Raw genomic sequence first — 115343 nt, forward strand, 5'->3', positions numbered from 1 at the left:
TCCCTGCATCGACAAAGCCATTGGCAATGATATCAAGATGCAGGAAAACACCAATGTGATCTTCCTTACCGGCGCGAACATGGCAGGGAAATCCACTTTGATGAAATCCATCGGTATAAGTATTTATCTCGCGCATATGGGCTTCCCCATCGCAGCAAAATCCTTTGAATTCTCTGTACGTGAAGGCATGTATTCCTCTATCAACGTAGCGGACAATATCGGCCTTGGTTACAGCCATTTCTATGCGGAAGTGGTGCGCGTGAAACAAGCTGCCGATGCAGCAGCCAGCGGCAAAAGATTATTATTAATGTTCGATGAACTGTTCAAAGGCACCAATGTGAAAGATGCTTATGATGGTACGCTGGCAGTAACGGAAGCCTTTGCCGAATACCAGGATTGTTTATTCATTGTAAGCACCCATATCATTGAAGTGGGCGAAGCATTGAAAGAAACGAATAATATCCAGTTCAGGTTCATGCCAACCATCATGGATGGCGCCAGGCCAAGGTATACTTATATTTTGGAAGAAGGCATCACCGAAGACAGGCAGGGCATGATGATCATCCGGAATGAAGGGATATTGGAAATGCTGAAGAACTGATCTGCCGAAACAACAAAGTGTGTCCTCAATCCGGGGACACACTTTGGCATTATAAGATAGGAATCACGGACGATTACTTACTTTGGTCAATTCAAGGTCCGCAAGGAAACGGACAGTAGCCAGGTTTGGGTTGTTTATGGTAAACTTCAATTTGATATTACCATTGGCATCCCTTGCATTTACACCAGAGGGGTCCAGCACGCCCCAGTAATTTCGTCTCCCTTGCCCATAGGCATTCACTACAGACAAAATTTTTCCCGCATTGTCAAACGTAATGCGAGGTGTAAAGCTGCCAAATGCTGTTTCATCACTATCATCCAGGAAGGGGAAATAATAGCCCTGGGCAAACTGCGAAAATAGCATTACGGATTGTTCGTCTGTGGTTCTTAACTCAACCAGATGACCGAACATTCCCGAGATCAATGGATCTGTGACGGCACTGAAATTACCCCCCATTTTGTAGATCCCATCGAATGGATTCCGGGTTTCGAAGTACACGAGTATCTCATTTTGTGATCCATCGATAGTGGCAAATTCTTTGTTGGTAGATAGCATTTGAAAGCCCAATGCATAACTATGGCCCTCCAGATTGGAAGGATTGCCTGTAATGGTGATATAGCCAGTGCGGCTTCCTTTGGGGATCACCAGGTCCAGACTGCTGACCTTGAAAAGATTGTCTGGCGGCAGTTCCAGGTCAGGATCATCGGCTACCAGGTCATCCCTTCTCTGGAGGGTAATGGTGATATCCTCTCTGGCAACGGAGTCTTTCGAGTTGAGGGTTACTGTTAGCAGGCGGACGGTTGTGTCTTTGTTGCCGGGGAAAAAACTGGTACCACCATCGCTTTCCTGGAAGTAAGCAACATCAAGGAAGCCGATCCCGGAAGAGCCATACTTCTGATCGTCCAGGTTCTTATCCTTCAGACAGGAGCTGAAAGTTGCAGCCAGCATTGTTGAGAGGCATACTATTTTGAATGATTTCATGCAAATGTTTTTTTAGGTTGAACAGTCAACTATTTATCCCAGAATATGGCAGAGGTGAAAGGATCGATATTACCTTCCTTTTCTACATTCTCTGCATTGAAGGAGTATTCCCTTTGCGGATACAGGAGTCGTAAAGGGATATGTGGCCCTGCTCCGCTCATAACAGACCTGGGAACATCGGGCACGCCTACCCTTCGATAGTCTACCCATGGTTCGAAATTATTGAGGCCGATCATGGCCAGGTATTTTTGTTGTATGATCAGTTCTATCTTTTCCTGATCAGTGGTTGCCTGCGACCAATCCACGATGCTATTACCTGAAGCCAGGTATTCATTGGCAGCGGTGATAGCAGCTGCTTCATTGCCTCCTGCATTAAGCCAGATAAACGATTCGGTCACTGCCTTCCTGTATGCTTCCTCAGCATTCCCGGTTAGCCATCCGCGTTGTATGGCCTCGGCCTGCAGGAAAAGACTTTCCACGGAAGTGAACCACCATTGGCTTTGGGAAGGTCCTTTTGCAAATGCGGGGCCGCCTACACCCGATGTGGCAGATGCACTGGGGCGGCTGGCAGAGCCATCGCCAAGATCATACCCCCTGTACAATTCACCACCAACAGGACTTGTTGCTGCTGCAAATACATATTCCAAACGTACGTCGTCATTATCCCTGAAAAGCCCCAGGATATAATTGTTCGCGCGATTGTAATTATCAGCAGGGCCATTGTTCACATTGAGCACATAGGTGTCATAAAATGGGCTTTGCTTGTTCACATCCTGAACATATCCCGGATTGACAGAAACAGTTTCTTTGGAACCGATCAATCCAGCTCCATCATTCAATATCTTGTTGATCTCTCCGCTTACATCCATACCTGTTTCACTGAGGTGGATCAGTATCTTCAGTCTTTGCGTGTTCACTAGTTTTCTCCAGGCATTCGGATCACCATGGAACATCACATCTGCCTCCTCAATCCTGTCGTTTCCTTCGGCAGTGACAGTTTTGAGGATAGCGGAAGCTGTATCCAGTTGTTTCAGCAAATCCTGGTAAATGATTTCTCCTTTATCATAAGCAGGTTGAAGATGATTCACCAGGTCAAATGCCTGGAAGTATGGAACATTATTATATTGATCCACCAGGTACATGAAACCGGAGGTTTTCAACAACTTGGCTATTGCCACATAGAACGGTTGTTCCAGCGCTTTGGCTTTTTGTTCCATCACATGGTTATCATAGAGGACCTGGTACCAGCTGCCCCATTGTGTACGTTCAAATGAAGAGGTGATGCGGTATCCGTCCTGATCTATATTCACGCCATAAGCTCCGGACTTTACCCAATACCCCATCCAGTGAGCAGAATAATTGTATGCCACGGCTGTTCTGGTAGCGAAAGCGTTTTGTATTCTTGAGAGCAACATATCGGGTTTCATCAGATCTTCCGTTGGCAGGTTCGGGTTCTTGTTTATATCGAGCATTTTTGTACAGGCTGCTGTCCCCAGCAACAGTATCAGAAAAGATCCATGTATGACTTTTTTCATTTTTTCACATTTTATGAATCAGCATTAGAAAGTAACGGTCAGGTTGGCTCCGAAAAGTCTTGTGGGAGGCGTGATCTGGGAATCGTTGAATCCCGTCAGGTTGGCGTTGAACAATGCGTTGGTGGAACTGAAATCGGGGTCGGTGTACTGGTTGCTTGCGGGCAGCCAGAGCGCCAGGTTCCGTGCATTGAGTGTGATGGTGGCGGCCTTTACAACTTTCAGGGGAGCCAGCCATCTGGCAGGCAGGTTGTACCCGAGACTCACTTCACGGACCCTCCAGGAAGCTGCGCTGGTAAGAAAATTCGATGACACATCACTGAAAGTATTGGTATAGAAATCGGTCACATCATGAAGTACACGATCCCTGTTCACTACCATTTTTCCGGTGCCATCATCGTATACTGAATTGGGAAACACGAAAGGATTTCTGTGATTCACTGCTGAAGCTGCGGAAACACCTGTCCACGCCATATCAGGACCGATGCCATTGAATGTATAATGACCCGTCTTGAATTCCAGGGTGGCAGTCAGGCTCAATCCTCTCCAGCTAATCTCCGGATTGAATCCCAGTATCCAGAGCGGGGCTGTTCTTCCATATACTTTATTCACAGGATCAACTGACGGTAAGCCAGTTTCATCTACAATCACGCGTCCCTGGTCATCACGCACATAATCTATAGCCATCCATACGAATGCAGGCTGGCCGGCAATCGCAAAGTTGGATGCGATGCTCCAGCCACCGATACCCAGCCTGTCGAGATTTCTATAGATACTATGGATCTTGCTATCGTTATAAGAGGCGTTGGCTTTGAAGTTGACGGTTACATCACCAAGATTAACAAGCGGCGTCAGCTTAAGATCGAACTCCATACCACGGTTCACGAAAGAAGCAGCATTCAGGAAGTAGCTTCCAAATCCTGTTGGGTCAGTAACACTGATGGGAATGATCTGATCCGTATTGTTCTGGTGGTAGAATGCAGCTTCAATATTTACCCTGTTATTGAAAAACCCGATCTCCAGACCAATTTCCTTGCTGTTGATGAACTCAGGTTTCAGTTGCGGATCGTATGCTACTTCGTCTGCAGTATATCCGATCACACCTCCGTAGGGAAAACCCATGGTCTGGTTCTGCTCGTAAACAGCGGCCAGTGAATAAGGATTCACATCGGAGTTACCGGTCTTCTGGATATTACCCCGCAATTTCAAATAAGAAATGGTCTTGCTTTCCTTCAGTGGCGTGATCACATCACTCAATACAAAAGAAGTGCTGACACCGGGATAGAAGAAGGAATTGTTGTTGTTGGCAAGAACGGAAGTCCAGTCATTACGTCCTGTGAATTCGATATTCGCCCATCCTTTATATGAAAGACCTGCAGTTGCATACACGCCAAAAGTCCTGGAACGAAGCAGTTCATTATTCCCGCTCAATTCACCCAGGCGGCTACCTACATTGTATAGACCGGGGATGATCAGGTTGGCCGCACCCACACTGGCTTCCTTACGGTCCGATTGCCTGAAATACTGACCGGCAATGGCTGATACCTTAAAGTTGCCGTAACTTTTATTGAATTGCAAATTCAACTCGGACGACAAACGGCTCTTCCTGTAATTTGTTTCTCTTGTAGAAACCGGCACAGTTACAAATCCCCTGCTCTCTCCGAAAGGACTGGCCAGCTCTCCCTTCGAGATGCTTTGTACATTGCCGCTCGTAAGGCTCAACGCCGCGCGGTATACCACATTCAAGTATGGCAGTGGCTTCAGACCCAGTTCGATATTCGTAAGCAGATCATCAACCTTGCCCGCCTGCCTCCAGTTGTCCAGGGCAAAATAAGGGTTCAGGCCATAATCGTTGAAGTAGTTATTGAATTTGGAAAACTGATCATTTTCGAAATCTTTGAACTTCGTGATGGGAATATGCGCGGGCGTATTGTAGATAAGGTTCATCAGGCCGCTATTCAACCCGGCATTCCTGTATGTAATGTGATAGAAATTCATCCTGTCCGGATCAAAGGCATCATAATTCTGTTGAATGTAATTAGTATTAAAGGATGCCTTGAATATGCCATAATCCCTGGCAGTATTCAGCCTCACGCCAGTTCGCCTGTTCTTGTCTCCCGGTACAACACTTGTCATTTTTGCGTCCTGGAAACTCAACAGGAAGTCCTTTGCAGAAATACTCACATTCGATTGAAAGATCGTTCCGGTATTCCAGAATTTTTTTCTTTCGTCAGTTGGACTGTAAACAACTGATTGTTTACTACCATCTGGCAAGGTCGGCCCTAACTGCCTGGTGCTGCCATCATAAGCAGGCCCCCATGACCAGTTCTCTTTGGGCAGGTAAGAGCCATAAGCGCCGCTACCAAATTCAGTTTGCAGAACCGGATAAAAAGACACTCTTTCCATCTGTGCAGTCTGGCTCACAATTATGGAAGGTTTACCATCACGGCCTGCTTTTTTGGTAGTAACCACGATAACACCATTACGGGCATCAGGGCCATACAATCCGGCACTGGCAGCGCCTTTCAGAATGTTCACATCCTGAATATCGTTTGGGTTGATGGAATTGAGATAGTCGATGGGAGTTGGAATTCCATCCAGCAGCAGCATTGGATTGTTGTTTCCCATCAGTGAACGGATGCCCCGCAGGTTGATGCGAACATTGGCAAAAATTCCATTGTTCAACGTAGTGATGTTGAGGCCGGACACTTTGCCCTGTAATCCATTTGCCACATTCACCGGGCTGCTGCGGTTGATTTCCGAAGCAATCACTTTTGCTGTTGAATAACCCAGCTCTTTCCGCTGACGCTGGATTCCCAACGCAGTAACCACTACTTCCTGCAATTGATCATTGGTTGCAGGTTCAAGTGTAACCAATATGTCCCCGGAAACAAGAACAATCTTGGTTTTAAATCCCGTTGCAGAAATTACCAAACTGTCATTTGCTGTAGCTGAGATGGAGAAGTAGCCATTGTTATCAGCAGAAACAGACTTGGAACTCCCCTTTACGTTCACGGTAGCAAACATGACCGGCTCCCCCTTGTTGTCTCGGATAACGCCGGAGACGGGGGTCTGCCGGGCATGTAACCATAGTAACTGTGCAGCACTAAGATTAGAATAAGCAGTTTTCTCATGATTAGAATTGAGTTGGTGACAAATGATAACAAGACAACCACACAGGAAGCAGAATATCGGATTGCCTGATCAAAAGCTATTATCCAACTACGAGCTGCCCGATTTCAATAACAGGAATACATAAAGAAAAGCAGCGCAAACCCTAGACCTTACAATCGCTGAAACCCTTTCCCATCAAGGCTTATCAGTCGATATCATTAATTGTTCCAGCCTATTTTCCCGATGAAATCACTTTAATCGCCGATGAACGGTTCACGGCAATTCCAGCGGGCTGATCCATGCCAATAACACTGAATCATTCACCAATAAAGAGCAATCACGCAGCACTTATTTTTCTTCTCTTGGCGGTTTGAACAAAGTACCTTTAGCCGTATGAAAAGATTGCCGTTAGTGCCCGTACTCCTGCTGTTCTGTTGCACCTCTGCACTGTGCCAAACCATGGATGAAATGTGGGATGACCGCTCCAACGGAAAAGAACACCCGAATATTAAATGGTTCAAAGACGCCAAATTCGGAATGTTCATTCACTGGGGCCTGTATTCAAAACTCGGCGGCGAATGGAAGGGAAAGAAATACTATGGCAGCGGCGAGTGGATCATGAGCCAGGGAAAGATCCCTGTGAAAGAATATGAACAGGTGGCGGCAGAATTCAATCCCATCGGTTTCAATGCGGATGAATGGGCGCAACTGGCGGCCGATGCAGGCATGAAATATATGGTGATCACCGCCAAACATCATGAAGGCTTTTCCATGTACGATTCAAAAGTGACCAGCTTTGATATGGTTGACGCCACGCCATATGGTAAAGACCCGATGAAACCCTTGTCTGAAGCCACGCGCAAACGCGGTATACGATTTGGGTTTTATTATTCACAGTTCCAGGACTGGTATGAGCCAAATGGCGGCAAAAACAGCTGGGATTTTGACGAAACAAAAAAGAACTATCAACTTTATTACCAGCAGAAAGCCATTCCACAGATCAAAGAATTACTCACGCAATACGGCCCGCTCGGCATCCTATGGTTCGATACGCCGGGAGGTATGACTAAAGAACAAACGCAAACCTTTATCGATTCACTTCGGTTACTCCAGCCCGGTTGTTTGTTCAGCAGCCGCGTAGGACATGGCCTGGGTGATTACAAGGACCTTGGTGACTCCGAGATCCCGCCTACCCCACTGCGCGGCGCCTGGGAATCTTTGTACACGCATAACGATTCATGGGGCTATATTCAACATGATCTCAATTTCAAAACGCCTGAAGCGCTCATTCAACTGCTGGCGCAGGTGGCTTCCCGTGGAGGCAACCTCCTGCTCAATGTTGGCCCCGATGGTGATGGCCGCATTCCTGATTACAGTATTAAATTTCTCCGCGAAACAGGCAACTGGCTGAGGGCAAACGGAGCATCCATTTACGGCACCAGCTCCGGTCGTATCCCCGACCAGCCCTGGGGTGTAAGTACCTCCGCTCCCGGCAAACAATTCCTGCATGTGCTGAAGATGCCTGCAGATCATCAGTTGCTGGTGCCGCTGCAAAAAAACGTTAGCGTTTCCAAACTGTATTTGCTGAGAAATAAACAGGCGCTGAAGTTTACAGCACACGGGAATGATATCCATATTCAGCTTCCATCCAATCTTCCTGCTTCCGCCAACCACGTAGTGGTAATGGAATACAAAGGATCATTACCGGACTATGATCTGAAAGTTCCGGTAACAGTATCTCCGCAATTCAGCCAAAACAATATTGAAGCAGTGCACGCGGCCTTGCAGGGAAATGGACAGATCAGGAGTGTTACTTACAGTCATTATTACGGCGACTGGAAGCATACTACCTGCATCACTGATATCAAGGACAGTACAGATGAGATCCGTTTCAACCTGCGCATCACTGCTCCCGGAGATTACAGGGTGATCATGGAATATGCCTGCGAACCTGCCTCCGCCAAACAGGAGGGCATTCTTTTTTTCAATGACCAACCGATGTATTTCAGAACGCTGAAAACCGGCAGCTTTGAAAAAACTGCGCCGTTGTTATTCATCAAACAGGTGGCAGGCATCGTGCGTACAAAAGCAGGACTGGCGGAGATCCGTATCCGGCCTGCATTCAATGGAAAGGAATTGTTCAAATTGAAATCTGTGATCATAGAGCCGGTGAAATAATGCAATACAAACTGGCAGGGCGTGTATCGGAAGATGCACGCCTTTTTGTTGTACCTTACAATGCAGAAAAAAGGTTCCTCCATCAGGCTCAAATCGAAAACCCATGAATTTTTCTATTCAGCCAATTCTCGAAAACGATACAGTGAAACTACTCCCATTGCAGCCTTCAGATTTCGAAGCGCTTTATCAAACTGCTTCCGATCCGAAGATCTGGGAGCAGCATCCTACCCCTGATCGCTGGAAGCGCGAAGTATTCAGCAAGTTCTTCGAAGGCGCAGTAGAGAGCAAGGGAGCCTTCATTATCATCGATAAGAAAACCGGCGAATATGCAGGCAGTACACGCTTTTATGGGTATGATGAAACAGACAGCAGCATCAGGATCGGTTATACATTTTATGCCACTAAATACTGGGGCACAGGCTTCATCCCGATGGTGAAGAAACTGATGATGGACTACATTTTTCAATTTGCAGACAATCTATACCTGGAGGTGGGCGCTTCCAATATCCGCTCACAAATTGCAGTCCTCAGACTAGGAACGAAAAAGATAAAAGAAGAAATGATATCTTACTATGGCGAAGAACCGAAATTGAATTTTATATATGGTATCACGAAGGCGGAATATCAACCATAACTTGTGATCTGCCATTGGCACAATGAGAGCGCTTCCGGTGAAGCGCTCTGAAAAAATGTAAAAAGAGAAAATCTATTTCAGTTTGTAAACGGCCGTGACATTGTGTTTCCCTTTGCCAGATGTAAACGTGGTAGTAACTACCATCTTGTTTCCGGAAACTTCTTTCACCGTCATCGTCTGCGGCTTATCTGTGTCATGGTGTTTCACCGTAAGTTGTTTGGTTCCGGCATTGTACTTCCAGTTGCCTGATTCGGTAACAGTTTCCTCTTCTTCATCGCATTTACTGGCGCCTTCATGCTTCATGACAGTACCGCCGGTCTTGTACATTTCAGCATCATCCTTTTCACAATCTTCCAGCATCACCCTGATATCGGTATCTGCCTTTCCATCCATATTGAGATCGATGGCCGGTGAAACAACGGATGATTCAAGTATCCAGTATTTGTCTGCAAAAGGCGCTTTCTGATCAGCAGGGATAGTGAATGCGGTGGCGATGGAAGCGCTGATGAGAATGGTCAGCGCCAGGAATGTTTGACTTGTTTTCATGGGTCAATGATAGAAAAAACCAGAGCAATTGCAACGGGCCGTTCGATAAATATTCAAATTCTGGCGACGAATTGCAGAAATACCGGTACGGATTACCTGATATCCATCATGAATTTTTCAGGGGCCGCTGTCAGAACGGGAATACTGCAGGATATTTTTCTTTCCTGAATACCTACATTTGCTGCCATGATCCAACTGCAACTGACATTTACAGGAAACGGGCAACAATGCTCCGCCGCAGTTGAACTGGAAGGCATCGCTGATTCCTGGGATGCCGATGTACAGGTATCGGGCCATCCAACTATACACCATCTTCATATCAAATTCTGGCTGGGCTCTTTTCTTATGCCGGTTTTCGACAACAGGCAGGACGCTGTATTTTTTGAGCCGCTTTTGGAAATGATAGATGAGCAGGCAAAGGAGAATTTGCCAACAGAATTTGAATGATCCTTTTCCGCAGGTCTGCATAAAAAACCGGAGCGCATGGCCCCGGTTCCCAATCTTACATTATCCTCTGATCGTTTATTCACCCAGTACTTTTATTTCTGTCCGCCTGTTTTGCTGATGCTCAGCCTCTGAACATGCGATTCCATTTTTACATTTATTGATCAACTGTGTTTCCCCATATCCTTTCGCCTCCATTCTGTGCCGTGCAATGCCATTGTTCACCAGGTAATTCACCACGCTTTGCGCCCTGGATTGCGATAATCGCATATTATGACCATCACTGCCCCTTGAATCCGTATGGGCAGACAATTCAACACGCAGGGCAGGATTATCGCGCAGGAAGATCAGCAATTTCTTCAGATCGCTGCTGGCATCATCCCTCAAAGCAGCGCTGTTGAGATCGTAGTAGATATTGTTGAGCGTGATCTTCTTTCCTTTGGATGCTTCTTCAACTCCCAGTTCGATCTGAACGTACAATACCTGGCTTCTCTTGAGACCTTTGGTAGATACTTTTTCAATATTGGAAATATATCCTGCTTTTTTTCCCACCACATTGAAATCCGACTCGGCTTCCAGCTGGAACCTGAATTCACCTGTGCCCGACTGTGAGGAAGCCTGGCGAACGCCGTTATTCGTTTCATTGGTGAGGGTTGCCAGTGCGCCGCCTTCAGGGTCCAGCGTGGTCTTGTTCACTACTTTACCGGAAAGCGTAAACCTTGGGTCATTATGGTACAAAGTGCGTTCAATCGATCCCGTTGTATTGAAATCCGCTACAGCCACACTGCCTTTGGTGGAACTGATATCATTCAACATTGCTGACATTTCATAAGCGGCGGATGAGGTTTTAGGGAAACGTGCAATACCCTGTTTATCGGTGTAGGCCGACTGCTCCCTTCCATCTGCACCTTTCATCACTACAGTAGCATTGTAAAGCGGCTGACCGGTCTGTTCGTCTTTCACGTGTACGATCACATCCCTTTGTAGGATCACAGGCGTTGCAGGTTGTACAGTTACCGGAGCCGGTGTTGCAACCGGAGGTTTCACTTTAGGTGCTGCCGGTTTTGATTTCTTATCGAACAAACGATAGCTGACCCCAACAAATGCTCCATAGGAAGATAAAGCGGTTTGCTGATAAACAATTTCCGGGTCTTCCGGTTTGCCATTGAATTTGGCATACTGGAAAGGTTCCTCAGTATCGAACTGATGCAAATAATAAACGCCTGCCTGTATGCCGATCCGTTTTACCGGGTAGTAACTGAAACGTAGCTGCGCTTTTGCTGCTGCATGGTATTTTTCATCGTAGCCTGCATGCAGGAAGAGCGGTGTGATCAGTGAACCTGTTACACTGCTGATGGTAGTATTTGCAGACAATGCAGATCCATCCGTACGGGTAACACCACCACGCAAATTCAATTCTGTTGTGAACTGATTGTTTGCCGTCTGGTATTTAAAGGAAGGGCCGATCCCGGCAAAATAACGTTCAAGCTTAGTGGAAGAAGTAGTATAACTATCAACCACCCAGGGTGCCACTTGCTGACTGAATCCTGCCGAATCATATTTGGGTGCTTCGTTGCTGAAGAAATCAGCATCGATACCTACGCCCCACCAGCCCCAGTATTTATCGATACTCAGTCCGCCCATATAACCTTTCAGCGGCATTTTCACCAGCGAAGGCATTTTGCTTTTGGTGGCAAGGTCCATACCTCCGCGGAGCGAGAACTGCCAGTAACGATCATTGCGCTCGGTGGTATCTGATTTAAGTTGGGTAGTTTGACTGAAAGAATCAAAACACAGGAAGATTAACAGTGCATATACGAGGTACTTCATAACATCCTTTTTAGTGAAGAAATACTTGCTCACTGTTATATCCATGCGGGAGGTGGTTTGTTACCCCCTTAATGGATGCGGATATTGCGGGTTATGAAATATTTAACAACCAGGGGGCAGTCCCTTAGCGACTATCGGAATTTGCTCACCTCGGACAGATAAAAGACTATTTTCCAGAGAATTTGGAGTGAATGAAGTTTATGCTTAATATTGCAGCCCCTTATGGGATTGCCCAGATGGCGGAACCGGTAGACGCGCGTGACTCAAACTCACGTTTCGAAAGAAGTGCAGGTTCGATTCCTGTTCTGGGCACGAAAAAATGGTAAGCACCTCACCTGCTTACCATTTTCATTTTAATTAAGTTCATAGCGCATTTCAGTCATGATCTGCTTAAAACCGGCTTTCTCATAAGCCTTCACCGCAGCTATATTTTCAGTATAAACCTGCAACCTTACCTCCCTCAATCCCTTTGATCTTACCCAGTCTTTCAATCCTTCGATCAATTGCTGGTTCAAGCCCCGCCCCCTGAATTCCGGATGCACAAACATGAAACCAAGGTGAGCATATTCCTTGTGTTTCAGGTAGGATTTTGCAGCCCTGATCTGCGCATAACCACAACCAACCAGCCGGCCATCGATTTCAATCACCAGCAGTTCGGAGTTTTCACTTTCAATCAATTCTTTAAGATCATAGTAGATGAGATCCCCTTCCTGTAATGTCACATCAAACGGCCTTTCAGCATTCACCAGCATCTGCAGGTATCCGGATAGTACAGGAAGATCATTCAAAGTAGCGGGTCTTATCATATGAGTTTTCATCGGATTATTTTGTGGTTTTACCGTATTTGATTAAATTAAAAGATGCATAAATTCATCTTTATCCTGGTCTTTCTCCCTGCAATTTACCATGCAAACTGCCAACCGATCAAGAAAAATGAAGCCAGTCTGCCCGACAGCCTCACCACAGCTGTTACCGGTAATTATTATACAAACTTCCATAGCATTTTGATTTCGAAAAACGGGAAATTATTTTATGAAAACTATTTCAACGGATGGAGCAAGGATTCACTCCAGGATTCCCGCTCAGCCTTTAAATCCATTACAAGCATTCTTACAGGTATTGCCATTGATAAGGGCCTGATTGAAGATGTCAACCAGAAAGTCTATTCTTTCTTTCCTGAGTTTACTGATTTCTCAGGCAATAATGCCTGGAAAAAAGAAATGACAATTGAAAATCTATTACGAATGGAATCAGGTTTCGACTGTGAGGAATTCAATGACGGCAAAGATTGCGAAACCGAAATGATGAACTCAAAAGACTGGGTAAGCTTCTCCCTTGGTCTACCTATGAAACACAAACCAGGATCAGTCTGGGCCTATACTTCATGCGACCCGATGATCCTGAGCGGCATCATTAGCCGCGTTGCGAAAATGTCTTTAATGGAATTCGTGAAAAAAGCTTTTGACCTCATGGCTAAATATATTATTCCTGCTTTTCAACAATGAAAAACTGCAATATTATTTCAGGTACCTGAGCGCAACGCCTCCATTCCTGAACATCTTAGACCCAACCGGTTTCAACCGTAATTGCTCCTGCAACCTTGCATGGTCCAGCAATCGCCTTCCCTCTCCCGCAATAACCGGCTGTATTACGAAAATGAATTCATCCACCAGCCCCAGTTCAATCAACTGCCCGGGAATGGAAACACCTCCCGTCATCAGTGATTTGCCTGGTTGCTGTTTCAGTTTCAGGATCTCTTCTTTAATATCTGTTCCAACGATCCTTGTCTTGCTGTCTTCAACACTGGTCAAAGTTTTTGAAAACACCAGCTTGTCCACCGCATCAAACTTCACCGCAAAATCATTCATGGCTTTTGTTGGACCAGACAGGCTCTTTGCCATATCCGGCCAGAAAGGGACCATCAGTTCATAGGTCTTGCGGCCATAAACAAAAAGATCAGTCTCATCCATAAGTGCAGTGAAATAGTCATGTATCTCTTCATCCGCGATCCCTTTCGTATGATCGCAGCAACCATCTAAGGTCAGGTTGATGGCGTAGATCAGGTTTCTCATTCGATTGCTTTGGGTTTATATTATTGACGGCTGGTTTCAGTTTGAGTGAAAAGATTTCCTGAACTGTTGCGGCGACAATTTCGTTTTCAATTTAAAGAACTTACTGAAGGATTGAGGATGCTCAAACCCCAGCTCATACGCGATCTCACTTACCGCCAGCCCCGTGGCAGATAGTTTCTCCTTCGCTTTCCCGATCAGCTTGTCGTGGATATGCTGCTGCGCCGTTTGACCAGTCAATACTTTCAACAAACTGCTCAAATATTTAGGCGAAATATTCAGCGCTGCAGAAAGATCCTGCACAGTTGGCAAACCTTTCGTCAACAAATCATCTTTTTCCAACCAATCGTTCAGCACAGTTTCCATGTGCGACAATATATGATGGTTCGAGATCTTTCTCGTTATGAATTGCCTGTTGTAATAACGCTCTGAATAATTCAACAACACTTCCAGGTGAGAGATAATGATGCTTTGGCTGAACTTATCGATATTGGAGTGATATTCCTCTTTTATATGCTGCAACACGCCATTCAACGTTTTTTCTTCTTTATCAGAAAGAAATAAAGCCTCATTCACCGCGTAATCAAAAAACTCGAAATGCCCGATATGCTTCGCCAGGGTAGTATTCCATAAGAAATCCGGATGGACCAGTAACATCCACCCGGAACGCTTACTTGTTTCTTCGGGCTCAGCTTCGATCCTGAAGACCTGGTTGGGAGCCATGAAGAACATCACGCCTTCATCAAAATCATATTCCTGCTGACCATATTTGATTTTTGCCTGCAATCCCTTCTTTACCGAGATCATGTAAAAATCCAATACCCAATTCACTTCGCTGATATCGGCACTTCGTTTGATGGAACTGTAATCCACGATACTGATCAGTGGATGTTCCGGTTTTGGCAATCCCCTGAGCAGATGAAACTCAGTGATCGTTTTGATCCTTTTTGTATTGAGGCCTGCCATTTTTTGAATTAGTGATTGAAATTACGAACTAATCTGCGCAATGCTGTATCAATGAGTAGCGAAATAGACCTTAGAAAATTCTTTAGCGAAATCGGCCAGCTTCACCTTCCCCAATGCGGGTTGATTGCGGTAATAATCTTCATATAAAAGCCCGCTGCGCTGTGCAGCCTGCATTTCAATAAAGCCTTTCGCCACCTGCGGGTTGAATCCGGTACCGATCCAATTGTTCAGTAACTGTTCATCCGGGATCACCTTCCACTGCAGATCAGGCATTCCAATGGCTTCCCCCAGTGCTATGGCGATTTCATCCGGGCTAATTTCATCACTCGCAATATACCTAACCGTTCTGCTGCTGAAAGGTTTCCCCGCTTCTTCTGCAATCACATCAGCAATATCCAGCGGTGATACCCAGGGTTCTTTTTTGTTCCCTCCGTAATTTGAAACGATGGCTCCCTGCTCCCTGATTGAATTCACAAAGGAGAAGAGGTTGATATAAAATCCCACAGGGCGCATGAACTTGATGGATACATGCTCAGGAAGGTTTCAGTCAAAAAGCCAGCGTCATAGATACTGCCGGTGGCAGCTTTGGCGCCAAGGGATTCAATGGTATTCTGCCGTTCAGGATTACTGCTGATCACAGTAACATCAAATCCATCTTTCACTAAGTTTTCGGTAAGAGGCCTGCCGATATTTCCCAGGGAACCTGTTAAAACAATTTTCATTTTTAGTTTTTTTGTTGGTACAAAATTCAACTGCAAATGAAAATCGCAACTAACCAAAAGGCAGAACAATGAAGCCAAATTGCACTATTATCTATCAGGACCAGGCTCCCTGGCATCTCTTTTCATTGCCATCGATGCAAGCCAGTACAGAAGCCAAATGGCAGAGAATGCCACCAGCCCGATAAGATTGTATTTCACATCTTCGGGATCATAGCGGCCATGAATTCTGACGCGGAAGAACTTATTGGAATACTCCTGCGCATACTCTATCGAGATGCTGAACAGGTAGAGTATCACAAAGATCAAAACATGACGGAACAGCTTCCTGTTGGTGAAGAGAATATTCAGGAATGCCGCAGCGAGGAAGTAGAAAGCTGCATGCAGGAATTTGTCGTGGTGCCTGAAAACAGAAGGGAGTTTCACCATAAAGCCTATAATCGAAGCTACCAGGCACAGGAACACCAATATTACTTTTCCCCAGTTGTTCAATTTAAATGCCATCGTGTACGGTTAATCGAAAACTACAGTTTTATTTCCATAAACAAATACCCTGTCTTCCAGCACCAGTCGCAGTCCTCTCGCCAGCACGGCCGTTTCGATCTCCTTCCCTGCCTTCACCATATCCGAAGTTGTGGCGGAATGATTTACAGGGATGATCTGTTGCGATACAATCGGGCCTTCATCCAGTTGATCGGTAACAAAGTGAGCAGTAGCGCCGATCAGCTTCACGCCACGCTCGAATGCCTGCTTATAGGGATGCGCTCCCGCGAATGCAGGCAGGAAAGAATGATGGATATTGATGATACGCATCGGGTATTTTGCTACGAATTCCGGCGATAAGATCCGCATGAATTTAGCCAGCACAATATAGTCGGGCGCATATTGCTCAACGATAGCTTCCAGTTGCTGCTCAAACAATACACGTGCAGAAGACGGTGCTTCGATCTTATGATAAGGAATATCAAAACGGCGGCAAATATCTTCCAAAGTATCATAATGCCCGATCACGGCCTGTACCTGCGCTCCCAGAGATTGAAAATAATGGCGGATCAGGATATCGGCCAGGCAATGGTATTCCTTCGTCACCAGCACCACGATCTTCTTTTCCGGCTGTGGATTCACTTTCACTACAGCATCGGAAGGCAATACCCTGAGTAGTTGCTGTTCCAGCCCTTCCACTTCCTGCTCCTGTTCGGCCACCACGCGCATAAAAAAGAGATTCGCCTGTTTGTCCACATGTTCGCGCAGCGACACGATATTCAATTGCTCAGCAGCCAGCACACCGGAAATAGCGGCCACCAGTCCTACCTGGTCCCTGCATTGTATCAGGATGATCATATTGGGGTTTTATTGAGCTGTATAACTGTTATTGGCCGGGTTGGCATCCAGGAAAACACCGCCATCGATCACAGCCGATTTCACAGCTTTCCTGTTGTTAACGGTAAGGATTATACGCTTATTATCTGCCTCCCAGATCGCGGGAGTGAGATGTCTTTTTTCCACGCTTCCATCTGTATAAGTAACGGTCAGATCAAAGGGAATAGCCATCCCACCCGCATTTTGGATCTGTATTTCGGAACCTTTGGACTTTTTCTGCACATCCACCAGTTGCAGGTCCATATAATTGGTGGAGAAGAACCAGTTCTGCCAGAACCAGTCGAGGCTCTTTCCATTCACATTGTTGAAAGTATAGAAGAAATCCCAGGGAATGGGATGTTTGCCATGCCATCGGTCCATGTATGCGTGCAGGCATTTTTTGAATTGCGCATCACCCAGCAGGTCTTTCAGGGCGAGATAAGCCAGTGCGGCCTTGCCGTATTGGTTATTGCCAAGGGCTTTACCGGTGAGCGAGGTGCCGGGTGTGATGATGGGGATATCCATATCGCCGGAGCGGTCTTTAGTCCAGCCTGTCACGCGGAAACTTTTGAAGAGCTCATCCGCGGTATTTTGTCCATAGAATGGAGGGCCGGAAAGGTATTCGAACAAGGTAGCCCAGCCTTCATCCATAAAACCGAAACGGGTTTCATTGATGCCCATGTAAAAGGGCATCCAGGTATGAGCAATTTCGTGCGCGGCAACAAGTCGTGAGAACACAGTATCCTCGTAGGTTTCATCATTCGCCATCATCGGGTACTCCATACCGGCATATCCCTGGAACACGGTCATTTTTTCATAGGGATAAGGAATGCCCGGCCAGTTGTTTGAAAACCATTTCAGCGCATCGCCCGCAAAGCGGACCATATGATGATAATCAGCAGCAGTATCATTGAAAGCGGCCTGCACACTGGCTCTCCGCTGCGTGATCGGGTCCACCATAACGCTGGCTGCATCCCAGGTGTAATGGTCGCTAATAGCAAAAGTCATATCAGGGATGGCAGTTGCTGTGAAGCGCCAGCTGTTCTGATCATTTTGAGTGGTTACTTTTTTGCCGGCCATTTCATCTTTCGATGCTATGCGGACCACTTCATCGCTGGTCATGGATCTTTTATATCGATCTGCAAAACGTTCCTGTAACAGTGTTTCAGGTTGATGAAGCGTTCCCGTTCCCCATACCACAAAATTCTTCGGTACTTTTACTGTTACAGTATAATCGTTGAAATCATTGTAGAATTCATGTCCTTCCGTGAAATCCTGCCTGTCCCATCCATTGTAATCATCATACACTGCGATGCGCGGATAAAAATAAGCGAGGAAGAAAGTGGTTGGATCGATGGCCCCTTCCCTGTCGCTCTGCACGGAAAGCGGGTATTGCCATTTAACTGATAACCGCATGGAATCACCAGGCAGCAATGGTTTTGCAAGACTGAGCGTATTGGAAGTATATACCAGGTTTTCCAGCGAGCCTGCATAAGGCTTTCCGTTGATCAGCAATGATTCGATCTTTACTCCTGTGGTATTGTAATCAGGCGAGTAATCTTTTTCACGCGGCACCGTTGGCCTGTGGGAATTCATGAAGATCTTGAGCTCTGGATTCCGGATGGTATCCGGACTGTTATTGATGTACACGATCTCTTCTGAACCTCTGATATTCCGGTCAGGAGGATTGGCGATGATCTCGATATTGTATCGCGCTTTGTTCTGCCAGTAATTCTTACCCGGCATACCATCTTTGGAGCGGCTGCCTTTTTCATAAGCCTTGCGGATATCCGCAGGCATGTATAAATTTTGCGCATTGATCGTTTCAAAACCAATAGAGCAAAGGGTTAGCAGGAGCAGGGGTATACCTTTCGTTCTCATGAATTATTTCAATTTGAAAACGGAAGTTATTACTTTTTCACAGAGTGTGGCCAGTCGCTCGCCTCCGGCGATTGACTTTTGTTTAGTCGCCTCCGGCGACGCGGTGTTCGCCGGAGGCGAACAATTAGAAGTCACTCGCCGGAGGCGAGCGACTGGTCACACGCCGACTATTTCGCCATCGCCCTGCTTGCCATAATGCGTTTGACCATCCTGTTGAGGAGGAACATCATACCAATTGTGATCAGACTGGTGCAGACCACCACATAACCCAGCGTATCGTAGTGGAGGATCTTATGCGTGGGCGTTTCCACCACAATCAGCCCGGCAATGAATGCGCCGATACCGCCGGAGATCTGTTGCACAGAAGAGTTGATGCTCATGAAAGCGCCCCTGTCCTGCATATCTGGCACCACTGTCAGCAAAGCTGAGCTGGCGATCATGCGTGAAGTGATACCCGTGAACATGATCACATTGATGATCATCAGGTAGCCCAGTGGCGTAATTCCGAGGTTGCTATAGATCAGCACCATCGTAATGGTCAGAAAAGAACCGACCACGAAAATGGGGTACTTACCGATCTTATCACTGATCTTTCCTACAAACGGACCAATCACCATACTGCAAGCGCCGGTAACCATGTAAAGCAGCGTTATCTGGTCCAGGCTCAGCCCCAGGTTGCCTTTACTGAATGCTGCACTGAATGGCATCAGCATAAATCCTCCTGTTGCCAGCAATGTAGTTGTGGCAAATGCCAGCAGGTATTGCCTGTTGGAAACGGTAGCCACCAGGTGTTTGAACGGATTGTTGGTATGCTTTGCAACAAGATGCCCGGTAACAGGCTGCATGTAACGAATGATCAGCACCAGCACGATGGAACAAAGGACCACCAGCATCCAGAAGGGCGCATGCCAGCTGAGATGCGTGGCCAGGTACAATCCGATGGGCACACCCATTACCTGGCTGGCCGATAATGCCATCTGCACAAAGCCCATTACTCTTCCCCGCACATTGATGGCGAAGATATCCGTAACAATGGCAAAGCTCACAGAACCGATCACGCCGCCAAACAATCCCGTTACGATACGCGCCATCAGCAGGAATTCAAAATTCGGTGAAAGCGCACACAAGAGCGTGCCGATGATGAAACCTGTATAAAAGAACACCAGCATTTTCTTTCTGTCGAATTTATCTGCAAATCCTGCCGCCAGGATGCCTGAAATACCGGCGCTGATCGCATAGCCCGATACCACAAGTCCGAACTGTTTTGTGGTGAGTCCCAGCTTCGGCATCAGGATAGCGCCGAGCGGACTGAGTACCATAAAGTCAACAATGATCGTGAACTGGAGGATGGCCAGTATCGCAATCATGAAAACCTGGTACGAACTGAAAACTTTCTTCTGTTCTGAAGCCGTAATGGTTGTCATATATTGTAATGGTTAATGCAAAAACTCTGCTATGGTGTAAGGCCTTTGATCACCAGCTCGCAGGTTTGCATCAGGAGTTTATTATTCAGGGCGAAATGTTCACTTTTGTGACTTCTGCCCTGGGAATGGAATTTCATCAATTGGTACAATGGCGCGAAAGCCACAGCCCAGTACACTTCAAAAGGCAGTTTGTTCAGTTGTTTGTTGCGGATGGCATTGTGCACAAAGGCGCCCATCGCTTCACCGAATTGAACGATCATATGCGTGCGCACCTGCTCATACAAAGGAGAATACCGGATATGCTCGATGAATTCCACATGCCTGGGAAATTTCATGAAATGCGCCACCCGGTTCTTCCATTGCAGTTTCAATCCATCCGCAAAGTTCATGGAAGGATCAAAATCCTGCAGACTGTACTCCAGCAAAGTATTCGTGAGCTCGATACTCAGCTGAACAATCAGGTCTTCCCTGTCTTTATAATAGATATAGATCGTGGCAGGCGAAACCCCCGCAGCCTTTGCCAGCTTCTGGATACTGAAACCTTCAAGACCTTCCTCTACCATCAGGTCTATGGCCTTTTCCCTGATGGCAAGTACTTTATTTTCGTCGCGGGTCCGCATAAGGGCGCAAAGATAAGTGAATGATCATTCACTTATAATATCCCTCCTGAAAAAATTTGTATGTTCGCGGCCAAAAGTCCGGATTTTACCTATGGCAATGAAAGATGAGCTGAAGATTGTTCTGTTATTATGCCCGCAAAGAATGCTGGAAGACCACCAGGTACTGGAAAGTCTCCACATCGTGAAGAATGCCAAAGGCACCACCTTCATCAATAAGGAACTAGACGCCACAGAACTGAAGGTGAACTACAATCAATTGCCGAAACCTGCGCGCGAGCTTCTGCAGCAGTTCTCCAAAGCGAATATCAATGCCACTATTGGTCAGGTGAAACAGCGCTATACCATCAAACGCGCCGGCATCGCTTACGAGCCTTTTTATCGCAATGCCATGCTCCGCGAAATGCACGGAACTCTGGAAACACTCAAGCCATTCGCTATTCTCAGTAAATGGTTCCATAAAGTGAAAACAGAAAAAGGGAACTACAGAACAGGTCCCTGCATTTTCAGCGTGTACAAGCCACAGTTGCAGTTTGAAGTGGTGAAAGAAGCGGCAGGACTTGAATTGCGCACCAACATCGTCCTCAATAATCAGGTCTATCCTCTGCAGGAATTCACACGTTTCCATTTTTTGCTGGAAAGCCGTAATGAATATTACCTGCTCGCCTACAAGGACTTTCAAACCCTCGAATGGCTGGAACAACAAAAGCCATCACAATACAGTAAGGACCCGCAGGGGCTCGCGAGAGAGATACTCGGTAAACTGGAAGAGGATTATCCGGTGAACCGGAATGAATTGTTCGAGCAAAAGGCCATCGATGTAGTTCCTGTGAACCGCGTAATGCTCAGCGAGCTCAGCAATTCTTTCCTGATGCTCACGCCGCAATGGTTGTACGATGGTTTCCTCATCGAGGGACCATACAAAGAAAGTGTTGAGTTCAACCGTCATGGTGAAGTGTACCGGATCAACCGGAACAGGGAAGCGGAAACACAGTTCACGCAATTACTGGAAAGCATGCACCCGCTTTTCAGCAAACAGCTGAATGGCTATTTCTATCTGGCGTTTGCGGAAGCACAGAAGAAACAGTGGTTCCTGAAAGCCTATCACAAATTACTTGAGCTCAATATTGAGCTAACGGGAATGGATATGCTCCAACATTTCCGCTACTCACAGCATAAGCCTGAAACCCTCATGAATTTGCTGCGCGAAGAGGAACATTTCCTGATCATGGAAGTAAAAGTTTCTTTTGGCGATGAAGCCATCCCCCTGGAAGAACTACAGAAGATCTTACTGGCTGGTCAGCGTACCATTATGTTGAAAGACGGCTCCTTCGGTATCCTGGATGATGAATGGCTGCAACAATTCGGCGCCATCTTCAAACATGGAAAACTGAACAAAAAAGAAATGAAGGTGAGCAAATGGATGGCCTTCGGCGAGCAACGCAATGGCGAAACGGTACAGGCTCTCAAACCAGTGCTGGCAGATGGCTGGCGGCAACGCTGGGTCAAATGGCAGGAACCTGATTCAACGCTCTACCCTGTTCCTGCTGCCGTGAACGCAACGCTCCGCCCTTATCAGCAAAAAGGCTTCGAATGGATGCAATTGCTGGCAGAAGCTGGCGCAGGTGCTTGTCTTGCTGACGATATGGGACTGGGTAAAACATTGCAGACCATCTGTTTCCTCGCACACCAGTTGCAGGTGGATCCTGAAGCGGTGCATATCATCATCGCTCCCTCTTCGCTGATCTATAACTGGCAATCGGAGTTACTGAAATTTGCGCCGGGGATCAGTACCTGGGTATATCATGGCAGTGACCGCGACATCAGTACTTTGCAGAACGCGAAAAGCCAGATCGTGATCACCAGTTATGGCACTATCCGCTCGGATATCGATCATCTCGGTAATAAACAATTCGGAGTTGTAGTATTGGACGAAAGCCATAATATCAAGAACCCCGCCGCACAGATCACCAAAGCGGTAGCAAGACTGCAATGCGCATCACGAATCGCATTGAGCGGTACGCCGGTGATGAACAATACATTCGATCTGTATGCGCAGCTCGACTTCCTCCTGCCGGGCATCTTCGGCAGCCGTGAATTCTTCAAGCGCGAATACGCTGATCCTATCGACCGCTTCCATGATGAAGGAAAGATCCAGGGACTGCAAAAACTCACTGCGCCTTTCATCCTCCGCAGAACAAAGAACCAGGTGGCCAAAGATCTTCCTGAAAAAATGGAAATGGTAATGTGGTGCGAAATGGGCACAGCACAAAAAGCGCTGTACGACAGCATCCGCGATACTATCCGCAGCAGTCTCTTCCTCAATATCCAAAGTGAAGGTCTCAATAAGAGCAAGCTCGCAGTATTACAGGGCATGCTGAAACTGCGGCAGCTTTGTAACTCGCCGCTTCTTCTTCCATCGGAAGACCGTACCTGTACGGATGCCGTGAAAACGGAAATGCTGATGGATGAGCTCAGCAATAATCTCAAGGACCAGAAGGTGCTGGTATTCTCTCAGTTCACCAGCATGCTGGACCTGCTGGCCGAAGCCTGCCGCGAAAAAGGCATCGATTTCTTCCATTTCGATGGTTCCACCCCACCCGCCAAAAGAGCGGAAATGGTGGAAGCATTCCAGTCGGAAGGCAATACCACCAACGTATTCCTCATCAGCCTGAAAGCAGGCAATGCCGGTCTGAACCTCACGGCCGCCAGTTATGTATTCCTGGTAGACCCCTGGTGGAATACAGCAGTGCAACAGCAAGCCATCGACCGTACTCACCGTATCGGGCAAACGAAGAATATATTTGCTTACAAGATGATCTGTAAAGACACGATCGAAGAAAAGATCATTCAATTGCAACAACGCAAAAAGCAACTGGCGGAAGACCTGGTATCAGAAGATGAAGGCTTTGTGAAAGCGCTCACGGAAGATGATATCCAGTTCCTGTTCAGCTAAAAGATAACAAGTTCCTATAAGCAGGCGGTCCGCAATGCGCATATACGTTCATTACTATGAAGTATAAGCGCATTGCGGACCGCTTTTTCTCTTAATACTATTTCCTATTCTTTTCCGGGTGTTTTCTTTCTTGCAGTTGCGCCGGTTGGTTTGGAAGGCGCAGTAGTCTTAGGATTCGTCCGCATGGGAACGGTCAGTTCTTCTTTGACACCACCCTGGTCCAGTTTAGGAGCTTGAATTTTTGCCGGGGATTTTTCAACTCCGGTACCGGCCTGGGCTTCACTGGGCAGCTTGCCTGATGCTGCACTGCTTCTTCTTGCATCGGTATTGAGCGGACGTGACACAGTTCCGCCTCCGCCCTTTGCCGTATTAATGCCAGGCAGCGTACCATTCTTCAATTGCTGACTGAACCTGGCAGATTTTTCGGCAGCGGTTGGTTCTTTCAGCCGCACAGTCTTTTTACTGGTGGGACCAAATTTCAATCCTGGCGCAGTCCCATTTTTTAACTGATCTGAGATCTTGCGGCTCCTGTCGTATGATGTTTTGTCGTCCTGCGCCATCAGGTTGTTGCAGGCAACTACCAGGGCGATAATACACAGGACCAATAATTTTCTTCTCATATTTTATAATTGATTCGGTTATTTAATATTTACCAGCACTTTGATCTTTCCAGTTCCATTGGTGTTGAAATCCTGCAAGGCCTTTCCGATCACCTGTCCAACTTTCACTTTATCAGGATCAGCTTTCATGGCCACGCCGGGAATGGAGGAAGTAACCAGCATATCGCCGCGTTTGATTGCACCGCCTTCCATACAAACCTTGGTGGGGATCACTCCGATAACACCCATGGGAACTTCACCGGAGAGATCATCCTCGATATCTTTTTCTGTGAGCAGCACACCAGGCTTGGTTGCATATACTCCGGCAACCAGCGTAGAATAGGGAGTAGCGGATTTCTCAACGGTACGGTCTGCATCAGTAGCAATCACCAGCACATCACCAGCTTCATAAGCATTGGCAGAGCCGGTAACGGCAAAAGATTCCGCAACGTCGGCGCCACTATTTTGGGTACCGCCATTAAAGAACCCTCTTCCTGCTTTATTGATACGCGCTACATTTGCTGAGGCGCTCTGAAATACGGCAACACTACCTGATGCACCCTGGTGGTTAACCAGCATCGTGTTACCTGTTCCCGTAGTTGTGATATGAACTACCGGTTGGCTATTGGCGTTATTGAAGTTCGCGAACCTGCCTGCTTTACCGGTACCAAAATTGGGAATAAATCCAGAAATGGCATTGCCGCCTCCATCGCAGGATGCTTCAACGCCATCGCCTGAACCGCCTGCATTAGCGGTAATACCATTACCATTGCCTTCTGTAAGCGCCAGTACTGCTGGTCCGTTACCAGCGGGATTGGAAGAGTAGAACAAGCCTGCATATCCGCCTGTGCCTGATGATTCACCAAATATTCCTGCAGTACCGAAATTGGCGAAAATGGAGTTAACCTCTCCCTTTACGGCCGGAGAAGTTCCTGTGGTGCGGTCTACAAAGAAATTACCAGCTGTACCATTACCTACAGTTTTTACCGTTATTACATCATTGTCGTTGTCTTCATTGAAGATCTCGAATCGTCCTGCGCGGCCGGTGGCAAATGAAGGCACCCAGGCATAAAGGGCATTTCCACCACCATCAATATTGGCTTCTACGGCATTCCCGTCTTTAGAAGCGTTGGCAGTAATGGCATTCCCATTACCATCCTGGATAGCTACCAGTGCAGGGCCGTTCCCGGATGTATTGGATGAATGGAACAAACCGGCAAAACCACCCGTACCGGATGAGATACCAAAGATACCAGCTGCACCAAAATTACCGAAGATGGTTTTCACTTCGCCTCTAACGGCGGCGGCTACACTATTGGTATTGTCAACCAGGAAGGAGGCGGCATTCCCCTGTGTATTATCAGGTATGTTACCATTACCATTGGTCTCTACTTCCAGCGTATTTCCGGTATTATTGGTACTGTTGAAATTCTCAAAGCGTCCTGCCCTTCCAGTACTGTTGTTAAGCCCTACCTGTCCCAGCACGCCAACTCCTGTTCCGGCAGTATTGGTGGCAACAAAGCCTCTCACTCCATAACCACCGCCATCATTCCTGCCCACTACTGCTCCTGCGATATCGCTGGTTGTTCTGCCCACTACTGCTTCACCACCTCCGTTATTATCTCCTACTACACCTGCTGAAGTTTGTGAACTCGTAATTCCATGCAAGCCAAAACCTCCAACTGTATTTGCGCGTACACCGGCTCCATTTCCGGTAGTGGTTACATTCACTACAGTGCCGTTACCAACAGAGTTTACCACAAGGGCATTGTTGTTGTTTGCATTGTTGAAAATGGAAACGTTGGCCGGTATGCCATCGACACTTGTAGCTTGTAAACCAGTGCCGGTATTACTGTTTGCATACACGCCATATCCATTGGCAGAGGAATTTCCATATACACCCAGACCGTTGGGAGTAGTACCATACACGCCCCATCCGGAACCATTCTGGCTTCCCCATACACCTACCCCAAGGCCACCTGTTCCATTATTGATCCCACGAACACCGGCAGAAAATCCACCGGGAGCAGTACTGCTCACAATACCCCTGATAGCGGCAATACTGGAGGTGGTAGTATTATTTACACCTTCCAAAGAAGTTCCATCACCATCATTGGCAATAGAGAATAAGGTATTTGCATCATTCTCCAGGGCTGCAAAAGGCAGGGTAAGACCACCTCCACCACCTGCAGCAGGGGCCCAGGCAGCGCCATTCCAGCGAAGGAACTGATCAACCGCAGGCGCCACATTACTTACCGGCCTTCCCTGTAACTGAGCTACTACCGGGTTGGGATAAGTGCCGCTGAGATCACCGCCTGCAGCTCCGTCAGGAGGTAATGAAGTAGGGATAATACCCGGCGCCAGTTTAGGCAAAGTGATGGCTCCATCCATTACCTCGGTAGTTGTAATGGCATTGGCCGCAATGGTTGGATCAGGATATGTACCAGCCAGTGAACCACCCGCAGGGCCAGTTGGCGGTAAACCCGCAGGGATCACGCCGGGAGCTAATTTGGCAAGCGTTACAGATCCGTCTGCGAGCTTGGGAGTAGTCACATTTGCATCGGCTATCTTACTGGTGGTTACAGCTGCATCTGCAAGTTTGATGGTCACTACACTGCCGTCCGCAAGTTTGGCGGCAACAACTGCACCGTCAGCCAGTTTTGAACCAGTAACAGCATTGTTCATTATCTCTGTTGTGGTAACAGCGTTCGCAGCAATGCCGGGATTGGGATAAGTGCCCGTAAGTGCACCGCCGGCAGGCCCTGCAGGAGCGCTGTTGCCTGCAGTAAGCGCATAAGGAACCGATGCCAGTTGGGAGGTCCCGATTGTGGTGAATGCATTACCACCGGCAGGATCGATCTCCACCTGGATATATTTTGAGCCGGTAGCCCAATTCACACCGGTAATTGTTCCGGTAACATTGGTAGCACCTGGACTTCCCATTTGTACATTGAAAAGACCCACTGTATTGGTAGTGAGTGAACGCGTTTCAGCATAAACCACAGGACCTGCGGCGGAATTATCGCGAATGGACAAACGAAGTGTGATCTTAACGTTGGCCAGTACATTACCGACCGCATTCCTTGCTACGCCCTGGTAATTGATGAGACCGGGCGCCTGGGCAAAACTACCAGCTGTTATCAGGAACAGAGCTGTAAATGCCAGTAAAATTTGTTTCATAGTTGCTGCTTTGTTGATAGGTTATTGAACAATCATGTATGGTTGTATCATAGGAGAATGATGCATCAGAAGCGGTGAGCGTTCTTCACTACCCTGAATCCGCTGCGGCGCACAATGTTGAGGTTATCGCCGGGCCTTGTATAATCAGGATACAAAGTAGCGATCACGAAATACACACCATTCTGATATGGAGTAAGATCAAAACGCTCTATGCGGCAACAGCCATCATAAGCGTAAGTGCGGTTTTCCAGGATCTTTCCCGCGGCATCCGTGAGATTGATCTCCATACGGCCCGTCTGCCGCACAAAGAAGTCTACTTCAAATGGCCCTTTTGTTGGATTGGGAAAGAGTTTGTAATCGCCTACTTCGAAAAAGACGACCAGCGGAGATTTCCCCACTTTGTCCGTACAGGGTTGCAGAACACCGTGGGTCATAACAAGAGAACTGTCAGGCTTTGCAAAATCACTGATCAATGCAAGCTCACCCAGGCTCCATTCAAACTGGTAGTAAGAATCTGCGTTCTGAAAAGATCCTCCTGCAATATTGAATGCAGACGGAGTGATCGATTGCGCAGAGCACAAGGAAGAGATCATTAATATCAATGCGAAAGCAAACCCTGGCTTGTAAATTTGATTCATAAGCAGGATTGTTTTAAAAAGTTAATAATGAATACCGGGCTATTAACCATAGCTATCAGCGGGGTAATGTGAAAATGTAATGCAACTGCAGTGCAGGAATCGGGGTATATGTATGTAAAGGCTGAGTACTAACTCGGATGCCTATCCTAACTGACCAGCAACGGGTAACGGCTGGTCATAAGTCAAAAGTAAAGAAAAAACCGAATGCAAAAAAAGTATAAATACGGATAAATATAACAGCGACCCCGTAGCACCTGGATCACTACGGGGTCGCTGTGTATTAAAAAAAATCAGTATTTGCTGAGCAGGTTCGGGTAGTCGGTAATGATACCATTCACACCCAGCTCCACCAGCTTTTGGATCTCTTCAGCAGTGTTCACTGTCCAGGGCACCAGCTTCATGCCATGTTTCTTACAGGCTTCCACTGTAGCTGCATTCACCAGTTGATAAGCAGGACTGTAAATATCCGGCTTGAAGCCCAGCGCCTGAACGTTCTCATCCACAGAGCGTTTGGCATTTCCCGTGAGGAAGCCTATAGTAACCTCAGGATACAGTCTGCGTGCGGATTGCAGCGGACGGATATCGAAGGACTGCAGGTAAAACCGATTACCGATATTTTTCGTATTCACCACATCCATGATCGCTTTCACCAGCACATCGGGAGCAGGCTGGTAAACACCATCCATTTTCGGATTGCTCTTGATCTCGATATTGTATATGGTGGGCTTCAGTTTATTTGCAGCAGTAAAAGCTTCCACTGAATCTATCAGTTCTCCCAGCAATGGCATGCAGGCTGCAAGTTTCTGCTGTTGCGGGTACGCAGGGTTGCCTTTGCTGCCAACATCGATCCTGCGGATATCTGCATAATTCATCTGGTGCCAGGTATACAGTTTGGCACTGTCTTTCGAAATGCTTCTTCCGTCCGGCAATGTGGAAATGGCAATATTGGCGTAGGGATCATGTGCAATCAGCACCTGTCCGTCTTTACTCACATACACATCCACCTCGATAAAATTAGCGCCTATCCCGATGGCCTTTTTCATAGAAGGGATGGTATTCTCCGGCATCAGGCCCCTGGTCCCTCTGTGGCCTTCTTTGAAGAATTCGGGATAGCCGCTCATGCGGCCTCCGGCTGTTTGTTTGGTTGTGCCACAGGCGGCCAGGCAGCCCGCGGCAATCAGGGGAAGGATCAGTTTCATACAATTTAAACTTATGATTGTAACAGAATATACAGACCAGCTGCCGCCACTCCGCCGAGAACGGGCCCGATCACCGGGATCCACGCATAGTCCCAGCCGTTAGGACCCTTTCCGGGAATCGGCAACAGCGCATGCATGATGCGCGGCCCCAGGTCCCTGGCGGGATTGATGGCATAGCCGGTAGTGCCGCCGAGGCTCAGCCCGATCACCCATACCAGGAAGGCCACTGGCAATGCGCCGATGGAGCCCATACCGATGGTGGTAACAGGTGTTGCATCTTTACCTCCGAAAGAAGGATCGGTGAAATAAAAAATGGTGAACACGAGCATAAACGTGCCAACCACTTCGCTGATCAGATTGCTGAAATTGTTGCGGATCGCCGGCGCCGTGCAGAAAGTGGCCTGCTTGGCGCCTGTATCAGCTGTTTCCTTGTAATGGTCCTTATAGAACAACCACACGAAGAAGGCTCCCAGCAGGGCGCCCAGCATCTGGGCCAGGATATATTCCGGCACCAGGCCCCAGGAAAATTTACCGGCAGTGGCCAGTCCAACTGTCACGGCAGGATTCAGGTGTGCTCCGCTGGCAGGGCCGCTGATCACCACGCCCACGTAAACCGCGAGCGCCCAGGCTGTAGTGATCACGATCCATCCGCCCCCGTTGCCTTTAGTTTTATTGAGTACCACATTAGCCACAACACCATTGCCCAAAAGAATGAGCACTGCTGTGCCAATGATCTCTGCTGTAAATGCTGTCATAAGAAGGTTCAGTTTTGGAAATGAAATTTTGGAACGATGGATTAGTCTTCAGCCCATGCTTTCGCTGCTTTCACAGCACGCTGCCAGCCTTTGATCATACTGGTGGTATCGATGCTGGCATTGGCTTTGAAGCTCTGGTTGATCTTCCATTGCTGCTGGATCTCCTCGGGGCTTTTCCACACTCCTACTGCCAGGCCGGCCAGGTAGGCAGCGCCGATGGCAGTTACTTCCGTGATCTCCGGGCGAACAACAGTGGCGTTGAGCACATCCGCCTGGATCTGCATCAGCAGGTTGTTGGCGGTAGCGCCGCCATCCACACGAAGCTCGGAAATAGGCAGACCTGCATCCGCTTCCATCGCTTTGAGCACATCCATGGTTTGATAGGCGATGCTTTCCAGTGCAGCACGCGCAATATGTGCAGCATCTGTTCCGCGGGTGATGCCCACCATCGTTCCGCGCGCATATTGGTTCCAGTGAGGAGCGCCCAGTCCCGCAAAGGCAGGCACCAGGTATACGCCGCCGGTATCGGGCACTTTCTGTGCAAGGGATTCCACATCTCCGGAAGACCGGATGATGCCGAGCCCAACGCGCAGCCACTGCACCACAGCCCCGCCAATGAAAATGCTTCCTTCGAGTGCGTATTGCACTTCATTACCGATCTTCCAGGCGATGGTGGTCACCAGGTTGTTTTGTGAAACGATGGGCTGATCGCCAATATTCATCAGCATGAAACAGCCGGTCCCGTAAGTATTCTTCACCATTCCCTTCCTGGTACACATTTGTCCGAAGAGAGCCGCCTGCTGATCTCCTGCCACACCTGCAATCGGCAGATCGGCGGAGAAAAGTTGTGTAGCGGTATTGCCGAACACTTCACTTGAATTCTTTACAACAGGCAACATGGATTTAGGTATGTCCAGCAATTGCAGCAACTCATCATCCCAATCGAGCGAATGAATATTGTACAGCATAGTGCGCGATGCATTGGTAACATCGGTAGCATGCACTTTTCCTGAAGTGAGGTTCCAGATCAGCCAGCTATCCACTGTTCCAAATGCCAGTTCACCGGCGTTGGCGCGTTCGCGGGCCCCTTTCACATTATCGAGGACCCATTTCACTTTGGTAGCGGAGAAATAAGCATCCACTATCAGGCCGGTCTTCTGCTGGATGGTCCCGGCATGGCCCTGTGCACGCAACTGATCGCAGAAGGCGGCAGTACGGCGGTCCTGCCATACGATGGCATTGTATACAGGCTCACCTGTTTTACGGTCCCACACAATGGTGGTCTCCCGCTGGTTGGTGATACCGATGGCTGCAATCTCCTTACTGCTCAAACCTGCTTTCACGATGGCTTCTGCCGCCACCGCTACCTGGGTGCTCCAGATATCCGTAGGATCGTGTTCTACCCAGCCGGGCTGCGGATAGATCTGCTGGAATTCTTTTTGTGCAAGGCTTACGATGTTTCCCTGCTGATCGAAGATGATAGCGCGGGAGCTGGTGGTGCCCTGATCAAGAGCGAGAATGTATGGCTGCATATCGTAGCGTTTATTTTGGTATGTTGACTTTTATATTTTTCTACACAGTAACAGTTGTATCGTATTGCTGACCGAAGCGGTCTGTTGCCACTACTTTCACTTCCTTTACATTGGCAGGCAGTTTCACACGGAAGAGGTGATCTGTTTTCTTCGGTTCTGCAAAGCCGCGTGGCTTCGGCAGTTCAGGGCCCAGGTAGAGCGCCACGGCTACAGGGTCCATGCCTTTGAACTTTTCAGCCCTGAGACTGGAACCATCATTGGCAGTAGCGTTGATTTTCCATTCCGGATCGTAGTTCCACACATTCACGATCATTTCTTTGGAACCATCCTTCTCACTAACGGTAGCGCTTAACTGAAAATCAGTTGCCTGCCCGGTGGATTTGTATTGCCAGCTTAATTCATTTCCTTTCACCTTGTACACGCCGTAACCGCAGGGCGTTCCATCGCCGCAGATGGGGCCCGTCCACCAGGCGCCGCAAACAGTGCCATGATTGTGTTCGAAGATATTCCCGATGATCACATTGCGGTGATAATGGGTATGTCCACTCATGATATGCACATTGCTATGGCTTTTCAATACATCATAAAGCTCAAGATTGTTCTTCACATCGTTATGAACAGGAATATGAACGTTGATGATCACCAGGTGGTCTTTCGGAACATGCTGCAGGTCTTTTGCCAGCCAGTCAAGCTGGTTCTGCGAAATGTACCCGTCATATTTCCTTTCCATTCCGAGGTAACGAACATCGTCCAATACTACATAGTGTGCTTTTCCACGATTGAAGGAATAGTAAGTGGGGCCATACAGTTTCTGGAAGGTATTGTCTGACTCTTCGTCTCCCCCCTGGCGGTAGTCCATATCATGGTTACCGAGACACTGGAAAAATGGAATGCCCATTTCCCTCACTGCTTCGTTGTAATCGGCAAAGAGCTCATGGTTATCCCAAACGATATCGCCAACGGTGATGCCATGCACCAGCGCACCTGCGCCCGCAGCTTCCACATATTGTTTTACGTCCGGCACAGCCTGCGCCATCATCTTCTCCACATCTTTTTTGGTTTTCACCTGCGGGTCGGCCCAGATGATGAACTGGTGTTCATTATCATCTTTCTTTAATTTCTCCAGGCTGAAATCCACATCTTTACGGCTGTTGATCTCCGTTACCAGCCTATAATGCCTGGCAATACTGCGTTCTTCCGGGAAAGCATAACCTGAAGGAGTTGATACAAAAACGGCTACTGCATCAGGATGGAGGTCCAGCTCATATTTGCCGGCGCTATTGGTCAGCACAACATTGTATCCATCGCTCACTACCACACCTGCCAGTGCTTTCCTGCCGGACCGGACAAAACCTTTTATCTTTTTATCTTTTTCTATTGCGGCATTGGCTGTATGCCATCCTGCAATGATCAATCCTCCTGCCAGTAAGCCTGCCTGCTGAATGAATATCCTTCGTTTCATTTTTGTGGTTTTCTACTATTTAAAAGTGAGAACCGGTAAGATAGGAAACTTTTGCAAAAGCTTTTCCCATCTTACCGTTTACCGATGTTAACGAATTTTAAAGTGCTTTATAGATGGCAATATCTTCAATGCATAAACGACCATTGGGTTTGCTTGCAGTGGAAGTACCCAATCCTACTTTATACACGCGGAAACGCACATTACCTGTAATGTTCACCATGAATACCGCTTGTTTGGAGCCATAATCGGGCATATCCTTAACATCTGCGCCCGTTTGCGTCCAGGTGGAACCACCATTGGTTGAATATTCGAGTTTGAAAGTGCTGGTTGGGTCCGTATAATATTTTCCATAGAACAATGTTACTTTGGAAGCACCTTCGGTAACATCGAAGTTCATCTGCACATAGCCTGCAGAACTCAGGTTTTGTTGCATACGAACACATTGTTTGCCGGGGAAATTGAATTTATCGCGCAGCACAGTACTGCCCAGGATAGCCTGTTGCAATTTCCAGTTACCGGTAGACAGGTCCACATCATTGTTGATGGCTGTCATATTATAAGAACCTTTCACACTAAAATCAGGGAATTCAAAACTTTCAGGGTAACCGCTATAGAGCGCACCACTGATAAAATCCACGTCGGCAGCAGTTCTCAGCGCAATCCCTTTCTTCTCTCCTTCCAGTGTTACGATACCTTTGAAGCCGGCATCCTGAGGAATTGCATCGCCGGCGAAACCGGCATCAGTTCTTGTCAGTAACAACATGTCTGCCCCGCTGTTATCGAAAAGGGTATGCTCACCGCTGAAAGTGGCGCCGGAAGAATAATCCTTCAGATCAGCATGCAGGCTCACTACAGTGGATTCGTATCCTTCAAAATCATTTGCGATCATGGAAAGGGTAACGGGACGAACAGTATAAACGGCATTGCTTTTCAGCAGGGTGATCTTGCTTTCGGTAATTCCGCTGATAGTAAGCTTGCCATTCACCCTGTCCAGCGTAGCGCCTTCAATATTTATCAGTAAGGAATCACCGATCTCATAGGGAACCGATGCACCTCCCAAATCTACTACGATACCTCTGGTGATATTCCCCAATTGACTGGGAGTTATAAGATCACTTTGCAATACAAAAGTTCCGGGCGCCACATTCTTGGAAGCGGCATCAGACACCACCACACCGTATGTATTCTTTGCTCCGGAAAGGGTGGATGACGAAAGCGGCATCGGTGATCCCTTGTAAGTTCCGCGCACCACCCAGAGATTGGCCTCCAGCGCCTGTTCTCCTTCGGCATGCGCTGGATCTTCTTTCAAACAGGACGCCAGTGAAACAACACCTGCAATCAATAAGCTATATGATAAGAATTTCATTGTTTACTTTTTTAGAGTGAATGGTTTCATTTATTGCTTATTCCACCAAACTTTCACATTGATATCATCCCCACCCATTGCCTCTACAGCGCTCTGGTAATTGACCCTGTTGAGTGTTTGAACGGCTACAGGGTATTTTAGCCTGGCAGGCATTTGCTGATTATTCTGAACGCCCGGACCAATAGGCAATGTGGGATATCCCGTTCTCCTGTGTTCGATCCACATCTGGAAATCCGTGAAGAAGAAAGTAAAATATTTCTGAGTGATGATCTTTTCCAGTTTCTGCGCATCGGTTTCTGCCGGGTCCCATGCAATGCCTGGTTTGGCGAGATGACCTGCAGGAACGGCCTGATTCCAGAATGTGATGGCATTGTTCACTCCGTTTTCGTAGTATGTTTTGGGGTCCCCGGTGAAATAGCCTTTTAACGCAGCTTCTGCCAGCATGAATTGCAGCTCGGGATAGTTGATGATATTGCCAAGCAATGGCTCATTCTTCAATGCTACCCTGTAAGTGGAAAGTCTTTCAGGGATCTGGCCAGGCAGGTATCCGCTGGGCACTCCTTCATAATTGGAAACGCCTACAGTGTTTGCCCAGGAGGCTCTGCGGGGATCTTCCCAATCGTTGAGTGTATTGATGAAGAACTGCGACAATCCGTTATCTCCGTTGAAGTCGAAATCACGGTAGGTATTGAATGCCGAAACATATGGCGCAGTATTGGTGAAACGCAGTACCGCAGATTCAGCATTGCTGTTGAACATGGGATAGCTGCTTTTTTTTGTTTGGCAGATCTCTTTGATCTTTTCCACTGCGTTCAATTCAGATTTTCCCGAAACCCGCAACAGCAAGCGGAGGTATAAAGTGTTGCCGAATTTTCTCCAGGCATTCCTGAAATTGGTTGAACCTGTTTCAGGATTGCTCATATCGATGGCCTTTCCAAAGATCGGCTCTCTCGATACCACATCTGCTGTATAGGTTTTAGCTGTCTGAAGTACCGTATTGGCTTCTTCCAGTTTCCTGAGCAGGTCTGCATAAATATCTTTCTGTGCATCGAATTTCGGTTGATAGATATGATCTGAATTTCCTTTCAGCGCTTCAGAGTACGGCACATCTCCGTATACATCGGTCAGCAGTGAAAACACCCAGGCTTCCAGTATCAGTGCCACCCCCTGGAATGCAGGGTCATTCAGCTTTTTGGCATTGTTGTACATATCGCGGATATTGGTCAGCTCCACATACCAGTTGTTCCACATATAATCGGATTCCGCAGGCCTGATGATATAACGATGGATCTCGTCTGAATTGACGGTAGTTACATGCACCTGCATCAGCTCATTGGTGAGACGCAATGCCCTGGTCTGGTTTCTTGTTACGATATCGTATACGGCATCTTCCACCAGCGATTCCGGTGTGGTAAAGGCAACACCGTTGGGGTTCGTATTCGTTTTATCAAAATCTTTATTACAACCTGCCATTGCAAAACCGGAAACCAGCAAGGCAGCTACTACTTTTATTTTAAGTTTCATAATTGCAGAATTAATGATGAGCAATGATTAAAAACCTACCGCCAATGCAACACCGAAGCTGCGGGTGGACGGGAACTGACCGATCTCGAAACCAGCCTGTACCTGACCATCATTCAGTGTTCCAAATTCAGGATCAAAGGAAGGCCAGTTGCTGATCACCAGCAGGTCACGTCCATAGATCCCCAATGTAGCTCTCTGGAACCCGATTTTCTTCAGCACCTTAGCAGAGAAAGTATAATCGATCCTCGCTTCCCTGAATTTCACGAAGTCTGTGCTGAATACATTCGCCTCCACATTGTCCCTGTTATAATGAGCGTCGTAGTAAGATTGAATATTGGTTACAACTTTTGTATTGGGAACAAATTTATCATCGGGTGTTTGAACTACTCCTTTCCCGATGATACCGTTATCACGACCAGGAAGAGTTTTCTTCAATTTACCTTCTTCAGCCAGTACTGCATGGGTAAGCGAATAAGCAACGCCACCTACCTGGCAATCCCAAAGCATATTGAATCCCCAGTTCCTGTATTTTAGATTGCTTCCGATACTTGCCTTCCAGTCTGCATTCACATTGCCGAGATATTTCACTGTTTCGGTACGTGTGGGTAATCCCTGGTCGTTGTAAATGATCTGACCATCCGGGGCCCTGTTGTAACCAAGTCCATACAGATCCCCCATTCTGCCACCTGGTCTTGCTTCCAGCATACCACGGTTGGCAGGTCCTGTGGAGATCACATAGGTATCAACGCCTTCAAACAATTCGTGTACTTTATTCCTGTTGGCGGTGAAGGTCCCGAAGAGCGTCCAGTTGATCCCATTCTTTGATTTGATCACGCTGGCATTGGCGCTGATCTCCACGCCCGTGTTCACGATCAGGCCGGCATTCTCGATTAGCGAGTTGTAACCGGAGGCCCTGTCGATAGGTACTCTGAGGATATCTGCCGAAGTTCTTGTCTGATAGAAAGTGAAGTCGATTCCATAACGGTTCCTGAACATCCGGAGATCGAAACCTCCTTCATAGCTGGTGGTGCGTCTTGGAGTAAGTCCCTCCTTTGGAATAGAGGTTGGATTGGAAAGACCGCCGGGGAACAAAGTAGGATCGTATGTATAAGATGTCTGGTATACCAGGTCTCCACCGCTACCCACGCTGGATACTGATCCACGGAGTTTCAGGTAAGAGATCATAGCAGGTAATTTGATTTTCTCATTAAGGACGGCGCTCAGGCTCAATGAAGGATAGAAGAAACCGGTCTCCTTTCCTCCGGCCGGAGAAGCCAGCTGGCTGGCCCAGTCCTGACGGGCAGTGAGGTCAGCAAACAACCAGCCGTCAAATTCCAGTTGCGCCATTCCATAAATACCATTCGTTTTGAAGTCTGCACGATAAGGCAGTGAAACAAGCGGCACTTTACTGTTGCCGAGCGTATACAGATTTGGGTACAGCAGCCTGTCTGCCCTAACCTCATCTTTCTGGTACCTGTTCTGCAGGGCAGCACCACCGGCTGTGACAACGGCGTTCAGTTTGCTGTTTATTTTTTTGCTGTAGCGAAGCAGGAAGTCGATAGTGGTTTCCTGTCCGAAAATATTCTGGGTACGGTACATTCCATCGATGAATTTCTGTGTTCCCATCGGTCTTCTCTGTGATCGTTGCTCAGAGAAATAGTCGATAGAACCACGCACCATCAGGTTGAGTTCTTTCGTGAAATTGTATGTAGCCTGCATGGTGCCTACCACTGCATTCCTGTTGGAAGCGTTCAGCATTTCATTTGCCTGCAGATAAGGATTATCCAGCAGCGAACTGAAGGGTCTGGTCTGCTCAATCCCTTCCCTGCCGGGGACCCAGTAATCTTTGAACCAGTCGATATTCATATTGGGAGTTAAGCCACGGATGAAATACATGATGGTCTGGTTATTGTAACCAGTGGTAGGAAGATTATCTGCTTTCTTGTTGGTGTAATTCACTTTTCCACTCACCACAAGTTTCTCTGTGATTTTATGATTGAACGCGAAAGCTACTGTATTCCTTTTGTAGCCTGTATTGGGAATGATCCAGTTATTGGTGAGATTGGTGTAAGACAGGCGGGCATTGGAGTTCTTGTTACCGCCTTCCAGAGAAATGGTATTGGTGAAAGTGCTGGCATTCTCGAAGAAATCCTTACGTGCATTTTTATAAGGCACCCAGTCAGTTCTCGTTAGACCTTTAGTCCGGGTAAGGGGATCATACTGGTAATATTGCTGTCCGTTGAATTTTGGTCCCCACGCAGAGCTGGTGCTTCTTGTGCTTTGACCATCTTCAGAGTCGTTGTAAGAATACCATGTACCCTGACCCGCAGCTCCCTGGCCATATTCATACTGGTAATCCGGCCAACGGTTGATGCTTTCGGTACTATAGTTGGAGTTGAGGGAAACGCCGATACCACGGGTAGCTGATTTGCCGGATTTGGTGGTGATGATCAATGCGCCGTTAGCGCCACGGGCGCCATACAATGCGGCTGCACCAGGCCCTTTCAGCACTGTTACACTTTCAATGTCTTCCGGGTTGATATCATTCAGGCCATTACCGAAATCAACGGGTGACTCGCTCTGAAGATATGAACCACTTCCCGTTCCGGTGTTTCTGCCGCCGGAGCCGTTGATCACAACCCCATCTATCACGATGAGCGCCTGGTCTTCCATTCCGAGCGATTTATCGCCACGCAGTGAAATACGGTTGGTCCCGGCCGGTCCGCCACCGGATTTAAGGATGTTGAGGCCAGCAACCTTGCCCGTGAGGGCATTAGTCCAGTTATTACTCATGGCATCTGTCAGTTCTTCTGTTCCGAGTTTTGAAACAGCATAACCAAGCGCTTTTTCTTCCCGCTTGATACCTAGTGCAGTAACAACAACGCTCTCCATTTCCTTATCGGAAGCCAACAACTGAACGGAGAGATTATCATTCTTACCTACTTTGATTTCGCGGTTCTTAAAACCGACAGCGGAGAAGACCAGCGTTTCTCCTTCACTTGCATTGATGGTGAAGTTGCCTTTTTCATCAGTAGTGGTACCGCGGGAAGTACCTTTCACTACAACACTGATGTTGGAAAGAGGCTTATTATCGGCGGGATTTACAACAGTGCCGCTAAGCTTTCTTTGCTGGGCCAACAGGGAAGTGCAGACCATGACCAGGATACAGCTCATCAGCATACGCGCAAGGAGCCTTCCTGCAGCAATCGTTTTCTTGTTCATAAGCAATAAATGGTTAAGAGTTGATATCTTTTTCTACTTCTACACTTTCAACAAATATCTTTCTGCGAGTTTATTATACTGTTCAACCTGTTCTTTGATCCATGTATCATCTTTCCCCATTGCACCGGCCATAACGGCTGCTACTTCGGGCGCAATTCTCATACTTTCCTTTGCATCCAGCAACAGGGCCCTGGTCCTCCTGCTCAGTACATCTTCCACTGTTCTTGCCATCTCTTCATTCACAGCCCAGATGATCTGTGCTTTGTGGATCTTCAGGCTTTCACTGATCCATGCGCCTGCATCTCCGTTCATCATTCCTTTGATGCGATGTGCATCGCTTCCATAGATGGAGAAGGGATCTTCTTCCTGCACAGTGTTGGTATAACCGTGGATATGCATGGAAGGCGTTGCAGTTTTCCTTTTTTCCCAATGCAGTTCCGATTCTACGCGATCAACGAGGTCCTCTCCCATTTTGCGGAAGGTGGTCCATTTACCACCAAGGATGGTAAAGAGTTTGGAAGGGCTAACCATGATCTTGTGACTGCGGGAGATCTCTTTCGTTTTTTGTCCTTTTGCGGGAGCGGCCAGTGGTCTCAGTCCTGCATATACACTCAGCACATCTGCCCGGGTGGGTTGCTGAACAAAATACTGTGAAGCAGTATCGAGGATGAATGCAATTTCTTTTTCGAGGGCCATGGGTTCCAGCGAAGCTGTATCCACAGGTGTATCCGTGGTGCCCACAACCACTTTATCGTGCCATGGTACTGCAAAAAGCACACGGCCATCGCTTGTTTCCGGGATCATCAATGCGTGATCAGCGGGATAGAATTTCTTATCCAGCACCAGGTGTGTGCCCTGGCTCACGCAGATGGTTTTGGAAGCGGAGGGATTATCCATTTGCAGTATATCGTCAACAAACACACCCGTGGCATTCACTACGGCCTTTGCATTTACTGTGTATTGTTTTTTCGTTTCCATGTCTATGCATTCAACGCCGGCAATCTGTTGCTGATCGTTCCTGATCAGTCCTTTTACCTGAATGTAATTGAATGCAAGTCCGCCGTGTTCATAGATGCTCTGTGCGAGGTTCACGGCGAGGCGTGAATCATCGAACTGACCATCGTGATAGAGAACTCCGCCGACCAGTCCATCTGGTTTCACATTGGGTAATCTCCTGAGTGTATCGGCGCGTGAGATGAAGACGGAGGAACCAAGGCTCAGCCTGCCGGCGATCCAGTCGTATATCTTCAGACCGATGGTGTATTTGAGACGGTCCCAGAAATTGTATAATGGGATTATGAAACTTTGGTTCTTCACCAGGTGTGGTGCATTTCGATAGAGCAGACCGCGTTCGATGCTGGCTTCGCGGACCAGTTTCACATTTCCCTGGGCGAGGTAGCGTACGCCTCCGTGCACCAGTTTGGTACTGCGGCTGCTTGTGCCTTTAGCGAAATCGGATTGTTCAAGGAGTACGGTCTTGTATCCACGGGTAGCGGCTTCCAGCGCTATTCCCAGTCCCGTTGCACCGCCACCGATGATGGCGATATCCCAGCTGGTGGATTCCAGCTGTTGCAGGAATACTTTGCGGCGGGCATCATCATGGAAAGAAGGGAGATTTATCAAAGCCTTTGTTTTAGTCTGTATTGTTTTCGATTTTGATTTTTGGCAAAAATGAAAAACAATAAAACGAAAGTAAAGTGAAACTTTGAAACTGCAAAAGAAATGTTACGAAACTACTTTTCCCCTCTTTTTCCACAACCAAATGAAGTTTACAATTTCATAACCTCCTGATTTCTACAATTATTTATGGATATTTGTAAGTGTGCATGAATAATCATACTTTGAAGTAAGCAATTGCTTTCGATATTTCGCCAGAAAACAAACCTGATCTATGCTGAACATCACCGAACGCCATCAACATATTATAACGAAGCTCCAGGCCGAAGGCTCCGTAACGGTCCTGGACCTCTGCCATGAATTGAATGTCTCATCCGTAACAATACGAAAGGATTTAAAACTTTTAGAAGACAAAAACCTGCTATTCAGAACGCATGGCGGTGGAACGCTTCACAATCCGTATACGGTGGACCGGCCTGTTAATGAAAAGGAAAAGATCCGTTCTGCGGAGAAAACGCGCATAGCCATTGCCGGTGCATCGCTGATAGAGCCCGATGACTGTATCATCATCGCATCGGGCACCACCGTTCAGGCCCTGGCGAAACATGTTCATCCTGTCAGTTCACTCACTGTGGTAACCGCTGCATTGAATGTGGCGCTGGAGTTGATCCGTCATCCTGAAATAGAAGTGATCCAGCTCGGCGGGCTGCTTCGCAAAAGTTCTTCATCCGTAACGGGTCCATATTCAGAAAAAATATTAGGCGATTTTTCCTGTAATAAATTATTTCTCGGTGTAGATGGCATCGATATTGAATTCGGCCTCACCACTACCAATGCCATGGAAGCCCATCTCAACAGGAAGATGATAGAAACGGCACAGAAAACGATCGTGCTGGCAGACAGTTCAAAATTCGGGAAGCGTGGGTTCGGAAGGATCTGCGGGCTTGAAGATGTTGAGCAGATCATTACAGACAGCGGCATCTCCGAACACACAGTGAAAACATTGCAGGGCATGGGCATTGCAGTAACAATAGTCTGAGCGCAATTGCGTATATTTGCGCAGTGAAAATCTGGCTGGTCATATGTTTTACATTCTTCTGTACGCTGGCGGCCACCGCTGCGCGAAAGCCGCATGACGCCAAACTGAACACACGCGTGCCGGATATACAGGTACCCACGCTGAATGCAAAGAAAGTATTCTTCGCTCCCGTAAAAAGCAGGCAGAATGATCAGCAATCCGAAACTTTTCATCTCAACAATTGCAGCCGTACATCATCGCAGTGCAGGAATAATGGAAATGACAATATCATAAGCGCTCATACCCTTCCGTTAGCACTCATCATCTGTACCCGTTCGCAACTTGCAGGGCCTGTTCTTTCAGTCTATTCCGGTACCCTGAGCCGCTTGCTCCTTTTTCCCAATCACTATTTCTGGTAGTGCGCGCCATCGAGTTCATAGAGCCTTTTTAATGACACCCGAATTATAACAGATCAAATCCTGCGAATGACGCATTTGCCTTACTTGATTATGGATCTGGCCCTGATACTTGGAGCCGCCGCCATTGTTACTTTATTGTTCAAAAAACTGAAACAGCCTGTAGTACTTGGCTATATCATTGCCGGCTTCTTCGTGGGTCCGCATTTCAATTGGCTGCCCACAGTATATGAGCCCACCAATATCCAGATCTGGGCTGAGATCGGCGTGATCTTTCTCCTGTTCTCACTCGGTTTGGAATTCAGCTTTAAGAAATTGATCAAGGTAGGCGCACCCGCCTCCGTCACCGCCGTTTTTGAAGTGGTGGCCATGATAGCATTGGGCTTCGGCACCGGCCAGGCCCTTGGCTGGAATTTTATGGACAGCCTCTTCCTCGGAGGCATACTTTCCATTTCCTCCACCACCATCATTCTTCGTGCATTTGATGAGCTGAATGTAAAAACGCAAAGATTTGCTTCCCTGGTTTTCGGCGCATTGATCGTGGAAGACCTTGTGGCCATCGTATTGCTGGTGTTATTGTCTACACTCGCGCTCAGCCAGCAGTTTGCAGGAGCGGAAATGTTGCTCTCTGTTCTCAAACTCGTGTTCTTCCTCGTGATCTGGTTTGCCGCCGGCATCTTTTTTCTTCCCACCTTTCTCAAGAAAACGAAGAAATTAATGAACGATGAAACCCTGCTGGTGGTGTCATTGTCGCTTTGTTTGCTGATGGTATGGTTCGCCAATGCAGTGGGCTTCTCTCCCGCCCTCGGCGCATTCATCATGGGTTCCATCCTGGCAGAGACCACACAGGCTGAAAAGATCGAACACCTGGTGAAACCGGTGAAGGACCTCTTCGGCGCTATCTTCTTCGTATCGGTAGGTATGTTGATCGATCCAAAAATGGTGATGGAATATGCAGGACCAATTGCATTGATCACAGTGATCACTATTGCCGGCAAAGTATTGAGTACAACATTCGGGGCATTGTTGGCTGGACAATCGCTGCAAACCTCTGTGCAGGCAGGTTTCAGCCTGGCGCAGATCGGCGAGTTCTCATTCATCATTGCCACGCTGGGACTTACCCTCAAAGTAACCAGCGCCTTTCTCTATCCCATTGCCGTGGCTGTGTCTGCGGTAACCACACTCACAACTCCTTATCTCATACAAAGCAGCAGGCCCTTCTATAAATGGTTGGAAAAAATACTACCGGAGAAGGTACAGAATGCCTTGTCCGGACCAGGTACCAAGGCAAAAGATACGCAATCATTAAGCGCCTGGAACCAGGTGGTGCGCAACACCATGCTGAATACATTCCTGTTGGGTATGTTGCTGATCTGTATCGTAATGGTATCGGCGGAATACGCATTGCCCTATATCCGCAATCATTATACCGATGGCTCTTGGGTGAAATGGGCCACTGCATTCATTACATTATTGCTGATGTTGCCTTTCCTGTACGCACTGGCCGTACGCAACACCAATTCCGCTGCTTACCGTGAAGTACTGGCCAGCAACCGTTACAATGGCAGACTGAACCTTATACATTTTTTCCGTCTCATTCTTGCAGGAAGCTTTATCGGTTTCCTCATGCACCGCTTCTTCTCATTCGAAGCAGGCTTGCTCTCCGTTCTGGCAATTGCCGTGATCATCGGTGTATTCAACAAGAGGATCCGCAAATTCTATGATCGTATCGAAGCCAGGTTCATGCGCAATTTCAATGAACGTGAACTGGCGGCAGCAGAGAAGAACCGCTCCGAGCTGGCGCCCTGGGATGCGCATATCGCCACACTGGAACTGCATCCTGAGTCTGCCGTGATCGGCAAAACGCTGATGGAACTGCACTGGCGTGAGCAACTAGGCATCAACGTGGTACTGATCAAACGCGGCGAGCACAGCATTTCGGCTCCCGGCCGCAATGAGCGCGTATACCCGGGAGACGAGATCTTTGTGCTGGGCAGCGATGCACAGATCAAAAGATTACAAGCCATCATCCGCCCCATCAAACATCATGATGAGGAAGAGACCAACCCTGCCAATGTGGTACTTCGCGATTTTGTGATCGATGAGAAATCATCGCTCCTGAACAAGACCATCCGCGGTTCCGGAATCCGCGAAAGGATCAAAGGGATTGTGGTTGGTGTGGAAAGGAATAACCAGCGTATTTTGAACCCCGAATCATTCTTCGAATTCCAGCAGAACGATGTAGTGTTTGTAGTGGGCGATGGGAAACTGATCAGCAAGCTGATCTTTGAACATCACTAAGTTCAGAGGATGAACGCAAGCGGGGTGTACACGCTCGCCTCCGGCGGGTGAGCTTTATTGGGGGCTTACTAAAAAGTGCAGGGAGTTGTCAGTCGCTCGCCTCCGGCGAGTGACTTCTATTTGTTCGCCTCCGGCGAACACCGCGTCGCCGGAGGCGACGGAATATGAGTCACTCGCCGGAGGCGAGCGACTGCGGCTCCCTGTTAGTGCGCTTTCAGCCAGGATTGTAATATCTCATACCGCTCTCTGAACTTCAATAAAGCGTATTCCGGTTTTGCCCATCCACCGGGTGGAAATCCATAAGGTTGAGTACGGGTGCTGATCAACAAATCATTTCTGAAATAATATTCGATCCCTCCCAGGTGCTCTTCCTGCTCCAGACGACCAGGACGGCCTGCAGGCCGGCGATACAGCCCGTTTTGAATTCTATGCAGGCAAAAATGGAAAAAGGAATGGGCTGATCCGGGTCAGCAAGGTCTGATCATTCACGGCTCACAATTCTCCTAACTTTTCAAATAAACCCCGTACCAGCAACATGAATCTACGCAGGGCAATCATCTATGCCGGCGATCCCGGGTATATTGCCTGTTTTGTTGCCGATACATTTGATAAGGATTCCAGCTCCCCGCAGGGTGAACTCGCAAAACAAAGATTGAAAAAGATAAAAGAAGAACTGGAAAAAAGGAAAATGGATTCGTTCAGTATCAAAACACCATTATGGATCGATGGTGTCTATTCTGATACCTAACAAATGCAGGTCTTCACCGCGGCTTACTTCCGTGGAAGCTTCGCCGAGCCATCCATTCTCCTGGTCAACACCATTGTAAACTTTCACAAAGTCAATTCCCGGCAACACTACCCTGTTGCCATTCTTATCGATGGCCCAGTCGATATCGATCCCGGCATTGTCGTGACCATTGGGATAGTTGTCTGCATACCCATACCTGTACGCATACAGTACATAGTAGTTGCCTGCAGCACTTTCATCAACACCATTGCGCGCGAGGCGTATACCCTTGCAGGTTATATTATTTTCTTTTACCCAGCCCGGGTAATAACTTTGCGCGTGATAGGTATTCTTCACTTTGTATCCTTCCTGCGACTGGTTATCCGTCCAGCGTATATATTCACTGATACTCACATGACCTTGCGGACTTCCGGTGGGTTCTTCCGATGCCGGGCGATAATAGGTCATTTCATAATTACGGAAAGTGCGCAGGTCATTTCCCTGGCTGGCAGCGATCGAATACCAGGATTCAGTTTCTGCAGAAAAACTGCCACTGCCCCTGATCTCATACCATTCATCTTCATCGGGTTTTCCATTCTTGTTTTTATCGTACGCCACCAGGATGATCCCGGGCTCGCAGCTGCCTCCGAAAGGCGCGTTGGGACGTGGATTGGAATTGGCGCCGAATGCATTTCCATAAATCCTGAAATCGCGTTTGCCGGGTACGTTTACGATGGTATGATCAAAACCCACTACCACATAACCTCCCCAGCCCCCGAGTGTGATCATATTGGCTGCTTCGCCAACCAGGTCTTTGCTGACTTTTCCCAGCATCGTTTCATAAGTGTCGCCAGGATTATATTTTGGCAGTTCATTCACGAATTGACCGGGAGCAGGAAGATAATCGAACACCGATGAAATATAGGGAGACGGTGGCGCCAGCGCCTGCCGCACAGTGATGAGGAGCGTATCCACCAGGTCTCCGGAAGATACTTTTACCTGGTAAGTACCCCTGCTTACAGCGGAAAACAGCATCGATTGTGAATCGCCATCCATACCAGTTAACCTGTACAGTTCAGAAGGAGCAGACAGTATTTCCCATTTGATATCATTTTTACCTGCAAATTTTTCAGATGCATCAAGACTGAGGATCGAGTTGGTCCTGGTTTCCCGGTTCACGTAACGGCCTGTAGTGATCTGTACAACTTTCTGATAAATATTACCAGCATTATACGCCATCACCACCAGGTTATAATTCCCTGGCTCTGCAGGCGCCTGGAAATTGTATGTTGAAGCGTTCGCTACTTTCTTCCCATCGATAAACCAGACCAGGGAATCCACTCTGCTGCTGATAGCTGGGCTCAGCAGTAAAGATTCTTTCACTACCACGTAATAATCTGTTTCCAGTCCTGTGATCTCAGGCGCAGGTTCAAGGTATTCGGCATCTTTCTTACCACAGCTGCCAAGCAGGAATAAAATACAAATCAGTGCAAAGAGGAATTTATTGCTGTTATTCATTTTTTCGATTTAAGAAGTTGTTGTCATAGTTTTTTTGCCATCAAAAAAAGCCGGGCATCATTTATTTCAAGGCATTACAATGTAACGGCAACATTGTCCATGCACACATAGGCCGGCGTATTCAGCCCATAAGCACCAGAGTCGTTACCTTCGATATTGAATTCAACACGTGTAACGGTGCCCAGGTCTGCGAGGTCGAAATAAGTCCAGGTGGTCACCGGGGCCACTACAGGCAGGTGATTGTTGTACATGGCCAGGTATATTTCTACAGGATCTCCGCCATTGGTGGGTGTGCTTCCATTAAAGCCATATGCGAGTAATTTGAGATAGCCCTGGCCGCCATTCACATCCTTCAATGGCGTTGCCATTCCAGATCCAAATGTATTTCCATACTCTATCACGCCATAGGTATAAGAGGAAAGACAGATATACATTCCTTCTACCACTCCACTACCTGATGTGAAATTGATGGCGGGTCTTGAAACATAAGGGGCATTATATAAATCCTGGTAGCCGAACATGACGGCAAAATTGCTGCTGCCGCCATAGCCACCATTATTAGCGCCATGCGTACCGGAATACACACTGGCCTGATTGAGCCAGGAATACCACCAGTCGCCGGTTTTACCGGGGATATTGGATTTATAGTTCCAGTCTGAAATAATGAACCCATGGTTCCAGTAATCTACAGGTCCGCTGCCGGCGCCGTTGATCGCAAACCTGAGGTTGCTGGGCGAATGAACATAAGGCAGGATCTGCGTACCTCCCCAGGAAGAATAAGCGTTATCGGCTTGCGGCGTGGTATCTGCCATATAGCTTCTGCTCAAGCCTTCAAAAGTGATCGTATAAGTGGTGGGCAATAAATTTTGCCCTGCCCCTTCCACCGGCGATACATCCTTGTGTTTGGAACAGGATGATGCCAGTAAGAGTACAAGAACGGTAGCTAACAACGATTGATCAAGGATGGCCTTTTTCATATTAAGGTTTTTTGGTTAATTATATTTTCATGATGCCCGGCTTTTTAGTTTTGTTGAATATGCTTGTCCAAAATGGTGTTCACCTGTAACATCCGTGATTCTTCCATATTGAAATCCTTGTATTTATTTCCATCATTGAAGTCCCTGGCAAAGGGATAGACAACTTTTTGGACCCTGATGAAATCGATGCCCGGTAATAGAACAGGCTCACCGTTCTTATCAACCGCGAGATCGATATCGATATTCCTTGTCTGGTAGAATTGTGGAGCACCTGAAAGGTCGCGGGTGATGCGCTTACCCCTACGAACAAACGAAGCCGGCCATCCATTCAGGAAAGCAGTTTGTTTGGAATCAAGATCGATCACACTCAGGCCCGGGAAGAAACCTCTGGGTGAAAATGTTCCGGCGGTTGTCATGGAACTGGTGAAGGTTTTGTTGGTGACGATCTGGCCACTGTCCCTGTCCTCTTCAACCTGGTTATCCTTCCAGCTGAAATAGGAATAGATCCTTCTGGCATCCGTTACGGTGCTGTCGTACCTGAAGCTGATCTCATATTCCGGCAGGTCTTCAATACCGTAATCGGCATTCTTTATTTCGTACCATTCATCATTATCGGGTGTTCCGTTCTTATTGCGATCAAAGGCTACATAAATAGCAGGCAGATCGCTATTCGAATGCACAGCCGCCATTTCAATATCTGGTTTGCCCGGCGCATTCACCACGGTATGATCGAACTTGAAAGTGGCAGAACCTCCCCAGCTTCCCAGGAAAAGAGAGTAGTTGCCCCCGGGCTGTTTTCTTCTTTCTGCAGCTTTGGCGAGAAACTCATTATAAGGAAGCTGGAACTCATCTCCATACTTCCAGCTTTCTGCATAACCGATAATCGACCAGTTATGGTTCTTTCCGGGCGAAGGCAGGTATTCCAGCACCGTATAGGCATTCCTGTTATATGTTGCTTCGAGTACTGTAACAGTCCGGGTAAATGAAGCAGACTGCCTACCGGCGCCAGTGCGCAGCGTCAGTTCAAAACTTCCGGCAATGGCTGAAATAAAACTCAGATCACGGTTCTTACCGATCACTGAATCTCCTATGGACCATTCATACTCGTAATCATCCCGATCCGGTCCGTTAATGGTGGGAACAATATCAAGAACACTGCACATGGGAACAGCAGATTGTTCCGCTATCGATACTTCAATCAATTTTTCCACCTGCACCCTGAAAGACTGCTGATCTGAACCACCTTTGTTCACCACTTTGAAGGTTACCTCAAAATCTCCCGGTTCAGTAGCCGTGAATGTATAGTTGAGCTGTCCGGTAGCAATCTCCTTACCATTCACCAGCCAGGAATAACTGTTACCCTTGAGATTGGTTACATTGGGCGCCAGCACCATTTTGTCGCCTATGTTCAGCACTATGGTTTCTGTTCCTATCCCTGAAATTCCCGGAGCCCGGTAATGCTCTTTGCGGCAGGAAAAGGCAAAGAACATGACAATAATCAGCAGCTTTAGTAATTTTTTTGTTTTCATTTTTTTATTTCGGTTATACTTTATAGTGATATACTGATATGAGTACTATTGAGGCAATAAGGCAAAATGTGCAGGGATATCACCAGTTCGCACACTCCATTTCTTTTTACCTTCTTTCGTAAAACAATACAGCAATCCCGGTGATACATAGTTGCCGGCTTCTGTTACATAGATATTTTTTGTTACCGGGTGTACCATTATCCCGTAAGGGACCTCTATTTCCTTATCCGTTCCATCGGTGATGAACGAACGGGTAATGATCTCACGCGTATAGGTATTGACGATGCCATAAGTGATGGTGTTGGATTGCGAGATATGACTCCATTCAGTACTGTAGACATACAAGGAATCCCCATCCAGGTAATAATTACTGACGGCGATAGGCACTGTGTCTGTTACTTTCTGCAGCGATACATCAATGAAAAAAAGCCGTGAAGGGAGGCTCTTGTAATCGCCCCGGGAGGTCACCCAAAGATTGCCTCGTTTGTCTGCTTTGATATGATGGAGATTATAGGCAACATCGATCCTTTTGGTTTCTTTGAAAGTAGCCAGGTCTATTACAGAAATGGTCCTTTCATATTTTTCGGTATTGCCTGCTCCCATATAGCCACCTGAATTGGCTACATAGATCTTTCCATTCGTTATTTCAAGGCCATCGGGCTGGTAGCCTACAATACATTTTGAAACTATTTTGAGTGAGGTTGTATCTACTTTGGCTACGAAGCCTTTTTGCGTATAGTCTGGATTGATCTGGATAGGGCCTGCATAAGACGTGATATAAGCAAAGCCTTCGTGGAATTTGATATAGCGGCAATTCGGGATCTCCACCTGCCCGATCCTCTTTCCCGTTCTGGCCTCCATCACTTCCACCTTGTTGGAAGCATTGATGACGGCATAGAGCCTGCCACCATAAATAGCGATATCATTCCCCACATCTCCCAGTTGTTTGGGCACAGTTGGATTGACAGTGGCATACATGTTCCTGTGATAGATGCCCGTTGTGAAATCGAAATAGTCCAGCGTACTTTTATTGCTGCCCATATTGCCTTCATTGAGCAGGTAAAAACCGGAGAAGCCATCGAAGGAAGGATGTTCCAGGCCGATGCTTTCGCCCAGGAATACTTCCACCTCCTTTCTGCAGGATGTACATATAAAAAACAGCAGGACCGCTATACAATATGATGAGCGCTTTATCATAATTCAACAGATAAGATGATCTTGAAATTCCTTTTAGGCATTGGATAGTTCAGCACCACTTCATAATCCTGGCTGAGCGCATTATTCAACTCCCCGGAAATTTTGCAGCGGTATTTCTTAATGGTTATATCCTTCGATGCTGACAGATCACTGGTATACCAGGGTTGTTCATAATTCTCCGGGATATTGGCTGAATTATGGTATCGTTCTCCTACGTAGATGAAGCTGTAATTGAGCCGCCAGGTTTTATATTGAATAGATGAAATAATGGAACCGCTATGCCAGGGGATATAGGATATTTGACCGCCCCAGGTTGTTTTTTCCAGTTCAGGGTTCTTTCGTCTAGTCAGATCCTGCGCCTGCTGGTAAGTATAAGCAACTCTGATATTCAGGAAAACAGAAGCAGGTAATAAAAAAGCGAAATCAGCAATGAGGTCCATGCCTTTTATTTCCACCGTTCCGATATTCATCATCATCCAGCGATATATGCCGCTTCCCTTGGGAACAGCCACGATCTTATCTGTTACGCGGTTGAAATAAAAATCGGATTGTACATTCCATTCAGAGAGCAGTGAATTGGCAAATTGCCTGCGATATTGAAAGCCGAGATTGTATTGGTGTGTGTATTCCGGGTGCAGGCTGGCATTTCCGATATCGGTATAATAGAGGTCGTTGAAAGTAGGCAGGCGGAAAATATTCTTATAAAAGGCCCTTATGCTGAGATCAGTTTTGGCAAAGGGTTTCCAGGAGATAAAGAAGGCCGGCGTCAATTCATTTTTAGAAGGCGCTGCCCTGAGCGAGTCAGCAGCAGAAGCGTTGTTGGGAATGATGCGTTCCTTCACAAACGTACCTAAAACACTTGCCTGCATTTTGAATTTACCGAGCTCTGCCGCTCCGGCCAGCGCTACCAGGGAAGTGAATCTTTCCGGGAACAAAAAACCATCGAGGTTGGCATCGAGAGCATTGTACTGAAAGTCTGTAGACAAATTGAAACTGATCTTATCAGACAGGCTGTATTTATTGGCAACGGATGCATACCATTCATGCTGAAGGAAATTGTTATCGATATAGAGTAAGCTGGTATCGGGGTTCAGGTAACGCATGTAGTCGTTGGCGTACTTGGCGTTCACCTGTATATCATAACCCCTTGCGATATTTTTCTGAAAGCTGCCCTGTGCAAAGAAGTTCCTGTCCCACTGCCTTTGTGCCCGCTTCCATACATTGTTGACGATGGCGCCGGGTAAGCCTCTCTCTGAATTGTAGAAATAAACTTTGGCATTCCAGTAACCGCGGCGGATATAACCATTCAATCCGCCTTCCAGCCGGACTGCTTCTATATCTCCGTTTTCCCTATAAGCGGTGGTATCCCAGGCAATATCTTTCGAAAGGGGGAAGATCCTTTTATAACGGAATGGATAACGGCCACTGGAGTTGACGTACTCACCGCTGAAAGAAGCGTGGATATTCTCTTTCAACTTATGCTCCACCAGGATGGAAGGATTGACGAGATCGAAGGAACCGGTTTTGAAAACGCCCTTGAAATTGGTGGTCTTTGAAGAATCGAAAACGGGTTTGCGGCTTCGCAGGTAAATGGTGCCTGAAGAACCAAAGTCCCGTGCCGGTTGGAAGATATCGCTTTTCTGACCATTGTACAGGGAGATGGATTCGATATTGTCCATAGAGAATTTCCCCAGGTCAATCTGTCCGTTCTGTGCATTGCCCAACTGGATGCCATCATAGAATACACCCATATGGTTGGTGCCCATACTGCGCATATCCACCGTTTTCAATCCGCCGATGCCTCCATAATCCTTTACCTGAACCCCGGCAAAATAGCGTATGGCATCAGCCACTGAAAAGCTGTTGAGGCTTTTGAGTTTTTCGCCTGAAAGTTTTTGAGCCGGAATTACTTCTTTATACCCCGATGTGGAAACGATAACATGTGGCAATGTTTTAACACTGCCTGAATCTGCGTTTACACTATCCCGTTTGATATTTTGTGCATACAGACCGGTACTGATGAACGCCAATAGCGTTACCAGCAAAGCTTTTCCCTTGCATGAAATAGGCATCAATAAAAAATTTCTTCGGATAGCTTGCCGGAAGACGCAGGAAAAACCAGGCGCCTGAAATACATTCAGTCCATACAGTATTCAAAGCCTCATTCCGCGAAAGCTTTAAAATATATCTGCCATGGCAGGTCTTCTGGCTTGTTCTCACTTTGAAACGCCTTCCCATTTTTATGAACTAAAAACAGTGGCCTGTAGTTATCAAAGTGTGTTTGTAGAACTTACAGCAGCGGGTCTGCTCAGGATTTACACCTGATTCCCTTTTAATTCCAACACAGTGAATTTGTGTTTGAAACCATTGCGCGGCGAATGTACTATTAAAAAAGATGGGAGCAATAATAAAAAGCAGGAGGAAGTATATGAAGGTAGGGGGCGGCCAGTCGCTCGCCTCTGGCGAGTGACTTATATTTAGTCGCCTCCGGCGACGCTGTGTTCGCCGGAGGCGAACAATTACAAGTCACTCGCCAGAGGCGAGCGACTGCCAGCTCTCCGCCCTTTTTAGTCAGCCCTGGGCACACGCTGATTTATTTCACTACTTTGATGCCGGAAGCCACCAGCCTGATCTCTTGTTTGGGCTGCGTAATGGCTTCGATCTCGGCCTTTGATTTTTTAGCATCTTCAGCATAATGACGGAGCTCGGCCACAGTTGTTGTTTTGGCAAAGGCGCTTCCTTCCAGTACCACTGTTTTACCGATCAGGTCCAGCGGCACGAAAAAACCATACCCTTTCATTTTCACAAATGCTTCCGTGCTGTCGTTCACCTGGAGTTTGACCCAGCAACCTTTTTTAGGACAAACATCCGTAACAGTGGCGCTGATAGTGGTATACACAGTATCTTTTTTGGCCAGGAGTTCGGGTAATACCGCAGCTGGTGCGGGGTCGGCGGCTTTGGGATCGGCACCATATACAGTGCCAACAGGTGCTGGTCCTTTGGGAGGCTGGGCTTTTGCTTTTACCAGGGATAAGGTGCACAGCAGGGCTGCGCTGATAAATAGACTTTTCATGTTTTCGCTGAGCTTTTAGTGCGTCAAAATTAACCATTTCCGCCCGTATTTCTAGCTGCTGAAGGTCAGGATATTAACCCAAACGGTGTATCTTTATGGTCATTCCCTCAATTTGACTGACATATTGTTTTATTAATCAATCAGATTTCCCTACCTTTGCAAACTCTTTAAAAGAGTAGCTCATGAATCGTCGGAATTTTGATATCGCATTTGTCGGTTTAAAGCCGGGCATCCATGAGTTTGAATATGAGATCAACGACAAGTTCTTTGAGGATTACCAGGAACAGGATTTCCGGGACTGTATAGCGAAAGTGAAACTGACCCTGGATAAGAAGGCAGGTTTCATGCTGCTGAAGTTCGAGGTGGGCGGCAGGTTGAATGTGACTTGCGACCGCTGTGGGAACGACCTGCCACTGGAGCTCTGGGACGAATTCAACATCGTGGTGAAGATCGTGGAAGATCCTGAACTGATGAACGACCAGGAAGAGGACCCTGATGTGTACTATATCTCCAAAGGAGAAAGTCACCTGAGGATCGCAGACTGGATCTATGAATTTGTGAACCTGAGCATTCCGATGCAACGGATGTGCACTCCCGAAGAAATGGGTGGCCCCGGTTGCAACAAAGACGTCCTTGCTATGCTCAAGAAACTGGATGCCAATAACAATCCGTCCGCAAATCCGTTGTGGAAAGGACTGGAACAGTTCAAAGATCTTGGAGATAATAATTGATCATTTTTTTATAGTTGTATAAATTCTGAGTTATGCCCAATCCGAAACGGAGACATTCTCAACAAAGAGGTGCTAAGAGAAGAACTCACTACAAAGCTGAGAAAGTTACATTAAGCAAAGACAGCACTACCGGCGAAATTCACGTACGCCACCGTGCTCACGTAAGCGAAGGCAAACTGTATTATAAAGGAAAAGTGGTAGCTGAAAATTCTCCCATTAAGTAATTCCTTTTTATAATACTAAATGTCTGATCGCCGGCTATGATTATCGGTTTAGATATAATGGGTGGAGACTTTGCACCACGTGAAGCGGTGAAAGGGATTCACCTGTATTTTTCTGAGACAGATTCACCGGCAACGCTGTTATTGACCGGGGACGAAGCACAGATCAATCCTTTGCTGCAGGAGTACAATATTCCTGCAGACAAAGTGAAGGTTGTGCATACCACTCAGGTCATCGACATGCATGAGCATCCCACCAAAGCGCTCAAAGAAAAACAGCATTCCTCTATTGCAGTAGGATTTCATCTGCTTGCCTCTGGCAAGTCTGAAGCCTTTATCAGCGCCGGCAACACTGGCGCTATGCTCGTTGGCGCCATGTACAGCATTAAAGCCATCGAAGGTGTTCAGAGACCTACCATTTCCACACTCATTCCTAAGAACAACGGCAAAATGGGCCTGCTCCTGGATGTGGGCATCAATGCCGATTGTAAACCGGAACACCTGAACCAGTTTGCCATCCTTGGCTCGCTCTATGCAGAGCACGTGCTTGGCATTTCCCAACCCCGTGTTGGACTGGTGAACATTGGTGAGGAGGAAGGAAAAGGAAATATCCTGGCACAGGGCGCCTATCCCCTGCTCAAGGAAAATACCGCCATCAATTTCATCGGTAATGTGGAAGGAAGGGATTTCTTCTCAGACAAAGCCGATGTTATGGTTTGCGAAGGCTTTACCGGTAACGTTATCCTCAAAATGGCCGAAAGCTTTTATGAGATGACGCAATCCAAAGGCATTCAGCATGAACACCTGGACCGTTTCAACTTCGAGAACTATGGCGGCACTCCTGTACTTGGGGTAGCCAAGCCCGTTATTATCGGTCATGGTATCTCGCATGCCAAAGCATTCAGCAATATGATCAAACTGGCGGAAAAGATGATTGCCTCCAATCTCCTGAGTACGATGAAATCCAGCTTTGAAGGAAAGGCACAAGCACAGTAAGCATTCTGCATGAAAGCCATTGTCGGATATTTACAAGAATATGTCCGCTCGCTGCACCTGCTATCCTTCCTGGGTATCACATTGCTGACCGCTGTTCTCATCATCCTCAATTACACTCTTGGAATAGAAAGCCGGTGCATGAGCATCCCTCATTATGGTTCACGGTTCCTGGCATTCTTCTGTGTGTTCAGTTTTGTTTTCGGCGCCGCCTGGTTCATCCAATGGCTCGCGCACCGGAAAACAATACGCATCCAACCTTTCTTCTGGGTGTTGTTACTGGCCGGCCCTGCCCTCTTTGCCGGCAAAGTGAGCTTCGACCGGATCACCCGTCTCTTTACAAATTCATTGGCGGCTCCCTGGGACCAATACGGTTACCTGGTATTGAACTGGCCGCTGAAATGCGCGTTGGTACTGGGTTTTATCACGCTTATCTGGAAATGGGGACGATATGAAGGCCCGGTGGCCGGCATGAGCATCAAAGGATTCGATGCCAAACCATATTTTATTTTACTGGCGCTGATGGTGCCGCTCATCGCTTTTGCATCCACGCAGGCCGACTTCCTCCGCACTTATCCCAAAGTACACCGCATCGAATTCATCGAACCATTCGTTAGTCAGAGCTGGGGTTACAAACTCCTGTATGAATTTTCTTATGGAATCGACTTCCTCACTATCGAAACCTTCTTCAGGGGATTCCTCATTTTAGCTTTCGTCCGTTATGCGGGCAAGGCTGCTATTCTTCCGATGGCCGCATTCTATTGCGCTATACATTTTGGAAAGCCATTGCTGGAATGTATCACTTCGTATATGGGAGGGATGATACTTGGAGTGGTGGTATATCACACAAGAAGTATCTGGGGAGGACTGATCGTTCACCTGGGCATCGCCTGGCTGATGGAGCTTGGCGGCGCTGCAGGTCATACTTTCCTTAAATAAAAATTCAACTACAAACCTGTAAGCCGGATCCTGTATGCGCGGAGCGCATGGTTATCATTTATCTGGACTGATCATTACTGACCAGCTCTAGCTGCCTACCCACCCAATCTTCACTTGCGTGAACGAAGCGAGCCACTTCATGGATTGGTATACATGGCATTTCAGCATGCAAGGTTTACCCCCGCTGCAGGTTACCCTGCAACGCCGTGGGCTCTTACCCCACGTTTTCACCTTGACCTTGCACAGGAAACCTGTGTAAGGCAGTTATTTTCTGTGGCACTGTCTGTTCCGCAGGAGCTGCATGTACAGCTAACTGCAGACCCGGCGCTTAACCGGTGCATTGCTCTGTGCTGTCCGGACTTTCCTCTCTGCCTTGCGGCATAGCGATAACCCGGTTTGTAGTTGAAATGCAAAGATATGAAACAGATTCACCAATCAGAAGTGTTTCCTAACACACTTCTCATTCCCGAGCAACAAGAGAGTAATGATTCACTTAAGTAAATTATATTGATAGTTAAATACATTTTGGATTGTATCAAACTCTGAAATATTCCAGTACTAATTGAAATTTATGCCCCCTTCATGGCTAGGGTAAAAACACTTTTCATTTTTAAGAGATCCTCTTGTTGAGCTTCTAGGCTCTTTAGCATTGATGCTAAATTGCTTTTTGTAAGATTTGAAGCAGAAAGCTCCTCAAACAAACTATTAGATAAATTAGAGTTCTGTGAATCGATTAAGGCAGATATATAGGTCCTGTAACTTATACCAGGATATAGATCGAGGTCTAAAGCATTTCTTTCAGTAGCATAAGTTGTCATCAATTCGCTTAGCTCTCTTGATAGTTTTTGCGTGGCAAGAAAGTAAGCTAAAAAATTCTCTTTTTCTTCTTTTGGGGGCGAATAAAATGTTTTCCTAAGAGTAATCCAGGCAATTATTAAACCTAGAATACCAATTGCAATTTCGATCACTTAATTAACATTTTTAGTAGTTACCATATAAATACCAATTACTTATATCTTAAAATATAATTTTCCCGCATTATCACAAAACATAATAATAAACAATCTGTGTAAAACTTCTTCCCATCATATACGCAACTTAAGACTAATTTTATTAGTAGTAAAAAACTAAAAAATATGGGACAAAACAAGAATTCAGGAAGAAAATTAAGGGATCAACCAATAATCAAAATTCCACAAACAAAAATAATAAGCGAACTAGGAAGTTTGCCCGAAATAACTGCGGAGAAATGTCCTCCTTCATTTGAGGAGCCACTGGAGGAAAGCCCATTTGTCATTGAAAAGGTAAAAGTATTCTTAGAACTTGCAGAAACAAGGATAGTGATGGTCGCATTAGGAAATCAAATTGGCTTTCTAAGTAAAAGAAACTCCGATCGCGTTTCTCAATGTCTGAATTTGAGAATTAAATATATCGGAGAAATTTTTAAAGCTAAAAGTAGGTACTATGCCAGATTTTATAGACAAACTGACTAACAATTCATTATTTGCGGATCAATGTAGAGTTGCTCATGGAGATTATTCTCCATTCATTTTGGCCACAGAAGCGCATTCAATAACTCACCCCTGTGAAAACCCACATCGATTAAATATTGTAACATGTAAGGACCAAGCTTTACAATTATTTTTGGAAGAGATAAGTTCCTTGGATTTCAGCAATAAACTATCACAGGATATTGGAATGCTTCCAGCCTACATTCCAGTATTAGATCGAACAACAGCCTCAATACCAAATCATCTATCAGAAATCGCATGTTTTGGATTTTCATTACGAGATGTACTTCAATCGGGTTTTTTTGAAAAGGCAGGAAGGATACATGAATCCAATTCAATAGCTCTTCGACCAAAGCAACAAATTATTAAGTCAACTAAAGCGAAATATATACTTTTCTTATCAGGAGAAGATACTGTCATAGAAGGTGTTTGGCATAAAAGAGATAAGATTTCTTTTTTTGAAACTTTAAGAGATTATGGATTTTATGCTATCACAGGATTTAATTTTTCACTTTTTGGAGGAGAATGCCCATTAGGGCATGCTATTAACTTAAAGAAAAGCCTATTAGCAACCGAAAAAATATCGCAGGTTGGAATACAAGCTATACCACATATTTATGCTTTGAATAACAATCACATTAATAGATGGAATAGTTGGTTAAAAGAAAATCCTAGTGTAAAATATTTTACTACAAATTGTCAAATGCAAAAATCAAGAGATGAAATAAAGTGGCTGCAATATTATATTTCTAAAATTCTGGGAGCTAATGAGAACCTACGAGTAATATTACAAGGTATAAAAACTGAAGGCTTATTTGGTCTTAGGGAATTCAAAAATCGAATACACATTGCAGACAAGAAACCAGTTAAATATTCGATTGGGTATAAGCAATTTAAATATATTCAAGATAGCAACTCACTCAAGATTACTAAGTTATCAAGCCCAAAAGTAAACAAACAGAATTTAGCACATTACAACATACTTGAGTACAGCATACTCATCTCAAATAAATTAGGATACATTTCCCCAACTTTTATCAATACTTGAAATACACTTCCGTGGCTCCGTAACCATAAGCAGGATGATAACGGTTGATGAAACTGCTCACTTCCCTCTTCACCCGCAGGATATCATGGATCTCATCTTTCAACTTCCCTGTTCCCACTCCATGGATCACTATGAGACTGGGCCTGCGATGCGCAATAGATAACTCCATGTATTTCTCAAAGGTCTGCAACTGCAAGGTGAGTTTTTCAAAATTGTCCATCTTCTCAGGTTCCGGCGTCAGTTCCTCGATATGCAGATCGATCTCATGCTTTGCAGGTTCCAGGTGCTGACGAGCTTCTTTGGCATCATATACCTTGTACCCTTTGGTCAGCAACGGGCTTACATCGAGAGAATTATATTCTTTATGCGGATAATCCTCGAACAGCTTATAGGAGAATGTTGCTTCTCCATCTTTCCTGAGTTGTTCGATCCGCTGGAAAACCTGTTTGGCTTTGAGTTTCAGCGATGCCTCATAATAATCCGCCTTGTTCTTATCCGGGTTCATCAGTGAGAACTCGAACGCAAATGTTGGATTATCGTTGAGGTTCTCGAACGGAATATCGTGCAGGTAGAAGTCTTCGAACGGATGAACCTGGTTCACCAACTCAAAATTGGTATCGCCGGCATAATTGAGTTTATAGATGAACTTGAAACCAGTATGTGTTCTGTTGATGAGCCGCACTTTCAGATCGTCTACCACATCATCGCCAAATTCGTCGGCATGGAAAACAGGAATAAAGGTGAGCCAGACGCCATCGGCCACTTTGGTGGTCACTTTCTTTTTTTCCTGCGCCACATTATCGATGTACACTTTCTGCGGTTTCTTTTCAGGAAAGAGTTTCTTCTGACTGAATTGTTTGAAATACGGGAAATCGAGCTGATCGGTATATGCGGGGAATTTAACGCCGCGCACATCCACCATCACCATTTTGGGATTGATAATATCCACCACCTCTCCTTCCTCATTGGAATGGAGCACTACCACTTTATCGCCTATTTGAAATTTCATCTTGTAGCTTGAATCTGTTATTTGTGGCAAAGATACTGAAGTTCCTTTTCCATATTGTTCCGGGCTGCGGCATCGAACCGGGAATGGAATTCAGGACGCCGGAAGATGACCGGAGCGGCCAGGGTCTGCTCCAGGAACTTCCTCCTGCCCGGTTTGTAGAGCAGATCGGGATAGATGCGGTATTCTTTCCGTACTGCGATGGTATACGCTTCGTATTGCTCCCAGGGTGCCGCCAGTATAGCCATATCGAAATCGAGAAAGAATGCCAGGTCCTCCGCATGTTCCAGTCCCTCCGGGACCCGGTGATATTGGGTGGCTTCGATATAAAGCTTTACCAGTCCTGCTTCATAGGAATGCAGGCCCAGGGCAGTGAGGCGTTTGGCTGCAGTTACTGCGCTTCTTGCTTCATTGTCTTTCCTCAATACATCGTACACGATATCGTGGTAAACGATAGCGAAGTCCACCAGCAGCGGCGCTTTAAGGCTGTTCCTGTATTCTCCCGATAAATCAAGTAAATCCCGGATATGACCGGCATTGTGGTAATACCTCTTTTTTCCATTATATGCCTTTTCCACTTCTGCAATGCAGGTAGCGGCCATGGCCGGCGCATTGGCATAACCGTTTGTCAATCGATCCCACACGGGTTGGAACCAGGAAGACATATCTTAATATTTTGCCAGGTTGCTGTTCCTGTAGCCATACAGGAAATAGATGACCAGTCCTACCGACATCCACACGAAGAACCAGATCCAGCTGATGGCAGGGATCTCTATCAGCAGGTAAGAACAGAACAGCACGCCCAATACAGGGATGAGGGAATATTTTTTGATGAAAGTAAGTACAGCCATTACTGCTGCCACCAGTACAAAGGCCAGGAAGAGGATCTCCTGCAGGCTGTCTGTACCAAGGTTTTCCGCCGCATGCATGATCCTTGAATGAAAAAGATAGATGAATGCAGCCACCATTACAGGCACAATGAATTGACCATTGATATACGGCAGCTTGAAACCACCCGGTGGGCGGTTATCCAGTTTCGGTAATAACAACACGCCACCCGATACCAATACGAACGCGAATAGTGTACCGATACTGGTTAGGTCGGTCATCCTGCTGCTCTGCATGAACAGGGAGGGAATAGCCACCAGGATACCTGTTACGATGGTAGAGAAATATGGTGTATGATATTTCTTATGCACTTTACCGAATGCTTTAGGTAAGAGACCGTCTCGGCTCATGCTCATCCAGATACGGGGTTGCCCCAGCTGGAATACCAGCAATACGGAAGTGGTAGCTACCACGGCGCTGATGCTCACGATCTTGCTGATCCATTCTGCCCCTACTTTCTCAAACACGAAGGCAAGCGGATCATTCACGCGCAGTTGATCGAAGGGCACCATACCGGTGAGCACCAGTGCGATCAATATGTATAAAACAGTACAGATGACGAGTGAATAGATCATACCGCGCGGCAGATCGCGCTGCGGGTTCTTCGCTTCTTCTGCGGTAGTGGAGATAGCATCAAAACCGATATAGGCATAGAACACAGCGGAAACACCTTTCAGTACGCCTTCAAATCCATTCGGCATGAAGGGACTCCAGTTACCGGGCTTCACGTAGAATGCGCCGAGAATGATAACGAAGATCACAACGGCAATTTTGAAGATCACCATCATATTGGCGCTGCGCTTGCTCTCCTTGATGCCCACATAGGTCAGGCAGGAGATCAGTGCAACGATGATAAAGGCAGGAATATTCACGAAGAATTTACCGCCGAACAGGATCGGGGAATTATTGTAAGCGTCCAGCACATACTGCTGACCCCTGTCCAATGTAATGCCGGTGGCTTGCAGGGCTGATACTTCCTTAAATGCTTTTTCAGCTGTTGCGGGATCAACCGTCAGCCACCCAGGCAGATGAATGCCAATATCCATCAGGAGGTTATTGAAATAACTACTCCAGGATATGGCCACTACGATATTACCGATGGCATATTCCAGGATCAGGGCCCAGCCGATGATCCAGGCGATCATTTCCCCGAAGGTGACATACGCATAAGTATAAGCGCTACCGGCAATGGGCACACGCGATGCAAATTCTGCATAACAAAGCGCTGAGAAGCCACAGGTGATGGCAGTGATCACGAAGAGCAAGGAGATACCAGGACCTCCATCTGCGGCGGCTGTACCGATGGTGGAGAACACACCGGCGCCTACTACGGCTGCTATTCCAAGGAAAGTAAGGTCCTTTACTGTAAGGATTTTTTTGAGGCCGTGATGACCATGTTCTTCAGTTGAGCTTTGGGCGTCCTTAAGGATCTTATCGATCGATTTCTTACGGAATAGCGAACCCGCCATATGGTGGTTGTTTTGATTAAGCGGTTAAATTATGGAAAAATTCAGTACCAGTAAAGCTGCAGGCTAATATTCCCTTTGCACCAGGAACTGCGCCAGCTGTTGCAGGGGTTCCTTACGTGCAGACACCACCGCTATTTCATCCAGGTGACGCCAGGCTTCATTCAGGTAATGTTCTTTCAGGTTGAAAGCCCACTGGTCTACTTTAAGGTCGTGGTAAATGCCCAGCACCTGCTGCACTTTATCAGCAGCGTTACCTGCCAGCAAGGATTTAAGGACAGTCAGTCTTTCCTTGTCGGCTGACTCCAGCGCCTTGATCAGGAGGAAGGTCTTTTTATTGGCAACAATGTCGCCCCCCACCTGCTTGCCGAATTTGGCGGGGTCACCGTAGCAGTCGAGATAATCATCCTGCACCTGGAACGCGATGCCGAGATTCCTGCCGAATTCATAAAGATGATGCAGGTTACGTTCTCCGGCGCCACCGAGCATGCCGCCCATTTTCAGACTTGCAGCCACCAGCACGGAGGTTTTCAGTTCGATCATATGAATATATTCATCCATACCAACCTGTTCCCTTTTTTCGAAATCCATATCCAGCTGCTGTCCTTCGCAAACTTCGCGGGCTGTTTTACTGAACAGGGTGGCGATCTTGCGGAGGTATTCGGGTTTGATCTTGAGAAGATAATCGTATGCCATCACCAGCATCACATCTCCTGCGAGGAGCGCGGTGGCAGAACCATATTTTTCATGTACCGTAGGTTGGTTGCGGCGAAGCGGCGCATTGTCCATGATGTCATCGTGGATCAGCGTAAAATTGTGGAAGAGCTCAATAGCGGTTGCTACCTGGAAAGCATCGGGCACGACCTCATCGAACAATTCATTTCCCATCAAACACAATACAGGCCTGATACGCTTTCCACCGATCCCGAGAAAATATTCATCGGCATCGTATAAAGTGGCAGGCTGTTCGGGAAAATGCCTGTTGTTGAAATGGGCGGCAAATTTTTTCGCTAAATCTTCAAAACGCTGCATAAAATTCTTTTTTGGTCTTGCCAGTCGCTCGCCTCCGGCGAGTGACTTTTGTTTAGTCGCCTCCGGCGACGCGGTGTTCGCCGGAGGCGAACAAATATAACTCACTCGCCGGGAGGCGAGCGAGTGGCGGCCCGCAAATATTTTTCGAGCGGCCTGCGAACGCATTTCCTGGCGGCCCGCAAATATTTTTCGAGCGGCCTGCAAATGCATCACGGGCAGACTGCTATTATTTCTTCGTCGGCTTCTTCTTCGGTTTGGCGCTGCCTGCTTTCGCGGGCTTGCTGTCTTTTTTCTTTTTTCCTCCTTTTCCTGAATTCCTGAATTTGCCGAATGGATCATTTTCAGCAGGAGCTTCGGATTTACGTCTTCTTCCCTCTCCTTCCGGTCTGGGTGTTGGTTCGGCATTGTTGCCTGACCCGAAAACCCATTCGTAATCGAGCTGACGTTTGGTAAGGTTGGCGGCCACTACCTTGATGCGCACTTTATCGCCCATTCTGAATTTGCGGCCACTGCGCATTCCGGCAATGCTATAATCGCCTTCGATCAGTCTGAAATCATCATAGTCCAGCAGCGAAGCGATGCTTACCAGTCCTTCGCATTTATGCTCGATGGTTTCCACCCAGAACCCGAATGCAGACACACCGCTGATCACGCCATCGAATTCATCGCCCAGGTATTGTTGCATGAACTCAACCTGTTTGTATTTGTTGGAGGCTCGCTCTGCTTCCATGGCTGCGCGTTCACGCTCACTGCAGTGCTTGCATTTCACATCCATCTTCTTGTCCACTTCCGCTTTCCCATCCAGGATATCCTGAAGTATGCGGTGCACCATCACATCGGGATACCGGCGGATGGGCGAAGTAAAGTGACAATAATTCTCGAATCCCAATCCATAGTGACCGATATTCTCTGCAGTGTACGCGGCCTTTGCCATGGTGCGGATGCCGAGTTGTTCCAGCACATGCTGCTCAGGTTTACCCTGTACATCTTTCAACATTTGGTTGAAGCTGGCAGCAATGGCGTCGGGAGATGAGGTATCGAAATGATGTCCGTATCTCTTTGCGAAAGCCGCAAATGGCAGGAGTTTCAGCTCATCGGGCTGATCGTGTACACGATAAGGGAAAGGCAGTGGGTTCTTGTTCACTTTTTCCTTACTGGCGCGTTCGGCCACCAGCCTGTTGGCGAGCAGCATGAACTCTTCGATCAGCTGATGCGCTTCCTTGCTTTCTTTTACTACAATGCCGATGGGCTTCCCTGTTTCATCCAGTTTGAATCTTACTTCAACGGAGGAAAAATTGATAGCGCCATGTTTGAAACGCTGTTTGCGCATGCGCTGTGCAAAATTGTTGAGGATAAGGATCTCGGCCTGGTATTCGCCTTCTCCTTTTTCCAGTGTTTCCTGCACTTCTTCGTAGGTGAAGCGGCGATTGGAATGGATCACTGTTCTGCCGATCCAGTGTTGCTTGATCTCGCCCTTTGGCGTCATCTGAACGATCACGGAGAAAGTGAGCTTGTCTTCATTCGGACGCAGCGAGCAAAGCTCATTGGAAATACGTTCCGGCAGCATAGGCGCCACGCGGTCCGGGAGATACACGGATGTAGCTCGCGCGTACGCTTCTTTATCCAGTTCGGTGCCGGGCTCCACGTAATAGCTTACGTCTGCGATATGGATACCTACTTCATACATGCCATTTTTCAGCACGCGGAAAGAGAGGGCATCATCGAAGTCCTTTGCATCAACGGGGTCGATGGTAAAGGTGAGGATCTCGCGGCAATCTTTTCGCTTATTGATCTCCGCGAGAGAGATGGTATCGGGGATGCGTTCTGTTTCTTCTATCACATCATCGGGGAAGAAGAGCCCGAAGCCGTTCTCCATGAGGATCTCCTTCATAGCGAGATCGCCTTCATTCACGGCATCCAAAACCTGCATCACTTCACCTACCGGCTTCTTATTGGGTTGCCATTCGAGGATGCGCACGATGGCGCGGTCCTTGTCTTTTGCGTCTTTGAGGTTTTCGAGCGGGATGAAAATATCCGGCATGGGTTTGTCTGTATCCGCTACAAAGAAGGCGAAGTTCTTGCCCATTTCGATCTTGCCCATGAATTCGCTTTGTTTGCGATGGAGCACCTGGACTACTTTACCCTGCTGACGGCTTCCCTGGCGTCCGCCTGTGAGCTGCACTTTCACGGTATCGCCGTGGAGGGCGGTATTGAAATCATTGGGGCGGACGAGTACATCGTTCGGTTGTCCTTCCACAATTACGTACCCGATTCCTGACCGGGTAATATCGAGGGTACCCTTCAACACTGCCTGGGAGGAAGTGGAGGATTTTCTTTTCTTGTTGTCTTTTCTTGAGTGTTTCTTACTCATTCTTTCTTAATTAAACTTTAAAGGATCATAAAGGCAGGCTGTAATGCCTGTACTGCAAAAGGTTTGCCTTTATGCCGGCAGTTTGAATCCTGTAATGAATTTAGTCATTAATTCAGTGAAAACCGGTTCTTCACCAAACAGGAACTGCACTTCAATGGGGAGTACATACAGGGGCAGGTCTTGCATTTGTTGCTCAAACTTGATCAAACGTACAGCATCTTTTTCAGTAGTGATGATAATCTTTTGTGAAGCCTGGATCTGACTGAATTTTTTCTGGATCTCTTTCAGATCATCGATACTGAAGATATGGTGGTCGCTGTACAGCAATTCGTAATACGTATCCGCAACTTCGTGCAGGTATTTTTTTAGTGGTTCGGGGTTGGCGATCCCTGAAACCAGCAATACTTCCAGCTCCGGGGCCAGTTGTATTGGTTCTTTGGTAATGATATGGTACGGTTGTCCGTACCTGATGGAAGAGAAGAACAGCCGCTGGTGCGCGAGTGGTTTGATCTCCATTTCCAGTTGTTGCCTTTCTTCAGCACTGAGTGAAGGCGGGCATTTGGTAACGATGAGCACTTCGGCTCTTTTGTAACTGGCTTTTTCATCGCGGAGGTCTCCGGTGGGCAGGTACCAGTCGCGGGTAAAAAGATTGTTGTAATCAGTGAGCACGATGTTCATTCCTGCTGTTACGGCGCGGTGCTGGAAGGCATCGTCCAGGATGATCACCTGTGTTTCCGGTTTATCGTGCAGGAGTTGCGGGATGGCCACGATCCTTTCCTCTCCTACCGCGATACTCACATCCGGGAATTTGATATGGAACTGCATGGGCTCGTCCCCGATCTCCAGGGCATTGGTGCCGGGTTTGGCGAGTGCGTATCCTTTTGTTTTCCTTTTGTACCCCCTGCTGAGCACGGCCATTTTATAATGGTTGTGCAGTTTTTTGAGCAGGAATTCCACCATGGGGGATTTGCCGGTCCCACCAGCGGAGAGGTTTCCAACACAGATCAGGGGGATATTGAAGGAGGTTGATTTCAGCACCTGTTTATCATACAACCGGTTCCTCAGCCAAACGATGGCGCCATAGAGCATGGAGAAGGGCACCAGTAAAATGCGTATCGGCCTTAAGAGCGGAGCGTTAAAATTCATAGATGCGAAACGGTGTGATACAAAAGTTTAAAGGTACATCAAATTCATTGATGTCCTCGATAGCGTCTACCGGGCCGAAAAATGAGAAGCCGATCTTGAGTGCATCCGTCCTGCAGCGCGCCAGGTAGCGGTCGTAATACCCTTTACCGTAGCCTACACGGTAACCGCGGGATTCGAAGGCAACGAGGGGAACAAAGATCATATCCACCTGTTCGGGCGGGATCACCACGCCGCTGATGGGTTCCAGGATATTGAATTTATTCTTGAGAAAGAGCCCTCCTTTTTCAACAAGGCAGGCTTCCATATCGGAGCTATGCACTTCCAGGCGTGGCCATGCTACCTGCATGGTGGGATATTGTTTCTTGAGAATGTCTTCACAAACGGTGATATCGAATTCCCTCCTGTTGGCGAGCGGGAAATAAGACAATAAGAATTTCACGGCAGGCAATTCCAGTTTTTTGAAATTGAAAGCCATGAGAGCGATCTGTTGCTGCAGTTCTTCTTCCTGTAAATCCAGTCTGCGTTGTAAATACTCTTTTCTTACGGTACTTTTTATCATAGTAAAGCTTTCAGGGCCTCTTTTACAATGGCGGCCTGTGAGTTGATAAACGCCCCGTCCGTCGTTTCTGAATATGGAACTGTTGCTATCTTTGGAAAATTGCTCCAGCGTACAATCTCTTCTTCATAATCCAGGTACTGGTCATTGAAGATCCATCCGGTCACGGGCAGGTCCAGGTCCCTGCATACCTTTGCTGTGAGAAGGGAGTGATTGATACTCCCGAGATAATTTCTGCTTACCAGTATCACTTTTGCATTCAGCGCTTTTATCAGGTCTGCTACAAATGCCTTTTCGTTCAATGGCACCATGAGCCCGCCTGCGCCCTCGATGATCAAATTACGATTTATTACCGGAATTGATGCACAAATTTTTTCAATTGAAATATTGATGCCTTCCTTTCGTGCAGCTATATGCGGAGATGCGGGCATCTGAAGCCTGTAGGTTTCAGGATGGATAACGGAGCTTGTTCCTTCTACTGCCTGTTGGATAAATTCACTGTCCGTTCCATCGTCAAAGCCCGCCTGTACAGGTTTCCAGTAGTCGGCTTCCAATGCGCGCGTAAGGATGGCCGATACCAGGGTCTTTCCTACTCCGGTACCGATGCCAGTTACAAAGATGTTCATCGTAACAGATTTAAGTAGTCTGTTTATTTACAAAAATGCTGAAGATGGTAGTACCATAATTCCTCGATGTAACAAAAAGCGGGTATCCCTCATAGTTATTGCGTGGGGTATGTTCCAGCACAAACCAGCCATTGGGTTTGAGGAGTTGTTTTTCCACCACTTTTTTCGGGAGCTCATCGATGGTATTCAGGGCATAGGGAGGGCCGGCGAAGATAAAATCGAACTGTTCCGCGCAGTTCTCCATGAATTTGAACACTTCCATTTTGATCACCTTGAAATTTTCCAGTTTCAGGTCAGTGGAAGTTTTGCGGATGAACTCGAACATCGCGGTATCTTTCTCCACGATGGTGAGATCGGTAGCGCCGCGGGAGGCCAGTTCATAGCTGATGCTGCCGGTACCGCCGAAAAGATCGAGGGTTTTCATTCCTTCGATCTCCAGGTTGTTCTGGATGATATTGAAGAGGCCTTCTTTGGCCACATCGGTAGTAGGTCTTGTGTAAGGCATTTTTGCAGGCGGATTGATCCTCCTGCCACCGTGCTCTCCACTTATTATACGCATAAGGCCATTTTCAGCAGCGGTGAAAAATAATGGGAAGGGAAATTCTCAAATCCTTCTTCCGTAGAAGTTTCGTCTGGCAGTTGTTCCCATTCCAGTTGATGGAAGTATTTCAGGAGTTCCTGGTAGAGGATACTCTGTTCGTCCATCAGTCCGGATACCTTCAGGTTCACTGACTCCTGGTCGATCCCGAATTGCAGGGCGAGCGCCAGTAACTGGAAGCTCACGTCTTCGGGTGTCTGGTAATGGTAGCTCTGCGCCAGTTGCAGTTGCTGTCCTTTAAAGGCCACTACTGCAAACTTATCCGCCGCCACCACAACTTTGATGGTATCGTCCTGCAGGCTTTCCTTATCCACTCCGGAGAGCAGCAGGGTGTTGTAATGCCAGTAATTGCCGGCAGCAAATTTCTGCTGCAGCAGGCTGTGCACTTCGCGGGGAATGCGGTAGATATTGTAAAGGTCCCAGCCCTGTACTTTGTCGTTCAGCAAGAGTCCCTTCCGGGCATTGCCGTATACGATCTCAGTAATAGGTTTGTTGAGATCGATAGCGAAGAATTTTTCGGGGATCAGGTTACTGTCCGTGTAATGATAAACGAGGTAGGCGTCCGCGAACTGACGCTGGAGGTGCTCATCACCGGAAAGTATTTCAGACAGGGCTTCGAGCGGCGTTTTGCCGGGGATAAAGTCGAGATTGTATTGACGGAACCCGAGAAAGCGCTGACTTTCGCGGTTATACAACACATAACAGAAAATCTGATCACTTACTTCCATCAGCAGCATGTTGTTCTGCAGATTTCCATCGGCAATACTATCGGGAATGATATCAAAAGTAGCTTTCAACATAATAATAGAAGTTGCAATGTTACACAATTTTGGGAGAAGGGGCAAGGTGAGTTTTGGGAGGGTGCGAGGCTGACTGGAAAGGACGGAGAGCTGGCAGTCGCTCGCCTCCGGCGAGTGACTTTTATTTAGTCGCCTCTGGCGACGCGGTGTTCGCCGGAGGCGAGCGACTGCCAGCACCCTGACCAGGCCCTTTCATACCTCTGGGAGCAGTCCGGCATAGCCCTTTGATACCTCCGACAGCAACTAAGCGTGCATTCGGCGGCCATTAACAGGCAACTAAGTGGCAATTAGCCTGCTGTATTTGATTGACAATCAATCAAATAGAGTGAATCAATAAATTTTCTTGCCACTAATTATTTGATTATCAAATCAATGTCAGCTTTATTTAAAAATAAGGTTTTAGGCTTTGGCGCGTTTGCTGACAACAGTTTCAGTACTTTCATACTACTGTCTCAGTACAATCTCAGTACTCTCCCCGTTTAAAAGGCCACTATCTCTCTACTATCTCTGTACTATCTTACTACTATCACGCGGGTGTTGTCTGATCTTCCACTGCTACCAGCCAGTTTAGGGTCTGCATCTTTCTCATTAATTTTGTCACCGTTATGTCAGTGAGTACAGCGCCAGCGTTACAATTGGAGATTTCCTACAAGCAGATCCTCAAAATTGCCTTACCTATCAGCTTTGCACTATTGGTGCCACAGATCAATTTCATCACCAACAATATTTTCCTGGGCGGATTGGGCGAAAAAGAACTGGGCACAGCCGGACTGACGGGTGTGTACTACCTGATCTTTGCCGCTATTGGTTTTGGGCTGAATAATGGATTGCAGGCGCTGATCAGTCGCCGCGCGGGTGAAAACCGGGTGGAAGAGATCGGGAAACTGTTTTCGCAAGGGGTGCGGATAGCCATGGTGATAGCCGCGATCGGGATTGTGCTCACCTGGTTTGTGGCTCCGTATGTTTTACGGATGTCTTTATCGGATGAAACAGTGGTGGAGCAAAGTGTGAGCTTTTTGCGTATCCGGATCTGGGGCCTCCCCTTTCTTTATGTGTACCAGATGCGGAATGCCTTGCTGGTAGGTACTAATCAAAGCAAGTATTTGGTGATCGGTACATTGGCGGAAACACTGTCGAATGTGTTCTTCGATTATACACTGATCTATGGGAAACTTGGATTCCCGCAGATCGGGTTCAACGGCGCCGCTATTGCCTCGGTGATCGCGGAAGCGATGGGAATGTTTGTTGTGTTTCTCGTTATCCATATAAAGGGAATCGGTAAGCGCTTTTCTTTATACAAGCATTTCGGGTATAACAAGGAAGTGAGCAGGCTGATCTTCGTTCAATCCTCCCCTCTTATTTTTCAACACGCCATTAGTATCATGGCATGGGTATTCTTTTATATTTTAGTTGAACGCCACGGCTTCCATTCCGGCTATGCAAACCGCGATCTGGCGATTTCCAATACCATGCGTAACCTATTTGGCTTGTTTGGCGTGTTCACCTGGGCATTTGCCGCCACCAGCAATACGATGGTGAGCAATATCATCGGACAGGGAAAAAAGGAAAGAGTGATAGAGGTGATACATAAGATCGTACGTGTCAGCTCCTCTTTCGCTGTGTGCATCGCTATTTTGCTGAATATTTTCCCGGGAGTATTCCTGCTGATCTATGGACAGGACCCCGGCTTTGTGGAATCCGCTATTCCCGTGGTGCGGGTGGTATCCATTGCGATGGTGCTGATGAGCTTCTCTACGATATGGCTGAATGCGGTTACAGGTACGGGTAATACAACGGTGAATTTGGGAATTGAAGCCATCACCATTGTAATTTATTGTATTTATTGCTTTATTGTGATGGAATGGCTGAAACTGCCGCTGGCCGTGGGTTGGATGAGTGAGTGGTTGTATTGGATCTCGATGTTCACCATGAGTTATTGGTATATCAGGAGTGGCAGGTGGAAGAAGAAGGTGATATGATAAATCTCCTCGGAACTGGCCTCACGTGAATTTATGCCCCGGAATCAGGAGATGGCAACAGTTAAGTATCAGCCCTATTTCAGCCATCATTAATGTCTTCTAAATACAATCTTATCTGCGACCAATAAGACAATTATGAAAACATTTACCGCCAGATAAACAAAGAAATAAAATCTAAAACGCCTGACTTCAGCAGCCTCATTTTCTTCAAACTTTATTTTCTTTTCAGGATATATCCTGGTCAGAATAAAGTAAACGGGCGCCAGGTATAGCACCATCAATAAGTATTTGTACCCTCGGTGAATATCGTCGGTCATCGGAAAAAAGGACGTATCAATATGTGCAAAACGGTACAATGCAAGCGTCACCTGAACCGCGTGGATAACAACAGCAAGCGTAAGTGCGCAGATTGTACTAACATAAGGAATTCCGGCCGTTCCGCCACTACTATAATAGTAATACAAGCCTCTTACGGCACTTAAAATTATTCTTCTCATTATTAGCAGCAAGGATTAGTGTGCAGTGCGCTTGATTCCCAGATAAATTACAACTCCGAAAAATACTCCGGGCGAAAGCAGGGAATATAACAATGCCAATGTTCTGATCTGTTTTCTGTTAGCATCAGACTTTTTACTCCAGGCTTGCCGGATCACGTCTACTGAATGTTTTTCTCTATATACATATCTGATATAGGTTGTTATTTGAAAAATAACACATATCCCAACTGCAATTATCTTGCTGACATGATCAATCCTGGTCAAGAAGGAAATCAGCATTAGTACTGTCAATACATTCATGCATTGAAAGAAGCCAAGCATTCCTGCCGCCGTTGTTGGAACGTTTTTCTTCTCATAACTCTCATAAAATCTTACAAGGAGATAAAACACGTAATCGAAAAAAAGCATTTTCAATATTACATTTTTCCTGTGGCATTTGCCTACCTCTCCCACTCCTTCCTCATCGTGATCCCGATCTTCCCCTGGATATTCTCAATCGGGGGTTCCAGCTTATAAATAGAAATGATCGCTTCCACTGCAAACGGATACTGGTGTTTGATCCTCCTAAGAATGCCTTCGGCAACTTTTTCAAGCAGTGGCGTGGGAACTGCCATCCTGCTCTTTACTATTTCGAAAACTTCAACGTAGTTGATCGTGTTCTTGATATCATCGAACTGAACATTACCTTCTTCGTAGCTTATTTTGAGGTTCACTTCGTAGGCGCTGCCGGTTTTCTCTTCGCCCGGATAAAGACCATGATACGCGTGCAGTCTGAGGTTGTGCAGTTCTATTGATACCATAAAAAGAAATTTGGCCCCGCCTTATTAGGGACGCGGCCAAATTAGCTATTAGTTCAGAAACTGGATGTTATTTTTTTGCTACCTGTGTTATACCAGTCCTTTTGCGGAGAGGTAACGTTCGGCATCCAGTGCAGCCATACAACCGCTACCGGCGGCTGTTACTGCCTGGCGGTAGATCTTATCCTGCACATCGCCTGCAGCAAATACACCTTCTACATTCGTTTTGGAGGTACCGGGAATGGTTTTGATGTATCCCGCTTCGTCCATATCCAGGTAATCCTTGAAGATCTCTGAGTTGGGGGTATGTCCAATCGCCACGAAGAATCCCTGTACAGGGATGGTTTCAGTAGCGCCGGTTTTCACGTTCCTTACACGAACACTATCCACTTTGTTCTCGCCGAGGATCTCATCGGTTTCGGTTTCCCAGTATACTTTGATATTGGGAGTGGCCAGCACCCTGTCCTGCATCACTTTGGAAGCGCGCATCTGGTCTTTACGCACCAGCATGCTCACTTTGTTGGTGAGTTTGGAGAGATAGAGGGCTTCTTCGGCGGCAGTGTCTCCTGCGCCTACAATGGCCACGTCTTTTCCGCGGAAGAAGAAGCCGTCGCACACAGCACAGGCGCTCACGCCGAAGCCGTTGAGACGCTCTTCGCTTGGCAGTCCGAGCCATTTGGCGGACGCGCCCGTTGCGATGATCACTGCATCTGCTTCAACGAGTTTCTCTTCATCGATCCAAACCTTGAAAGGTTGTTGGGAGAAATCCACTTTGGTAGCCAGACCATATCTGATATCGGCCCCCATGCGGGTAGCCTGCTTTTCAAAATCCACCATCATTTCCGGGCCCTGGATCCCTTCGGGATAGCCCGGATAGTTCTCTACTTCAGTTGTAATGGTCAGTTGCCCGCCGGGCTGGATGCCCTGGTACAGAACGGGTTTCATGTTTGCTCTTGCTGCATAGATAGCTGCTGTATAGCCTGCCGGACCGGAACCTATGATCAGACAATGTACTTTTTCACTTTCCATATTGAGTCTTGAAAATTTGCTTATAATTCGCCAAAAATAAAGGCAAATCCGTTAATAATTCGCCAATCGGATCAACACCTTAATTTACTGTGCATAACCTGTTCATTCAAGGATGAATTCCGTCAGGGAATCACGATGGTGCTGTATTGCACCGCATAGCCCCCGAAATACCCCAGGGCTCCGCCTTTGATGTTTCCCAGTACTTTGGTAGGTGAAGAGAATGGATTGCCAATGCCCGAGTAATTGAATTCCATCGTTCGCCAGAAATCAAAAGTGGACTTATCTATATTACAAAGTTTGACCGTAATTGTTTCGCCGTGGAAGAAGAAGCCATACTCTTCCAGGTTGATATCATCCGCGCGGTTGACGCCGCTTTCCAGCTGCACATCGTAGGTTTTTCCATCCACTATCTGATCGTCGAAAACTGAGGTCAATGGCGGGTAAAACGGACCGTTATCCACCTGTACATAGTACCGGATATAATTGCCATAACCCGGGGGATCGGTGAGACGCGCCATCACGGCCACTTTCTCCGGACCGTTGTTGCCAGGCGCCGGTTTCCACCAGAGCGAGTCAACTTTCTTATTCAGTTTTGGGATGGTGGTATTGCTGCTGTATTCTTTTCCATCTACCGTAACCGTTAGACTGTACCCTTTTCCGGTTTCGCCGCGGAAAGCGGTATGCAGACTGGTGGAATCGATGGAATAATAGTAGTTGCTGTAACCCGTGATCAGCTCGCGTTTGTATTCACGCAGCACGTGTGTTTTCTCACCATTGCTCATCACCACTTTGGCGCCATGGATGAAGGTGCCGGCCAACAGTTCAGGCGTAAGCTTACTGAAATAATTCATGCTGCGGGAGAGCCTCACTTCCGGTGGACGCCCACTCTCGATGGCAGCATCGATCACCACGGCAGGCGCCGAATCACGCGGAACGAAATCGATATTCTTTTCGCAGGAAACAAGAAAAATGTACAACGATATGATGACCGCTAAACGCATGGCATACGCGTAAATGGATTCCAAATGTAGCCTTATTTCTGGTATTCGGTGCGGGGGTAGATCAGTTTGAAAGCATTGTAAACGGCCTGGTGCATCATGGTGCTGTGAATTTCATTGGGAAGATAATCGTAGAATACCTGCATACCGGTTCCACCCTCCTTTTGCAGGATATTGGCAAGTGCAACGGCATCATCGTACATCCGTTTATCTTCCTCCTTACTGCATGCGCCCACATACACGTTCAGTTTTCCATTATTCTCTTTTTTCAGAAGCGCCGGAGCCTGCGCCAGGAGCGAACCATCGCCCCACCACAAACTGGGGCTCATGATAATGTAGGTATTGAAGAGGGCGCGGTGTTTCAGCAGGATCTCAGTGGCAAGCAGACCGGCCAGTGACTCGCCGATCACTGTGTTGTTGCCATTGGTTTTGTAATGACTGTCGATATAAGGCTGCAATTCCTTTTGCAGGAAAGCGATATAGGCCGCAGATTCGCCATAAGAAGGGAACTGCTCTTTTTTGAAACCCATCTTCTCCACAAAATCCAGATTGTCTACCGGGAAAGTGCAGTCCCTTCTCCGGTTGGTGTTTTCAATCCCCACCACAATCGAGCGGGGAAAGCGATTGATCCAGGGCTGTGTGTTGAAACGGACAATGCCGGTGATATGAAAGAAATCTTCCTCCATGCCGCCATCAATGATATAGATCACAGGATATTTCGTTGAGTCCTTAGCGTTATAATCCTCAGGGAGATAAATATTAATAACCCTTTTCTCGTTCAATTCTTTGGAATCTAATTCAACAGAATGCCCGATGGTAATGGGTTTTGGTGATTGCGAAAAACCAGGAGCAACTGACAACAGCAAACAAAACAACAGTAGATATTTCATAGATAAAACCTGGGAAGGTGAAAACAAAAAGAGGTCACCTTTTTCAAGACGACCTCTATTACACAAATCCTAATTTTCTTACTAACCTAAATATGCTTTCAGAGCGTTGGAGTAACGCGCTTTTTGTAAACGCTTGATCGCTCTCTCCTTGATCTGGCGGATACGTTCTTTGGTAAGATCGTATTTCTGTCCGATCTGTTCGATGGTAACACCGTTTTCGCCGTCGAGGCCGAAGTAGGCGTTCACGATCTCAGCTTCGCGGGGGCTCAATGATTTGAGCACGCGGCGGATCTCGTTACGGAGAGAATCTTTCATTACGTCATCATCTGTATCATCACCACCTTCCAGGAGATCGCCCATTGCTACGTCTTCAGCTTCGTGCACAGGTGCATCCAGTGAAGTGTGGCGGGTATTGCTTTGGAAAATGTTGTTGATCTCAGTTTCGCTCATTTCGAGCAGTTCAGCCAACTCTTCAGTACTTGGTTCGCGCTCGTGTTCCTGCTCGAATGCCATGTACGCTTTGTTAGCCTTGTTGTAGGTGCCAATTTTGTTTTGAGGCAAGCGGACCAATCTGCCCTGCTCTGCCAACGCTTGTAAGATAGACTGGCGGATCCACCATACGGCGTATGAAATGAATTTAAAACCCTTGGTTTCGTCGAAACGCTGGGCGGCTTTTATCAAACCGAGGTTGCCCTCGTTGATCAGATCGCTAAGTGAAAGGCCCTGGTGCTGGTACTGCTTAGCAACAGATACCACGAAACGCAAGTTGGCCTGCACCAATTTGTCGAGCGCTTTTTGGTCACCCATTTTAATACGCTGTGCAAGCACAGTTTCCTCTTCCGGAGTGATCATAGGGATCTTGGAGATCTCCTGAAGATACTTTTCTACTGCCTGCGAGTCGCGATTGGTAATCTGGGTAGCAATTTTGAGCTGTCTCATATCTGTGTATAAAGTATTACTGGTCTGTAATCGGGTACAGTATCAACATGAATTAGACTACGATTGTTTAGGGGAAGTTGCGTAACTCCTGCAAACAGGCTGTTAAGATGCCTGATCCCGTCCAGTACCGTCTGCAAAAGTAAAAAGCAAAACCGATATGTCATAGCCCCTGTGGATAAATCCGGGGCAAAACAAAGAGGGATATTGCTCTTAAGCGAGAAAATACAAAAAATATTCCACTTGTCCAAACCCTGTAACCTGCACCCGCATTGACTATCATTAAGACGCACAGGAAAGGCTTTTGACCTATCAGGAATATATTAAAAAAATGTTAAAATCAAATTTATGGCAATATCAAATGGATCAGAACGTTCAGACTGAATGTCTTAAATATTCTATTTGAAATTGATTTTCTCCCCGTTCACATCGAGAACCAGCTCTTTCGCAGGTGCTTCTTCCACCCTTCCCACAATTTTTCCTTCAATTCCGAGCTCCCTGCCAATCTCTATCATCGCTTCAGCCTTTTCCGGGGTAGTAAATACCTCAAGGCGGTGACCCATGTTGAAAACCTGGTACATTTCGCGGAGGTCGCTTCCTGATGCCTGCTGAATGAGCTGGAAGATCACCGGCGCTTCAAAGAGATTGTCTTTGATGATCCGGAAATCGCCGGGCAGGTACTTCATGCACTTGGTCTGACCACCGCCACTGCAATGGACCAGGCCGTGAATGGCATCGAAATGCTCCCCGATCAGGGCCTTCAGCAGGGGCGCGTAAGTACGTGTAGGGCTCAGCAGCAGCTTGCCGATATTCAGGTCTGCAGGCAGCCCGGGCTGGTTGCCGGGCACGGGGTCGGTCATTTTGTAGGGACCGATGTATACCACTTCATCGCTGAGGCCGGGTTCGAATGATTCAGGATATTGTTTTGCGTAGAACTTGTTCAGCATATCGTGGCGGGCGCTGGTAAGGCCATTGCTCCCGATGCCACTATTATAGGCGTCTTCGTATTTGGTCTGGCCGTAACTGGCAAATCCTACGATCACGTCGCCTGCCTGGATCTTTTCATTGGTCACCAGTTTGTCTTTGGGCCAGCGTGCAGCCATAGTGCCATTCACTGCAATGGTGCGCACCACATCGCCTACATCGGCAGTTTCGCCACCCAGGTACTGGATGTTCACGCCGAACTTCTTGAGTTCGTCGAAGATCTCCTGGGAGCCGTTGATCACTGTTTCGAGGATCTTGCCGGGCACCAGTTTCTTGTTGCGGTCAATGGTGGAAGAGAAAAGAAGATTATCATGGATACCCACACAGAGCAGGTCGTCCAGGTTCATCACGATGGCGTCCTGTGCAATGCCTTTCCAAACGGAGAGGTCGCCGGTCTCTTTCCAGTAGAGATAGGCCAGGATACTTTTGGTACCGGCGCCGTCGGCGTGCATGAGGTTCACCCACTGGCTGTCGCCGGTGAGAAAATCAGGGTAGATCTTGCAAAAAGCGAATGGATACAGTCCTTTATCTAATTTTTCCGTTGCCTTATGTACTTCTTCCTTTTGAGCGGAAACACCACGTTTTGAATATAAACTCATGGCCGCAAAGCTACAAATAAAACTCACTTCTATTTACGCGGCCCTCTGTAAATTCGCAGCGCAATATGAAAGTTTACCATTCCACAGAACAGATGCCGGCATTCCGGAATGCAGTAGTCACCATCGGTACCTTCGACGGGGTGCATATCGGACACCAGCAGATCCTGACCCAATTGAAACAGGAAGCGGAGCGCATTCAGGGCGAGACCGTGATCATCACTTTCCATCCCCACCCCCGCAAGGTGGTTACTGCCGGTCAGGCGCCCGTTTATCTCATCAATACCATCGAAGAAAAAGTAGAACTGCTGGAAAGGAATGGTATCGATAACCTGGTGATAGTGCCCTTCACTGAAGCCTTTTCGCAACAAACGCCTGAAGATTACTGCGAACATTTTCTCATTGAGAAATTCCATCCGCATACTGTGATCATCGGTTATGATCATCGCTTCGGCAAAGGTCGTAAGGGCGATTACAAGCTCCTGGAAGATTACAGCGCCCGTCTCGGTTTTGAATTGAAGGAAATCCCGGCGCATGTGATCAATGAAAGCACCGTAAGCTCCACGCGTATCCGTGAAGCCGTACTCGGCGGCGATATCGAACTGGCGAGATCACTTCTTGGTTATGATTTCTTCTTCGAAGGGAAAGTGGTGGAAGGGAATAAACTGGGACGAACCCTGGGCTATCCCACCGCCAACCTTCAACTGTCTACGGAAGAAAAACTGGTGCCGGGAAACGGCGTCTATGCCGTAACGGTAGTACTGCCATCAGGAGATGTAAAACAGGGCATGATGAATATCGGTGTCAGACCCACTGTTGATGGGACGAAGCGGATGATCGAAGTGAATATCTTCGATTTCAACCAGGACATCTATGGTTCCGTGCTGCGCGTGTATGTACAGAAATATCTCCGGGGAGAACAGAAGTTCAATGGCCTCGATGCATTGAAGCAACAATTGTCTGTTGACAAGGAAAATGTACTCCGGTACTTTACACCATCATCTTAACCACCATTTCTTTCAGCAGCGATCCGTCTGATGTGCCGCTATCGTTCACCCCTACACTCTTCAGATTGTACTGGTGCAGTAATAACAATGCGGATTCAACGCCGGAATAACCGTAGTTGCGTGCGGTGGCCATATAATCCTTTACGAAGTATGGATTCACACCGATATTAGTGGCTACTGTTCTGTCGTCTTTCGCCTGCTGACCAAAGATCATATAGGTTTTACTGAAAAGATTGTACAGTGTAGGCAATACCAGTTGAATGGGGGCTGCTTTGGGATTGGCTTCAAAATACTGGATGATCTTCATCGCTTTTGCCAGGTCCTTTGCCGCCATAGCGCTTTGTAATTCGAAAGGATTGTATTCCTTGCTGACACCCACATATTTTTCGATATCATCTTCAGTGATGCTGGTGCGTTCTCCGAGGTTCACCAGTACTTTATCTATTTCATTATTGATACGGCTGAGATCATTACCGATATGATCCACCAGCAACATCAGCGCTTTTTGAGAAATGGATCGTCCCTTCGATTGTATGAGCTCGTTAGTCCAGTCTGGCAACTGGTTATCGTACATTTTTTTGGTAGTGAGCATTTCGCCTTTTTCCTTGAGGGTTTTGGCGAGCTTGCTTCTTCCATCTACTTTCTTTTCTTTATAGGAAACAACAAAGATGGTTGACGAAAGCGGGTGTTCGATATAGGATTCCAGTTTATCTATCTCGCGCATTTGTTGTGCTTCCTTCAGGATCACTACCTGCCTTTCTGAGAACATGGGATACCTTTTACAGGCATTCACCACATCTACCCAGCTGGCGTCTTTTCCATAAAATACCATGAGGTTGAAACCTGCTTCGGATTCGGTAAGGATCTCATGTTCGGCATAATGTATTACCTGATCGATGAAATAGTCTTCCTCCCCTTCCAGCCAGTAAACAGGTTTGAATTTCTTCTTTTTCCAGTCTCCAATTATTTTCTCCGCAGACATGAGGCTATGAAATTTAAAAAATTATCGCAATATTACACCAAAATTAACCCGTACCCGAATGGAATTATTCACAGTGAAAAGCCGTACCCATACTGCATTCCGGCAGTTTTTCCCATCTGTTATCCGTCCCATTTTAACATTTCTGGCATGGTTTTGGACTAAATGAGATCGAAGTCCCGAATACGGCGCAAACCGAATATTTTAAAAATTTGAAAACCATACACATTTATGAGTACAACCAATTATCCATCAGCAAGCCCACAAAGTCAGCCTCCTAAGAAAGATTCCAAGAACCTGATCATCGGTTTATTGGCAGTAGGCATCCTCGGCACCTGGGGATATTTTCTGTGGGACAAAAACAAATCAGATCAGCAGATCACTCAACTGAAAACCCAATACGTAGCAGTTGACTCTTCAAAGAATGAGCTGCAAAAAAGTTTCGATGCTGCTGTGATCCGTCTGGACAGCCTCACTGGTCATAACAATGAGCTGGAAGGCAAACTCAGCGAACGCAACAGCGAGATCTCCAAACTGAAAGGCGCTATTGCTTCCAAACTGAAGAAAGAAAGACTTACAGAAAGAGAAAAGAAAGAACTGAAAAGTCAGATCCAGGAACTGAACGACAAGATCAATAACCTGGAAGCTGAGGTAGCCCGCCTGACGCAAGAAAACCAGGTGCTGACTACCGAAAAAACTCAGCTCACTGCAGACAAAGAACAACTCACAACAGACCTGGCTACTACCACTACAGCCAAAGATGAACTGGCTAAGAAAGTAGACATCGCCAGCACGCTGAATGCAAGCAACATCTCCATCACTCCGATCAATGAGAAGAGCGGTGGCCGTGAAAAAGTAACCACTACCGCTAAACGCGTAGACAAACTGGTTATCGCATTCGATGTTGACAACCGCATCGCTCAGTCAGGAAGCACAGAAGTTTATGTAAGCGTTACTGATCCTGAAGGAAAGCCTGTAACTGTTGAAGCCCTTGGCTCCGGTACATTCACTACCCGTGAAGAAGGCGACAAATTCTACACTTTCAAAATGCCTGTTGATATCGAGACCGGCAAAAAGAAACACGTAGAATTCCCCTGGAAACAAAACAGCGCTTTCAAAACTGGCGCCTATAAGATCGAAGTATACCACAACGGTTTCAAGATCGGCGAAGGCGTATCTACTCTGAAGAAAGGTGGACTGTTCAGCTAAATCCTGAGAATAAATTATTGAAGAGTGTCCTGGCTTTGGCCGGGACACTCTTTTTTATGGCGCGGGCTCGGGATGAAGAAATGCCGGCTGCTGAAACGAACCGGCGCAGTTGGATATTTTTTGAACTGTGGGTTGGAGAGATGAGGCGGTAGTGCAGGGCCGGACTTCTTCGCTTACGTTTCAGAGGCCGGATTTCTTCAATCCCTCGCCCGTATAGCCTGGAGGTGCAGCAGGCAAATCTTTTAAACCCGGAATAAAAGGCGCATAAAAAAGGTTCTTTTTTTGATGATGGTAATGGTGCATGGGCTCAACCTTCAAACCTAAGATGCTATCAGTAATGGCTAATTGAAGAATTACCCCCATCCTTTTTTTCCACGCACACTCCTCTAATAAATCATTTGCCGCACATTCATAGTGCCCAAGGCAAAAACGGTATATGATAAGCCCGGCCTTTGAAACGTAAGCGAAAAAGCCCAGTCCTGCACCACCGCCCCATCTCTCCCCCCACAGCTCATCAAAACCCCTCCTGCGTTGGTTCGTTTCAACAGCCGACTTATCATATACCTTTTTGCCCCCGCCCTTTCAAGCAGCAAAAATGATTCATTAGAGGAGTGCGCGTATCGCCGCCCTGCCCACATGAACTACACGCGCTGTTCCGGGCTTTCGTCCTTCATATTGGATATTCAGCTCCAGGTTATTGCTGAGGCGTTTGGTGAGATCGAGGTTCCAGAGGAAGTTCTTACCAGGCAAAAGACCATCAAGGAGAATGTAGGCCGCCGGCGAGTTCACATTAGGATTGTCTTCAGTGGATTTGAAGCTGATATTGTTGTAGGTGAATTTGCCGTTGATGCTGGTGCTTTGCAGGATATTGTACTTGATGTCTGTGTTGATGGAATTGGAGCTGGTTCTCTCCCCTGCGCCCTGCTCGTTGTTGCGCGTCATGAATTTATAACCGACCAACCAGCGGAAATTGGAACCGTTGATGAAGTTTACAGCGGGCTCAAATGAGCGCTGCCGGATCTTGTAATTCCGGTTATCGAATTTGGCACTGCTGGTAGTCAGCTGATTGATACCGGTGCGGCCAGTTAGTTCTAATAGTAATTGTTTGGTGATGTTCACTCGGCCGCGAAGGCTCCATTCATCCAGGCTGCGGGTCTCGTAGCCATAGGTAAGCAGGGATTTGTTGCTGTTCCTTGAATTATTCAGATCAATTCCCCAGGAGGAACTGTAACGGTTGAACGAAAATGTGTTCACCAGCACGGAGTTCAGCGTGATCAGGGAAGTATCGTTGAGTGGTGAACGGAAAGGGTCCAGTTGTACCACACCGCGTGCGATCTCTTTCTTGCTGAGCTGCAGGGAGGATTGCAGGTTCAGTTTGGCTATGAGTTTGGTGAAGCCTTTTGCTTTGGTCATATCGATGACGGAGCGTGGGTTCAGTCCAACGGTATAGTTGAAAGTATTGTAATTGGCTTTGATGAATTCGTTGGTGGGTGTATAGATGCGGATGTATTTGGCCTGGTCCTGGAATTTGGCCAGCTCAAATTCATTGAGTTGCTGGATCCCATCTTCATTGTAATCGATCCAGGTATATTCACCCTGACCGGCGGGCACTTCCAGGAAAGCGAAATCGCGCTTCTGCTCCTGGCCGGAACCTACTTCATAGAGCATACTACCGGTGAGCATTCCACGCCATTCGTTGAAAAGATATTCAGCGCGGCCGAGCAGGCTTTTGTCTGCCTCCTGGGTGGTGATCTTCTGGTCAAGGATCTCCAGAATACGATAGGTACCGTTGAATCGGAACTGATGTTTTTCATTTTTCAATAATTCGGCAAAGAGATTGAAGTTCTGGGCGCGATCGGCCTTTTGCAATTCCTTACCAACTGGGTACTGGTTGGTGCGGGTAGAATACACGAAGCCCCAGTGATTCTGTTTGCCTTCATCGGATTTGATGGTGGCCTGGAAATTGGTGAAGGAAAAACTGAGTGCAGTGAGCGAATCGGTATTCCTGTCTTTGATGGAAGTATGCTCAACGGAATAGTTCAGGTTGAGCGAATAATGTTTGAGTTTTTTGAATACACGCGTAACGTCTAAAGTAGGCCGAAGGAAAATGCCTTTGGCATCGGTAGCGCTTACATTGGAAATAGTGAAAACATTGTTGAAGCGCCAGCCTTTGATATCCTGTACCTGAAGAATGCTGTTACGGATCCCGGTGAAATCCCCGCCCCTGTTGTAATTGGTGAACTGGTATTTCAGGGAATTCATTTTTGCGTCGGTGAGCGAGAGCCCTGCTGTTACAATGGACTCATTCTCTGGCGTGGATTGCAGTGGCAGGCCCCAGTCGCGGGCAAACTCGATATTCCGCAGTCGCTCCAATGGCTTGAAGCGGCTCTCAACATATTCGAAGCCGGCATTGGAAGTCAGCGCCAGTCCTTTTTTCCCTTTGAATGGAATGGTATTCTTGATAGTTGCTTTGGCGGCATAGCCTTTATCGTCATCCTTGTCTTTATCCGAGAAAGCATTCACATTGTAATTGCTCATCGCTACTTCGGTATTCACTTCGGTATTCTTGTTCATGAGATAGTCCACACCGAGCGTTACCACCTGTTGTTTCTTGGGTGTTACCAGGAATACGGCAGGCTCATATCGTCCCTGTCTTTGTCCGTTCACCGGTTCTATCCATTTGTACACTTTTCCATTGGCGCCGTTGAGGTCGGGCATATAGTTACCATTGCCCTGGCCTACATCGATGAAAGATAGCGAATAGCGGGCGCTGTCAGGATTGCTGGAATAGATATAGATAGTGTCCTGGTTCTGTCCTCCGTTGTAAACAGTGTCCACTTTTTTGTAAAGGATCTTGCCTGCTGCAAAAGTATCCAGTGCGGCATTGGGATAGAAAGCATGCTGGATACTGTCTCCTATAGTGTTGAGAAATTGTTTTTGCGCAGGGTCGAGGGTTTGGTTGATGGGTGAGCTCTTGGCATCGGCATTGTTGAAGAAGCCAACGCGCAGTTTCACTTTGTCTTTGATATTGACCTCATCGGAGAGATAGATATTGGAGTTGAGATAATTCCGGTCTGCATATTCGAATTCCACTTGTATCCTTTTGTCCTTAGTGATCATACGGCGGGGGGTAAACGTAATTTCGGCCGTGTTGTAGTTGATCACATAGTCCTGGTCTTCCCCGCGCTGCAGGAGTTCTCCATCAATGAACACCCGCTCGGTATTGGCGAGCACTACAAAGAAGAATTCATTATTGGCGCCCTTGAGCCGGTATGGTCCCTGGTTGCCTTCCAGCGGTTCCAGGATATCGCGGGTGAACTTACCTTTTGCGATAGAGCCGCTCACCATGGCTTTATTGGTTATGCCGGGCGCGATCTGCGTGGTGGCTTCAAAAGCGAGGCCCTGTAAGCGTTTATAGAAACTGAGGAAATAGTTCTGTTGTTGCCTGATATCAATATCACCAAGGCTCAGCGCCCAGTTCTGTTTACGGAACTGAAGGAAGATGCGGTCGAATTCATTGAGCTGTTGCGTGGTGCCGTCTGGCTGTATCGGGATATTATTGTCTGTGATGGCGGCGGCGATCTCTATACTGTCGGCCAGGTAACCGCTGAGCTGCAGGTTGAGGTTGCTGGTGACCACTGCATCCTGGCTATTGCCGAAAGAGATGGCCCGGCCAAAACTACCGTTGTACGTGATATTCCCGAAGTTGAAGAAATTATCGGTCTGCTGAACGCCCATGAAATTCGGCGTATAGGCCTGACCGATAAAACGGTTCATCACGGAATCGTATTCCATCCTGTTCACTACAGCATTCATTCGCGTGGGAAAAACGCGGTAGCGGATATACAGACTGTCGAGAATGAAATGGCTTTTCCAATGCAGTGTGCCATTGATGAAATCGATGGTGTAAGCGCTATCCGGCACACCTGGGACCTGGATGGTATTTGGGATGAGACTGAGCGAATCCAGCTGAATAATGGGCTGCCGGGTACTGACCTTCTTAACACGAAGATTGGAAAGCGGCTTAGGTGCCGGCTTCTGCTGTGCATATCCATGCATTTGGCAGCAAGCCAGCAACATTATCAGTATCAATATTCTCCCGGTTAACAATGTCTGCATTTGACCCCCGCAATATTAGCGTAAAATCCCGCGGAGTAAGTAAAAAGCGTAGAAAATCAGGATTTATTGTTTGTGGATAGTTGAAATGATGCAATATCGGGGAGCACTCGTTCGCCTCCGGCGAGTGAGTAATATTCGTTCGCCTCCGGCGAACACTGTGTAGCCGGAGGCGACAAAACAAAACTCACTCGCCGGAGGCGAGCGAGTGCTCTCCGGGTTGGCCCCTGTTCCCTGCCGGCCTTTCCGGATATTAGTAACTGTATAACACTGAATGCCGTTGTTGGACTTATTTCATTTGCGATTTTACATCGTTGTAAACTTCTCTTGCTTTTTTCGTGGGCAGGTAGATCTGGAACCCCAGCCCGAATGCAATCTGGTTATTGGTGGTAGAATTTCCGAAGCCTACTGTGAGATTGTACTTCAACAATCCTTCCAGGCTGATATTGGGGGTAATGAAATAAGCGATACCAGGACCGAATCCAATACCCAGGCCATTCGTACTTACATTATCAGATCCGTCAACTTTTGTATTCTGTCCACTGATCCCCACATTTCCTTCCAGGAAAAAGCGGCTTTGTTTCAGTAATTGAGTTTTGGGATCTGAGATATAATAACGGCCCAGCGCACTTACTCCATAAGAAATGGCTGTGTACCCTTTGCGTGTGGAGAGCCCCAGGTCAACCATACCACCAACAGCGATATTATCCTGGATGAACCAGGCCACTTTAGGATGGATCGATAAATTGAAGGTTGTATTTCCACTTTGAAAATCTGCAGACATTCCCATCAGGTCTGCACCAATCAGGATATTTCCCTTCTGCAATTGAGCATGGGCCTGGTTTGTAATCAGCGCCATGAAAGAGAGACCACAAATCAACACCGCGTAAGTTTTCTTCATAACATGAAATTTAATTGGTTAGTAAAAAAACTTCCGGATCAGGGTACATAACCGCTGATGCCCGTCTACGCGTTTAAGCCGGGGATTTGATGGGAGACGTTCGATTAAGGTGAGCTGGACTGAAGCTACGATCAGGTTTGAGGGATACGTAATATCTATTACGAATGTAAAATATATAAGTTAAAATTAAAGCATTTTCGGGTATTTCTCCAAAAAGAAACCCTGAAAAGCATTGCTTCTCAGGGTTTCCGGGTACCGGGCAGGAATAACTGCCGGACCACGACAAGTTACTTATATGCTTATGCGAGCTGCATTTTCTTCGCTTTTTTATCTTCCAGGTATTCATCGAAGGACATCAGCTTATCGATCGCACCTGTAGGTGTGAGCTCGATAATGCGGTTGGCCACTGTTTGCAGGAAGGTATGGTCATGTGAGCTGAGCATCACGATCCCTTTGAAGTTCTCCATGCTTTCGTTGAAGCTTTGGATAGATTCAAGGTCCAGGTGATTGGTAGGCTCATCCAGCAAGACCACGTTGGGGTCCTGCAGCATCATGCGGCTGAGCATGCAACGAACTTTCTCGCCACCGCTGAGTACAGAGGTCTTCTTCAGCACCTCATCACCGCTGAACAGCATCTTTCCGAGGAATCCGCGGAGGAAGGGCTCGTCCACGTCTGTTACATGCGAAGGCACGTACTGACGCAGCCAGTCCATCAGGTTCAGGTCTGTAGTGAAGTATTGAGAGTTGTCATTGGGCAGATAAGCTTTGGATACGGTGGTCCCCCACTCGTAGCTGCCGCTGTCTGCTTTTTGTTGTTCGTTGATGATCTCGAAGAATGCAGTGATGGCCATCTGATCATCGGCAACCACGGCAATCTTATCGCCCTTGTTCACCGTGAAGCTCACATTGCTGAACAGCGTTCTTCCATCGATGGATTTGCTGAGCTTCTCCACATTGAGGATCTGGTTACCCACTTCGCGCAGTTGTTTGAAGATGATTCCAGGATATTTCCTGTTGGAAGGCGTGATATCTTCAATAACCAGTTTCTCCAGGGCTTTCTTACGGGAAGTAGCCTGTTTGGATTTGGAGGCGTTGGCGCTGAAGCGGGCGATGAAGTCCATGAGATCTTTACGCTTCTCTTCCGTCTTCTTGTTCTTATCGTTCTGCTGGCGTGCTGCGAGCTGTGAACTTTCATACCAGAAGGTATAGTTACCGGTGTAGACCTTGATCTTCTGACGGTCCACATCGGCCACATGCGTACATACGGCATCGAGGAAGTGACGGTCGTGGCTCACTACGATCACGATGTTCTCATACCCTGCCAGGAAGTTTTCCAGCCAGCTAATGGTTACAACGTCCAGGTTGTTGGTAGGCTCATCGAGGATGAGGATATCAGGGTTTCCGAAGAGGGCCTGTGCGAGGAGCACACGTACTTTCATGGCGCCGTTGATATCTTTCATCAGGCTCTGGTGAACATCTTCCGGAACACCCAGTTCGCTGAGCAGGCTGCCTGCATCGCTTTCTGCGGTGTAGCCGCCCATTTCGCCGAACTCACCTTCCAGTTCACCTGCGCGGATACCATCTTCTTCAGAGAAATCTGCTTTGGCATAGATAGCATCGCGCTCATGCATCACAGACCATAATTTTTTATGGCCCATCATCACGGTATTGAGCACGGTAATTTCATCGAACTCGAAATGGTTCTGTTTTAATACGGCCATCCGTTCGCCGGGAGTGATATCGATAGTGCCTTTATTGGGCTCGATCTCCCCGGAGAGTATTTTCAGAAAAGTAGATTTACCGGCGCCATTGGCTCCGATCACACCATAGCAATTGCCTTTGCTGAAGGAGATATTCACTTCATCGAACAATACACGTTTGCCGAACGAGAGGGTCACATTATTCACTGAGATCATACTGACTTCCTGGTTTTTTGAGTCGGCAAAGGTAGGCAATAATTATGAATTAATCTCGCAGCGCAAGGCAGCGGGATTAATTAACACGCCCTTCCAAAGCCAGCAGAAACGCATAGTTGAGGGCGTCCTCGCGGAGGCTTTCAAAACGGCCGGAAGCGCCGCCATGCCCCGCATCCATATTGGTTTTGAAGAGAATAACATTCTTGCTCTTGTTGAATTCCCGCAATTTGGCCACCCATTTGGCAGGCTCGAAGTACTGCACCTGGGAATCGTGGAGACCAGTAGTAACCAGGATATTAGGGTAGTTCTTCGCCTCAACGTTATCATAGGGAGAATAGGACTTCATGTAGAAATATTCTGTGCTGTCAGCAGGATTGCCCCACTCCTTGTACTCGCCGGTGGTGAGTGGAATACTGGCATCGCTCATGGTGGTGATCACATCCACAAAGGGAACTTCTGCCACTACCCCGTTCCACATTTCAGGGGCAAGGTTCAGCACAGCGCCCATCAGCAAACCGCCGGCGCTACCGCCATTGGCATAGAGATGTTTATTACTGGTATAGCTCTCTTTCACCAGAAATTCACCGCAATCGATGAAATCATAGAAAGTATTCTTCTTTTTGAGGAGATGGCCGTTATCGTACCAGGTCCTGCCCATTTCCTGACCACCACGCACATGCGCAATGGCATAGATGAAGCCCCGGTCAACCAGTGAGATCACAGTGCTGTTGAAGCCAGGGAATATGCTGTTACCGTATGAACCATAGGCCATCAGCAATAATGGATTGGCTCCATCTTTCTTCATTCCTTTTTTGTACAGCAAGGTAACAGGTACTTTCACACCATCGCGGGCAGTGGCCCAGATGCGGTCTGTTTCGTATCCCTCTTTTTTATAACCGATCACTTCCGTTTCCTTCTTCACTGTTTTTTCTTTCGTATCCATATTGTAATCGATCACGGTATAAGGCGTGGTCATGGAAGTATAAACGATACGAAGGATATTGGTGTTGGACTCAGGATTGCTGCTTTGTCCGGCCGTGTACACTTTTTCATCGAACGCAATGTACTCGTCTTTCTTCGAAGCCTGGTTGATCACGCGGATCTGGCGCATGGCGTCTTTCACTTCAGTGAGCACCAGGTGATTCTTGAATGTATTGAAATCAGCGATATACACATCCTTACGGGCGGGGATCAGTTCAATCCAGTTCACTTTTCCTGTTTTTCCATCTTCTGAAGTCATCACACGGAAATTGGGCGCGTCCCAATCTGTGAGGATATAGAACTTTCCGTCTGCCGCATGATCGATATGATACTGAAAATCCATTTTGCGCGGTTCGAATACTTTGAATGTTCCTGTTGGGTCAGATGCATCGAGCAGGCGGTACTCCGTGCTCACTTCGTTCATACTGGAAGCAATGGTCACATATTTCTTTGAGCGTGTACGCCCGATGTCAAGATAATAACGATCATCTTTTTCTTCATACATCAGTACATCATTCCCGGGGTCCGTGCCAAGTGTGTGGCGATAGACCTGGTAGCCAAGCAGTGTAGTGGTATCCTGCAAAATATAGAAGATGGTCTTATTATCGGCAGCCCAAACGATGGAACCGCCTTCCACATTGGGAATGGTTTCAGGATATACTTCACCGGTAGTGAGGTTTTTGATCTGCAGATTGTAGAGGCGGCGGCTCACATGATCTGTGGTGAAGGCGGCCAGTTCATTGTTATCGCTGATGCGGATAACACCAACGCTGTAGTACTTATGTCCTTCCGCCATCTTATTCTGATCGAACATGATCTCTTCGGGAGCATCCAGGCTTCCTTTCTTGCGGCAAAAGATGGGGTACTGTTTGCCTTCTTCAAACTTGTTGTAATAGAAATAACCGTTGTTCAATACGGGAACGGATTCATCTTTCTCCTTGATGCGGCCTTTCATTTCCTGGAAGAGTTTTTCCCGGAGCTCTTTGGTGCCTGACATCATCGTGTCTACATAAGCATTCTCTGCTTTGAGGTAGTCTATAACTTTTGGGTTTTCTCTTTCATTGAGCCAGTAATATTCGTCCACCCTCTTATCTCCATGCATGAGGAATTCTTTCGTTTTCTTTTCAACAGTTGGAGTGGGAATATTCTCAGGCCATTGGTATGCTTGGTTCATCTTTGAAGGATTTTGATTACAGCCGGCGATAATCGGGGTAATCAACAGGAATTTGTGCAGATTTTTAATCATGTTCGTTGGTTTGAAACAGTGGGAAAATTACAACATCCCTTCTGTTGAAACCATCCGCTCATCACTGGTTAACAAAATTGGTGGGGACTGGGTATTACTGATCGATGGTGGCCAGCAATGCAGGCAGGTCCAGCGGTTCAGTCACCATTTGCAAATTGCCTCCGGCATCGAGCGGCCATTGCTCTCGCGGTTTATCCCAGTAGAGCTCTACTCCATTGCCATCGGGATCATCGAGATAGATCGCTTCGGAAACGCCATGATCGGAAGCGCCGGTGAGCGGGTAACGTGCTTCAAGCAATCGTTTCAGGACCACGGCCAGGTCTCTTCTCGTTGGATAGAGAATAGCGGTATGAAAAAGTCCGGGCGATTTACGCGATGCCGGCGGCTGGTCTTTACTGTACCAGGTATTGAGGCCGATATGATGATGGTATCCGCCGGCTGAGATGAACACGGCCTGGTTGCCGTATCGCTGCATGATCTGAAAGCCCAGTAATCCCTGGTAAAAATCGAGAGCTTTATCAAGATCGGAAACTTTCAGGTGAACATGTCCGATTCTCGTTTGTGCGGGAACGGTATACTCGCTCATAATGTGATTTTTGGATGATTGAATGTACAACAAAAAGGCGGAGTGCCGGCTTCTGGCGGAGTGCTGCCAGTCGCACGCCTCCGGCGAGTGACGGTTATTTGTTCGCCTCCGGCGAACACCGCGTCGCCGGAGGCGACTAAATAGAAGTCACTCGCCGGAGGCGAGCGACTGGGCACCCCCAAAGTAAAAGGGCCAACCTTTGGTGGTTGACCCTATACATATTTTGTTCACCCACAGATTACTCGGCAGAGTAACCGGCACGCTGGTACTCGAAGTTGAGGCGCGCGATATTGGTGATGGAGATCTCTTTGGGACAAACTGCTTCGCAGGCGCCGGTATTGGTGCAGGCGCCGAAACCTTCTTTGTCCATTTGCGCCACCATATTCAGTGCACGGCTCTTGCGCTCGGGATCACCTTGTGGCAACAGTGCCAGGTGGCTCACTTTCGCGCTGAGGAAGAGCATGGCGGAACTGTTCTTGCAAGCGGCAACGCAGGCGCCGCATCCGATGCAGGCAGCGTTGGCGAAGCTCAGGTCAGCCTTGTCTTTCGGGATCAGTATATTATTGGCGTCCTGTGCGTTCCCGGTATTTACGGAGATATATCCGCCCGCCTGAACAATGCGGTCGAATGCGGTACGGTCCACCACCAGGTCTTTCACCACAGGGAAAGCCTTGGCGCGCCAGGGTTCTACAGTGATGGTGTCTCCATCCTTGTAGGCACGCATGTGCAGCTGGCAGGTGGTATTCGCATGCCATGGACCGTGAGGACGGCCATCGATGTACATGGAGCACATGCCACAGATGCCTTCACGGCAATCATGGTCGAAGGCAATGGGGTCCTTACCTTCAGCGATCAGCCGCTCATTCAATACGTCGATCATTTCCAGGAACGACATTTCCGAAGAAACATCTTTCACATCATAGGTTTCAAAACCGCCCGCATCGTTCCTGCTTTTCTGTCTCCACACTTTCAGTGTAAGATTCATATTATAATGTTCCATAGACGATAGATGTAGTTGTTATTTATAGCTACGCTGAGTTGGTTTAGCTACTTCAAAGTTGAGGTCTTCCCTGTGCATATTCCATTTGTGATCACCCTGGTATTCCCACGCTGACACATAAGCGAAGTTGGCATCGTCGCGTTTTGCTTCGCCTTCTTCTGTTTGTGACTCTTCGCGGAAGTGACCGCCGCAGCTTTCATTGCGGTTGAGCGCATCGATGCACATCAGTTCGCCCAGTTCCAGGAAATCGGCCACACGATTGGCTTTATCCAGCTCAGGATTCATTTCATTGATGGCTCCGGGAATGCGTACATCGCTCCAGAATTCCTTTTTCAGTTGCCGGATCTCAGTGATGGCTTCCTGCAATCCTTTCGCATTGCGGGCCATACCACATTTATCCCACATGATCTTACCAAGGCGTTTATGGAAGCTCTCCACGGTTTTGGACCCCTTGATGCTCATCAGTTGGTTGATCCTGTCTGCCACTTCTTTTTCAGCGGCATCAAATGCAGGGTGATTGGTAGGGATACTTTTTGTAGCGATATCTTTTGCAAGGTAGTTACCGATTGTGTAAGGGATCACAAAATAACCATCGGCCAGGCCCTGCATCAGAGCAGAAGCGCCGAGACGGTTAGCGCCGTGATCGCTGAAATTGGCTTCACCAAGACAATAAAGTCCGGGCACTGTGGTCATCAGTTCATAATCCACCCAGAGGCCGCCCATGGTGTAGTGCACCGCGGGATAAATGCGCATCGGGGTTTCGTATGGGTTCTCGCCGGTGATCTTTTCGTACATATCGAAAAGGTTACCGTATTTCTCTTTCACTACTGCTTTACCCAGTTTGGTGATCTCTTCGGGAGAAACATTGGAGAGGCCATGTTTACCAACTTCGATCTCTCCGTAACGCTGGATGGCATTAGCGTAATCCAGGTAAACGGCCTGTTTGGAAGTTCCTACTCCGTAACCGGCATCGCAACGCTCTTTGGCGGCGCGGCTGGCCACGTCGCGGGGAACGAGGTTACCGAATGCGGGGTATCTTCTTTCCAGGTAATAATCCCTTTCATCTTCAGGGATGTCGGCCGCTTTGCGATCGTCGTTCTGTTTTTTGGGGACCCAGATACGGCCGTCGTTACGCAGGCTCTCAGACATGAGAGTGAGTTTACTCTGGTGGTCGCCGCTCACAGGGATACAGGTGGGGTGGATCTGCGTGAAGCAGGGATTGGCGAAGTAAGCTCCTTTCCTGTGCGCTTTCCAGGCTGCCGTTACGTTGCTGCCCATGGCGTTGGTGGAAAGATAGAAAACGTTGCCATAACCACCGGAGCATAACAGTACAGCATGACCGAAATGACGTTCGAGCTTACCGTTAACGAGATCACGGGCGATGATGCCGCGGGCTTTGCCATCGATCATAACGATCTCCAGCATCTCGTGACGGTTGTACATTTTCACGTTACCAAGAGCGATCTGGCGTTCCAGGCTCTGGTAAGCGCCTATGAGGAGCTGCTGCCCGGTCTGACCGGCAGCATAGAAAGTTCTTTGTACCTGTGTACCGCCGAATGAGCGGTTGCTGAGCAGGCCGCCGTATTCGCGGGCGAAAGGAACACCCTGCGCCACACATTGGTCAATAATATTACCACTCACTTCGGCCAGGCGATGCACATTGCCTTCGCGTGCACGGTAGTCGCCACCTTTGATGGTATCATAAAAAAGACGGAAGACCGAGTCCCCGTCATTCTGATAATTCTTGGCGGCATTGATACCACCTTGCGCTGCGATACTGTGTGCACGGCGTGGAGAATCCTGGAAACAGAAGGCTTTCACTTTATAACCGAGCTCACCCAGCGAAGCCGCAGCCGAAGCTCCGGCAAGACCAGTTCCAATAACGATCACCTCCAGTTTGCGCTTGTTTGCCGGGTTCACCAGGTTGCAATGGCCTTTATACCATGTCCATTTCTGATCCAGGGGGCCGGCAGGAATTTTTGCATCTAACATATAACCAATTTATGGTTTGCAGTTTATGAAGTCACTGATACAAGATGAATATTAGTCGATTCGCACCCATCCTAAATAGCAGGCGATGGGCATCAGGGCAAATACGACAGGAACGATGATGGAGAAACCGATCCCGATACTCTTCACCATCTTCAGGTATTTATTATTATGTACCCCGATTGTTCTGAATGCACTTTGGAAACCGTGCATCAGGTGGTATGCCAGGGAGATACAGGCGATGATATATAATACAACCATCACAGGATTCTGGAATACTTCGATCATGCGGGCGAAAAGATCATGCTGTTCCGCATCGTAGGCGGCAGGCGCCAGGTTATGTGAGATCCGGGAATCCCACCAGAACTGTGATACGTGGAGAATGAGGAACATCAGGAGCAATGTGCCGAGAAGCCCCATGCTGCGGCTGTACCACTTGGAACCTTTGTTACCCATCGGAACCGCATAGGCGACGCCGCGTTTTGAATTGTTCTGCGCAGTAAGCAGATACCCCTGTACTATATGGAGTATGATACCGGCAAAAAGACCTACCTCCGCAATGCGGATCAGGATCATCGCTCCCATGAAATGGGCAGCCCTGTTGAAAATTTCACCATTATCTGTGGGATCGAAAAGATCCGCAAAGATGCAGGAGTTAATACTGACGTGAATAATGAGAAAAAGAATCAGGAAAATTCCGGTGAAACCCATAACGAGTTTCTTACCGATGGAAGACGTAAAAAGTTCAGACCATTTCATCTGAAAAAGATTTTGTTATAAAAGCGCACTGAACTGAATGGGTGCGCAACCTGGCGTCTGAGAAGGTTCCAGCATGGAAGGATGAGCGTTAAGCTCTGATTGTGGAATAAGTGATATCTATCAACTTCCCGATGATGCTCATCCGGCCAAAAGCCTTGCCTGTCTTTATCACCGTCTCATGGTCAACACTATAGAAAGCAGTCATGAGATAGGGTTGCGTTTTGCCGCTCAGACGCAAAAGTAACGCAGCGAGGTCAAATATCATATAATTGTAAAAATTTTCTGCTTGACTCTTGAAATTATTAATTTATTAAAATGCATATCTTAGCCGCCTAAAACCAACCGAATGAAACAAGAAGAGGACTTTGACGCCAACCTGGCAGGCGAAGATGGCCGGAGCGAAGAGTCAAAGAGCAGTTGGTTCAAGAGGATTAAGAAAGGTATTCTGACCAGTACTGCCGAAAAGAAAGAAACCCCTGAAGGGCTCTGGAGCAAATGTCCCGATTGTGGCTATATCTGCACCGTAACCGAACTGAGGGAAAATCTTTTCGTTTGCCCTAAATGCGCCTACCATCACCGCATTGGTAGCGCCGAGTATTTTGAGATCCTGTTTGACGACAACCAATACGAAGTATTGTTTGAAAATATCCGCTCGAAAGACTTCCTTCATTTCACAGACCTGAAACCCTACGGCAAAAGACTGCAGGAAACCTGGGGCAAAACGGACCTGACCGATTCTATCCGTGTTGCCCAGGGTAAGATCAAATCACTCGACTTCATGGTAGCCTGTATGGATTTCGAATTCATCGGAGGCTCACTGGGAAGTGTAATGGGCGAAAGGATCGCCAGGGCCGCAGACATCTGCATAGAAAAGAAGATCCCACTCATGATCATCTGTAAATCAGGTGGCGCCCGAATGATGGAATCCGCTTTCTCGCTCATGCAGCTGGCCAAGGTATCCGGTAAATTATCGCAGCTCACCGATGCACAGGTACCTTATATATCTTTCCTGACAGATCCATCCTTCGGCGGTATCTCAGCTTCCTTCGGTATGCTGGGCGACCTCAATATTGCCGAACCCGGCGCCCTTATCGGTTTTGCCGGACCACGCGTGATCAAGGAAACCATCAAGAAAGACCTGCCCGAAGGATTCCAAAGAAGCGAATTCCTTCTTGAACACGGCTTTCTCGATTTCATTGTGCCACGTAAAGAATTGAAAGACAAACTGGCTACCGTTCTGAATCTTTTCAGGAACTAACAGCGCCATACACCGCAATACGAAATGTGAACAAGGATTTCCGAACTTCGCATTTCGTATTGTGTTATAAAGAACAAATGACAGAGATCCGCAACAGATCAGCTTATCACGACTATTTCATCGAAGACCGCTACGATGCCGGCATCGTACTGGCAGGCACCGAAGTGAAATCACTCCGCGAAGGCCGCGCCAGCTTCAATGATGCCTATTGCTTCTTCCATAAAGGAGAGCTCTGGATCAAAAGCCTTCACATCACCGAATACAGTCACGGTACCTACAACAATCACGTACCCACGCAGGAACGCAAACTCCTGCTCCATAAAAAAGAACTGCGCAAACTCGAAGCAAAGATCAAAGAGAAAGGCTACACCATCGTACCACTCCGTATTTACTTCAATGAAAAGAGTATTGCAAAAATGGAAATAGGTCTTGGCAAGGGTAAGAAATTGTACGACAAACGCGAGACCATCAAACAACGCGATACAGAGCGCGAGATGAAACGTTACATGAAATAAGCGATCCCTACTTTACAACATACGCACATACTGTGCATTAAAACAAGCTATCGGGTAGTTTGGCTTGATTTTTTCTGCCTATCTTCACGTATGTTCAAAAAACTATTCTTCTGGACAAGCGCGTTGATCCTCACCCATCAATCACAGGCGCAGTCTGCATCCGGCTCCTGGTACGGTAAAGCCGATGTGGCAGCACAGGGCTCTTACAGCAACTACCTTACAGAACTGGTACTCCAGCAGAAAGGAAATGAAGTGGAAGGCGTTTTCGGTTATTATTTCAAAGACACTTACCAGAGCTTCTTTGTGCGCGGCAAATTCAACAAGGCAACCCGCGAAGTAACTATTCCCAATCTTCCCATGTTACTCTATGCATCCACCGCCCGCAACGGCATCGAATGCCCCATGAGCTTCGTGGGTAAACTGATGGTAAGCCAGGCAAAAAGCACCTTGAACGGCTCATTCTACGCCAACGATAAATACAAATACACCTGCCCCGAACTGAAGGTCACTTTCACGATGGACCGCACAGAAAGCACAGCCACAGACGTGCTTCGCAATATGGCAGTTGGACAACGATTCTGGAAACCGCAGGAAGAAGATGTTGTAGTGGAAACGAAGAAAGAAGAACCTGTAGTAATTGTAGAGAAAAAACAGGACTCAGAGAATACACTGATCGCGAAGAAAGCTGATGAAGCAGTGAAGACCGAAATAAAAAAAACACTCACCAAAGAAGAAGAAACTGCACAAAAACAAGCTGAACTGATAAAAGACGGCGAGCTTGCCAAAAAAGAAGCGGAAGCCGTAGTTAAAGAAACAGTAGCGGAACGCAAGCCTGTTGTTCCCTCAGTTTCCACGCCACGGGTAGACGTTCCCGTTACCAGAACCCTCTCCCCTGCTGAGAACAATGCCACAAAGATCACCATCACTCCCAAACTGGAAGAATCTCTCACAGAGGCTTTCAAAAAAAGAAAGAATATCTACAGCAAAGATCTGGAAGTGGACAGCGACTCCATCCGCATCACTTTCTATGATAACGGTGATATCGATGGAGATAGCATCTCTGTTTTCCTCAATGGCGCACCTGTACTCGCCAACCAGATGATCACAGACCGGGGCACCAATATCTATGTGAAATTAGATAGTATGAAAGCGGTGAACGAGATCAGCATGTTTGCACAGAACCTCGGCACTTATCCGCCCAATACAGCTTTGATGGTGGTAACCGATGGCAGCACGAGATATGAGGTATACCTGAGCAGCAGCCTATCACAGAATGCAACGGTAAGACTGGTAAGAAAAAAGCGGCAGGATGATCCACACCGGTTGAGATTGAAATAAAAAACTTTTAGATTCAATCTTCTGCCACCTGACCCGGGAAGTAAGGTTACCAACAACAACAAAACTGCCGCAAGACCTGTAACAACGATACAGCCGAAGTAGCGCAACAGGCAGTATACGCATGCTTTCAGGAAACCCATAAGCATATCATTATGCACTGCAAGGCAAGAGGAACGCTGCAGCATTCCTCTTTTTCATTCTTATCTTTTTTCTGAAAGCGCATCTACATAGAACAACATTGCTTTGGTGATGAATGCCGTGAATGCCAGGTTTGGTTTTCCATCTACACAAGTATACCGCTCGTCCATGAGATAGAGATTGCTCAGTCCCCTGTATGCATCCAGCGAGTCCTCATCCGTTTTCCTTCCCCACCATTGCAGGATATGCAAATAATGCCGGTGTATCAGCTTTTGTACTTCCGGCTCGCTTACATCGCTTTGCATGAGAGAAAGCAGCCCTGCTGTGATATTGCTTCCTTCCTCCCGGAGTTTTTCAATATCCTCTTTGCTCATTTTCCGCAATGCCTGCTCACTTTGTTCCACTGTGTCTTTACCCCATCTTTCCATGGCTTCAGATCTCCAGGCTTCTGCGGTTTCTTTTGGGAATCCTGCATAGAGTTCTTCATTCGTTATCATATCTGGCCCTCCTGTTAATTTTTGAATGGTTTTGTTTACGGTTTCCAGCAACAGACCGGCACGGTCCCTGCGCTCCTCCAGCATTGCGCGATGCTGTTGAAGGGCAGCAACCAGATCAAAAGCAGGATCATCCAGGATACCGGCTATGGCAGGTAATGGCAGGTCCATTTCCTTATACAAAAGGATCTGTTGCAGCCGCAGCAATTCCTGCTCACCATACAAACGATACCCAGCTTCGGTACGTGCCGATGGCGTGAGTAATCCCAGTTGATCATAATGATGTAAGGTGCGCACGCTTACACCGGCCAGTTCAGCCAGCTTTTTGACTGTATATTTCATCCTATCTGTTGTTGTTGCAAACAAAGTTAGGGCCTCACGTTGCGTAAGGGTCAAGAGAAATGGAAAGTTTTTTTCATTTTTCTTACAACAACACGGGGGACTAAAAATGGCGGAGAGCTGGCAGTCGCTCGCCTCCCGGCGAGGGACTTCTATTTGTTCGCCTCCGGCGAACACCGCGTCGCCAGAGGCGACTAAACAAAACTCACTCGCCAGAGGCGAGCGAGTGAGCACAGTGAAATGAAATGTAGTAACAACCTTTTAAGTCAGCTCCACTTTTACATTATTTCCGTATTCTATTCTTTTACGAATTTGATGGTTTTGCCATTGGCAAGCCTGATAAAATACATACCGTTTTTCATCATACTGATATCAATCTCTTCACGGGCATTCAGGACCTTAAACTTCAACTGCACCGCTCCTGCCGCATTCATCAGCACAGCTTCTGTTCCTCTCAAAGTTATATCGCTTGTTTCAAGCCAGATCCTGTTCTGCGCAGGGTTCGGATACATCGAAAGTATTGCCGCTTCTTTATCGGACAGCAGAACGATCTTACTGTAGTTTACTGTTCCGTCTATATCCACCATCTTCAAACGATAACTCATCAGACCGCTGAAACTGTATGGATCAGCATAACTGTATTGCTGTGATGGTCCATTTTTCGCGTTGATCCTCGTTACGGATGAATAAACATTTCCACCCGCGCTTCTTTCCAGTTCAAAATAAGCCACCTGGTTTTCATTGGCGGTTTCCCATTTCAACTGACTGACGCCATTCTCACGCTGACCAGTGAACGAAAGCAAAGTCAGCGGTAGGGTCTGCACCTGCGTTTTCACAAAGAAGCCGCTGAAACCGGCTACATCAAAGCTCACTTCCCACCTGCTTCGGCTTGAGTTCCATACAATGTCCACATCAGCAGGATCGATGGTAATGCCGCTGCCTGCATAGGAGTCAGGCCGGCCTGTGCCATTGCTGCTGGTCCCTGCAAATTTTTCGATCAAAAGATTAGGTTTAAGCGCATCATCAAAAGATGTAACCGGCAGCTTTACTGCATTTAAGTTATTGAATTGAACAAAATCAGATTGGAGAAAGAACAATGTGATCCTGCCAGTTGCAGTGGCAGCATTGTTCTCCGGTGTTATTTCATAATGACGTCTTACATAATTGGCCGGTTGAATGAATTCATTCCACACCTTAATCCTTACTTTCCCATTAACAGCCGTTGGCGAGTTATCGCCCCGGATCTGCGCCACCAGCAGGTTGCAATTGTTTACGTAAGAAGTAAGACCAGTTGCTGACTGAATATTCGTTACATCAGAATTACCTAATGCCATACCAGCTGTAGACTCACTCGCAGCAGATTCATGAGCGCCCATGTCCACTTTTCCTAATTGAATGCGAGCTGCTCCTGCTATGTCGGTAGCTACTTCTTCCGGAACATCGGAATTGATTCCGGCATTGATGGCTGGGCTGCAATTCTGCAATGTAAAATTCCCACCGGAGGGATTTGTGTAATTAGGATCAGCATCCAGGTTCCCTTCACCCGCAGCTCCACCCTGCATGATACTGTATCTGGTATTTATGTTACTGTAAATCGAAGGAGCGCCCTGTGCAGCATTCCCCCATAGGATACTGTTGCTGATGGAAGATGATGCAGTACTTAAACAGGTTGCTGCACCTCCTCTTAATGTTGCGAGGTTATTGGCAATATTCGAATTCACAATTAGGTTGGTGCCACCTTCCAAATACACCCCGCCACCAGATCCACCGATGGTATATCCCCCCACAACACGGGTGCCAGCCTGATTCTTGTAGATATTGCAATTCACCATCGTCGTATTCGAATTCAGCGATGTGAAACCACCACCCTTCACGGAAAAACTTTCGGTAATGATCGTTGAGGAAATGAAAATCTTTGAACTGATTACTGCTATACTGCCTCCGTAATCGATAGCGCTGTTACGGAAAAAGACAGATCTCCTTACAACCACAGGCGCCGTATTCCTGTACAGCATTAGCCCTCCGCCTGTATTTTCATTGATCAGCAAAGTGGTGTCCGGTGTAATGATCGGGGATTTCGCATTACCTGCCGTAATGCCTACCCCATCGATCACAATACTGTCTGATGAAGAAATATTTTCTATCGACAATACATGAAAAGTATTGTAAGTGCTGTCGTGATTGGCGGCGATATCACCACTCAAGATGGTACCGGCCCCTGCAACGGTTGGTATCTCCCTGCCTGCCCAGCCACCAGCTCCCGCAGGCTGAAACCCGCCATAGATCCTGATCCCAGCTCTTTCGACCTTAAAGCAACTCACCTGCTTGAGAAAATCGGGAGCAGTTGTCATTTGATCGCCCGTTGGATAATAAGTGCCCCTGGCTACAAGTATTGAATCCGCACAGCTACTGCTATTGGCAAATTCCAGGGCACGTTTCAATGATTTGAATGCGTTTTGCCAGGACTTGCCGCTATTGGCATCACTTCCATTTACAGCATCCACATGCAGTAATATCTTGCTTGCTCCGGATTCATAAGCTCCCAGATCCACATTACAACCAATGATACGGGGACCTCCTGAGATGTCGAAGTCATTGCCGGCCACCAGTGCTGAATTGCCTTCTTCACGAACCGGTGAGGAAGCCGTAGGACGGAGGCCGTCATCGGCAGTAAGCCAGGTATTGTCAGGGCCATCAGGGTCGCTGACATTTACATAAAGATCGGAAAGAGAGATGGCGCTGTAATTGAGGTTCTCATCTGTTGCATAATTCTGGTCCTGTACCAATGAAAAATTCTGGCTGTATACAGTACCACTACCAACCGCCACACCACCGGAAGGATTATGTGTGGCAATGGAATTTCTCAATGTTACGCTCCCTCCGCCAGCTCCCGCAAGAAAACCATACATGGCACTTCCGGTTTGCTGATCAACAAATGTGCAATTAACGCCGAGGAAATCGGAACCGATCACGTATACCGCCGCTCCACCGAAATTACTGTTCAGCGTATTACTCCTGTTCTGATAAAAAAGACCATTCGCTATCTCAGCGCGTGTGCCTGAATTGTTGTAGATAGCGCCACCATTTCTGGCCGCTACATTCCCAAAAAAGAAAGAACGCTCCAGTTTGACCACAGCGCCGGTATGATTGTAGATGGCGCCTCCATGACCGTTCTTCGAAATATTGGATACAAAGCGGCATTGATTGAACCTGAGCTCAGACGCGCTTTGCGCATTGTACACTGCCCCGCCATTATCTTCCCGGGAAATATTATTTACGAAATTCACCTGCAGAAAACTGGCTTTGGAGTTTTGATTGCAGATCGCTCCGGCCGTTCCGTTGGCGCTGTTATTATTGAAATTGCAATTCCTGAAATGCAGTTTTCCATTATTACTTACATTCCATATCACGGCGCCACCACCTGCATACTGATTCACGGCCTGTGTACCATACGTGTAACCGGTACCGTATGGCGCATTCGCATTGCCGTTATGAACGCTGAATCCGTCAAGAACAATACTATCAGCAAATGAAGGAATATCAGTTACTGCCAAAACATGGTAACTGTTGTCTGTACTATCGCCTTCAATATTGATATCACCGCTAAGGATAGTACCTTCCCCTGAATATTCGCCTGTGGCAGCAGGCAGCACCCGCTGGGCGAAACTGCCGCCCCCACCCGGGAAGCCGCCAAATATTTTCAAACCGCCATAACGTATGAAAAAACTGCGGTTCCTGTCTGAACCACTTTGCGCACCCGTAGGATAATAAGTTCCTTTCGCTACCAGGATGTTGTCTACCGCAATATTATCGTTGGCAACCGCCAGGGCATCGGAAAGATATTTGAAAGCAGATGCCCAGGAACTGCCATCACCGGAAACAGCTACACTACTATCTACATACAGTATATCAGGAGCAGCACCCGGCGTACTGCCGGCTTCGTATGGACCGATATCTATGGTCCCTCCACTCACCCGGTTGTTACCGTTCATTTCAATATCCGGATAGGCGGCACTATTGTATAAATTATTGTTTCCTTTATTGATAAAAATGGACCCTGCCGGCAAACTGAAATCACCTGCTGCTGCATTGGTAAATGTAATACCACTGGCAGAAGCATCCAGGTTCCCGTCTGAAGTGGAATTGAATCCCTGCACCAGGCTATAGTACCTGGTTGCAGTTACACCGGGCGCAAACAATGTACTATTGGCCAGGAAAACAGAATTACTGATCTCCACACCACTCGCATAAGACAGGTTTCTTGCGCCGATGGCCCCGGCTACCGGATCTGTATTTCCATACAAGATAGAATTGACTATCTTAAGGCCCACATTTTCCATCATGCAAATACCTCCTCCTGAAAAACGTGTGCCATATCCGGCAGGCACTTCGCCACCGCTGATGGCATTGAATGATACAATGGAATTCACCAGTTCAGTATATCCCTTCAACGCAAGTCCACCACCACCGCCAGTCATTTGCTGCTTGTATACACCATCCCATACACATCCTTTCACAACACTGTAACTATTCCCGCTGATCACAGTATTCCTGATCAATGTATACACGGTTGAAAAAATTCCTCCGCCACCTCCGCTTCCTACTATAGGAGAACAGGTCCCCGCATCCAGAACGGAATTATTCCTTACGATACAATCCTCCATATCCAGTTCCCCCTCCAGGTAAATACCGCCTCCCCTGGAAGCCCAACCATAGTAGATCTGATTGTCTGCTACCAGGCATTTTTTCATTTTCAGTCCTTCCAGGCAATACAAACCTCCACCAGCAATAGAAATATGTGAAGTGGAGTTCTCATCTCCACCCGGTGCAAGATTTGATACCACAGAACAGTTCTCCATATCCAGATACCTGCGGGAATGAATACCTTGCGTTACGTTATTACTTACCACCATATTCCTCATGGTGATCTGTGTGCCGGTTGAAGTGATCAGCATACCACCGCCGGTACCATAATATCCATAAGGCCCTCCGGGACCGGATCTGTAATATTTGTAGCCACCCGGAGCCATGGTACCATTCCCGTCGCGGATAGTAAGACCATCCAGCAGGATCTTTCCATTATCATTATTGTAAGTAGCAATCACCATTACATGCCAGCAGTTATCGAGGCTGTCCGCAGTATTATTAATATTACCGCTGAGGATGGTGCCTGTACCACCATAGGGTTGGCTATTGCGCTGGGCTATTTCCGTTATCCCGTTTGCAGGATCGAACCCACCATACAGGAAAAGATTGCCGCGCAGCAGGAGAAAGGCGCTGTCCCTGTTTGTGCCGTTCTGGTTGCCGGTAGGATAATAAGTTCCTTTGGCAATAAAAATGGTATCGATGTCATTACCTGCATTGGCAGCCGCCAGCGCGCTGCTCAGGTGACGGTAGGCATTGGGCCAGCTGCTGCCATCATTGGCGCCGGAAGCCGCAGCATCCACGTACACGATCGATTGGGAAAAAGAGAAAAAGGCAATAACAGAAAAAGCGAAGAATAGTAATATTCTTTTCATGGACGGAATTTTTAGGGTCTCTCAGGTTTCAGAACAATGATTATTAATAATAGATCCATACCAGCACAAAACCGATAGCTGCCAGCAGGATGATCAGGGCATACACGAACCTTGGATCCGTGACTTGTTTTTTCATCCTTTAAAATTACACCGGAGCAGTGGCGGAGCGGGTCCGGACAGGCAGACAAAAAACCGGACAAATGCAAAACGCGCCCGGACAAGGAGTAAAAAAGTAAAAAATAGAAATGTGTAAAAATGTACTGATCACCAATTTGCGATCAGCTCCTCCAGTTCTTCATTTTTGGAGAGCCCAAGTCTTTGTCTCAAACGATACCGTGCCCTGGTAACACTTTCACGGCCGATACCAAGTGTATTTGCGATCTGAAGATTATTGAAGCCGAGGAAGATCAGGGTGGCCAGCCGCTCTTCTGCCGGCGTTACCTGTTTGAGGCGTGCCGCCATGGCGGGGAAGAAAGATGGATAAGTTTTGGCGAAACCAGTTTTGAACTGTTCCCATTCATGATCAGTGATGAGCGTGTATTCCGATAATCCTTCCAGGATATCCTGCCTTGCTTTCAAAGCAGAATCGGAAGATAATTTTTCACGAAGTGAATCGATGAGATCATTCTTTTCTTTGATATGACGTATGAAATTATCGATCTCCTCCTTCGTTCTCCTGGCCTCCAGCTCTGCCTCCCGTTTTTGCTGTTGTACTCTTTGTAAACGGTTTTGCGCTTTCAGCCTTTGCCGGTTATACAGTAAGGTGGCAATAACGGCCAGCAGAACTATGCCCGCCAGCAGGAACTGCTTGCTCCTCTTTTCCACTTTCAGCAGGGCTTTGGAATTTGCCAGCGATTGCTGAAGGTTCTCCAGCTTCACCTTTGCCTGAACAGCCTGCAGGCCCGAGCGGTTATTGAAGGCTGTTAGACTATCGTTATATACCCTGGATTGCCGGAAATAGAAAAAAGCATCATCCACCCGCCCTTTCCGGTGATAGACCGAAGCAATCCCTTCCGCAGCAGCCGCAGCATTGGCGAAATGCTTCTTCTTTTTGCTCCACTCCAGCACAAATTGCCAGTACTGCAAAGCTTTGTCATATTCTCTTTTCCTGAAGTAATTTTCTGCAAGCGCCTTCCTCGCCAGCGAAATATTGGCTGTATCACCGAAAGCAATCCCGGTACGCTCCCATTGCTCCAGCAGGGGTTCCGCAGCAACAATATTTCCCTGCAACAACAGGTTCTCTCCGATATTCCCATCAGCAATAGCACTCCATAATTTATAGAAAACCGTACTGGTATCCCTCCCCTTCAAGAGCTGCTGTAAGCGCCGGTAATAGAAAATAGAACTATCGGTTTGCTGCAGCAATTTATAACTGAAACCTACAAGATCATACAAAAAGATCTCCGTATGAAGACCGGGCGGTCTTTTCAATGTGCTCAGCTTGGCCAACGCCCGGTTACCATAATGGATACTTTCCCTGAAACTGTTGATATGGAATGCCGCCTTGCACATGCCAGCCAGCTTATGGTACAACAGGATACCGGGAAAATATTCATGCCCCTCCCGGTCCGCAATCTCGAAAGCTTTCGTGAGCATTGTGATATATTCTTCATGGCGAGCGTAGAGATTGTACAATTCTGCCATATCGAAATAGGTCTCGGCCAGCAACAGGTCATTCCCTTCCAGGTGACAAAGGCGGATAGCCTCTTCCGTGAGGGCAACCGACACCGGCCTGATGCCGATATCATTGTTCAGGTTCCGGTGATTGGAAGCGGCATTGGCCCGCAAACGCAGGAGATGCACCAGCAGCCATTTATCAGGATGCTTTTTATATCGGGCTTCTGCAGCAGGCAACAGTGTATCGAAAAGATAGGCGGGTGAAAAACTGGTGAGTTCGTAAGCTTCATTTTCTTGCAGCAGATGCTGTTGGCTCCTGTTCTCAAATGCATCCAGTATAGCCTCCGTGGAAGGGGCCTGCGGGTACAGACTGGTAATACAGCAAAGGGCAAAAAATAAAGCGAAAATTCTTTTCATCAACGATCGGGAACAGCCGTTTATAAAAAGGGAAGGTATTACATAAGTGCTTAAAAATGAAAAAAAGAAACTTCACAATAGCAAGTTCAGACCGATGTGTTCCGGACACAAGACTGGCATTTGCCAATACAGTACTAACTTTGCCATTATGCATGCAGGAACTTTCTTCAAAAGCACGGCCCTTCTGGATGATACTTTCTTTGAAAACACAGAGATCTTCATCACAGAGCACAATGAAAAAGGAGCAATGGGATTTGTAATCAATATTCCATTCCTCCGTCGTTTCAATGAGCTGGAAGAGTTCAAACACAGTGCCCCCTTTCCGATGTACGATGGCGGGCCGGTAGACCGCGAGCATCTTTTCATTCTTCACCAACGGCCAGACCTGATCAAGGGCGGCACACCTGTTACCGGCAACATTTGCTTTGGCGGGGATTTCAGGGAAGCTGTCCGCCTGATCAATAACAAAACACTTACAGAAAACGACATCAAATTATTCATCGGGTATTGCGGCTGGAACATCAAGGAACTGGAAGCAGAGATCGAAGAAGGTAGTTGGGAAATAATGAAGGAAGGGAATGTTTTCGGCTGATCCAACGCCTGCCTGGATCAAATGAGTTAATACTACAAGAAGTACCGGCATTAAAGTTTACGGGGCATAATTCAATAGATATATATCAGAAACACGCCGCGCGCATGGTTCTGAATTGAATATCGAATATCTTCGCATCTTCAACCCTATACTAAAACCAAACCCCAATCTACCCACATTGTCTACTTCATTTCTTTCTTAGCACCAATTTTACTTGATTGTAAAATCATGAAGATCGAAGCCAGCACTGGCTTTCATTCATATCTACCGGGTATGTAACAGCGCTGTATTTTTCGAAATTCAATAGTTCCTATCCTGTGAAGCAACAATATTTTATTATTAAGACGTTTACATTTTTCTATTCACGACGTAACGTCTTTATTGATGAAAGTCAAATCTAATTACTTATGACCCCTAATTGTACCCGACACTTTTTTTGGATTTTTTTATTATTGGCATCATTGACAAATCTCAATGCTCACGCGCAGGGATACACGGAAAATTTCGATAACATTACTTTACTGGCTGGTAATGGCTGGCATATCCAGAATAACAGTTCTCCACTGGGTGGTAACTCCTGGTTCCAGGGAACTGCTACCAACGCAACACCAGATCCAGGTCCATTTGATGCATACAATGGAGCAACCAACGCTTATATTGCCGCCAATTTCAACAGTACCACAGGAGGCTCAGGAACAATCAGTAACTGGCTGATCACACCCAACAGGACTTTACGCAATGGAGATGTATTTACTTTCCGGACAAGAAGGCCAACAACACCTGGCGGCGGCACCGAATATCCGGACAGGCTGGAAATCAGACTCAGCACCAACGGCGCCAGTACTAATGTAGGAAGCGGCGGTTCCGGTGTTGGAGATTTCACCACTTTATTACTGTCTGTAAACCCCACTTTGCAGAGAAATGTATATCCGGCAGTCTGGACACAATATACAGTGACTATTTCCGGACTCCCGGCTCCCACTTCGGGCAGGATCGCATTCCGTTATTTCGTAACAGCTGCGGGCCCAACAGGTACTAACAGTGATTATATAGGTATAGACAACGTGGTGTATACTCCTTATGTTTGTCCGGCGTTTACACTCAGTCCTGCTGCCGGAGCATTACCGGCCGGCACGGCAGGTAGCAGCTATAATCAAACGCTCAGTCAGACAGGAGCATTGGGCGCACCAAATTTCGCCATAACTGCCGGTGCGCTTCCTCCCGGGCTCACAATTGCAGTAAATGGCACCATTTCCGGAACGCCTACAGCAACGGGAACATTTAATTTTATTGCTACTGCATCGGATGCCAGTGGATGTTCAGGATCCCAGTTTTATTCTATCACTGTTGTTTGTCCGGCCAATCCTATTTCATTCTCCCCGCAAGAAGTCTGCGGAAATACCATTGTTGACCTGTCTGGTATGGCCTCCCCTGCTGGCGGAACATTCTCAGGAACAGGAGTAAGCGGCGGGCAATTTGATCCTTCTGCAGGTACGCAGACCGTCACCTATGATATAACAGATCCTTATGGCTGCGCACATTCATCAAATGCAGTCTTCACTGTTAATGACCCGGGTATCACTTCTGTATCGCAGGAAAATCAAACTACCTGCAGCGGCAATGCCATTACCACTATCATAACGTCCAGCACAAAACCTTATGCAGGAATAACCTGGACAAGAGATAAAATCACTGAAGTAACCGGCATCGATGCCAGTGGATCAGGGAATATCAGTGGCACACTGGTCAATACCACGGCTGCCCCTGTAACAGTCACTTTCACGGTAACCGGACAGGCCGGTGGCTGCTTAACTACAGCCACTGCAACAGTAACTGTGAACCCTGCTCCAGGCCTTACACTTCCGGCCAATGTTTCAGTGAACAATGCAGAAAATGCCTGCAGCGCTGTAGCCAGTTATACTGCAACAAGTACCGGCACTCCTGCCCCTACACTCAGTTATAGTTTCTCCGGGGCCACCACCGGCAGTGGCAATGGTACCGGCAGCGGCTCAGTTTTCAATGTAGGGATAACTACCGTTACACTAACAGCAACCAATAGTTGCGGATCGAACAATAGCTCATTTACGGTAACAGTCAATGATACACAGGCGCCAACCATTAGCTGCCCGGCACCATTAACTGTGAGTTGCACAGGTGAAATTCCTGCTCCCGATATCAGCAGCGTAACAGCTTCCGATAATTGTTCAGGCGTTACTGTAACATTTGTGGATGATGTGATCAGCAATCAAACCTGTCCAAATAAGTACACCGTTACCAGAACGTACAGGGCAACGGATAACACAGGCAATACTGCAACCTGCACACAACTCATCACTGTAAATGATCAAACGGCGCCAGTGATCAGTTGTCCGGCCGATATCACTATTCCTACTTCAGGGGCCTGCACAGCCATTGCTAACTTTACTGTAAATGCCACAGATAATTGCAGCGGCACAGTGACTGTTACTACCGTTCCTGTTTCCGGTTCAGCATTACCCATTGGCGTTACAACCGTAACGGCAACGGCTACCGATGCCTGCGGCAACCAGTCTACCTGCAGCTTCACGGTAACCGTTACCGATTCACAGAAACCAGTGATCAATACCCAACCGGAGAATCGTGCAGTATGCCTGGACCAAAACGCCATTTTCACTATCAATGCATCCGGCGCGCAACTGGTGCAGTGGCAGAAAGAACAGGGCCAGAACTGGGAAAACATCAACGGTGAGAATGGCAGCACCTTTACTGTTGCCAATGCAACACAGTCAGAAAATGGAAATCGATACAGGGTAATGCTTGTTGGCGCCTGCACAACTGTTTACTCCGATGTGGTGAGCCTCAGCATCAATGAGCCAATAGAACCCACCATTACAACTACTGCCCAGGTATGCGCAGAAGAAAGGAATATTCAATTACTCGCAACCCCTGCCGGCGGCGTTTTCAGTGGCACGGGTGTTACAGGTAATAACTGGAATCTTGAAATTCCTGCACTGGGCCTCCATACTATCACCTATACTACTATTGACGCCAATGGATGTACGGCCAGCACCAGCAAAGTGATAGAACTCGGCTTCTGTAAAGAGAACAGAACTGTTACCGTGGTGCAGGGATTCCCTAACCCTTCAAAAGGTAAGGTTACCCTGAAAGCATTGATCACTGAAGAAGGGCAATACAATGTAAGAGCGAATGACATCAACGGTCGTGCAATCTGGAACAAGAAAGTGCATCTCCGTGTAGGATGGAATGTTTTTGACGTTGACCTGACAACACAAAAAGCAGGCTTGTACATTATTACACTTGGAAATGGAAAAGAAAAAGTGAAGATATTGAAGATAGATTGATGAAATCCTGAAACGATCTGGAACCAGGGGTTGCACAACAATGCAACCCCTGTTTTTTTTTATACGGGTAACGAGAAATCAATTATCTCGAAAAGAAATGCTCAGCATTCAGGTGGAAGATCTTTTCCTTTTGTTTGTCTGACAGAAAAGAAAGTTCATTCACAGCAGAAATAGATTTCCGGATGTCGCCATTGTCTGATCCAAACATAAGCCTGTCTTCCAATCCGGCGTCGATGAATTCTTTCATGATGCCAGCGAATTGATCCGGCGCCAAAATATCCGGATTAGAGATCACCGAGATATCAGCATATAAAGTAACATATTTACTCATAAGCCTGGTAGTCTCTTTATAAAACCGGTCTCCACTGTGCATGATCCAAAGTTTCAGTTTCGGAAATTTCAGGATCAGTTTTTCCAGTAATACAGGATTTCCAAATTCAAGTTTGAAATCCGGGCAGCCATGATCAGGGCCCGCTCCTCCTGTATGGACACCAACAGGCAGATTGTACTTTTCTGCAATTGCATAATATGGGTTCATCAAAGAGTCTGAAGGAAGGATGCCATGATATTGAGTGAGGATCTCCCCCAGGAAATCGATCTTCCCATCTTTGATCTGTTCTTCTACCCATGCTACAGAAGGCCATACCTGCCCGTTTTCATAACATTGTTGCAGACTGTATGGCACTTTACCGTTAGGACAGGGAAGCATAAGCCCATACAATAATTTGATGGGCGGGTTTTCCCGGTAACTGTTCTGAAGGTCCCAGGAACTGCTCAATGCAGCTTTGTATACGCCTGATCTTTCCAGCGTTTTCAACTGCTCCGCAACGGCACTGCTTCCGTGGATATGTACGTCAAAAACTTTCTGCACTTTAACGGGTGACAATGAAAGGAAGGAGATGGCTAAAAGAAACAACAGCAGTAGTAGTTTCATCGAAAAGTATTTGCCTTAACTTAATTGTTTTTTTTCGACATTTCAAATAAATGTCACGGTGATGGAACTACCCTTTATAACTGGTTGGTAATCTGAAATTGGAGCTGAATTCACTAAACGCAAAAACCCGCTACCAGAGCGGGTTATACAATTTTTGTGGGAGTCTGCCGGAGAAATGTCGAACCAACTGAAGTACTTCTTACAAAAGCTCAAACCAATAGCAGACAAAAGGGCTTAGTAATGATAGCGACACTGAAGAATGTGTAAACGCTTATCCTTAACTGTATATACCAGGCGATGCTCATCTGTGATACGCCTACTCCAACAACCTGCCAGATCCCCTTTCAGGGGCTCCGGCTTACCAATACCTTTAAATGGAGAACGTATTGCGTCTTTTATCAATTCATTGATACGCTGCAAAATTTTCTTGTCTTGGGTCTGCCAGTATAAATAATCTTCCCAGGCATGTGTCTGCCAAACCAGATCCATAGCCATGGTTACTTGTCTATAAGTTTACGTTTGATGGATTTTCCACTTTTCATTTCAGCAACAGCTTCCTCCAATCTTTTACGGTTGGCGGGTGTGCCCATAAGATGCAAAGTTTCCTGAATGGAATTATACTCATCCAGATCCATAACCACAACAGTTTTTCCTTGCGTCCTCGACACAATTACAATTTCCTTATCATCATTGACAACATTGAGATTTTCAGCCAATTGGCTTCTGAAGTCAGAATAATTAACAACTCGCATACGTACTTGTTTACGTACAAATATAAGTATTTTTAATTACACCAGATAGAGATTTAAGGTGAAATGTTCATCTTAAATATTCCTCAATAAAAGATGATGCAGCGGATATCAATCCAGGCTAGACAAATAGTCTTCGATCTCGTGAATTTCAAGCGTCTTGACAAAATCGATTATGGATTCAAGTCCCATATAACTCCATTTGTTTTGACACACTTTGTCGATAATAGAAGAAGAGAGGGGATGTCCCAGTCGCTGGGATGCAATATGAACAATCTCGTTCTGCATTGCTATAGAAACTTTATCCATTGCTTTGATCTTTTGAAGTAGTTTATATACAAACAAAGAAGCCTAAATACTTTATGACTAATTAATGGAGCCGGCGACGGGAATGAGAGACTATAAGCTAAGTTAAAAAGAAAAGCCTTGCTTTGCAAGGCTTTTGAAGTGTGGGAGTTGACGGGTTCGAACCGCCGACCCTCTGCTTGTAAGGCAGATGCTCTGAACCAGCTGAGCTAAACTCCCTTTGTTGTGAATCGGGACGCGAAAATAAAGAAGCGCCGGATATTAACAAAACATCCGGCGCTTTTTTTCAAAAAAAACCGATCGTTATTATTAGTTGCTAATTCTTCTTTCCAATCCTGTACATTTTTCCACCATCAGTAACTGCATACAAAGCGCCATCAGATGCGTTGAATACATCTCTGAACCTTTCATTCTCTCCGGTAAGTAATCTCTCTTCCCCTACCACTTTATTATTCTCGATCACCAACCTGGCGATATGCATGGAATTCAAACCTCCAATGAACAAATTGTTCTTCCATTCAGGAACAGCATCGCCGGAATAGAAGGCCATACCACTCGGGGAAAGCACAGGGTCCCAGTAATAAACAGGTTGTTCCATTCCTTCCTGCTGTGTAGCCCCACCGCTGATCTTCGGTCCCGAATACTCGATACCGTAAGTAATGCTGGGCCAACCATAATTTTTTCCTGGTTCGATACGATTGAGCTCATCCCCTCCTCTCGGTCCGAATTCATTTTCCCAGAGATCACCGGTAACGGGATGCCAGGCAAGTCCCTGCACATTGCGATGACCGTAAGACCAGATCTCGGGCCTTGCACTCTTATCCCTGAGGAATGGATTGCCGGGAGCGGGCTTACCATCGGTTGTGATGCGAACGATCTTTCCCAGCCCGGCCTGCAGGCTCTGGGCCAGGGGCCTGGTCTCTCTATCGGAACGTTCGCCGGTGCTCACCATCAGGTAACCGTTCTTATCGAACAGTATCCTCCCTCCATAGTGAAGAGAACTTTTATGTGCAGGCGTAGCACGGTAGATCACCACGGAGTTCTGGAGTGCGGTTCCATCGTCCGATAGTTTTCCCTTAGCCACCGCCGTTAGATTGCCGTCAGCAGTTTTTTCTGAGTATACCCAATACACCATCCTGTTCTTACTGAAAGCAGGGTCAAAAGTAAGCCCCAGCAGGCCGCCCTGACCATTGGCATTCACGGCGGGAGCGCCATTGATCTTATCACTCAGCTTTCCGTCCTTACTCACAATCCGCATGGTGCCGCCTTTCTCTGTAACGAGGAAACGGCCATCCGGCAGCTCGGCAATGCCCCAGGGATTCGATAACCCGGAAGTGATCACCTTGAACTCAAAGGGAGTTTTTGTTTTTACACCGGCAATCCTTGTCTGTCCGGGAAAAGCAGGCTTGTAATCGGTATTGGCCTTTTTTGTTTCAACAGGCCTGCCAGAAGTGTCTGCGCTATTCGATGAAACGCCGGTGGAATCAGCACTTTCTTTAGCTGCGGCATTGGATTCACCATTATTACAGGCTACTGCTATCAGTCCGATACCACAAATAATGTGGAAGATTTTCTTATGCATGGTCAATTGGTTTTGTTCCTTAAACAGTCACCTAAGGTACTGTTTTAAGGATTAATTCCTTTGACTATAAAAATCACATGCCAGCATCCTGCGGATTATTCGACGGATACCGGGAATTTTTAGATAGAGTGGGAACCTGTTCAGGCAGGCTGCAGTTCTGTTTGCTTGCGGAGGGCGGGTTGAGTTTTTGCGGCAGGTTTCTTTTTCTTCTTACCCCACCATATATAAAATCCGGTAACGGGCAATGAAGCAGCGATCAGGGAAATGAAGAACATCAGTATACGACCGGGCAGTCCGGCAATAGCGCCCACATGGATATCGTAGTTCATCCGGACCGCTTTCTCGCCGGCATTCGCATCAGCGTACCTGCCCAGGAAGTTCACAGGGATCTCTTTTGCCGAGTACTGGTCGAAATAAACATTATCACTTTGATAATAGGTTTTGAGATCGGGGTAGGCGCGAACCAATACAACTGCGGAATCAGTTTGCGGGATATTCACCTGGAATCCTTTGGCGGCGGGAAAAGAAGCTGTAACCTGGTTGAAAATTTTATCCAGCGGCTGCATACTGCTGTCTGCCAACGGCATCTTCACTGATTTCAGGACAGGCGGTTTAGGCTTTGTCTCTCCACCGGAGAACGCCCAGTAGGTTGCCTTGCTGGTGAACTCGTAGCTCCAGTACAAACCTGTGATGATAGTAAAGATGAGGACCCAGCTTGCATAGAAACCGAACACATTGTGCAGGTCGTAATTGAGTCTTTTGGGAGATGCGGACCATTTCACTTTGAAGCTACTCTTTCTCCTTGCTTTGTTGCGGGGCCACCAGAGAACGATGCCGCTGACCACCATCACGAGGAAGATCAGGGTACTGGCGCCTGTGATGGCTTTGCCGATGGGTTGAGGCAGCCAGAGATACATATGTCCGTTCAGTATCCAGCGAAAAAATTCTGAATTCATATCGCGGGACTTCAATACTTCGCCGGTATAAGGGTCCAGGAAAACCGCATACGAGAAAGGCTTTGGCTTTTTTCCGGAGAACTGCACTATCACTGCGGTTTCAGGCCCTTTTATGAGGATCCGTGTAGGTTTCTTTCCCGGCAGTTGCGCTTCTGCGATGCGTTTGTATTCTGATACAGGCAGGAATGGTTTGTCCTGCGCTTGTACTTTCAGGTAAGGT

The 115343-nt window shown here is 47.2% G+C and carries 92 protein-coding genes, 2 tRNA genes, 1 other RNA gene and 1 riboswitch (1 of these 96 running past the window's edge); of the genes, 25 read left to right on the forward strand and 70 right to left on the reverse strand.

Annotated features, from left to right (window positions below):
* The coding region (locus D9Y29_RS00005) for a MutS-related protein (protein ID WP_420902502.1) at positions 1 to 601 on the forward strand (601 nt) is incomplete at its 5' end.
* 63 nt (positions 602 to 664) lie between these two features.
* On the opposite strand, the gene D9Y29_RS00010 is transcribed toward D9Y29_RS00005, so the two are convergent.
* The 3 genes from D9Y29_RS00010 to D9Y29_RS00020 are packed head-to-tail and all read right to left on the reverse strand — an operon-like array spanning position 665 to position 6306.
* A complete protein-coding gene (locus D9Y29_RS00010) occupies positions 665 to 1582 on the reverse strand; it encodes a DUF1735 domain-containing protein (protein ID WP_127124394.1) in 918 nt (305 codons plus the stop codon).
* Positions 1583 to 1611: 29 nt separating this feature from the next.
* Positions 1612 to 3117 carry a SusD/RagB family nutrient-binding outer membrane lipoprotein gene (locus D9Y29_RS00015; protein WP_127124395.1) on the reverse strand — a complete coding sequence of 502 codons (1506 nt, stop codon included), beginning with the start codon at positions 3115 to 3117 and terminating at the stop codon, positions 1612 to 1614.
* Between the two features lie 24 nt (positions 3118 to 3141).
* Positions 3142 to 6306: a SusC/RagA family TonB-linked outer membrane protein gene (locus D9Y29_RS00020; RefSeq protein WP_338143001.1), complete on the reverse strand. Its 3165-nt coding sequence runs from the start codon at positions 6304 to 6306 to the stop codon at positions 3142 to 3144.
* 315 nt (positions 6307 to 6621) lie between these two features.
* On the opposite strand from D9Y29_RS00020, the gene D9Y29_RS00025 reads away from it, so the two are divergent.
* Complete coding sequence (locus D9Y29_RS00025; RefSeq protein ID WP_127124397.1) at positions 6622 to 8406, forward strand: alpha-L-fucosidase; 1785 nt, start codon at positions 6622 to 6624, stop codon at positions 8404 to 8406.
* A gap of 103 nt (positions 8407 to 8509) precedes the next feature.
* Positions 8510 to 9040, forward strand: coding sequence for a GNAT family N-acetyltransferase (locus D9Y29_RS00030; RefSeq protein ID WP_127124398.1), 531 nt, complete (start codon positions 8510 to 8512; stop codon positions 9038 to 9040).
* Between the two features lie 72 nt (positions 9041 to 9112).
* Here D9Y29_RS00030 and D9Y29_RS00035 read toward each other — a convergent pair whose 3' ends face one another.
* Complete coding sequence (locus tag D9Y29_RS00035) at positions 9113 to 9586, reverse strand: lipocalin family protein (protein ID WP_127124399.1); 474 nt, start codon at positions 9584 to 9586, stop codon at positions 9113 to 9115.
* Positions 9587 to 9772: 186 nt separating this feature from the next.
* Here D9Y29_RS00035 and D9Y29_RS00040 point away from each other — a divergent pair, with 186 nt between their 5' ends.
* Positions 9773 to 10033 (forward strand): hypothetical protein, encoded by a 261-nt coding sequence (locus D9Y29_RS00040; protein WP_127124400.1) that lies wholly within the window; start codon positions 9773 to 9775, stop codon positions 10031 to 10033.
* Positions 10034 to 10108: 75 nt separating this feature from the next.
* On the opposite strand, the gene D9Y29_RS00045 is transcribed toward D9Y29_RS00040, so the two are convergent.
* Positions 10109 to 11905 (reverse strand): OmpA family protein, encoded by a 1797-nt coding sequence (locus D9Y29_RS00045; protein WP_127124401.1) that lies wholly within the window; start codon positions 11903 to 11905, stop codon positions 10109 to 10111.
* A 185-nt stretch (positions 11906 to 12090) separates the two neighbouring features.
* Between D9Y29_RS00045 and D9Y29_RS00050 the strand changes: the two genes are divergently transcribed.
* Positions 12091 to 12172: transfer RNA gene (locus D9Y29_RS00050), tRNA-Leu, on the forward strand.
* Positions 12173 to 12213: 41 nt separating this feature from the next.
* Here D9Y29_RS00050 and D9Y29_RS00055 read toward each other — a convergent pair.
* Positions 12214 to 12678, reverse strand: coding sequence for a GNAT family N-acetyltransferase (locus tag D9Y29_RS00055; protein WP_127124402.1), 465 nt, complete (start codon positions 12676 to 12678; stop codon positions 12214 to 12216).
* 42 nt (positions 12679 to 12720) lie between these two features.
* Between D9Y29_RS00055 and D9Y29_RS00060 the strand changes: the two genes are divergently transcribed.
* Positions 12721 to 13365, forward strand: coding sequence for a serine hydrolase domain-containing protein (locus tag D9Y29_RS00060; RefSeq protein ID WP_127124403.1), 645 nt, complete (start codon positions 12721 to 12723; stop codon positions 13363 to 13365).
* Positions 13366 to 13377: 12 nt separating this feature from the next.
* Here the strand turns inward: D9Y29_RS00060 and D9Y29_RS00065 are convergent, their stop codons facing one another.
* The 9 genes from D9Y29_RS00065 to D9Y29_RS00100 form a co-directional block, all read right to left on the reverse strand.
* Positions 13378 to 13932 carry a dihydrofolate reductase family protein gene (locus D9Y29_RS00065; RefSeq protein ID WP_127124404.1) on the reverse strand — a complete coding sequence of 185 codons (555 nt, stop codon included), beginning with the start codon at positions 13930 to 13932 and terminating at the stop codon, positions 13378 to 13380.
* A 36-nt stretch (positions 13933 to 13968) separates the two neighbouring features.
* Positions 13969 to 14895: a helix-turn-helix domain-containing protein gene (locus D9Y29_RS00070; RefSeq protein WP_127124405.1), complete on the reverse strand. Its 927-nt coding sequence runs from the start codon at positions 14893 to 14895 to the stop codon at positions 13969 to 13971.
* Positions 14896 to 14943: 48 nt separating this feature from the next.
* Positions 14944 to 15408 (reverse strand): Rossmann-fold NAD(P)-binding domain-containing protein, encoded by a 465-nt coding sequence (locus D9Y29_RS00075; RefSeq protein WP_206513669.1) that lies wholly within the window; start codon positions 15406 to 15408, stop codon positions 14944 to 14946.
* Complete coding sequence (locus D9Y29_RS26620; protein WP_206513670.1) at positions 15366 to 15695, reverse strand: SDR family oxidoreductase; 330 nt, start codon at positions 15693 to 15695, stop codon at positions 15366 to 15368. The genes D9Y29_RS00075 and D9Y29_RS26620 overlap by 43 nt, the downstream gene beginning before the upstream one ends.
* Before the next feature lie 9 nt (positions 15696 to 15704).
* Positions 15705 to 16118 (reverse strand): hypothetical protein, encoded by a 414-nt coding sequence (locus D9Y29_RS00080; protein WP_127124406.1) that lies wholly within the window; start codon positions 16116 to 16118, stop codon positions 15705 to 15707.
* A 9-nt stretch (positions 16119 to 16127) separates the two neighbouring features.
* Positions 16128 to 16955, reverse strand: a complete 828-nt coding sequence (gene purU / locus D9Y29_RS00085) for a formyltetrahydrofolate deformylase (protein WP_127124407.1) — start codon at positions 16953 to 16955, stop codon at positions 16128 to 16130.
* Positions 16956 to 16964: 9 nt separating this feature from the next.
* Complete coding sequence (locus D9Y29_RS00090) at positions 16965 to 18854, reverse strand: M1 family metallopeptidase (RefSeq protein ID WP_127124408.1); 1890 nt, start codon at positions 18852 to 18854, stop codon at positions 16965 to 16967.
* Positions 18855 to 19021: 167 nt separating this feature from the next.
* The gene (locus D9Y29_RS00095) at positions 19022 to 20278 is read right to left on the reverse strand and encodes an MFS transporter (protein WP_127124409.1); all 1257 of its coding nucleotides are present in this window, start codon (positions 20276 to 20278) and stop codon (positions 19022 to 19024) included.
* Between the two features lie 29 nt (positions 20279 to 20307).
* On the reverse strand, positions 20308 to 20898 hold the full coding sequence (locus D9Y29_RS00100) for a TetR/AcrR family transcriptional regulator (RefSeq protein ID WP_127124410.1): 591 nt from the start codon (positions 20896 to 20898) through the stop codon (positions 20308 to 20310).
* Between the two features lie 91 nt (positions 20899 to 20989).
* On the opposite strand from D9Y29_RS00100, the gene D9Y29_RS00105 reads away from it, so the two are divergent.
* A complete protein-coding gene (locus D9Y29_RS00105; protein WP_127124411.1) occupies positions 20990 to 23851 on the forward strand; it encodes a DEAD/DEAH box helicase in 2862 nt (953 codons plus the stop codon).
* A 104-nt stretch (positions 23852 to 23955) separates the two neighbouring features.
* On the opposite strand, the gene D9Y29_RS00110 is transcribed toward D9Y29_RS00105, so the two are convergent.
* The 11 genes from D9Y29_RS00110 to D9Y29_RS00160 all read right to left on the reverse strand — a co-directional run bounded on the left by D9Y29_RS00110 (position 23956) and on the right by D9Y29_RS00160 (position 40951).
* A complete protein-coding gene (locus D9Y29_RS00110) occupies positions 23956 to 24471 on the reverse strand; it encodes a hypothetical protein (protein WP_127124412.1) in 516 nt (171 codons plus the stop codon).
* 18 nt (positions 24472 to 24489) lie between these two features.
* Positions 24490 to 27630: a beta strand repeat-containing protein gene (locus D9Y29_RS00115; RefSeq protein WP_206513671.1), complete on the reverse strand. Its 3141-nt coding sequence runs from the start codon at positions 27628 to 27630 to the stop codon at positions 24490 to 24492.
* 65 nt (positions 27631 to 27695) lie between these two features.
* Positions 27696 to 28268: a T9SS type A sorting domain-containing protein gene (locus D9Y29_RS00120; protein WP_127124413.1), complete on the reverse strand. Its 573-nt coding sequence runs from the start codon at positions 28266 to 28268 to the stop codon at positions 27696 to 27698.
* Between the two features lie 290 nt (positions 28269 to 28558).
* Complete coding sequence (locus D9Y29_RS00125; protein WP_206513672.1) at positions 28559 to 29467, reverse strand: glycerophosphodiester phosphodiesterase family protein; 909 nt, start codon at positions 29465 to 29467, stop codon at positions 28559 to 28561.
* 11 nt (positions 29468 to 29478) lie between these two features.
* Positions 29479 to 30222 carry an MIP/aquaporin family protein gene (locus D9Y29_RS00130; protein WP_127124414.1) on the reverse strand — a complete coding sequence of 248 codons (744 nt, stop codon included), beginning with the start codon at positions 30220 to 30222 and terminating at the stop codon, positions 29479 to 29481.
* Between the two features lie 41 nt (positions 30223 to 30263).
* Positions 30264 to 31754: a glycerol kinase GlpK gene (gene glpK / locus D9Y29_RS00135; protein WP_127124415.1), complete on the reverse strand. Its 1491-nt coding sequence runs from the start codon at positions 31752 to 31754 to the stop codon at positions 30264 to 30266.
* 40 nt (positions 31755 to 31794) lie between these two features.
* The gene (locus tag D9Y29_RS00140) at positions 31795 to 33216 is read right to left on the reverse strand and encodes a calcineurin-like phosphoesterase C-terminal domain-containing protein (protein ID WP_127124416.1); all 1422 of its coding nucleotides are present in this window, start codon (positions 33214 to 33216) and stop codon (positions 31795 to 31797) included.
* A 97-nt stretch (positions 33217 to 33313) separates the two neighbouring features.
* On the reverse strand, positions 33314 to 34582 hold the full coding sequence (locus D9Y29_RS00145; RefSeq protein WP_127124417.1) for a DUF5689 domain-containing protein: 1269 nt from the start codon (positions 34580 to 34582) through the stop codon (positions 33314 to 33316).
* Positions 34583 to 34612: 30 nt separating this feature from the next.
* Complete coding sequence (locus D9Y29_RS00150) at positions 34613 to 36106, reverse strand: SusD/RagB family nutrient-binding outer membrane lipoprotein (protein ID WP_127124418.1); 1494 nt, start codon at positions 36104 to 36106, stop codon at positions 34613 to 34615.
* Positions 36107 to 36133: 27 nt separating this feature from the next.
* Positions 36134 to 39328: a SusC/RagA family TonB-linked outer membrane protein gene (locus D9Y29_RS00155; RefSeq protein ID WP_127124419.1), complete on the reverse strand. Its 3195-nt coding sequence runs from the start codon at positions 39326 to 39328 to the stop codon at positions 36134 to 36136.
* A gap of 39 nt (positions 39329 to 39367) precedes the next feature.
* Entirely contained in the window at positions 39368 to 40951 is a 1584-nt protein-coding gene (locus D9Y29_RS00160) for a glycerol-3-phosphate dehydrogenase/oxidase (protein WP_241237812.1), read from the reverse strand.
* Positions 40952 to 41219: 268 nt separating this feature from the next.
* On the opposite strand from D9Y29_RS00160, the gene D9Y29_RS00165 reads away from it, so the two are divergent.
* The 4 genes from D9Y29_RS00165 to D9Y29_RS00180 all read left to right on the forward strand — a co-directional run bounded on the left by D9Y29_RS00165 (position 41220) and on the right by D9Y29_RS00180 (position 45428).
* Positions 41220 to 41984 carry a DeoR/GlpR family DNA-binding transcription regulator gene (locus tag D9Y29_RS00165; RefSeq protein WP_127124420.1) on the forward strand — a complete coding sequence of 255 codons (765 nt, stop codon included), beginning with the start codon at positions 41220 to 41222 and terminating at the stop codon, positions 41982 to 41984.
* Positions 41985 to 42007: 23 nt separating this feature from the next.
* Positions 42008 to 42382, forward strand: coding sequence for a hypothetical protein (locus D9Y29_RS00170; protein WP_127124421.1), 375 nt, complete (start codon positions 42008 to 42010; stop codon positions 42380 to 42382).
* A 66-nt stretch (positions 42383 to 42448) separates the two neighbouring features.
* Complete coding sequence (locus D9Y29_RS00175) at positions 42449 to 44680, forward strand: monovalent cation:proton antiporter family protein (RefSeq protein ID WP_127124422.1); 2232 nt, start codon at positions 42449 to 42451, stop codon at positions 44678 to 44680.
* A 535-nt stretch (positions 44681 to 45215) separates the two neighbouring features.
* The gene (locus D9Y29_RS00180; protein WP_127124423.1) at positions 45216 to 45428 is read left to right on the forward strand and encodes a hypothetical protein; all 213 of its coding nucleotides are present in this window, start codon (positions 45216 to 45218) and stop codon (positions 45426 to 45428) included.
* Here D9Y29_RS00180 and D9Y29_RS00185 read toward each other — a convergent pair.
* The 6 genes from D9Y29_RS00185 to D9Y29_RS00210 all read right to left on the reverse strand — a co-directional run bounded on the left by D9Y29_RS00185 (position 45396) and on the right by D9Y29_RS00210 (position 53701).
* Positions 45396 to 46925, reverse strand: coding sequence for a hypothetical protein (locus tag D9Y29_RS00185; protein ID WP_127124424.1), 1530 nt, complete (start codon positions 46923 to 46925; stop codon positions 45396 to 45398). The genes D9Y29_RS00180 and D9Y29_RS00185 overlap by 33 nt on opposite strands.
* Before the next feature lie 74 nt (positions 46926 to 46999).
* A complete protein-coding gene (locus tag D9Y29_RS00190; protein ID WP_127124425.1) occupies positions 47000 to 47902 on the reverse strand; it encodes a DUF4465 domain-containing protein in 903 nt (300 codons plus the stop codon).
* Between the two features lie 44 nt (positions 47903 to 47946).
* Positions 47947 to 49431 carry a PKD-like domain-containing protein gene (locus D9Y29_RS00195; RefSeq protein WP_127124426.1) on the reverse strand — a complete coding sequence of 495 codons (1485 nt, stop codon included), beginning with the start codon at positions 49429 to 49431 and terminating at the stop codon, positions 47947 to 47949.
* A 45-nt stretch (positions 49432 to 49476) separates the two neighbouring features.
* Positions 49477 to 50559, reverse strand: a complete 1083-nt coding sequence (locus D9Y29_RS00200) for a YncE family protein (protein WP_241237813.1) — start codon at positions 50557 to 50559, stop codon at positions 49477 to 49479.
* A gap of 65 nt (positions 50560 to 50624) precedes the next feature.
* Positions 50625 to 52700: a TonB-dependent receptor plug domain-containing protein gene (locus D9Y29_RS00205; protein ID WP_127124428.1), complete on the reverse strand. Its 2076-nt coding sequence runs from the start codon at positions 52698 to 52700 to the stop codon at positions 50625 to 50627.
* A 106-nt stretch (positions 52701 to 52806) separates the two neighbouring features.
* Positions 52807 to 53012, reverse strand: a riboswitch (cobalamin riboswitch).
* A gap of 209 nt (positions 53013 to 53221) precedes the next feature.
* Complete coding sequence (locus tag D9Y29_RS00210; RefSeq protein ID WP_127124429.1) at positions 53222 to 53701, reverse strand: DUF4920 domain-containing protein; 480 nt, start codon at positions 53699 to 53701, stop codon at positions 53222 to 53224.
* Positions 53702 to 53883: 182 nt separating this feature from the next.
* Here D9Y29_RS00210 and D9Y29_RS00215 point away from each other — a divergent pair, with 182 nt between their 5' ends.
* Genes D9Y29_RS00215 through D9Y29_RS00230 form a run of 4 tightly spaced genes read left to right on the forward strand, consistent with a single transcriptional unit; the run spans position 53884 to position 56585 of the window.
* Positions 53884 to 54432 carry a YceD family protein gene (locus tag D9Y29_RS00215; protein ID WP_127124430.1) on the forward strand — a complete coding sequence of 183 codons (549 nt, stop codon included), beginning with the start codon at positions 53884 to 53886 and terminating at the stop codon, positions 54430 to 54432.
* 32 nt (positions 54433 to 54464) lie between these two features.
* The gene (gene rpmF / locus D9Y29_RS00220; protein ID WP_127124431.1) at positions 54465 to 54656 is read left to right on the forward strand and encodes a 50S ribosomal protein L32; all 192 of its coding nucleotides are present in this window, start codon (positions 54465 to 54467) and stop codon (positions 54654 to 54656) included.
* Between the two features lie 36 nt (positions 54657 to 54692).
* A complete protein-coding gene (gene plsX, locus D9Y29_RS00225; RefSeq protein WP_127124432.1) occupies positions 54693 to 55649 on the forward strand; it encodes a phosphate acyltransferase PlsX in 957 nt (318 codons plus the stop codon).
* Between the two features lie 9 nt (positions 55650 to 55658).
* Positions 55659 to 56585 (forward strand): CPBP family intramembrane glutamic endopeptidase, encoded by a 927-nt coding sequence (locus D9Y29_RS00230; RefSeq protein WP_127124433.1) that lies wholly within the window; start codon positions 55659 to 55661, stop codon positions 56583 to 56585.
* 3 nt (positions 56586 to 56588) lie between these two features.
* On the opposite strand, the gene rnpB is transcribed toward D9Y29_RS00230, so the two are convergent.
* Positions 56589 to 56988: RNase P RNA component class A (gene rnpB, locus D9Y29_RS00235), an RNA gene on the reverse strand.
* 166 nt (positions 56989 to 57154) lie between these two features.
* On the reverse strand, positions 57155 to 57553 hold the full coding sequence (locus D9Y29_RS00240) for a hypothetical protein (RefSeq protein ID WP_127124434.1): 399 nt from the start codon (positions 57551 to 57553) through the stop codon (positions 57155 to 57157).
* Between the two features lie 168 nt (positions 57554 to 57721).
* Here D9Y29_RS00240 and D9Y29_RS00245 point away from each other — a divergent pair, with 168 nt between their 5' ends.
* Both D9Y29_RS00245 and D9Y29_RS00250 read left to right on the forward strand, forming a co-directional pair.
* Positions 57722 to 58078 carry a hypothetical protein gene (locus D9Y29_RS00245; RefSeq protein ID WP_127124435.1) on the forward strand — a complete coding sequence of 119 codons (357 nt, stop codon included), beginning with the start codon at positions 57722 to 57724 and terminating at the stop codon, positions 58076 to 58078.
* Positions 58050 to 59144: a DUF4417 domain-containing protein gene (locus D9Y29_RS00250; protein ID WP_127124436.1), complete on the forward strand. Its 1095-nt coding sequence runs from the start codon at positions 58050 to 58052 to the stop codon at positions 59142 to 59144. The genes D9Y29_RS00245 and D9Y29_RS00250 overlap by 29 nt, the downstream gene beginning before the upstream one ends.
* Here the strand turns inward: D9Y29_RS00250 and D9Y29_RS00255 are convergent.
* From D9Y29_RS00255 to D9Y29_RS00300, 10 genes are all read right to left on the reverse strand, one after another.
* Positions 59134 to 60153 (reverse strand): Smr/MutS family protein, encoded by a 1020-nt coding sequence (locus tag D9Y29_RS00255; RefSeq protein WP_127124437.1) that lies wholly within the window; start codon positions 60151 to 60153, stop codon positions 59134 to 59136. The genes D9Y29_RS00250 and D9Y29_RS00255 overlap by 11 nt on opposite strands.
* A 17-nt stretch (positions 60154 to 60170) precedes the next feature.
* Positions 60171 to 60815, reverse strand: a complete 645-nt coding sequence (locus tag D9Y29_RS00260) for an HD domain-containing protein (RefSeq protein WP_127124438.1) — start codon at positions 60813 to 60815, stop codon at positions 60171 to 60173.
* Positions 60816 to 60818: 3 nt separating this feature from the next.
* Positions 60819 to 62507: an amino acid permease gene (locus tag D9Y29_RS00265; protein WP_127124439.1), complete on the reverse strand. Its 1689-nt coding sequence runs from the start codon at positions 62505 to 62507 to the stop codon at positions 60819 to 60821.
* Between the two features lie 63 nt (positions 62508 to 62570).
* Positions 62571 to 63536 carry a polyprenyl synthetase family protein gene (locus D9Y29_RS00270; RefSeq protein ID WP_127124440.1) on the reverse strand — a complete coding sequence of 322 codons (966 nt, stop codon included), beginning with the start codon at positions 63534 to 63536 and terminating at the stop codon, positions 62571 to 62573.
* A 226-nt stretch (positions 63537 to 63762) separates the two neighbouring features.
* Positions 63763 to 65907 (reverse strand): ribonuclease R, encoded by a 2145-nt coding sequence (gene rnr, locus D9Y29_RS00275; protein ID WP_127124441.1) that lies wholly within the window; start codon positions 65905 to 65907, stop codon positions 63763 to 63765.
* Positions 65908 to 65976: 69 nt separating this feature from the next.
* Entirely contained in the window at positions 65977 to 67053 is a 1077-nt protein-coding gene (gene lpxK, locus D9Y29_RS00280; RefSeq protein ID WP_127124442.1) for a tetraacyldisaccharide 4'-kinase, read from the reverse strand.
* Entirely contained in the window at positions 67043 to 67612 is a 570-nt protein-coding gene (locus D9Y29_RS00285; protein WP_127124443.1) for a 5-formyltetrahydrofolate cyclo-ligase, read from the reverse strand. The genes lpxK and D9Y29_RS00285 overlap by 11 nt, the downstream gene beginning before the upstream one ends.
* Positions 67609 to 68235, reverse strand: a complete 627-nt coding sequence (gene bioD, locus D9Y29_RS00290) for a dethiobiotin synthase (protein ID WP_127124444.1) — start codon at positions 68233 to 68235, stop codon at positions 67609 to 67611. The genes D9Y29_RS00285 and bioD overlap by 4 nt, the downstream gene beginning before the upstream one ends.
* A 10-nt stretch (positions 68236 to 68245) precedes the next feature.
* Positions 68246 to 68794, reverse strand: coding sequence for an RsmD family RNA methyltransferase (locus D9Y29_RS00295; RefSeq protein WP_127124445.1), 549 nt, complete (start codon positions 68792 to 68794; stop codon positions 68246 to 68248).
* Entirely contained in the window at positions 68785 to 69633 is an 849-nt protein-coding gene (locus D9Y29_RS00300; RefSeq protein ID WP_127124446.1) for a DUF3822 family protein, read from the reverse strand. Before D9Y29_RS00300 ends, D9Y29_RS00295 begins: the two co-directional genes overlap by 10 nt.
* Positions 69634 to 70238: 605 nt before the next feature.
* On the opposite strand from D9Y29_RS00300, the gene D9Y29_RS00305 reads away from it, so the two are divergent.
* Positions 70239 to 71612, forward strand: a complete 1374-nt coding sequence (locus D9Y29_RS00305; RefSeq protein WP_127124447.1) for an MATE family efflux transporter — start codon at positions 70239 to 70241, stop codon at positions 71610 to 71612.
* An 89-nt stretch (positions 71613 to 71701) separates the two neighbouring features.
* Here D9Y29_RS00305 and D9Y29_RS00310 read toward each other — a convergent pair whose 3' ends face one another.
* From D9Y29_RS00310 to D9Y29_RS00340, 7 genes are all read right to left on the reverse strand, one after another.
* A complete protein-coding gene (locus D9Y29_RS00310) occupies positions 71702 to 72109 on the reverse strand; it encodes a hypothetical protein (RefSeq protein WP_127124448.1) in 408 nt (135 codons plus the stop codon).
* A 440-nt stretch (positions 72110 to 72549) separates the two neighbouring features.
* Positions 72550 to 72909: a dihydroneopterin aldolase gene (locus D9Y29_RS00315; protein ID WP_127124449.1), complete on the reverse strand. Its 360-nt coding sequence runs from the start codon at positions 72907 to 72909 to the stop codon at positions 72550 to 72552.
* Positions 72910 to 72996: 87 nt separating this feature from the next.
* Complete coding sequence (gene trxB, locus D9Y29_RS00320; protein ID WP_127124450.1) at positions 72997 to 73935, reverse strand: thioredoxin-disulfide reductase; 939 nt, start codon at positions 73933 to 73935, stop codon at positions 72997 to 72999.
* Positions 73936 to 74057: 122 nt separating this feature from the next.
* On the reverse strand, positions 74058 to 74936 hold the full coding sequence (locus D9Y29_RS00325) for a DUF4249 domain-containing protein (protein WP_127124924.1): 879 nt from the start codon (positions 74934 to 74936) through the stop codon (positions 74058 to 74060).
* A gap of 32 nt (positions 74937 to 74968) precedes the next feature.
* A complete protein-coding gene (locus D9Y29_RS00330; protein ID WP_127124451.1) occupies positions 74969 to 75823 on the reverse strand; it encodes an alpha/beta hydrolase in 855 nt (284 codons plus the stop codon).
* An 81-nt stretch (positions 75824 to 75904) separates the two neighbouring features.
* A complete protein-coding gene (locus D9Y29_RS00335; protein WP_014217201.1) occupies positions 75905 to 76762 on the reverse strand; it encodes a sigma-70 family RNA polymerase sigma factor in 858 nt (285 codons plus the stop codon).
* A gap of 395 nt (positions 76763 to 77157) precedes the next feature.
* A complete protein-coding gene (locus tag D9Y29_RS00340) occupies positions 77158 to 78342 on the reverse strand; it encodes an AIR synthase related protein (protein WP_127124452.1) in 1185 nt (394 codons plus the stop codon).
* A 65-nt stretch (positions 78343 to 78407) separates the two neighbouring features.
* On the opposite strand from D9Y29_RS00340, the gene D9Y29_RS00345 reads away from it, so the two are divergent.
* Positions 78408 to 79346 carry a bifunctional riboflavin kinase/FAD synthetase gene (locus D9Y29_RS00345; RefSeq protein ID WP_127124453.1) on the forward strand — a complete coding sequence of 313 codons (939 nt, stop codon included), beginning with the start codon at positions 78408 to 78410 and terminating at the stop codon, positions 79344 to 79346.
* On the opposite strand, the gene holA is transcribed toward D9Y29_RS00345, so the two are convergent.
* On the reverse strand, positions 79330 to 80328 hold the full coding sequence (gene holA, locus D9Y29_RS00350; protein WP_127124454.1) for a DNA polymerase III subunit delta: 999 nt from the start codon (positions 80326 to 80328) through the stop codon (positions 79330 to 79332). The two genes, D9Y29_RS00345 and holA, sit on opposite strands and share 17 nt — an antisense overlap.
* Before the next feature lie 228 nt (positions 80329 to 80556).
* Here holA and D9Y29_RS00355 point away from each other — a divergent pair, with 228 nt between their 5' ends.
* Positions 80557 to 81534 carry a hypothetical protein gene (locus D9Y29_RS00355; RefSeq protein WP_127124455.1) on the forward strand — a complete coding sequence of 326 codons (978 nt, stop codon included), beginning with the start codon at positions 80557 to 80559 and terminating at the stop codon, positions 81532 to 81534.
* A gap of 603 nt (positions 81535 to 82137) precedes the next feature.
* Here the strand turns inward: D9Y29_RS00355 and D9Y29_RS00360 are convergent.
* The 9 genes from D9Y29_RS00360 to D9Y29_RS26435 form a co-directional block, all read right to left on the reverse strand.
* Positions 82138 to 85626 carry a hypothetical protein gene (locus tag D9Y29_RS00360; RefSeq protein ID WP_241237814.1) on the reverse strand — a complete coding sequence of 1163 codons (3489 nt, stop codon included), beginning with the start codon at positions 85624 to 85626 and terminating at the stop codon, positions 82138 to 82140.
* A 313-nt stretch (positions 85627 to 85939) separates the two neighbouring features.
* On the reverse strand, positions 85940 to 86551 hold the full coding sequence (locus tag D9Y29_RS00365) for an outer membrane beta-barrel protein (RefSeq protein WP_127124456.1): 612 nt from the start codon (positions 86549 to 86551) through the stop codon (positions 85940 to 85942).
* A gap of 299 nt (positions 86552 to 86850) precedes the next feature.
* On the reverse strand, positions 86851 to 88467 hold the full coding sequence (locus D9Y29_RS00370; RefSeq protein ID WP_127124457.1) for an ABC-F family ATP-binding cassette domain-containing protein: 1617 nt from the start codon (positions 88465 to 88467) through the stop codon (positions 86851 to 86853).
* Positions 88468 to 88543: 76 nt separating this feature from the next.
* Entirely contained in the window at positions 88544 to 90622 is a 2079-nt protein-coding gene (locus D9Y29_RS00375; RefSeq protein ID WP_127124458.1) for a S9 family peptidase, read from the reverse strand.
* A gap of 166 nt (positions 90623 to 90788) precedes the next feature.
* Positions 90789 to 91280 (reverse strand): VOC family protein, encoded by a 492-nt coding sequence (locus D9Y29_RS00380; RefSeq protein WP_127124459.1) that lies wholly within the window; start codon positions 91278 to 91280, stop codon positions 90789 to 90791.
* A gap of 238 nt (positions 91281 to 91518) precedes the next feature.
* Entirely contained in the window at positions 91519 to 92280 is a 762-nt protein-coding gene (locus tag D9Y29_RS00385) for a succinate dehydrogenase/fumarate reductase iron-sulfur subunit (protein ID WP_127124460.1), read from the reverse strand.
* An 18-nt stretch (positions 92281 to 92298) separates the two neighbouring features.
* The gene (locus D9Y29_RS00390) at positions 92299 to 94272 is read right to left on the reverse strand and encodes a fumarate reductase/succinate dehydrogenase flavoprotein subunit (RefSeq protein WP_127124461.1); all 1974 of its coding nucleotides are present in this window, start codon (positions 94270 to 94272) and stop codon (positions 92299 to 92301) included.
* A gap of 51 nt (positions 94273 to 94323) precedes the next feature.
* Positions 94324 to 95028 carry a succinate dehydrogenase cytochrome b subunit gene (locus D9Y29_RS00395; RefSeq protein WP_127124462.1) on the reverse strand — a complete coding sequence of 235 codons (705 nt, stop codon included), beginning with the start codon at positions 95026 to 95028 and terminating at the stop codon, positions 94324 to 94326.
* 88 nt (positions 95029 to 95116) lie between these two features.
* Positions 95117 to 95293, reverse strand: coding sequence for a hypothetical protein (locus D9Y29_RS26435; RefSeq protein ID WP_164735183.1), 177 nt, complete (start codon positions 95291 to 95293; stop codon positions 95117 to 95119).
* Positions 95294 to 95374: 81 nt separating this feature from the next.
* Between D9Y29_RS26435 and accD the strand changes: the two genes are divergently transcribed.
* The 3 genes from accD (at position 95375) to D9Y29_RS00410 (ending at position 98139) form a co-directional block, all read left to right on the forward strand.
* A complete protein-coding gene (accD, locus tag D9Y29_RS00400; RefSeq protein ID WP_127124463.1) occupies positions 95375 to 96286 on the forward strand; it encodes an acetyl-CoA carboxylase, carboxyltransferase subunit beta in 912 nt (303 codons plus the stop codon).
* A 26-nt stretch (positions 96287 to 96312) separates the two neighbouring features.
* The gene (gene smpB, locus D9Y29_RS00405) at positions 96313 to 96801 is read left to right on the forward strand and encodes an SsrA-binding protein SmpB (RefSeq protein WP_277601105.1); all 489 of its coding nucleotides are present in this window, start codon (positions 96313 to 96315) and stop codon (positions 96799 to 96801) included.
* Between the two features lie 90 nt (positions 96802 to 96891).
* A complete protein-coding gene (locus D9Y29_RS00410; protein WP_127124464.1) occupies positions 96892 to 98139 on the forward strand; it encodes a cell envelope integrity TolA family protein in 1248 nt (415 codons plus the stop codon).
* 200 nt (positions 98140 to 98339) lie between these two features.
* Here the strand turns inward: D9Y29_RS00410 and D9Y29_RS00415 are convergent, their stop codons facing one another.
* The 3 genes from D9Y29_RS00415 to D9Y29_RS00425 form a co-directional block, all read right to left on the reverse strand.
* Complete coding sequence (locus tag D9Y29_RS00415; protein WP_127124465.1) at positions 98340 to 99113, reverse strand: MerR family transcriptional regulator; 774 nt, start codon at positions 99111 to 99113, stop codon at positions 98340 to 98342.
* Positions 99114 to 99406: 293 nt separating this feature from the next.
* Complete coding sequence (locus D9Y29_RS00420; protein WP_127124466.1) at positions 99407 to 104629, reverse strand: T9SS type A sorting domain-containing protein; 5223 nt, start codon at positions 104627 to 104629, stop codon at positions 99407 to 99409.
* Positions 104630 to 104893: 264 nt separating this feature from the next.
* The gene (locus tag D9Y29_RS00425; RefSeq protein WP_127124467.1) at positions 104894 to 106663 is read right to left on the reverse strand and encodes a helix-turn-helix transcriptional regulator; all 1770 of its coding nucleotides are present in this window, start codon (positions 106661 to 106663) and stop codon (positions 104894 to 104896) included.
* Positions 106664 to 106811: 148 nt separating this feature from the next.
* On the opposite strand from D9Y29_RS00425, the gene D9Y29_RS00430 reads away from it, so the two are divergent.
* Entirely contained in the window at positions 106812 to 107255 is a 444-nt protein-coding gene (locus D9Y29_RS00430) for a YqgE/AlgH family protein (protein ID WP_127124468.1), read from the forward strand.
* Positions 107256 to 107707: 452 nt separating this feature from the next.
* Positions 107708 to 110596: a T9SS-dependent choice-of-anchor J family protein gene (locus D9Y29_RS00435; protein WP_164735184.1), complete on the forward strand. Its 2889-nt coding sequence runs from the start codon at positions 107708 to 107710 to the stop codon at positions 110594 to 110596.
* Between the two features lie 82 nt (positions 110597 to 110678).
* Here the strand turns inward: D9Y29_RS00435 and D9Y29_RS00440 are convergent, their stop codons facing one another.
* From D9Y29_RS00440 to D9Y29_RS00465, 6 genes are all read right to left on the reverse strand, one after another.
* Positions 110679 to 111530 carry an amidohydrolase family protein gene (locus D9Y29_RS00440; RefSeq protein ID WP_127124470.1) on the reverse strand — a complete coding sequence of 284 codons (852 nt, stop codon included), beginning with the start codon at positions 111528 to 111530 and terminating at the stop codon, positions 110679 to 110681.
* Between the two features lie 234 nt (positions 111531 to 111764).
* Entirely contained in the window at positions 111765 to 112025 is a 261-nt protein-coding gene (locus D9Y29_RS00445) for a Txe/YoeB family addiction module toxin (RefSeq protein WP_277601106.1), read from the reverse strand.
* A gap of 2 nt (positions 112026 to 112027) precedes the next feature.
* Positions 112028 to 112282 (reverse strand): type II toxin-antitoxin system Phd/YefM family antitoxin, encoded by a 255-nt coding sequence (locus D9Y29_RS00450; protein ID WP_127124471.1) that lies wholly within the window; start codon positions 112280 to 112282, stop codon positions 112028 to 112030.
* 447 nt (positions 112283 to 112729) lie between these two features.
* Positions 112730 to 112804 (reverse strand) — tRNA-Val (locus D9Y29_RS00455).
* Between the two features lie 97 nt (positions 112805 to 112901).
* On the reverse strand, positions 112902 to 114167 hold the full coding sequence (locus tag D9Y29_RS00460; RefSeq protein ID WP_127124472.1) for a PQQ-dependent sugar dehydrogenase: 1266 nt from the start codon (positions 114165 to 114167) through the stop codon (positions 112902 to 112904).
* 140 nt (positions 114168 to 114307) lie between these two features.
* Positions 114308 to 115343: the 3' portion of a PepSY-associated TM helix domain-containing protein gene (locus D9Y29_RS00465; protein ID WP_127124473.1), read on the reverse strand. Its footprint extends 131 nt past the window's final position; only the last 1036 of its 1167 coding nucleotides appear in the window; its start codon lies off the right edge, out of view; its stop codon occupies positions 114308 to 114310.

Source organism: Pseudoflavitalea rhizosphaerae (assembly GCF_003991355.1).
Lineage (GTDB): Bacteria > Bacteroidota > Bacteroidia > Chitinophagales > Chitinophagaceae > Pseudobacter > Pseudobacter rhizosphaerae.

What these genes read in the sequence shown, in the direction of transcription:
- D9Y29_RS00250 (WP_127124436.1), top strand. Translation starts at nt 58,050, where the DNA reads ATGCCAGATTTTATAGACAAACTGACTAACAATTCATTATTTGCGGAT.
- D9Y29_RS00415 (WP_127124465.1), bottom strand. Translation starts at nt 99,113, where the DNA reads ATGAAATATACAGTCAAAAAGCTGGCTGAACTGGCCGGTGTAAGCGTG.
- D9Y29_RS00195 (WP_127124426.1), bottom strand. Translation starts at nt 49,431, where the DNA reads ATGAAAACAAAAAAATTACTAAAGCTGCTGATTATTGTCATGTTCTTT.
- plsX (WP_127124432.1), top strand. Translation starts at nt 54,693, where the DNA reads ATGATTATCGGTTTAGATATAATGGGTGGAGACTTTGCACCACGTGAA.
- D9Y29_RS00140 (WP_127124416.1), bottom strand. Translation starts at nt 33,216, where the DNA reads ATGAAACGAAGGATATTCATTCAGCAGGCAGGCTTACTGGCAGGAGGA.
- D9Y29_RS00445 (WP_277601106.1), bottom strand. Translation starts at nt 112,025, where the DNA reads ATGGCTATGGATCTGGTTTGGCAGACACATGCCTGGGAAGATTATTTA.
- D9Y29_RS00450 (WP_127124471.1), bottom strand. Translation starts at nt 112,282, where the DNA reads ATGCGAGTTGTTAATTATTCTGACTTCAGAAGCCAATTGGCTGAAAAT.
- D9Y29_RS00015 (WP_127124395.1), bottom strand. Translation starts at nt 3,117, where the DNA reads ATGAAAAAAGTCATACATGGATCTTTTCTGATACTGTTGCTGGGGACA.
- D9Y29_RS00255 (WP_127124437.1), bottom strand. Translation starts at nt 60,153, where the DNA reads ATGAAATTTCAAATAGGCGATAAAGTGGTAGTGCTCCATTCCAATGAG.
- D9Y29_RS00335 (WP_014217201.1), bottom strand. Translation starts at nt 76,762, where the DNA reads ATGAGACAGCTCAAAATTGCTACCCAGATTACCAATCGCGACTCGCAG.
- D9Y29_RS00305 (WP_127124447.1), top strand. Translation starts at nt 70,239, where the DNA reads ATGTCAGTGAGTACAGCGCCAGCGTTACAATTGGAGATTTCCTACAAG.
- D9Y29_RS00175 (WP_127124422.1), top strand. Translation starts at nt 42,449, where the DNA reads ATGACGCATTTGCCTTACTTGATTATGGATCTGGCCCTGATACTTGGA.
- D9Y29_RS00440 (WP_127124470.1), bottom strand. Translation starts at nt 111,530, where the DNA reads ATGAAACTACTACTGCTGTTGTTTCTTTTAGCCATCTCCTTCCTTTCA.
- D9Y29_RS00205 (WP_127124428.1), bottom strand. Translation starts at nt 52,700, where the DNA reads ATGCCTATTTCATGCAAGGGAAAAGCTTTGCTGGTAACGCTATTGGCG.
- D9Y29_RS00410 (WP_127124464.1), top strand. Translation starts at nt 96,892, where the DNA reads ATGTTCAAAAAACTATTCTTCTGGACAAGCGCGTTGATCCTCACCCAT.
- D9Y29_RS00060 (WP_127124403.1), top strand. Translation starts at nt 12,721, where the DNA reads ATGCATAAATTCATCTTTATCCTGGTCTTTCTCCCTGCAATTTACCAT.
- D9Y29_RS00100 (WP_127124410.1), bottom strand. Translation starts at nt 20,898, where the DNA reads ATGCGGACCCGCGACGAAAATAAAGTACTTGCCATCAGGGAAAAGGCC.
- D9Y29_RS00025 (WP_127124397.1), top strand. Translation starts at nt 6,622, where the DNA reads ATGAAAAGATTGCCGTTAGTGCCCGTACTCCTGCTGTTCTGTTGCACC.
- D9Y29_RS00165 (WP_127124420.1), top strand. Translation starts at nt 41,220, where the DNA reads ATGCTGAACATCACCGAACGCCATCAACATATTATAACGAAGCTCCAG.
- D9Y29_RS00190 (WP_127124425.1), bottom strand. Translation starts at nt 47,902, where the DNA reads ATGAAAAAGGCCATCCTTGATCAATCGTTGTTAGCTACCGTTCTTGTA.
- D9Y29_RS00065 (WP_127124404.1), bottom strand. Translation starts at nt 13,932, where the DNA reads ATGAGAAACCTGATCTACGCCATCAACCTGACCTTAGATGGTTGCTGC.
- D9Y29_RS00355 (WP_127124455.1), top strand. Translation starts at nt 80,557, where the DNA reads ATGAGTACAACCAATTATCCATCAGCAAGCCCACAAAGTCAGCCTCCT.
- glpK (WP_127124415.1), bottom strand. Translation starts at nt 31,754, where the DNA reads ATGCAGCCATACATTCTCGCTCTTGATCAGGGCACCACCAGCTCCCGC.
- D9Y29_RS00340 (WP_127124452.1), bottom strand. Translation starts at nt 78,342, where the DNA reads ATGAGTTTATATTCAAAACGTGGTGTTTCCGCTCAAAAGGAAGAAGTA.
- D9Y29_RS00010 (WP_127124394.1), bottom strand. Translation starts at nt 1,582, where the DNA reads ATGAAATCATTCAAAATAGTATGCCTCTCAACAATGCTGGCTGCAACT.
- bioD (WP_127124444.1), bottom strand. Translation starts at nt 68,235, where the DNA reads ATGAACATCTTTGTAACTGGCATCGGTACCGGAGTAGGAAAGACCCTG.
- D9Y29_RS00095 (WP_127124409.1), bottom strand. Translation starts at nt 20,278, where the DNA reads ATGACAACCATTACGGCTTCAGAACAGAAGAAAGTTTTCAGTTCGTAC.
- rpmF (WP_127124431.1), top strand. Translation starts at nt 54,465, where the DNA reads ATGCCCAATCCGAAACGGAGACATTCTCAACAAAGAGGTGCTAAGAGA.
- D9Y29_RS00270 (WP_127124440.1), bottom strand. Translation starts at nt 63,536, where the DNA reads ATGCAGCGTTTTGAAGATTTAGCGAAAAAATTTGCCGCCCATTTCAAC.
- D9Y29_RS00330 (WP_127124451.1), bottom strand. Translation starts at nt 75,823, where the DNA reads ATGAAATATCTACTGTTGTTTTGTTTGCTGTTGTCAGTTGCTCCTGGT.
- D9Y29_RS00090 (WP_127124408.1), bottom strand. Translation starts at nt 18,854, where the DNA reads ATGAGAACGAAAGGTATACCCCTGCTCCTGCTAACCCTTTGCTCTATT.
- D9Y29_RS00425 (WP_127124467.1), bottom strand. Translation starts at nt 106,663, where the DNA reads ATGAAAAGAATTTTCGCTTTATTTTTTGCCCTTTGCTGTATTACCAGT.
- D9Y29_RS00315 (WP_127124449.1), bottom strand. Translation starts at nt 72,909, where the DNA reads ATGGTATCAATAGAACTGCACAACCTCAGACTGCACGCGTATCATGGT.
- D9Y29_RS00365 (WP_127124456.1), bottom strand. Translation starts at nt 86,551, where the DNA reads ATGAAGAAAACTTACGCGGTGTTGATTTGTGGTCTCTCTTTCATGGCG.
- D9Y29_RS00150 (WP_127124418.1), bottom strand. Translation starts at nt 36,106, where the DNA reads ATGAAACTTAAAATAAAAGTAGTAGCTGCCTTGCTGGTTTCCGGTTTT.
- accD (WP_127124463.1), top strand. Translation starts at nt 95,375, where the DNA reads ATGAAACAAGAAGAGGACTTTGACGCCAACCTGGCAGGCGAAGATGGC.
- D9Y29_RS00375 (WP_127124458.1), bottom strand. Translation starts at nt 90,622, where the DNA reads ATGAACCAAGCATACCAATGGCCTGAGAATATTCCCACTCCAACTGTT.
- D9Y29_RS00125 (WP_206513672.1), bottom strand. Translation starts at nt 29,467, where the DNA reads ATGAAACTGATCCTTCCCCTGATTGCCGCGGGCTGCCTGGCCGCCTGT.
- D9Y29_RS00230 (WP_127124433.1), top strand. Translation starts at nt 55,659, where the DNA reads ATGAAAGCCATTGTCGGATATTTACAAGAATATGTCCGCTCGCTGCAC.
- holA (WP_127124454.1), bottom strand. Translation starts at nt 80,328, where the DNA reads ATGTCTGCGGAGAAAATAATTGGAGACTGGAAAAAGAAGAAATTCAAA.
- D9Y29_RS00295 (WP_127124445.1), bottom strand. Translation starts at nt 68,794, where the DNA reads ATGCGTATAATAAGTGGAGAGCACGGTGGCAGGAGGATCAATCCGCCT.
- D9Y29_RS00390 (WP_127124461.1), bottom strand. Translation starts at nt 94,272, where the DNA reads ATGTTAGATGCAAAAATTCCTGCCGGCCCCCTGGATCAGAAATGGACA.
- D9Y29_RS00130 (WP_127124414.1), bottom strand. Translation starts at nt 30,222, where the DNA reads ATGACAGCATTTACAGCAGAGATCATTGGCACAGCAGTGCTCATTCTT.
- D9Y29_RS00385 (WP_127124460.1), bottom strand. Translation starts at nt 92,280, where the DNA reads ATGGAACATTATAATATGAATCTTACACTGAAAGTGTGGAGACAGAAA.
- D9Y29_RS00180 (WP_127124423.1), top strand. Translation starts at nt 45,216, where the DNA reads ATGAATCTACGCAGGGCAATCATCTATGCCGGCGATCCCGGGTATATT.
- trxB (WP_127124450.1), bottom strand. Translation starts at nt 73,935, where the DNA reads ATGGAAAGTGAAAAAGTACATTGTCTGATCATAGGTTCCGGTCCGGCA.
- D9Y29_RS00105 (WP_127124411.1), top strand. Translation starts at nt 20,990, where the DNA reads ATGGCAATGAAAGATGAGCTGAAGATTGTTCTGTTATTATGCCCGCAA.
- D9Y29_RS00040 (WP_127124400.1), top strand. Translation starts at nt 9,773, where the DNA reads ATGATCCAACTGCAACTGACATTTACAGGAAACGGGCAACAATGCTCC.
- D9Y29_RS00345 (WP_127124453.1), top strand. Translation starts at nt 78,408, where the DNA reads ATGAAAGTTTACCATTCCACAGAACAGATGCCGGCATTCCGGAATGCA.
- D9Y29_RS00155 (WP_127124419.1), bottom strand. Translation starts at nt 39,328, where the DNA reads ATGAACAAGAAAACGATTGCTGCAGGAAGGCTCCTTGCGCGTATGCTG.
- D9Y29_RS00430 (WP_127124468.1), top strand. Translation starts at nt 106,812, where the DNA reads ATGCATGCAGGAACTTTCTTCAAAAGCACGGCCCTTCTGGATGATACT.
- D9Y29_RS00310 (WP_127124448.1), bottom strand. Translation starts at nt 72,109, where the DNA reads ATGAGAAGAATAATTTTAAGTGCCGTAAGAGGCTTGTATTACTATTAT.
- D9Y29_RS00260 (WP_127124438.1), bottom strand. Translation starts at nt 60,815, where the DNA reads ATGTCTTCCTGGTTCCAACCCGTGTGGGATCGATTGACAAACGGTTAT.
- D9Y29_RS00460 (WP_127124472.1), bottom strand. Translation starts at nt 114,167, where the DNA reads ATGCATAAGAAAATCTTCCACATTATTTGTGGTATCGGACTGATAGCA.
- D9Y29_RS00145 (WP_127124417.1), bottom strand. Translation starts at nt 34,582, where the DNA reads ATGAAATTCTTATCATATAGCTTATTGATTGCAGGTGTTGTTTCACTG.
- D9Y29_RS00265 (WP_127124439.1), bottom strand. Translation starts at nt 62,507, where the DNA reads ATGGCGGGTTCGCTATTCCGTAAGAAATCGATCGATAAGATCCTTAAG.
- D9Y29_RS26435 (WP_164735183.1), bottom strand. Translation starts at nt 95,293, where the DNA reads ATGATATTTGACCTCGCTGCGTTACTTTTGCGTCTGAGCGGCAAAACG.
- D9Y29_RS00075 (WP_206513669.1), bottom strand. Translation starts at nt 15,408, where the DNA reads ATGCGCCCTGTGGGATTTTATATCAACCTCTTCTCCTTTGTGAATTCA.
- D9Y29_RS00245 (WP_127124435.1), top strand. Translation starts at nt 57,722, where the DNA reads ATGGGACAAAACAAGAATTCAGGAAGAAAATTAAGGGATCAACCAATA.
- D9Y29_RS00080 (WP_127124406.1), bottom strand. Translation starts at nt 16,118, where the DNA reads ATGGCATTTAAATTGAACAACTGGGGAAAAGTAATATTGGTGTTCCTG.
- D9Y29_RS00380 (WP_127124459.1), bottom strand. Translation starts at nt 91,280, where the DNA reads ATGAGCGAGTATACCGTTCCCGCACAAACGAGAATCGGACATGTTCAC.
- D9Y29_RS00110 (WP_127124412.1), bottom strand. Translation starts at nt 24,471, where the DNA reads ATGAGAAGAAAATTATTGGTCCTGTGTATTATCGCCCTGGTAGTTGCC.
- D9Y29_RS00120 (WP_127124413.1), bottom strand. Translation starts at nt 28,268, where the DNA reads ATGAATCAAATTTACAAGCCAGGGTTTGCTTTCGCATTGATATTAATG.
- D9Y29_RS00030 (WP_127124398.1), top strand. Translation starts at nt 8,510, where the DNA reads ATGAATTTTTCTATTCAGCCAATTCTCGAAAACGATACAGTGAAACTA.
- D9Y29_RS00215 (WP_127124430.1), top strand. Translation starts at nt 53,884, where the DNA reads ATGAATCGTCGGAATTTTGATATCGCATTTGTCGGTTTAAAGCCGGGC.
- D9Y29_RS00055 (WP_127124402.1), bottom strand. Translation starts at nt 12,678, where the DNA reads ATGAAAACTCATATGATAAGACCCGCTACTTTGAATGATCTTCCTGTA.
- D9Y29_RS00300 (WP_127124446.1), bottom strand. Translation starts at nt 69,633, where the DNA reads ATGTTGAAAGCTACTTTTGATATCATTCCCGATAGTATTGCCGATGGA.
- purU (WP_127124407.1), bottom strand. Translation starts at nt 16,955, where the DNA reads ATGATCATCCTGATACAATGCAGGGACCAGGTAGGACTGGTGGCCGCT.
- D9Y29_RS00185 (WP_127124424.1), bottom strand. Translation starts at nt 46,925, where the DNA reads ATGAATAACAGCAATAAATTCCTCTTTGCACTGATTTGTATTTTATTC.
- D9Y29_RS00370 (WP_127124457.1), bottom strand. Translation starts at nt 88,467, where the DNA reads ATGATCTCAGTGAATAATGTGACCCTCTCGTTCGGCAAACGTGTATTG.
- D9Y29_RS00210 (WP_127124429.1), bottom strand. Translation starts at nt 53,701, where the DNA reads ATGAAAAGTCTATTTATCAGCGCAGCCCTGCTGTGCACCTTATCCCTG.
- D9Y29_RS00070 (WP_127124405.1), bottom strand. Translation starts at nt 14,895, where the DNA reads ATGGCAGGCCTCAATACAAAAAGGATCAAAACGATCACTGAGTTTCAT.
- D9Y29_RS00045 (WP_127124401.1), bottom strand. Translation starts at nt 11,905, where the DNA reads ATGGATATAACAGTGAGCAAGTATTTCTTCACTAAAAAGGATGTTATG.
- lpxK (WP_127124442.1), bottom strand. Translation starts at nt 67,053, where the DNA reads ATGAATTTTAACGCTCCGCTCTTAAGGCCGATACGCATTTTACTGGTG.
- D9Y29_RS00035 (WP_127124399.1), bottom strand. Translation starts at nt 9,586, where the DNA reads ATGAAAACAAGTCAAACATTCCTGGCGCTGACCATTCTCATCAGCGCT.
- D9Y29_RS00115 (WP_206513671.1), bottom strand. Translation starts at nt 27,630, where the DNA reads ATGAAACAAATTTTACTGGCATTTACAGCTCTGTTCCTGATAACAGCT.
- D9Y29_RS00420 (WP_127124466.1), bottom strand. Translation starts at nt 104,629, where the DNA reads ATGAAAAGAATATTACTATTCTTCGCTTTTTCTGTTATTGCCTTTTTC.
- D9Y29_RS00325 (WP_127124924.1), bottom strand. Translation starts at nt 74,936, where the DNA reads ATGCGTTTAGCGGTCATCATATCGTTGTACATTTTTCTTGTTTCCTGC.
- D9Y29_RS00285 (WP_127124443.1), bottom strand. Translation starts at nt 67,612, where the DNA reads ATGATAAAAAGTACCGTAAGAAAAGAGTATTTACAACGCAGACTGGAT.
- rnr (WP_127124441.1), bottom strand. Translation starts at nt 65,907, where the DNA reads ATGAGTAAGAAACACTCAAGAAAAGACAACAAGAAAAGAAAATCCTCC.
- D9Y29_RS00395 (WP_127124462.1), bottom strand. Translation starts at nt 95,028, where the DNA reads ATGAAATGGTCTGAACTTTTTACGTCTTCCATCGGTAAGAAACTCGTT.